The sequence below is a fragment of the Allobosea sp. NPDC003192 genome, from assembly GCF_050275675.1.
In the GTDB taxonomy this organism is placed as follows: Bacteria; Pseudomonadota; Alphaproteobacteria; order Rhizobiales; family Beijerinckiaceae; genus Allobosea.
Window position 1 is genome coordinate 1 of sequence record NZ_JBNNPK010000008.1, and the last position, 114,324, is coordinate 114,324.

101 protein-coding genes and 1 pseudogene (1 of these 102 only partly in view) are annotated in these 114,324 nt (G+C 66.5%); 47 read left to right on the plus strand and 55 right to left on the minus strand.

From position 1 onward, the window contains the following. The first annotated feature begins 140 nt into the window (after positions 1-140). The 5 genes from aroQ to ACQKLX_RS12655 all read left to right on the plus strand — a co-directional run bounded on the left by aroQ (position 141) and on the right by ACQKLX_RS12655 (position 3,787). A complete protein-coding gene (gene aroQ, locus ACQKLX_RS12635; RefSeq protein WP_427361921.1) occupies positions 141-608 on the plus strand; it encodes a type II 3-dehydroquinate dehydratase in 468 nt (155 codons plus the stop codon). Between the two features lie 128 nt (positions 609-736). Next, positions 737-1,405: an amino acid ABC transporter permease gene (locus ACQKLX_RS12640; protein WP_427361922.1), complete on the plus strand. Its 669-nt coding sequence runs from the start codon at positions 737-739 to the stop codon at positions 1,403-1,405. An 8-nt stretch (positions 1,406-1,413) separates the two neighbouring features. Further along, the gene (locus ACQKLX_RS12645; protein WP_427361923.1) at positions 1,414-2,055 is read left to right on the plus strand and encodes an amino acid ABC transporter permease; all 642 of its coding nucleotides are present in this window, start codon (positions 1,414-1,416) and stop codon (positions 2,053-2,055) included. A gap of 42 nt (positions 2,056-2,097) precedes the next feature. After that, positions 2,098-2,940, plus strand: a complete 843-nt coding sequence (locus ACQKLX_RS12650; RefSeq protein ID WP_427361924.1) for a transporter substrate-binding domain-containing protein — start codon at positions 2,098-2,100, stop codon at positions 2,938-2,940. A 115-nt stretch (positions 2,941-3,055) separates the two neighbouring features. Then, on the plus strand, positions 3,056-3,787 hold the full coding sequence (locus ACQKLX_RS12655) for an amino acid ABC transporter ATP-binding protein (RefSeq protein ID WP_427362134.1): 732 nt from the start codon (positions 3,056-3,058) through the stop codon (positions 3,785-3,787). Between the two features lie 25 nt (positions 3,788-3,812). On the opposite strand, the gene ACQKLX_RS12660 is transcribed toward ACQKLX_RS12655, so the two are convergent. Continuing rightward, on the minus strand, positions 3,813-4,598 hold the full coding sequence (locus ACQKLX_RS12660; RefSeq protein ID WP_427361925.1) for an IclR family transcriptional regulator: 786 nt from the start codon (positions 4,596-4,598) through the stop codon (positions 3,813-3,815). Between the two features lie 63 nt (positions 4,599-4,661). Continuing rightward, the gene (locus ACQKLX_RS12665) at positions 4,662-5,480 is read right to left on the minus strand and encodes a sugar phosphate isomerase/epimerase family protein (RefSeq protein ID WP_427361926.1); all 819 of its coding nucleotides are present in this window, start codon (positions 5,478-5,480) and stop codon (positions 4,662-4,664) included. Positions 5,481-5,548: 68 nt separating this feature from the next. Between ACQKLX_RS12665 and ACQKLX_RS12670 the strand changes: the two genes are divergently transcribed. The 7 genes from ACQKLX_RS12670 to ACQKLX_RS12700 all read left to right on the plus strand — a co-directional run bounded on the left by ACQKLX_RS12670 (position 5,549) and on the right by ACQKLX_RS12700 (position 11,479). Next, entirely contained in the window at positions 5,549-6,184 is a 636-nt protein-coding gene (locus tag ACQKLX_RS12670; RefSeq protein ID WP_427361927.1) for a nuclear transport factor 2 family protein, read from the plus strand. A gap of 13 nt (positions 6,185-6,197) precedes the next feature. Further along, positions 6,198-7,199 carry a maleylacetate reductase gene (locus tag ACQKLX_RS12675; protein WP_427361928.1) on the plus strand — a complete coding sequence of 334 codons (1,002 nt, stop codon included), beginning with the start codon at positions 6,198-6,200 and terminating at the stop codon, positions 7,197-7,199. Between the two features lie 29 nt (positions 7,200-7,228). Next, the gene (locus tag ACQKLX_RS12680; RefSeq protein ID WP_427361929.1) at positions 7,229-8,095 is read left to right on the plus strand and encodes an intradiol ring-cleavage dioxygenase; all 867 of its coding nucleotides are present in this window, start codon (positions 7,229-7,231) and stop codon (positions 8,093-8,095) included. Between the two features lie 52 nt (positions 8,096-8,147). Then, on the plus strand, positions 8,148-8,831 hold the full coding sequence (locus tag ACQKLX_RS12685; RefSeq protein WP_427361930.1) for a hypothetical protein: 684 nt from the start codon (positions 8,148-8,150) through the stop codon (positions 8,829-8,831). Positions 8,832-8,859: 28 nt separating this feature from the next. Then, a complete protein-coding gene (locus tag ACQKLX_RS12690; RefSeq protein WP_427361931.1) occupies positions 8,860-9,705 on the plus strand; it encodes a shikimate dehydrogenase family protein in 846 nt (281 codons plus the stop codon). A gap of 20 nt (positions 9,706-9,725) precedes the next feature. Beyond that, positions 9,726-10,526 carry a sugar phosphate isomerase/epimerase family protein gene (locus tag ACQKLX_RS12695; RefSeq protein ID WP_427361932.1) on the plus strand — a complete coding sequence of 267 codons (801 nt, stop codon included), beginning with the start codon at positions 9,726-9,728 and terminating at the stop codon, positions 10,524-10,526. 113 nt (positions 10,527-10,639) lie between these two features. Next, positions 10,640-11,479 (plus strand): 3-oxoadipate:acetyl-CoA acetyltransferase, encoded by an 840-nt coding sequence (locus ACQKLX_RS12700; RefSeq protein WP_427361933.1) that lies wholly within the window; start codon positions 10,640-10,642, stop codon positions 11,477-11,479. A gap of 358 nt (positions 11,480-11,837) precedes the next feature. Here the strand turns inward: ACQKLX_RS12700 and ACQKLX_RS12705 are convergent, their stop codons facing one another. The 8 genes from ACQKLX_RS12705 to ACQKLX_RS12740 all read right to left on the minus strand — a co-directional run bounded on the left by ACQKLX_RS12705 (position 11,838) and on the right by ACQKLX_RS12740 (position 21,045). After that, positions 11,838-12,809: a FecR family protein gene (locus tag ACQKLX_RS12705; RefSeq protein WP_427361934.1), complete on the minus strand. Its 972-nt coding sequence runs from the start codon at positions 12,807-12,809 to the stop codon at positions 11,838-11,840. A gap of 44 nt (positions 12,810-12,853) precedes the next feature. Continuing rightward, the gene (locus ACQKLX_RS12710) at positions 12,854-13,405 is read right to left on the minus strand and encodes an RNA polymerase sigma factor (protein WP_427361935.1); all 552 of its coding nucleotides are present in this window, start codon (positions 13,403-13,405) and stop codon (positions 12,854-12,856) included. A 301-nt stretch (positions 13,406-13,706) separates the two neighbouring features. Then, on the minus strand, positions 13,707-14,558 hold the full coding sequence (locus ACQKLX_RS12715) for an ABC transporter ATP-binding protein (RefSeq protein ID WP_427361936.1): 852 nt from the start codon (positions 14,556-14,558) through the stop codon (positions 13,707-13,709). Next, positions 14,545-15,528 carry a FecCD family ABC transporter permease gene (locus ACQKLX_RS12720; protein WP_427361937.1) on the minus strand — a complete coding sequence of 328 codons (984 nt, stop codon included), beginning with the start codon at positions 15,526-15,528 and terminating at the stop codon, positions 14,545-14,547. Before ACQKLX_RS12720 ends, ACQKLX_RS12715 begins: the two co-directional genes overlap by 14 nt. Continuing rightward, the gene (locus ACQKLX_RS12725) at positions 15,528-16,577 is read right to left on the minus strand and encodes a FecCD family ABC transporter permease (RefSeq protein WP_427361938.1); all 1,050 of its coding nucleotides are present in this window, start codon (positions 16,575-16,577) and stop codon (positions 15,528-15,530) included. Before ACQKLX_RS12725 ends, ACQKLX_RS12720 begins: the two co-directional genes overlap by 1 nt. Then, positions 16,574-17,494 carry an iron-siderophore ABC transporter substrate-binding protein gene (locus ACQKLX_RS12730; protein WP_427361939.1) on the minus strand — a complete coding sequence of 307 codons (921 nt, stop codon included), beginning with the start codon at positions 17,492-17,494 and terminating at the stop codon, positions 16,574-16,576. The genes ACQKLX_RS12725 and ACQKLX_RS12730 overlap by 4 nt, the downstream gene beginning before the upstream one ends. 64 nt (positions 17,495-17,558) lie before the next feature. Next, a complete protein-coding gene (locus ACQKLX_RS12735) occupies positions 17,559-19,889 on the minus strand; it encodes a TonB-dependent receptor (RefSeq protein WP_427361940.1) in 2,331 nt (776 codons plus the stop codon). Positions 19,890-20,133: 244 nt separating this feature from the next. Further along, positions 20,134-21,045: a (2Fe-2S)-binding protein gene (locus ACQKLX_RS12740; RefSeq protein WP_427361941.1), complete on the minus strand. Its 912-nt coding sequence runs from the start codon at positions 21,043-21,045 to the stop codon at positions 20,134-20,136. Positions 21,046-21,949: 904 nt separating this feature from the next. On the opposite strand from ACQKLX_RS12740, the pseudogene ACQKLX_RS12745 reads away from it, so the two are divergent. The 5 genes and pseudogenes from ACQKLX_RS12745 to ACQKLX_RS12765 all read left to right on the plus strand — a co-directional run. Then, positions 21,950-22,320: pseudogene (locus tag ACQKLX_RS12745) on the plus strand (IS3 family transposase); the annotation flags it as partial. A 435-nt stretch (positions 22,321-22,755) separates the two neighbouring features. Beyond that, entirely contained in the window at positions 22,756-22,920 is a 165-nt protein-coding gene (locus ACQKLX_RS12750; RefSeq protein WP_427362135.1) for a YjiS-like domain-containing protein, read from the plus strand. A gap of 25 nt (positions 22,921-22,945) precedes the next feature. After that, positions 22,946-23,788, plus strand: a complete 843-nt coding sequence (locus ACQKLX_RS12755; protein WP_427361942.1) for a class I SAM-dependent methyltransferase — start codon at positions 22,946-22,948, stop codon at positions 23,786-23,788. Between the two features lie 165 nt (positions 23,789-23,953). Next, positions 23,954-24,961: an ABC transporter substrate-binding protein gene (locus ACQKLX_RS12760; protein ID WP_427362136.1), complete on the plus strand. Its 1,008-nt coding sequence runs from the start codon at positions 23,954-23,956 to the stop codon at positions 24,959-24,961. Between the two features lie 34 nt (positions 24,962-24,995). Next, positions 24,996-26,714: a cache domain-containing protein gene (locus ACQKLX_RS12765; RefSeq protein WP_427361943.1), complete on the plus strand. Its 1,719-nt coding sequence runs from the start codon at positions 24,996-24,998 to the stop codon at positions 26,712-26,714. Positions 26,715-26,720: 6 nt separating this feature from the next. On the opposite strand, the gene ACQKLX_RS12770 is transcribed toward ACQKLX_RS12765, so the two are convergent. Then, the gene (locus tag ACQKLX_RS12770; RefSeq protein ID WP_427361944.1) at positions 26,721-27,404 is read right to left on the minus strand and encodes a Crp/Fnr family transcriptional regulator; all 684 of its coding nucleotides are present in this window, start codon (positions 27,402-27,404) and stop codon (positions 26,721-26,723) included. 445 nt (positions 27,405-27,849) lie between these two features. Here ACQKLX_RS12770 and ACQKLX_RS12775 point away from each other — a divergent pair, with 445 nt between their 5' ends. From ACQKLX_RS12775 to ACQKLX_RS12790, 4 genes are read left to right on the plus strand one after another with little or no spacing between them, the layout of a single operon-like run. Beyond that, positions 27,850-28,923, plus strand: a complete 1,074-nt coding sequence (locus ACQKLX_RS12775) for a sugar phosphate isomerase/epimerase family protein (RefSeq protein WP_427361945.1) — start codon at positions 27,850-27,852, stop codon at positions 28,921-28,923. Then, positions 28,920-30,110: a Gfo/Idh/MocA family protein gene (locus ACQKLX_RS12780; protein ID WP_427361946.1), complete on the plus strand. Its 1,191-nt coding sequence runs from the start codon at positions 28,920-28,922 to the stop codon at positions 30,108-30,110. The genes ACQKLX_RS12775 and ACQKLX_RS12780 overlap by 4 nt, the downstream gene beginning before the upstream one ends. Before the next feature lie 11 nt (positions 30,111-30,121). Next, positions 30,122-30,793: an SDR family oxidoreductase gene (locus ACQKLX_RS12785; RefSeq protein ID WP_427361947.1), complete on the plus strand. Its 672-nt coding sequence runs from the start codon at positions 30,122-30,124 to the stop codon at positions 30,791-30,793. A 5-nt stretch (positions 30,794-30,798) separates the two neighbouring features. Continuing rightward, on the plus strand, positions 30,799-31,674 hold the full coding sequence (locus ACQKLX_RS12790; protein WP_427361948.1) for an SMP-30/gluconolactonase/LRE family protein: 876 nt from the start codon (positions 30,799-30,801) through the stop codon (positions 31,672-31,674). Between the two features lie 4 nt (positions 31,675-31,678). On the opposite strand, the gene ACQKLX_RS12795 is transcribed toward ACQKLX_RS12790, so the two are convergent. The 5 genes from ACQKLX_RS12795 to ACQKLX_RS12815 are packed head-to-tail and all read right to left on the minus strand — an operon-like array spanning position 31,679 to position 36,159. Further along, complete coding sequence (locus ACQKLX_RS12795) at positions 31,679-32,725, minus strand: hydroxyacid dehydrogenase (protein WP_427361949.1); 1,047 nt, start codon at positions 32,723-32,725, stop codon at positions 31,679-31,681. Between the two features lie 2 nt (positions 32,726-32,727). Then, positions 32,728-33,135 (minus strand): carboxypeptidase-like regulatory domain-containing protein, encoded by a 408-nt coding sequence (locus ACQKLX_RS12800; protein WP_427361950.1) that lies wholly within the window; start codon positions 33,133-33,135, stop codon positions 32,728-32,730. Between the two features lie 3 nt (positions 33,136-33,138). Then, positions 33,139-33,951: a carbohydrate ABC transporter permease gene (locus tag ACQKLX_RS12805; protein ID WP_159650145.1), complete on the minus strand. Its 813-nt coding sequence runs from the start codon at positions 33,949-33,951 to the stop codon at positions 33,139-33,141. Then, the gene (locus ACQKLX_RS12810) at positions 33,951-34,883 is read right to left on the minus strand and encodes a carbohydrate ABC transporter permease (protein ID WP_427361951.1); all 933 of its coding nucleotides are present in this window, start codon (positions 34,881-34,883) and stop codon (positions 33,951-33,953) included. The genes ACQKLX_RS12805 and ACQKLX_RS12810 overlap by 1 nt, the downstream gene beginning before the upstream one ends. Before the next feature lie 25 nt (positions 34,884-34,908). Next, the gene (locus tag ACQKLX_RS12815; protein ID WP_427361952.1) at positions 34,909-36,159 is read right to left on the minus strand and encodes an ABC transporter substrate-binding protein; all 1,251 of its coding nucleotides are present in this window, start codon (positions 36,157-36,159) and stop codon (positions 34,909-34,911) included. A 204-nt stretch (positions 36,160-36,363) separates the two neighbouring features. Between ACQKLX_RS12815 and araD the strand changes: the two genes are divergently transcribed. Both araD and ACQKLX_RS12825 read left to right on the plus strand, forming a co-directional pair. Continuing rightward, positions 36,364-38,088 (plus strand): L-arabinonate dehydratase, encoded by a 1,725-nt coding sequence (gene araD, locus ACQKLX_RS12820; RefSeq protein ID WP_427361953.1) that lies wholly within the window; start codon positions 36,364-36,366, stop codon positions 38,086-38,088. Positions 38,089-38,311: 223 nt separating this feature from the next. Beyond that, positions 38,312-39,367 (plus strand): LacI family DNA-binding transcriptional regulator, encoded by a 1,056-nt coding sequence (locus ACQKLX_RS12825; protein ID WP_427361954.1) that lies wholly within the window; start codon positions 38,312-38,314, stop codon positions 39,365-39,367. 8 nt (positions 39,368-39,375) lie between these two features. Here ACQKLX_RS12825 and ACQKLX_RS12830 read toward each other — a convergent pair whose 3' ends face one another. Beyond that, the gene (locus ACQKLX_RS12830) at positions 39,376-40,509 is read right to left on the minus strand and encodes a mandelate racemase/muconate lactonizing enzyme family protein (protein WP_427361955.1); all 1,134 of its coding nucleotides are present in this window, start codon (positions 40,507-40,509) and stop codon (positions 39,376-39,378) included. Between the two features lie 104 nt (positions 40,510-40,613). Here ACQKLX_RS12830 and ACQKLX_RS12835 point away from each other — a divergent pair, with 104 nt between their 5' ends. The 3 genes from ACQKLX_RS12835 to ACQKLX_RS12845 all read left to right on the plus strand — a co-directional run bounded on the left by ACQKLX_RS12835 (position 40,614) and on the right by ACQKLX_RS12845 (position 43,599). After that, positions 40,614-41,426: an HpcH/HpaI aldolase family protein gene (locus tag ACQKLX_RS12835; protein WP_427361956.1), complete on the plus strand. Its 813-nt coding sequence runs from the start codon at positions 40,614-40,616 to the stop codon at positions 41,424-41,426. Next, positions 41,423-42,472, plus strand: coding sequence for a Gfo/Idh/MocA family protein (locus tag ACQKLX_RS12840; protein ID WP_427361957.1), 1,050 nt, complete (start codon positions 41,423-41,425; stop codon positions 42,470-42,472). Before ACQKLX_RS12835 ends, ACQKLX_RS12840 begins: the two co-directional genes overlap by 4 nt. Positions 42,473-42,933: 461 nt before the next feature. Next, complete coding sequence (locus ACQKLX_RS12845; RefSeq protein ID WP_427361958.1) at positions 42,934-43,599, plus strand: response regulator; 666 nt, start codon at positions 42,934-42,936, stop codon at positions 43,597-43,599. Here ACQKLX_RS12845 and ACQKLX_RS12850 read toward each other — a convergent pair. Beyond that, entirely contained in the window at positions 43,562-45,004 is a 1,443-nt protein-coding gene (locus ACQKLX_RS12850; RefSeq protein WP_427361959.1) for a sensor histidine kinase, read from the minus strand. The genes ACQKLX_RS12845 and ACQKLX_RS12850 overlap by 38 nt on opposite strands. Positions 45,005-45,242: 238 nt before the next feature. Here ACQKLX_RS12850 and ACQKLX_RS12855 point away from each other — a divergent pair, with 238 nt between their 5' ends. From ACQKLX_RS12855 to ACQKLX_RS12875, 5 genes are all read left to right on the plus strand, one after another. Further along, entirely contained in the window at positions 45,243-54,890 is a 9,648-nt protein-coding gene (locus ACQKLX_RS12855; RefSeq protein ID WP_427361960.1) for a peroxidase family protein, read from the plus strand. A gap of 81 nt (positions 54,891-54,971) precedes the next feature. Further along, on the plus strand, positions 54,972-56,747 hold the full coding sequence (locus ACQKLX_RS12860) for a type I secretion system permease/ATPase (RefSeq protein ID WP_427361961.1): 1,776 nt from the start codon (positions 54,972-54,974) through the stop codon (positions 56,745-56,747). Then, on the plus strand, positions 56,744-59,230 hold the full coding sequence (locus ACQKLX_RS12865) for a cadherin-like domain-containing protein (RefSeq protein WP_427361962.1): 2,487 nt from the start codon (positions 56,744-56,746) through the stop codon (positions 59,228-59,230). Before ACQKLX_RS12860 ends, ACQKLX_RS12865 begins: the two co-directional genes overlap by 4 nt. 24 nt (positions 59,231-59,254) lie before the next feature. Continuing rightward, complete coding sequence (locus ACQKLX_RS12870; protein ID WP_427361963.1) at positions 59,255-60,598, plus strand: HlyD family type I secretion periplasmic adaptor subunit; 1,344 nt, start codon at positions 59,255-59,257, stop codon at positions 60,596-60,598. Positions 60,599-60,720: 122 nt separating this feature from the next. Continuing rightward, positions 60,721-61,527, plus strand: coding sequence for a DUF72 domain-containing protein (locus tag ACQKLX_RS12875; protein ID WP_427361964.1), 807 nt, complete (start codon positions 60,721-60,723; stop codon positions 61,525-61,527). A gap of 3 nt (positions 61,528-61,530) precedes the next feature. On the opposite strand, the gene ACQKLX_RS12880 is transcribed toward ACQKLX_RS12875, so the two are convergent. The 6 genes from ACQKLX_RS12880 to htpX all read right to left on the minus strand — a co-directional run bounded on the left by ACQKLX_RS12880 (position 61,531) and on the right by htpX (position 68,075). Further along, positions 61,531-62,013 carry a YbaK/EbsC family protein gene (locus ACQKLX_RS12880; RefSeq protein WP_427361965.1) on the minus strand — a complete coding sequence of 161 codons (483 nt, stop codon included), beginning with the start codon at positions 62,011-62,013 and terminating at the stop codon, positions 61,531-61,533. Then, a complete protein-coding gene (locus tag ACQKLX_RS12885; protein ID WP_427361966.1) occupies positions 62,010-62,288 on the minus strand; it encodes a hypothetical protein in 279 nt (92 codons plus the stop codon). The genes ACQKLX_RS12880 and ACQKLX_RS12885 overlap by 4 nt, the downstream gene beginning before the upstream one ends. A 23-nt stretch (positions 62,289-62,311) precedes the next feature. Beyond that, on the minus strand, positions 62,312-63,904 hold the full coding sequence (gene purH / locus ACQKLX_RS12890; protein ID WP_427361967.1) for a bifunctional phosphoribosylaminoimidazolecarboxamide formyltransferase/IMP cyclohydrolase: 1,593 nt from the start codon (positions 63,902-63,904) through the stop codon (positions 62,312-62,314). Between the two features lie 116 nt (positions 63,905-64,020). Continuing rightward, complete coding sequence (locus ACQKLX_RS12895) at positions 64,021-65,763, minus strand: heparinase II/III family protein (RefSeq protein WP_427361968.1); 1,743 nt, start codon at positions 65,761-65,763, stop codon at positions 64,021-64,023. A 58-nt stretch (positions 65,764-65,821) separates the two neighbouring features. Beyond that, positions 65,822-67,153: an RsmB/NOP family class I SAM-dependent RNA methyltransferase gene (locus ACQKLX_RS12900; protein WP_427361969.1), complete on the minus strand. Its 1,332-nt coding sequence runs from the start codon at positions 67,151-67,153 to the stop codon at positions 65,822-65,824. A gap of 1 nt (position 67,154) precedes the next feature. Beyond that, on the minus strand, positions 67,155-68,075 hold the full coding sequence (gene htpX, locus ACQKLX_RS12905; protein WP_427361970.1) for a zinc metalloprotease HtpX: 921 nt from the start codon (positions 68,073-68,075) through the stop codon (positions 67,155-67,157). Positions 68,076-68,183: 108 nt separating this feature from the next. Between htpX and ACQKLX_RS12910 the strand changes: the two genes are divergently transcribed. Further along, on the plus strand, positions 68,184-68,405 hold the full coding sequence (locus ACQKLX_RS12910) for a DUF1674 domain-containing protein (RefSeq protein ID WP_427361971.1): 222 nt from the start codon (positions 68,184-68,186) through the stop codon (positions 68,403-68,405). Positions 68,406-68,455: 50 nt separating this feature from the next. Here the strand turns inward: ACQKLX_RS12910 and ACQKLX_RS12915 are convergent, their stop codons facing one another. After that, entirely contained in the window at positions 68,456-69,970 is a 1,515-nt protein-coding gene (locus ACQKLX_RS12915) for a methyl-accepting chemotaxis protein (protein WP_427361972.1), read from the minus strand. A 209-nt stretch (positions 69,971-70,179) separates the two neighbouring features. On the opposite strand from ACQKLX_RS12915, the gene ACQKLX_RS12920 reads away from it, so the two are divergent. After that, positions 70,180-71,481 carry a class I SAM-dependent methyltransferase gene (locus tag ACQKLX_RS12920; protein WP_427361973.1) on the plus strand — a complete coding sequence of 434 codons (1,302 nt, stop codon included), beginning with the start codon at positions 70,180-70,182 and terminating at the stop codon, positions 71,479-71,481. Positions 71,482-71,487: 6 nt separating this feature from the next. Here the strand turns inward: ACQKLX_RS12920 and ACQKLX_RS12925 are convergent, their stop codons facing one another. From ACQKLX_RS12925 to ACQKLX_RS12955, 7 genes are all read right to left on the minus strand, one after another. After that, complete coding sequence (locus ACQKLX_RS12925) at positions 71,488-71,691, minus strand: hypothetical protein (protein ID WP_427361974.1); 204 nt, start codon at positions 71,689-71,691, stop codon at positions 71,488-71,490. Between the two features lie 7 nt (positions 71,692-71,698). Further along, positions 71,699-71,830: a hypothetical protein gene (locus tag ACQKLX_RS12930; protein ID WP_427361975.1), complete on the minus strand. Its 132-nt coding sequence runs from the start codon at positions 71,828-71,830 to the stop codon at positions 71,699-71,701. A gap of 143 nt (positions 71,831-71,973) precedes the next feature. After that, on the minus strand, positions 71,974-72,291 hold the full coding sequence (locus ACQKLX_RS12935) for a DUF2853 family protein (protein WP_210208378.1): 318 nt from the start codon (positions 72,289-72,291) through the stop codon (positions 71,974-71,976). A gap of 173 nt (positions 72,292-72,464) precedes the next feature. Then, positions 72,465-72,992 carry a L,D-transpeptidase gene (locus ACQKLX_RS12940; RefSeq protein WP_427361976.1) on the minus strand — a complete coding sequence of 176 codons (528 nt, stop codon included), beginning with the start codon at positions 72,990-72,992 and terminating at the stop codon, positions 72,465-72,467. A gap of 369 nt (positions 72,993-73,361) precedes the next feature. After that, positions 73,362-73,808: an NfeD family protein gene (locus tag ACQKLX_RS12945; RefSeq protein WP_427361977.1), complete on the minus strand. Its 447-nt coding sequence runs from the start codon at positions 73,806-73,808 to the stop codon at positions 73,362-73,364. 2 nt (positions 73,809-73,810) lie between these two features. After that, entirely contained in the window at positions 73,811-74,791 is a 981-nt protein-coding gene (locus tag ACQKLX_RS12950; RefSeq protein ID WP_427361978.1) for an SPFH domain-containing protein, read from the minus strand. A 1-nt stretch (position 74,792) separates the two neighbouring features. Further along, a complete protein-coding gene (locus tag ACQKLX_RS12955; protein ID WP_427361979.1) occupies positions 74,793-75,359 on the minus strand; it encodes a MarR family winged helix-turn-helix transcriptional regulator in 567 nt (188 codons plus the stop codon). A gap of 45 nt (positions 75,360-75,404) precedes the next feature. Between ACQKLX_RS12955 and ACQKLX_RS12960 the strand changes: the two genes are divergently transcribed. Next, positions 75,405-76,304 carry an alpha/beta hydrolase gene (locus ACQKLX_RS12960; RefSeq protein ID WP_427361980.1) on the plus strand — a complete coding sequence of 300 codons (900 nt, stop codon included), beginning with the start codon at positions 75,405-75,407 and terminating at the stop codon, positions 76,302-76,304. A gap of 190 nt (positions 76,305-76,494) precedes the next feature. On the opposite strand, the gene hemH is transcribed toward ACQKLX_RS12960, so the two are convergent. Further along, entirely contained in the window at positions 76,495-77,532 is a 1,038-nt protein-coding gene (gene hemH / locus ACQKLX_RS12965) for a ferrochelatase (RefSeq protein ID WP_427361981.1), read from the minus strand. Positions 77,533-77,684: 152 nt separating this feature from the next. Between hemH and ACQKLX_RS12970 the strand changes: the two genes are divergently transcribed. Together ACQKLX_RS12970 and ung are read left to right on the plus strand one after the other, a co-directional pair. After that, positions 77,685-79,205, plus strand: coding sequence for a bifunctional metallophosphatase/5'-nucleotidase (locus ACQKLX_RS12970; RefSeq protein ID WP_427361982.1), 1,521 nt, complete (start codon positions 77,685-77,687; stop codon positions 79,203-79,205). Continuing rightward, on the plus strand, positions 79,202-79,900 hold the full coding sequence (gene ung / locus ACQKLX_RS12975; RefSeq protein ID WP_427361983.1) for a uracil-DNA glycosylase: 699 nt from the start codon (positions 79,202-79,204) through the stop codon (positions 79,898-79,900). Before ACQKLX_RS12970 ends, ung begins: the two co-directional genes overlap by 4 nt. Before the next feature lie 112 nt (positions 79,901-80,012). Here the strand turns inward: ung and ACQKLX_RS12980 are convergent, their stop codons facing one another. The 8 genes from ACQKLX_RS12980 to ACQKLX_RS13015 form a co-directional block, all read right to left on the minus strand. Beyond that, positions 80,013-81,245: a phenylacetate--CoA ligase family protein gene (locus ACQKLX_RS12980; protein ID WP_427361984.1), complete on the minus strand. Its 1,233-nt coding sequence runs from the start codon at positions 81,243-81,245 to the stop codon at positions 80,013-80,015. 29 nt (positions 81,246-81,274) lie between these two features. Continuing rightward, positions 81,275-81,949: a zinc metallopeptidase gene (locus ACQKLX_RS12985; protein ID WP_427361985.1), complete on the minus strand. Its 675-nt coding sequence runs from the start codon at positions 81,947-81,949 to the stop codon at positions 81,275-81,277. 31 nt (positions 81,950-81,980) lie between these two features. Next, positions 81,981-82,826, minus strand: a complete 846-nt coding sequence (locus ACQKLX_RS12990) for an ABC transporter ATP-binding protein (protein ID WP_326872465.1) — start codon at positions 82,824-82,826, stop codon at positions 81,981-81,983. 63 nt (positions 82,827-82,889) lie between these two features. Then, positions 82,890-84,218: an ABC transporter substrate-binding protein gene (locus tag ACQKLX_RS12995; protein ID WP_427361986.1), complete on the minus strand. Its 1,329-nt coding sequence runs from the start codon at positions 84,216-84,218 to the stop codon at positions 82,890-82,892. Positions 84,219-84,379: 161 nt separating this feature from the next. Continuing rightward, complete coding sequence (locus ACQKLX_RS13000; RefSeq protein WP_326872467.1) at positions 84,380-85,459, minus strand: branched-chain amino acid ABC transporter permease; 1,080 nt, start codon at positions 85,457-85,459, stop codon at positions 84,380-84,382. Between the two features lie 11 nt (positions 85,460-85,470). After that, complete coding sequence (locus ACQKLX_RS13005; RefSeq protein ID WP_152013608.1) at positions 85,471-86,385, minus strand: branched-chain amino acid ABC transporter permease; 915 nt, start codon at positions 86,383-86,385, stop codon at positions 85,471-85,473. A gap of 187 nt (positions 86,386-86,572) precedes the next feature. Next, complete coding sequence (locus ACQKLX_RS13010) at positions 86,573-87,388, minus strand: ABC transporter ATP-binding protein (protein WP_427361987.1); 816 nt, start codon at positions 87,386-87,388, stop codon at positions 86,573-86,575. Continuing rightward, positions 87,385-89,358 carry an AMP-dependent synthetase/ligase gene (locus ACQKLX_RS13015; protein WP_427361988.1) on the minus strand — a complete coding sequence of 658 codons (1,974 nt, stop codon included), beginning with the start codon at positions 89,356-89,358 and terminating at the stop codon, positions 87,385-87,387. The genes ACQKLX_RS13010 and ACQKLX_RS13015 overlap by 4 nt, the downstream gene beginning before the upstream one ends. A gap of 292 nt (positions 89,359-89,650) precedes the next feature. Between ACQKLX_RS13015 and ACQKLX_RS13020 the strand changes: the two genes are divergently transcribed. Both ACQKLX_RS13020 and ACQKLX_RS13025 read left to right on the plus strand, forming a co-directional pair. Continuing rightward, positions 89,651-89,992, plus strand: coding sequence for a hypothetical protein (locus tag ACQKLX_RS13020; protein WP_427361989.1), 342 nt, complete (start codon positions 89,651-89,653; stop codon positions 89,990-89,992). Positions 89,993-90,087: 95 nt separating this feature from the next. Continuing rightward, positions 90,088-90,729: a glutathione S-transferase family protein gene (locus ACQKLX_RS13025; protein WP_427361990.1), complete on the plus strand. Its 642-nt coding sequence runs from the start codon at positions 90,088-90,090 to the stop codon at positions 90,727-90,729. Positions 90,730-90,906: 177 nt separating this feature from the next. Here ACQKLX_RS13025 and ACQKLX_RS13030 read toward each other — a convergent pair whose 3' ends face one another. The 4 genes from ACQKLX_RS13030 to ACQKLX_RS13045 form a co-directional block, all read right to left on the minus strand. Next, entirely contained in the window at positions 90,907-91,614 is a 708-nt protein-coding gene (locus ACQKLX_RS13030) for a hypothetical protein (protein WP_427361991.1), read from the minus strand. A gap of 138 nt (positions 91,615-91,752) precedes the next feature. Then, entirely contained in the window at positions 91,753-92,427 is a 675-nt protein-coding gene (locus ACQKLX_RS13035; RefSeq protein ID WP_427361992.1) for a Crp/Fnr family transcriptional regulator, read from the minus strand. 148 nt (positions 92,428-92,575) lie between these two features. Beyond that, positions 92,576-93,169: a LysE family translocator gene (locus tag ACQKLX_RS13040; RefSeq protein WP_427361993.1), complete on the minus strand. Its 594-nt coding sequence runs from the start codon at positions 93,167-93,169 to the stop codon at positions 92,576-92,578. Between the two features lie 78 nt (positions 93,170-93,247). Next, positions 93,248-96,802, minus strand: coding sequence for an indolepyruvate ferredoxin oxidoreductase family protein (locus ACQKLX_RS13045; RefSeq protein ID WP_427361994.1), 3,555 nt, complete (start codon positions 96,800-96,802; stop codon positions 93,248-93,250). A gap of 280 nt (positions 96,803-97,082) precedes the next feature. On the opposite strand from ACQKLX_RS13045, the gene ACQKLX_RS13050 reads away from it, so the two are divergent. Both ACQKLX_RS13050 and ACQKLX_RS13055 read left to right on the plus strand, forming a co-directional pair. After that, positions 97,083-97,733, plus strand: coding sequence for a DUF1007 family protein (locus ACQKLX_RS13050; protein WP_427361995.1), 651 nt, complete (start codon positions 97,083-97,085; stop codon positions 97,731-97,733). Then, positions 97,724-98,740, plus strand: a complete 1,017-nt coding sequence (locus tag ACQKLX_RS13055) for a nickel/cobalt transporter (protein ID WP_427361996.1) — start codon at positions 97,724-97,726, stop codon at positions 98,738-98,740. The genes ACQKLX_RS13050 and ACQKLX_RS13055 overlap by 10 nt, the downstream gene beginning before the upstream one ends. A 148-nt stretch (positions 98,741-98,888) precedes the next feature. Here the strand turns inward: ACQKLX_RS13055 and ACQKLX_RS13060 are convergent, their stop codons facing one another. From ACQKLX_RS13060 to ACQKLX_RS13085, 6 genes are all read right to left on the minus strand, one after another. Beyond that, a complete protein-coding gene (locus ACQKLX_RS13060) occupies positions 98,889-99,815 on the minus strand; it encodes a DUF6454 family protein (protein ID WP_427361997.1) in 927 nt (308 codons plus the stop codon). A 77-nt stretch (positions 99,816-99,892) separates the two neighbouring features. Further along, positions 99,893-100,282 carry a nitrile hydratase accessory protein gene (locus ACQKLX_RS13065; protein WP_171019571.1) on the minus strand — a complete coding sequence of 130 codons (390 nt, stop codon included), beginning with the start codon at positions 100,280-100,282 and terminating at the stop codon, positions 99,893-99,895. Next, a complete protein-coding gene (nthB, locus tag ACQKLX_RS13070; protein WP_427361998.1) occupies positions 100,269-100,928 on the minus strand; it encodes a nitrile hydratase subunit beta in 660 nt (219 codons plus the stop codon). Before nthB ends, ACQKLX_RS13065 begins: the two co-directional genes overlap by 14 nt. Further along, positions 100,925-101,557, minus strand: a complete 633-nt coding sequence (gene nthA, locus ACQKLX_RS13075) for a nitrile hydratase subunit alpha (RefSeq protein WP_427361999.1) — start codon at positions 101,555-101,557, stop codon at positions 100,925-100,927. The genes nthB and nthA overlap by 4 nt, the downstream gene beginning before the upstream one ends. Positions 101,558-101,669: 112 nt before the next feature. After that, positions 101,670-102,866, minus strand: a complete 1,197-nt coding sequence (locus ACQKLX_RS13080; RefSeq protein ID WP_427362000.1) for an amidase — start codon at positions 102,864-102,866, stop codon at positions 101,670-101,672. Positions 102,867-102,896: 30 nt separating this feature from the next. Further along, complete coding sequence (locus ACQKLX_RS13085; protein WP_427362001.1) at positions 102,897-104,486, minus strand: gamma-glutamyltransferase family protein; 1,590 nt, start codon at positions 104,484-104,486, stop codon at positions 102,897-102,899. Between the two features lie 112 nt (positions 104,487-104,598). Here ACQKLX_RS13085 and ACQKLX_RS13090 point away from each other — a divergent pair, with 112 nt between their 5' ends. Beyond that, positions 104,599-104,838, plus strand: a complete 240-nt coding sequence (locus ACQKLX_RS13090; RefSeq protein ID WP_427362002.1) for a hypothetical protein — start codon at positions 104,599-104,601, stop codon at positions 104,836-104,838. A 3-nt stretch (positions 104,839-104,841) separates the two neighbouring features. Here ACQKLX_RS13090 and ACQKLX_RS13095 read toward each other — a convergent pair whose 3' ends face one another. The 3 genes from ACQKLX_RS13095 to ACQKLX_RS13105 form a co-directional block, all read right to left on the minus strand. Then, a complete protein-coding gene (locus ACQKLX_RS13095; RefSeq protein WP_427362003.1) occupies positions 104,842-105,207 on the minus strand; it encodes a DUF1850 domain-containing protein in 366 nt (121 codons plus the stop codon). After that, positions 105,204-107,513: a TRAP transporter permease gene (locus ACQKLX_RS13100; protein WP_427362004.1), complete on the minus strand. Its 2,310-nt coding sequence runs from the start codon at positions 107,511-107,513 to the stop codon at positions 105,204-105,206. Before ACQKLX_RS13100 ends, ACQKLX_RS13095 begins: the two co-directional genes overlap by 4 nt. Positions 107,514-107,626: 113 nt before the next feature. Beyond that, complete coding sequence (locus tag ACQKLX_RS13105) at positions 107,627-108,592, minus strand: TAXI family TRAP transporter solute-binding subunit (RefSeq protein WP_427362005.1); 966 nt, start codon at positions 108,590-108,592, stop codon at positions 107,627-107,629. A gap of 251 nt (positions 108,593-108,843) precedes the next feature. Here ACQKLX_RS13105 and ACQKLX_RS13110 point away from each other — a divergent pair, with 251 nt between their 5' ends. Beyond that, complete coding sequence (locus tag ACQKLX_RS13110) at positions 108,844-110,466, plus strand: OpgD/OpgG family glucan biosynthesis protein (protein WP_427362006.1); 1,623 nt, start codon at positions 108,844-108,846, stop codon at positions 110,464-110,466. Between the two features lie 204 nt (positions 110,467-110,670). Here the strand turns inward: ACQKLX_RS13110 and ACQKLX_RS13115 are convergent, their stop codons facing one another. After that, positions 110,671-110,934 carry a hypothetical protein gene (locus ACQKLX_RS13115; RefSeq protein WP_427362007.1) on the minus strand — a complete coding sequence of 88 codons (264 nt, stop codon included), beginning with the start codon at positions 110,932-110,934 and terminating at the stop codon, positions 110,671-110,673. Between the two features lie 70 nt (positions 110,935-111,004). On the opposite strand from ACQKLX_RS13115, the gene ACQKLX_RS13120 reads away from it, so the two are divergent. The 5 genes in view from ACQKLX_RS13120 to ACQKLX_RS13140 are tightly spaced (at most 43 nt apart) and all read left to right on the plus strand, a layout consistent with a single transcriptional unit that may run on beyond the window. Beyond that, positions 111,005-111,187, plus strand: a complete 183-nt coding sequence (locus ACQKLX_RS13120; protein WP_427362008.1) for a hypothetical protein — start codon at positions 111,005-111,007, stop codon at positions 111,185-111,187. Positions 111,188-111,200: 13 nt separating this feature from the next. Beyond that, positions 111,201-111,947, plus strand: coding sequence for a zinc ABC transporter ATP-binding protein AztA (gene aztA, locus ACQKLX_RS13125; protein WP_427362009.1), 747 nt, complete (start codon positions 111,201-111,203; stop codon positions 111,945-111,947). Between the two features lie 24 nt (positions 111,948-111,971). Next, the gene (locus tag ACQKLX_RS13130; RefSeq protein ID WP_427362010.1) at positions 111,972-112,847 is read left to right on the plus strand and encodes a metal ABC transporter permease; all 876 of its coding nucleotides are present in this window, start codon (positions 111,972-111,974) and stop codon (positions 112,845-112,847) included. Positions 112,848-112,882: 35 nt separating this feature from the next. Next, on the plus strand, positions 112,883-113,791 hold the full coding sequence (locus tag ACQKLX_RS13135; protein ID WP_427362011.1) for a metal ABC transporter substrate-binding protein: 909 nt from the start codon (positions 112,883-112,885) through the stop codon (positions 113,789-113,791). Between the two features lie 43 nt (positions 113,792-113,834). Continuing rightward, positions 113,835-114,324 carry the 5' portion of a CobW family GTP-binding protein gene (locus tag ACQKLX_RS13140; protein ID WP_427362012.1) on the plus strand. It continues 473 nt past the right edge of the window, so only the first 490 of its 963 coding nucleotides appear in the window; it begins with the start codon at positions 113,835-113,837; its stop codon lies off the right edge, out of view.

Genomic DNA, 114,324 nt, shown 5'->3' on the forward strand with positions numbered 1-114,324 from the left:
CAGCCGGTCGAGGATGGCGCACGTACGCTGATCGCGACGCTCGCCGTGGCCGAAGCGGCCGCCAGCGGCAAGCAGATCGACCTGCGCGAGCGCTATTCAGCGTTACCTCGCTCCCAATCAGAGCAGCAGAAGAGGGCATCATGAATCCGAAGCCGATTCACGTCCTCAACGGGCCCAATCTCAATCTGCTGGGCGAGCGCGAGCCGCACATCTACGGCTACGAGACACTGGCCGACATAGAGGAGCGCTGCCGCGGAACCGGTGCGGCTCTGCGCCACGGGCTGATGTTCCGGCAATCCAATCATGAGGGGCAGATCGTCGACTGGATCCACCAGGCCCGGCAAGAGGCGGACGCGATCGTCATCAACGCCGGCGCCCTGACCCATACTTCGGTCGCGATCCATGATGCGCTGAAGACCTTCGCCGGACCGATCATCGAACTGCACATCGCAAACGTACATCGGCGCGAGGCCTTCCGGCACCATTCCTACATCGCGTTCGCGGCAACCGCCGTGATCTGCGGACTGGGTTCCGATGGCTACGACCTCGCGATCGAAGCCGCGGCGCGCCTGAAAGCGAAGTCAGTCGCCGCCGAAGCGCGCCCCTAGGGCCGACGCTCGCGCCGACGGCGATGCCGTCAGCGAACCAGACACGATTGAACGTCCGAGGAGCGGCGGCAGCGAAGACCAAGACTACCGGACCCGCAAGAAGGTCCGGCAAAGAGGGGAGAAACGTCTTGAACTACAAGTTCGATTTCGGTCCCGTCATCGACGGGCTTCCAGACCTGTTGTGGGGCTGCCTCGGCACGCTCGGACTGGCGCTCGCGGGCATGGTGCTCGCGCTCGTCATCGGCATCGGCGGCGTGGTGCTGCGCGACTCGCCCTATCGCGGGCTGCGCTGGCTGGTGATCAGCTTCGTCGAGCTGATCCGCAACACGCCCTTCCTGGTCCAGATCTATTTCATCTTCTTCGCGCTGCCGCTCGCCGGCATCAGGCTCGATCCAACGCCGACCGCGATCATCGCGCTCGGCGTCAATGGCGGCGCCTATGCGATCGAGATCATCCGCGGCGGCGTGCAGTCGATCAGCAAGGGCCAGATCGAGGCCGGGCTGGCGCTCGGCTTGCACAAGGGCCAGGTCTTCCGCCTCGTCGTGCTGAAGCCGGCGCTGCGCGCGATCTTTCCGTCGCTGACCAGCCAGTTCATCCTGCTGACGCTGACGACAAGCATCGCCTCGGCGATCTCGGCCTACGAGCTGACCTCGGTCGCGCAGAACATCGAGAACAACAGCTTCCGCAGCTTCGAGGTCTACGGCGTCGTCACGTTGCTCTACCTCGTCATGTCCTGGCTGATGATGCGGATGTTCGCGCAGATCACGGCCCGCCATTTCAGCTACCCGGTGAAGTGAGGCGCGCCATGAACGAGAGCGAATTCCTCTTCCTGCTGGTCGGATTGAAGTGGACGATCTTCCTGTCCGCGATCGGCTTCGTCTGCGGCGCCGCCAGCGGCCTCGGCATCGCGCTGGCCCGCACCTCCGGCATCCGCCCGCTCGAGCGAGGCACGGCCGGTTACATCGCGCTGTTCCAGGGCACGCCGCTGCTGATGCAGCTCTTCGTGGTCTATTACGGCCTTGCCCTGGTCGGCCTCAAGCTCGACGCCTGGCTCTCCGTCGCCATCGGCTTCACGCTGCACGCCAGCGCCTTCCTCGGGGAGATCTGGCGCGGCTCGATCGAGGCCGTGCCGAAGGGGCAGACCGAGGCGGCCAAGGCGCTCAGCCTCGGCTATGTCTCGCGCATGCGGGACGTGGTCCTGCCGCAGGCGATCAAAATCTCGCTGCCGGCGACGATCGGCTTCCTCGTCCAGCTGATCAAGGGCACCTCGCTCGCCGCCATCGTCGGCTTCACCGAGCTCGCCCGGGCCGGGACGATCATCTCCAACCAGATATTCAAGCCCCTGCTCGTCTTCGGCGTGGTGGGCGCCCTCTACTTCCTCATCTGCTGGCCGCTTTCGCTCTACGGGGCGCGGCTGGAGCGCAGGCTTGCCGCGGCCTCGCACTGATATCGGCGGCATCACCAAGACCAACAACGCAAGGAGGGAACGATGACCCATACCACCAGGACCGGCCTCAACCGCCGCCAGCTCATCGCCACCGGCGCCGCGACGCTGGCCATGCCGATGCTCATCACCAGACCGGCGCTCGCGGTGACGCCGGCCGAGATCAAGAGCCGCGGCAAGGTCATCATCGGCATTCAGGGTGACAATCCGCCCTGGGGCTTCGTCAACTCCGCCGGCAAGCAGGAGGGCCTCGACGCCGACATTTCGGAGCTCTTTTCCAAGGAGCTCGGCGTTCCCGCCGAGTTCGTGCAGCTCGCCGTCGCCAACCGCATTCCGGCGCTGACATCCGGCCGCGTCGACGTGCTCTTCGCCACCATGGCGATGCTGCCCGAGCGCGCCAAGGCGGTGCAGTTCAGCAAGCCCTACGCCGCCAACATCATCACCTTCATCGCGCCGAAAGACGTGTCGGTGAAGACACATGCCGACATGGGCAAGTACACGATCGGCGTCGCCCGCGGCAGCGTGCAGGATGCCGACGTCACCAAGAGCGCGCCCGCCGGCACCACGATCCGGCGCTTCGACGGCGATGCGCCGACGATCCAGGCGCTGCTCTCCGGCCAGGTCCAGGCGGTCGGCGGCAACATCTTCTACATCCCGCGCATCGAGGAGGCGAAGCCGGGTGTCTTCGAGAACAAGCTCGAGTTCACCAAGCTCTACAACGGCGCCTGCACGCGCCTCGGCGAGAAGGAGATCAACGCCTTCATCAATGGCTTCATCGACAAGATCAAAGCCAATGGCGAGCTGGCGAAGGTCTATCCGAAGTGGATGAAGAACCCGCTGCCGCCTTTCCCGGACAGCGTGCCGGACATCCCGTTCGTCGCGAGCTGAGCAGGCTCGCCATCGACCTGGCCCGACTTCGTCCCGTTCAGTCGCTCGCGGCTGAACGGGCCCTGCGAGCGACTGTTTGAAAGGCTTCGCCATGACCGACCAGAACTCCGCGTCGATGATCACGATGCAGGGCGTGAACAAGTGGTTCGGCGACTTCCAGGTGCTGACGGACATCAACCAGACAGTCCGTACCGGCGAAAAGATAGTGTTGTGCGGCCCGTCTGGCTCCGGCAAGTCGACGCTGATCCGCTGCATCAACCATCTCGAGCCCTATCAGAAGGGCGAGATCGTCGTCGACGGCACCCGGCTGATCGAGAATGCCGGCGTCATCGACGCCATCCGCCGCGAGGTCGGCATGGTGTTCCAGCAGTTCAACCTCTTCCCGCATCTGACCGTGCTGGAGAACTGCGTGCTGGCGCCGATGCGCTCGCGCGGAGCGTCCCGCGTTGAGGCCGAAGCGACGGCGCGCCGCCTGCTCGATCGGGTCAAGATCCTCAACCAGGCCGAGAAGTTCCCGGCCCAGCTCTCGGGCGGACAGCAGCAGCGCGTCGCGATCGCCCGGGCGCTGTGCATGGAGCCGAAGGTGATGCTGTTCGACGAGCCGACCTCGGCGCTCGACCCGGAAATGGTCAAGGAGGTTCTGGATACGATGGTGGCGCTGGCAGAGGACGGCATGACGATGATCTGCGTCACCCATGAAATGGGCTTCGCGCGTCAGGTCGCCGATCGCGTGATCTTCATGGCGAGTGGCGCGATCGTCGAGGAAGGGGCGCCGCAGGAGTTCTTCAGCAATCCCCGTCACGAGCGCACGCGCAAATTCCTCGGGGAGATCCTGCCGCGACACTGAGATCGGCGTCGCGGACACCGACGTGTCATGCGCTCGCGAGCTGGCGATGAAGCTCCGTCACGGCTTCGTCGAGCGCATCCGTGATCACGGCCTGAGCGCGCGGGTTATATCGGACTGCGGGAAGCGCGACATTGAGCGAGCCGAGCGCTTCACCGTCCTCGCCGAGCACAGCCTTCGCCAGCCCGATGATCCCCGGAGTGAACTCTTCAAGGGAATAGGCGATGCCCTCCCGCCGGATCTTGTCGAGCTGCCGGCACAGCTCGGTCGCGGAGGACAGCGTATTGGCCGTGATCGGCTCGAAACTCACGCCTGCCAGATACTCGTCCCGCCAGTCCTGCGGCATATGGGCCAGAATGATCTTGCCGCCGGAGGTCGCATAGAGCGGCGCCAGATCCCCGAGCCGCATATGGGAGACCAGCCGCTGCGAAGAGCTGACGGTCGCAACCACCTCGGCTTCGTTGCCCCTGAGCATGTTCAACGCTGAGGATTCTCCCGTCTGCGCGGTGATCCGCTCCAGCACCGGCTGCGCCAGGCCGACGAGGTCCTGCCGGCGCGAAGTCAGGCGCGCCATGCTGGTGAAGCGCTCGCCCAGGCGATAGCTCTTGCCGGCGGCCAAATAGGCGACATAGCCGCGCCCAGTCGCCGTCTTGAGGAGCTGGGTCAGGCTGCTCTTGGGGATGCCGAGCGCTTCCGTGATCGCGGTGTGCGACAGGCCGCCATTGAAGCGAGCCAGCAATTCGAACAGATCGAGAAGCCGGTCAGCCGACTTGACGGCGCTACGCGCATCCTCGTTCAGTCCTTCGTGTTTCACTGCGCGCCTCAGTTCATCAGTGTGAACAAACTAGCCAGTCCATCGCCTGCAGGGAAGCGGAGATCAGCGTCGCTGCGCGGCGTTACGTTCGAGCAGAAGCCTTGTGGCTTCGCCGGCGCGCAAGGCTCGCTCCGCCGGCGAGAGGGCGGCAAGGGCGGCGGATGGAGCCTCGATGCCCACCGGCGTGTCGGGCGCGAACGCGTCGAGGAACGCGTCCAGCCACAGCTCGCCCTGCCCCGGATAGAGCCGCTCGCCGCGGGCCTCGGCACGGAGGCTGGAGGTGGAAGGCGGCACCGCCGGGGCATCGCAGAGATGGACATAGGAGAACAGGCCGGGGTCGTAGCGGGCGATGTCGGCCGGGCTGCCGCCCGAGCGGCTCAGATGCAGCGCATCGACCAGAAGCCCGGCATCCCTGGGCGCCGCCTGCCGCAGCAGCTCATGCGCACTGCCGAGATCGGCGATCGTCGCATAGGGGATGAATTCCAGCATCGGACGCAGCCCGCGCGCATTCGCGAGCGTGCACAGGCGCCCGAAATTGTCGCGAAGCCGGGCCGGCTCGGCATCGAAGCCGACGGTCAGCACATAGCGCGCCCCAAGTTCGACTCCGACGTCCAGGGCTGCCTGCAATTCATTGACCTGTGTCTGCGGCGACAGCCAGATCGCCTCGATGTCGAGAATGCGCAGGCCGGTTGCGGCGAGCCGCTCCTTGATGCGGCGCTGCAGCGGAATGTCTCCGACCACCGGGACGATCGCATCGCCCGGAAGCGGCGGCACGATGCGCAGGCCGATCGCGTCGAAGCCGCCGGCCGCGCCGGCATCGATCAGCGTCAGCGGATCGGCATCGAGCACAGTTAGATGCGCGAGCGAGATCGATCTCATCATCGAGGTCCCCGTTGACTCCGTTTGGACGTCATATAAAACTAGTTTCTGTAAATAAACAAATATGGAGGATGGAGATGACCGCAGCGAGCGATGAGGCCGACCGGCGCGCCATCCGTGAGCTTCTCGAGAACTGGGTGGTCTGGCGCGATGCCGGCGACTGGGAGCGGTTCCGAACGGTCTGGCATCCGGAAGGGCGGATGATGGCGACCTGGTTCCAGGGCACCGGCGACGAGTTCATCCGCGTCAGCCGCGAAGGTTTCGAACGCGGTGTCCGCATCCTGCATTTTCTCGGTGGCATCGCGGTCGACGTCGAAGGGGCGCGGGCGATCTCCCAGACGAAGATGACGATCAGCCAGCGCGCCGAGGTCGACGGCGTCGTCTGCGACGTCGTCTGCACCGGCCGCTTCTACGACTTCCTCGAGAAGCGCGACGGGCGCTGGGGCATCGTGCTGCGCCAGCCGATCTACGAGAAGGACCGGATCGATCCGGTCGATCCTGCCGCCGCCCTCGCGCTCGACCGCGACCTGCTGATGCGCTTTCCGGAAGGCTATCGCCACCTCGCCTATCTGCAGACCCGCATCGGCTACAAGGTAAAGCCGGACATGCCGGGGCTGACCGGCCGCGAGGTCGAGGCCCTCTATGCCCGCGGCGCCGGCTGGCTGAAGGGTGCGCCAGCCGACCAGCCGGCAGTGCTGGCGGGCTGATGCGAGCGCCGCCATGCAGCCCTTCGTCTACGAGCCGCTGCCCGCCCGCGTGATCTTCGGAAGCGGCACGCTCTCGCGGCTGGGCGACGAGCTCGAGCGGCTCGGCCTACGGCGCGTGCTCGTCTTGGCGACGCCGGCTCAGCAAGGCGAAGCCGAGCGGCTGGCGGCGTCGCTCGGCGAGCGCACTGCCGGCGTCTTCGCCGGAGCGGTGATGCACACACCGGTCGAGGTGACCGAGCGCGCCATGGCCGAGGTCGCGGCGCTCGGCGTCGACGGCGTGGTCTCGCTGGGAGGCGGCTCGACCATCGGGCTCGGCAAGGCCATCGCGCTGCGCAGCGACCTGCCGCAGATCGTCGTACCGGCGACCTATGCCGGCTCAGAGATGACGCCGATCCTCGGCGAGACGCGCGATGGGCTGAAGACGACGCAGCGCAGCTCGAAGATCCTGCCGGAGACGGTGATCTACGACGTCGATCTGACGCTGACGCTACCGCCCCAGCTCTCGGCAACCTCAGGCATCAATGCGATCGCCCATGCGGTCGAGGCGCTCTACGCTCCGGACGGCAACCCCATCGTCTCGCTGATGGCGGAAGAGGGGATCGCGGCTCTGGCGCGCGCTTTGCCGGCGATCGTGCGCGAGCCGTCGCAGCAGCAAGCCCGCTCCGACGCGCTGCACGGCGCCTGGCTCTGCGGCGCCTTCGACCTGCCGCATGCCGAGACCCATACGGTCATCCTGCCGCACGCCATCGCCTACAATGCGGCGAGTGCGCCGGAGGCCATGAAGCGCATCGCACGTGCGCTCGGCGTCGATGAAGCGGCGACGGGCGTCCACGATCTCGCGCGACGGCTCGGCACGCCCCGCGCCCTGCGCGATCTCGGCATGCCCGAGAGCGGCATCGAGCAGGCGGCCGAGATCGCAACCCGCAACCCGTACCCGAACCCTCGCCCCATAGAGCATGACGCCATTCGCGGCCTGATCGCACGCGCCTGGGCCGGGGAAGCGCCGCAAGGCTGATGGACGACGATGATGCCAGGGAGGACAGCGTGAGGAATTTCGACGAGCGCTCGATCACGGCCGCGGTCTGCGAGCGGGTCGCGCAGGCTAGCGATCCGCACGCCCGCCAGATCAGCGACGCGCTGGTGCGCCACCTGCATGACTTCGTGCGCGAGATCGAGCCGACGCAGGAAGAGTGGTCGCAGGCGATCGCCTTCCTGACCCGAACCGGCCACATGTGCGACGCCAACCGGCAGGAGTTCATCCTGCTGTCGGACGCGCTCGGCGTCTCGATGCTGGTCGACGCCCTCAACCATCGCTTGCCGGGCGGCGCCACCGAAACCACGGTGCTCGGCCCGTTCTATGTGCAGGATCCGCCCGAACTGCCGCTCGGCGCCAATATCTCGCCGGGGCTGGAGGGTGTGCCTCTGCTTGTCACCGGCGCGGCCGCCGGTTCGCCCTTGGCCGGTGCGACGGTCGATGTCTGGCACTCCGACGGCGACGGCTACTACGACGTCCAGCAGCTCGATGACGATCACGGCCTCGCCATGCGCGCCCGGCTCAGGACCGCCCAAAACGGAGCCTTCCACTTCTGGATGATCATGCCGGCGGCCTATCCGATCCCCAATGACGGGCCGGTCGGCGAGATGCTGGCGGCGCAGGGGCGCCATCCCTACCGGCCGGCCCATGTCCATTTCATGATCGCGGCGCCGGCGCACGAGCAGCTCGTCACCCACGTCTTCGTCGAGGGTGACGCCTATCTCGATTCCGACGTGGTCTTCGGAGTCAAGGATTCGTTGATCCGTCCCTTCGCCGAGATGTCGGCGGGCATCGCTCCCGACGGCGCGCAGATCGACCAGCCCTATCGCCACCTTCACTACGACTTCGTGCTGGCGCCGCAGCGGCACACAGCCTGACCTGTTTCCGGTGCCGGCACCGCGCTGTGCAGCCTCGCAGGAGAGACATTCGATGCCGCTCAGGGGCAAGGCCTTCATGATCGTCTGGCACGACATCAGGGCGGAAGGGGAGCGCGACTACCATCTCTGGCACACGCGCGAACACATGCCGGAACGTCTCGGCGTATCGGGGTTCCTGCGCGGTCGCCGCGGCGTCGACTGGGCCCGCGACCGGCATCGCTACCTCACCCTCTACGAGGGCGAGAGCCTCGCCACCTTCGGCGCGCCGGAATACCTCGCCCGCCTGAACAGCCCGACGCCCTGGACGCTCAGGACGCAGCCGACCTTCTACAATTTCATCCGCTGCGCCTGCGACATCGCCGTCTCGGTCGGGCGCGGCGTCGGCGGCGCGATGGCGACCTTCCGCGTGCCGTTCGAGGGCGCCGATGCCGACGCCTTCCGCACGCTGGCTCCGGCGCTCGCCGACGAGCTTCTGGTGTTGGAGGGCGTCAACGCGGTCCATCTCGGCACAGCCCGTCCGGACGTCACCGGCGCCAGGACCCGGGAGACCGAGCTGCGCGGCATGACCAGGGACGATGTCTTCGACGCCGTCGTCCTGGTCGACGCCGTCGGCCGCCGCGAGCTCGAGGCGCTGATGCCGGAGATCACTGCTCGATTGCAGGCGAAACGACTGAGCGTCGATCCGGAGGAAACGGCCGTCTACGACATGGCCTTTTGCCTCGAGCCGACGGGTTGATCGCGCCATGACGCAGGACAGCATCGCCATGAGCAGACACCCCGTCGTCGATGGCGCAACCCGCATCCTTGGTATCGTCGGCGATCCGATCGCTCAGGTGCGTGCGCCCGAGGTCTGGACCGGCCTGTTCCACCTGCACGGCCTCAACCTGCTGTGCCTGCCCTATCATGTCGCGCCGACGGATCTGCCAGCCTTCTTCGCCGGGATGCGCCGCATCCGGAACCTCGCCGGCATGATCGTCACGATCCCGCACAAGCCGGCGAGCGTCGACTTGGTCGACGCCCTGACGGAGCGGGCGCGCATCGTCCGTTCCGTCAATTTCATCGGCATTCGTACCGATGGCAGCTGGCTCGGCGACATCGTCGACGGCATCGGCTTCGTCGAGAACCTCAAGATGAGCGACGCCGATCCGGCGGGCCGGCGGACATTGCTCGTCGGGACGGGCGGCGTCGGCACCGCGATCGCCTTCGCGCTGGCGGAAGCCGGGGTTTCCGATCTCGTCCTCCATGATCGCGACACCGCGCGCAGCGCAAGCCTGGCCGAGCGGCTCACCGCGCTCGGCTGGCCGGTACGGGCCGGCGCGCCCGATCCCGACGGCTTCGAGCTCGTGGTCAACGCCTCTCCCGCCGGCATGAAGGACGGTGATCCGCTTCCGGTCGACGCCGCGCGCATCGCGCCCGGCAGCATCGTCGCCGACGTCATTGTGCACGAGACCGAGCTGCTCCGCCGAGCTGCCGCGATCGGCTGCCGGACGATCGACGGCACCGGGATGATGGATCACCAGCTCGCGACGATGGCTGCGCATCTCGGTCTGGGCGCCCACGATTTCAGCGCCGCGACGGCCCGGCGCGTCGCTGCCGCGGTTCGCGGCTAGCGCAGGACGGGGGAACGCCGATGGGCATCAGACTGGGCGGAACGACCTTTTCCTTCATGTGGAGCGAGCCGGCGCTGGCGACGATGCGGAGGATCGGCGAGCTCGGCTTGAAGGAGTTCGACGTCATCATGGCACCCGGCCATTTGTGGCCGGACGAGCTGGACGGTGCGGCTCGCCGCGAGCTGCGACAGGGCCTCGCGCAGGACGGGCTGCGGGTCGAGACGACGAACCTGCCCGCACTCGACTTCAACCTCGGCAGCTGCCTGCCGGAGGTGCGCGGCTACGCGATCGGCCGCTATGCCGACGCATTGCGGCTCTCAGCCGATCTCGGCGGCCGCGGCGTGGTCACCGTTCCAGGCCGCGTCTCCGGCCTGCTGGCGCCTGATCGCGACGATACGCTGTCCTGGCTCGGCGACAGCATCGCGGCCCTGCTGAGGGTCGCCGACGAGACCGGGCAGGACCTGCTGCTGGAAACCCATCCCCAGACCGCGATTGCTTCGGCCGAGGCGATGGTCGCTTTCGTCGAAGCCTTCAGCCACCCCCGGCTGCTCGTCGCCTATGACGTCGCCAATGCCGAGTTCATCGGCGAGAACCAGGCCGAAGCGATCAGGCTGCTGCGGCCAATGCTGGCGCAGGTCCACCTCTCCGACGCGACGCGAACCTCCTGGAAGCACGATCGCGCCGGCCTCGGCACGGTCCGCTTCGACCGCGTTAGGGCGGCGCTGGAGGAGGTCGATTTCGGCGGCGTCGCGATCATCGAGGTGATCTCGGCAAACACCCTGCCGGACACGAAAGCAACGATCGAGGCCTGGGGACCTTGAACCACAAGAAGCGCGACAGCCAAAAACAACCCGGCACACGTGACCTAGTCAGCTAGGCTGATCGGCGGATGACGAAAGCCGTCTTTACCCGCAGCTATTCAGGAAATCTCTCCATGACCATGCCCTGCATCATCACCGTCGCGATCACCGGTTCCTTGCCGAGCAAGCGCGACAACCCAGCTGTGCCGATCACCATCGCCGAGCAGGTCGAAACGACGCAGGAGGCTTTCGAGGCCGGTGCCAGCCTGGCGCATTGCCATGTCCGCAGCGACGAGGGCGCGCCAACTTCCGATCCCGAGCGTTTCGCTCGCCTGCTCGAAGGCCTGCGCAAGCACTGCCCCGGCATGATCGTGCAGTTCTCGACCGGCGGCCGCTCCGGCGCCGGGCGCGAGCGCGGCGGCATGATTCCACTCAAGCCCGACATGGCCTCGCTCTCGACGGGATCCTGCAACTTCCCCACCCGGGTCTACGAGAACAGCCCCGAGCTGGTCGACTGGCTCGCCGCCGAGATGAAGGCGCATGGCGTCAAGCCGGAGATCGAGGCCTTCGACCTGTCGATGATCTTCAAGGCGGTCGAGATGGGAGCCGCCGGCGCGATCCTGGGACCGCTGCACGTCCAGTTCGTGATGGGCGTGAAGAACGCCATGCCGGTCGATCGCGCCGTCTTCGAGTTCTACATCGCGACGCTGAAGCGCCTCGCCCCTGAGGCGACCTGGACCGGCGCCGGGATCGGCCGCGACCAGATCACGCTCAACCGCTGGTCGCTGGAGCTCGGTGGCCATTGCCGCACCGGCCTCGAGGACAATGTCCGGCTCGACCGCGACACCCTCGCTCCATCGAACGCCGCGCTGGTCGAGCGGATCGTCGCGCTCTGCCCCGAATATGGCCGCAGACCGGCGACCACAGCGGAGGCGAGGCAATTGCTGGGCATCTCGGTGCAGTCGGCCGTCTGATTCGGGCTCGGCCAAAGTCGCTTCAGCAATGTCCGCTATCCGACGACGGTGCAAACTCCGCTTTTGGCGCTAGGCCTCCTCTCGTCGAAGCATGCCGCCGATAGGCGTTTACGCAGATCGGCTGCGCCCGATTTTCGTGAGCACATCGACAAAATGCCGACGCACACCGAGCGGAACTGGGCCTTGCTTGCAGGCGCCAAAGATAGGATCGGGATAGTGCCGCGCGGTTGTGGGCCGTGCTGGGGCTTCTGATCCGTCGCCTCGAAGAGATTCCGCTCCGTAAGCCGCCCTCTTTGCGACAGTCACCCACGGGGACAGGCTATGAGGGACTCAACCACAGCGCCATTGCAGTCGTGCCTCATCGGATGATGATGAGCGGCCCGATCCTATTCGTCGTCACGCGCAGAGCCTGCTCCAGATGGATCAGGACCGCATTTGTGTCGGCGATCGCCAATGTGCCGCTGACGCGCCGCCGCGCCAGTTCGCCGTTGGCAATCACGATCCGGCCGGAAAAATGGCGGTTCATCTCTTCGACCACGTGGGAGAGCGGCGCATTGTCCACGACGAGTTGCCCGCGTCGCCAGGCGAGCGCCGTGAGGCCATCGCTCGGCCCAATCTGCCTGGTTTCCGTGCTGCGCTGATAGACCGCCCGTTCTCCCTGCGTCACGCGCAACGGCGCCTGATCTGCACCCTCTAACGCGATCAGCACGGCATTATGTGTTACGGTAACGTCGGTCTCCGTATCGCCGAGACGCACATCGAAAGCAGTGCCTAGAGCAGTGACGCGCGTGCTGCCCGCCTCGACCGTGAATGGGCGCGTCGCATCGCGGGCGACCTCGAAATAGGCCTGTCCTCGCAGCAACCGCACCGTTCTGTGCCCGGCCGTGTAGTCATAGGCGACCGCCGATGAAGCGTTGAGCTGCACGGTCGAGCCGTCCGTCAGCGTGAAGACCGGCATCTCGCCGGTGCCCGACATCGTATCCGCTCGAAGACGCATGGGTCCGTCGAGCGCGATGAACAGCGTGCCTGCCACAGCAAGGGTCAGGAGTGTGCCGAGAACCGGCTTGGCCGCGCTGCGGGGCTTGACCTCGAAATCCGCCAGGGCCGGATCGGAGGCGATGGCGGTACGCGCCTCGCCCATGAGTTGCTCGGCCGCCTCATAGGCGCGCCGGTTCTCCGGGGCCTCGTCAAGCCACGCCCGGAATGCTGCCTTTTCCGCCGCCGGCTGCCCGGTTTCCCGGTTGCGCAGGAGCCAGCCCGCCGCATCCTCGTGGCGCTTTCGCTGCGCGCGGATCGCTCGCCTGCCCGGCATCGGAGTCCTCAGGATCATCAAGCCTCACCCGATAGACGAATGGGCCTGTCGCTTTGGGACTCCTAGTCGATCTGCAAGAGGCGATCGAGGCAATACGCCAGTGCGCGGCGCAGATGCCGGTCGACCATGTTGCGGGAGATCCCGAGCTTCCGCGCGATCTCATCCGGCGTGAGGCCATGGAGCCTGTGCAGGATGAAGACGGCGCGGCGGCGCACCGGCAATTCGCCGATCGCATCGCGCAGGATCGCGATGCGCGCCTCGATCGCCAGAGCCCTGTCCGGGGCGGTGCCCTCCGCGGCGATCGACTGTGCCTCGTATTCGCTGCCAGAGAACAGACGCGCCTCGAAGCGCTCGCGCCGGAATCGGTCTATACCGAGATTGATGGCTGCTCGGCAGAGAAACGCCCCAATCGAGCGCTTCTCCCGCAGGACATGCGGACGTGCGGCAAGCTTCACATAGAGATCATGGACGATATCGAGCGCAGCGGCGCGCGAATGGCCGCGCCGGCCAACGGCCGCGACGATCTCGTCGTAATGGGCCTCGATCGCGCGGTTCAGCAACTCGTTGCCATCAACGTCGTTCAAGCCGGAAATAGCGCCAGTCAGCGTCGGCATAGCTTCGATTTCGTTCCGGACCGCCTATGGCGGGCTGGCCGACGTGCCGCAGCTGCGGATCTGGAAACGGCATCGCGCCGCTCTTTCCCGTCCGTCTCGCTTCCGGTCCGCCAGCGCCCACAGGTGCTCGCGCCCGCCGGATCGCCCGAGCAGGCGAAAGCTTGACTATCTCAAGCTGAAAAGTCTTGCAATCACAATAGTTTATAACATTTCTAGGTTTGGCCTCGATATCAGGCTGGGCGCGGGATTCCAGATCGGAACCTGATTTGGCAGTCGACTGCGGGTGCGGCCGACGCGAATGTCAGGCCCGGTTGCCTTCGGCATCGCCTCTCCGGCGGCCGGCACGACGCCCTTTCGCCCAGGGGATGCACATCGGCGTGCCGGTGACGGGATCGGGCACAATGCTGGCTGCTAAGCCGAAGACCTGCTCAACCACCTGCGCTGTGATCACCTGTCCCGGTTCGCCCGCGGTGACGATCTTTCCAGCCTTGAGGAACACCATGTGGTCGGCGTAGCGGGCAGCCTGGTTGAGATCGTGCAGGACGGCGACGACGGTTGTGCCACGTTCGTCGACGAGCGAAGCGATCAACTCCATGAGCTCGATCTGGTGGGCGAGATCCAGGAAGGTCGTCGGTTCGTCGAGCAGCAGGATGTCGGTCTCCTGCGCCAGCGCCATAGCGATCCAGGCACGCTGGCGCTGTCCGCCCGATAGACTGTCGAGCGGCCGGTCGCGCAGCAGGTTCAGGTCGGACAGCCGGAGGGCTTCAGAGCAGGCGTCCTCGTCAGCCTGGGACCAGCTCCCGAACAGGGAGCGATGCGGATAGCGCCCCTGCCGGACGAGATCGAGCACCGTCAGCCCTTCAGGAGCGGCCGGCCCCTGCGACAGGATGCCGATGCGCCGCGCCGTCTCCTTCGCCGGGCGTTCGGCGATGGAGCGCCCGTCCAGAAGGACCGTGCCGTGCTTGGGCGCCAGCAGCCCGGCCAGCGCCCGCAGGACGGTGGACTTGCCGCTGCCGTTCGGGCCGAGGAGAGCGGTGAAGGCACGTTCGGGCACGGTGAGGTCGAGCCTCTCGACGATCGTCGTCCCGCCATAGGTGAGCGACACCCGCTCGGCGGCAAGTGAAGGGGGCTGCGTCGGGTCAGGCCGGGACATGGCGGCGCCCCCATAGGAGATAGCCGAGGAAGGGCGCTCCGATCAGCGCGGTGACCAGTCCGGCGGGAAGCTGTGCGGGTGCGATGACGGTGCGCCCGAGCAGGTCGGCGGCCATCACCAGCACCCCGCCGGTCAGGGCAGCGACAGGGATCAGCCGGATATGAGCGGGGCCGACGAGGCGCCGCGCCAGATGCGGCGCGATCAGCCCGACGAAGCCAATCAGCCCGGCCGCGGCCACGGCCGCCCCGGAGATCAGCGTGCACAGCAGGATCGTCAGGCCACGCATGAGATTGACGCGCTGGCCGAGGCTACGCGCGGCATCATCGCGGAAACGGATGAGGTCTAGCTCTCGGGCGCCGAGCCAAATCAGCGCAAGCGGCCCAGATAGCCAGAGAGCGAGAAGCCGTACCTTGCTCCAATCGGCGTCGTAGACGCTGCCGGCGAGCCAGATCATGGCGCGCTGCACGTCGCGAATGTCGCCGAAGGCCGTCAATAGCGTGGTGACCGCACCCGTCAGCGAGCTCAGGCCGATGCCGATCAGGATGATGCGCAGCGAGGAGGTGCCGTTGCGCCATGACAGTGTGTAGATCGCCGTCGCCATCGCGCCGGCGCCCGCGAAGCTGGCCCAGGGCAGCAGCGTGGTGGGCGCGCCGGGCAGCGCCACGATCAGCAGTGTCGCAGCCAGCGCCGCCCCCGCATTGATGCCGAGGATACCGGGCTCGGCCAGGGGATTGCGCATCACCGTTTGAGCGACCGTGCCGGCCACCGCGAGCGCCATGCCGACGAGGAGCGAGAGCAGCGCGCGTGGCAGGCGCAGCTCGAGCAGGATCACCTGGGTGTCGGGCGATGCTGCTGCCGGATTCACGATTGCACGGGTGAGTTCGTGCACGGGAATCGTCACGTCGCCAAGAGCGAGGCTGGCCAAGGCCAGGCCCGCGAGCGTGGCGAGCAAGACGGTCACGATCCGCATCACGGGCGACCACCTACGCGGTATCGCGCCAGCCAAATGAAGAACGGTCCACCGATCAGCGCCATGGTGACGCCGGCCGGAAAGCTCTGGCTGCCCAGAAGCACGCGCCCGCCGGTATCGGCGATGACCAGCAACAGGGCACCGCCGAGCGCGCTGAAAGGTATGATCCAGCGATAATCCACGCCGACGCAGAAGCGGGCAACATGTGGCACAACGAGGCCGACGAAGCCGATCGGGCCGGCGAGCGCGACCGCCCCGCCGGCGAGCAGGATGACGATCGCAACGGCCAGGCCACGCCAGAGCGGCAGGCTCTGGCCGAGCGACCGTGCGACGTCGGGACCGAGGCTCAGCGTCGTCACGTGGCGGCGGAGGGCGAGCGCGGCGGCGAGACCCGTCAGGATATAGGGCGAGACGGCGGCAACCTGCGCCATGGACCGGCCCGAGAGTGTGCCGGCTGTCCACAGCCGCACGATGTCGAGCGTGCCCTGATCAAAGATCAGGATCGCGGTGGTCAGCGATGTGAGGAACCCAGCGAGCACCGCGCCGGCGAGAACCAGCCGGAGCGGTGAGCCACCGGAGCGGCCCGCCGAGCCGAGCACCTGGACGGTGGCGGCCGCTGCGACCGCTCCTGCAAAGGCAGACCAGACATGGATGTCGTCAGAACCGGCTCCGAACGCAGCGATGGCGACGACCACGGCGAAGGCGGCGCCAGCATTGATGCCGAGCAGGCCGGGCGAGGCCAGCGGATTGGACGTGACCGCCTGCATGATCGCGCCGGCGACGGCCAGTCCCGCGCCCGCCAGCAGGCCCGCCAGCATGCGCGGCAGTCGGATCGACGCGATCACCAGATGCTCGCGCGAGCCGTCGAAGGCGAAAATGGCGTCGAGCACCCGCGAGAACGGAAACCGTGCCGTGCCCAGCGTGACCGACCATGCCGCGACGAGCGTCAGAAGGCAGCACAGCGTGATCAGAACGACAGCTTTCCTGCCGTCCCCAACGGGCGCAGGCCGAGCGGACGCCGAGCCGGCTGTGATCCGGTTCGCGCTCACGGCGCCTTCAGGACGAAACGCTCGACATCGTCCAGGACCCGATGCGCCGAGGCGATACCGTGAAATCCCATCCAGGTCGCGCGGTCCACGCGATGGGCGCGGCCGGCCGCAACGGCGGGCAGCATCTTCCATAACGGGTTAGCGACGGTCGAGGCGGCGAGCGCGTCGTCGGGCGCAGGGTCGAAACCACTCACCACCACATAGAGCAGGATATCTCCCGTCAGAGCCGAGATCTCTTCCCAGTCCGGCCGCTTGAGTACGCCGCCATCCGACGTGGTCTCATAGGCGGTTCGCTTCACCCCCGCCTCCTGCAGAACCGCATAAGGCGCATAGGCCGATGGGCCGTCGAGATAAACATGGAAGCCACCCGGCCTGACCCGAACGACCGAGACGGGCGTCGCAGAGACGCGCGCCCTGATCGCAGCCACGCGTCGTTCATAGCCTTCCAGAGCGGCCTGCGCCTTGTCGCCGTTCCCGGTAATGTCGGCCAGGAGCCGGTATTGCCGCTTCCAGTCCATCTGTTCGATCAGGAGCGTCGGCGCGATCCGGGACGCGCTGTCGCGAATGCGGCCATGCATCTCTGCGCTCCCGACGATCAGGTCGGGCTTCAAGGCGATGATGCGCTCGATGCTCGGTTGCAGGGGGTGTCCGACATCCGCGACGGAGGATCGTCGCGCGGCGTCGCGCACGAGCGGCTCCTGAATGGCCGACAACGGAGCCCCAACGACTGGGACGCCGAGGTCCTGCAGGATGCCCATGGTCAACGCCGGATCGAGCGCGACGATGCGCTGTGGTGCAGCGGGAATGCAGACGCCTGCATCCGGGCCGCCGGACGAGACCATGCGCCCCTCGCAAGCCGCCATTGCCGTGGAGGTCGCAGAAGCGCAGATGAAAAGAGCGAGCAGAAGGCGATGCATGTCAGTGCCCTGTCTGGTCGTGCGAAGGCGGAGGCCGGTTCGTGCGGCCTCCGTCGTCCGCATCTCAGAACTTCGCCTTGAGGCTGACGCCGAAGCTCCTGCTCTGGCCGAGCGTCGCCATGCTGTCGCCGTCGAGATAGGTCAGATACTTCTCGTCGAGCAGGTTCTGGGCATAGGCGTTGATCTCCCAGTTCTCCCGCTTGTAGCCGGCCTGCGCGTTCACGATCGTACGGTCGCCGACGAAGCTGTTCGGCGCATTCACGGAGAAGCGCGCCATGTAGCCGGAGGTGTATTTGGCGTCCGCGCCGACATAGATCCCGTTCGCGAATTCATATCGGCCGCCGATGCCGAGGCTCCATTCGGGCGCCTCCGGGAACGGATAGCCCGCGAGTTCGATCAGGCCGTGCTGGCTCTTCCTGTTGAACTTCGTGTCGAGATAGCCGATCGACGCGAAAGCCGTGAACTGATCCGTCACGCGGAAGGACGGCTCGAATTCGAAGCCCCATGAGCGCGAATTCGCTGCGTTGGCGATCAGATTGTTCAGATTGACGAAATCCTCGATGTCGACCTGCTGCCGGCGGAACCGGGTGTGGAAGGCGTTGGCGTTGATGGTCAGACGGTCGTCGAACCAGCGGCCCTTATAGAACAGCTCGAAGTTGTGGGACTTCTCCGGATCATAGGTGTAGGTCGACATCCTGACGTTGTCATAGGCGATGCCGCCGTTCCGGAAGCCCTGCGAATAGACGAATCCGGCGGTGTGCCGGTCACCGAAATCCTTGGAAATGCCGAGCTTCGGCAGGAAGTTGAGCTCGTCCGTCCCCCCAGAATAGCGCGTGATCGCCGCCGCGCCCGTCCGCAGATTGCCGCGCCGGTAATAGTATTCGACGGACTGGTCGGTGTAGTCGAGACGAGCCCCGGCCGTGACCTTCCAGCTCGGAAGGAATTCATATGTCACCTCGCCGAACGCGGCGGCATTGGACGTCTTCTTGCTGTCCTTCTGATAGATCGTCGTCGTGCTCAGCCGGCCCTCGTAGAAATTCCGCCAATCGAGGTGGCTGCCATAGATACCGGCGACCCATTTCCAGGGGCCGGAATCGTAGTTCAGGCGAAATTCCTGGGTTAGCTGCGTGCTGCTGCGGTCTCCACGCAGCACATTGGTCTCACCATAAGTCCCCAGATTGATCGATGGACGCTGATGGTAGTCGTGGCTGACGCCGGTCTGCGACGTAAAGCGTAGCGCATCCGAGAGGTTGTGGGTGATCTCGAGTCCGACATTGTTTACCCGGGTCGAACGCACTTCCGTGTAGATCGGCAGATAGAAGTCAGAGCGCCTCTGCCGCCAGGGCAGGCCCATGGCCGGGCCGCCGATATCGCGCTCGCGAGGCGCATCCTGGGCAAAGGAATAGCTCAGCATCGCCTTGGTGTCCGGCAGCCCCGTCGGCGTGATCAGCAGCTTGCCGCGGATATTGTAGTTGGAGTCGGTCATCCACTCGTCGTAGCGCTGGAAGGCGACGAAGGACGGCGCGTTCAGATCGCTGCGGAATCGTTCGAACGAGCCTGCGATACGCGCGGCGACCTGGTTCTCGAGCAGCGGCATGTTGACCATGAAGGCCGCGCCGACGCGCCGGTCGTTGCCGATCGTTCCCTGGATCTCGAACTCCCGCTTGAAGGTCGGGTCCTTCGTCTTGATGTAGATTGCGCCGGCCATCGCTGCGCGGCCGCTGAGAGTCGATTGCGGCCCGCGATAGACCTCCACCTGCTCGACATCCCAGAGAGCGCGCGCTCCACGCCGCGTTCCCTCCTGCGTCTGGAGCACGCCGTCGATATAGAGCGAGCCGATCGGGTTGTTGCCCGATGCGAACCCTTCCGAGTTCACGCCGCGCAGGATGAAGCCGCCATTGATCCAGTCGGCATCCATCACATTGGCCATGCGCCGGAAGGCATCGCGGAAGTTCTGGATCTGCCCGTACTCGATATCCTTGGCGGTCACGATGCCGACACTGGCGCTGGTGTTCTGAAGCGTCGTCGCGTCCCGTGCGCCGTAAATCCTGATTTCATCGAGCGAGATCGTATCGGCCGGGAGCGCACCGGTGACCGCCGGCGATGGGCTTCCGATCAGCACGACCTGATTGCTGCCGGCGAAGCGCGCGCTGATGCCGGTGCCGGCCAGCAGCGCGTCGACCGCCCGAGCCGGGGTGAGCGCACCGTGAACGCCGCGTGTCGACTTCCCGCGCGTGAGATCGGCATCGAAGATAATCTGGAGTCCTGCCTGCGCGGCGAGACGATTGAGGGCCGGCGTCAGCGGGCCAGCGGGGATCGAAATGGCGTCACGTGCAAGCTGAGCCGAGGCCGCGGTCTGTGCCGAGGCAGGCGCGACGCCGGACAGAGCCAGCATCGTACCGGCCAGGAAAGCGAAACGTCGACGCCTTCCGGCGCTTCCCGAGATTGCATTGTCAGATATCGTCGCAGCCATCGAAACCCCCGTCCATGCGGCGTTCAAGGCGCCGCACTTCGTCCTCGACGCGGATCCTGTTCATCCGCTCACTGGGGTGACGATTGGCTCCAGGGCTTTGGGACTCGCCCCAGAAATAATTCCGCGGCCGTACTCTCGGCGAACGATGCGTCTGGCACGGCCGGGCTCACGCGATCTCGTCGCCGGCCAGACCGAGATGGCGGCGCATGGCCTGCCGCAAATCGTCGTCGCGCTGCCGCGGATCCTTCAGCACGCAGGTCGAGCAATACTCGCCGCCCTCCACCGTATAGAACCGGCAGCAGCCTCCGCGCCCACGAAACGTATAGGAAAACGGCTGCCCCGCCCGATCGCGGACGGACAGATCGAAATAATGAAGCTGGCGGTTGTTCAGCGGCGATCCCGGCCGCTTGAGAACGGCCATGGCCGAGGCCTTCGCGGCCTCCTGGCAGTCGAGCCGGCGCCCAGCTTCGATAAACCAGCCCGCGAGTGCATCGGCGACCAGTCGCCAGAAGGCGTTGCGAGAGAGCTTCGTCCTCGCATGGAGCTGCTCGATCAATGGCTCGAAATGCGCCTGCACCGCAGTGCAAAACGCGTCCGCGATCTGGTCGTGAGCCATCGGGCCCCGCGCATCCGGATGCGCTGTGTGATCCGTTCGGCTAGCGCGGAAGCCACCCGACAGATAGCGAACATGCGCGCGTCGGACTTCACGCATGTGTCCGTCATGCTCGTCTTGGGTCACGTGGAATAGAAGAGCGAAGCGAGACGGGGAAAGATCCGGAAGGATGCCAAAGCCCAGGAAGGCCGGCACTGTCGCGAGCGCGAAGACATACGCATAATCCGTCATCATCAACGAACCGCACGCCTTCCGATCGGTCCCCTCGCTAAAGGAGCCTTCGTAATCGAGGTATTCCTCTATCATGGTGTCGCTGGCGAAGAAGGCTTCGGCAGTGATCCAGCCCGACTCCAGTCCGCCGAGTTCGACCCTGATTTCCGGCCAGAGTTTTGCTTGAGAAGCCAAGGCGGAGCGCAGCGGCGAAACTTGCGTTCTCGGATTCGATAGCCCGTCTGTCGGCACCATCCTCATGTCCTTCGTGTTCCACGGATCGAAGCCTTCATGGACATGACGAATGGACGGCAGGGTTTGGGATGCGGATCTGGTGGGCGTCCAGCATCGTGATTGGCTGAGCGGCGCCGAGCCAATCTGCGTGGCAATCGCTGCGCAGGTTGAGAAGGCGGAATTGGCTGCGCGGGCACTGGAGACCTGACTGCGGGCGTATTATCGCTGGCATTCCACAGCTTAAAAATGGGCGTACTCGTGAGCCCGACGAATGTCCGCTTCCGGACAAGAAGCCAAGTTCCGCAATTGGCGCAGAGCTGACGCCGGTCAATGGGAAGAAAAGGCTTAGCTTGCACCAGCAGCGGTAGGTAGTTTTTACTGTCGGTGGTTTCATGCCCCCGCAACCAAATCAACAAAAGGCCGATCTTCGGCGCTCGAAGCCGCCCCTCCAAGGGCGGCTTTTTTGCATGCCAGCAGCAAACAGCGAGAAGCCGCGCCAGGTCGCCGTGCAGCTCAAGCGAGACGCCGCCGTCCCGAGGCGCGACAACGATCGTCTCAGCGCGCCGCTCCTGATCCTCCAGCGAGCTCTCCAGCTGGCCACGCGCCGCCGATAGGCTTCCGCAAGGTTCGGGTGGACGAAGACCGCAGGACGCTCGCCGGGCTCTGCTACCCGGATCTCCAGCGATCACCCCTCGAGCTCGCGGCGGCCGATCGTCCGGTTGTCCTGACATAAGCCCTTGGAACCCGGCCGGCGCAGCCATAGCGCCCTGCCGCCACCAGTGTGTAGCCCGCTTCGCAGCAACCGCAGGTGAGAAGACCCGACAGGAGATACCGCCGCCGGTGGGCGCGGTTCAGAACGTTCCCGCCTTCATCACGGCCCATCTCAAAGGCAGTTGTCTCCGGCCAGCGCGTGCGGCTTGCCACGTTGCTGCATCACTCTGATCAGGGCAGCCAATACACCAGCCAGCACTTCCAGGAGTTGCTGGCCGAGAACGGTGTCACCTGTTCGACGAGCCGCTCCGGCAACGTCTGGGACAACGCCGCGATGGAGAGCTTCTTCTCATCCCTGAAAACCGAGCGGATCGGAGCAAGGTCTATCGACCCCGCGACGCCGCCAGGGCGGACGTGTTCGACTACATCGAGCGCTTCTACAACAGCGTCCGCACTGAGCGTCCACAGAACCGGCAGCAGGCCAGTCGGATGCCTGCCTTGAGCAGCTCGAGCCCGAGCGTGCGACGTGACGCGGTCCCGGACGCAACGCCAGCCCAGACAGGGAGGCGATCGGCCCCAATCTGAGCGTTTTACAGGCACGGCGTCGTCATGCTCGCGCATAATCCGCCCCAGCCGATCTCGATCATGATCGGCATCCCGTGTTCTGCGAGAGGCCGCGCAGCTCCAGCCTCCGACCAGCTTTGTCGCAGCCCGGATGGTTGTGTGCGCCACCTCACAGACGGCAGGTCTCACAAGCCGCAAAAAGCGTCGCAGCACCGCCCGAGAGGGGCGGCAACACAGCGACGGAGTGGCATCATGCATGCGTTGAAGGCCGATTTTTTCGACGATATCGAGGATCTGAGCGATTTCCTGCGGCCCCGTAGCAGGTCGGTCATCGACCGCCTGGTTGGCCGAATGGCCGTTGGCCAGATATTCGGCGAGCAGTTCGTCTACGAGGTCCATGGACCGTTCATCCAGCAGCATCGTGTCCCCGTCCGGCGCCGTCCGCTCGGAGCGCTGGTGATCGACGTGCTGGTCGAGCGGCTGCGCAGGATCCGCGACCGGGCGCGGATGCGCCAGGCCGCGGCGGCGCTGTCGAGACTCGACGACAGGATGCTGAAGGACATCGGCGTCGCCCGCTCGGATATCGCGTTCGCCGTTCGGCGCACCGATCCGCGGTCCTGATCACGCCCCCGCCTGGAGACACCCCATGTTCCATGCTCATCAAGCCAATGCCCCGCAGATGGTCGATTTCGAAGCGGTCAAGCTCCGCCAGCAGGGCGCCTGGTCGTCCGGTGACTACGCCGTCGTCGGAACGACCCTCCAGATCGTCGGCGAACGTCTGTGCGAGGCGCTCGATTTGCGCGCTGGCCAGTGCGTGCTCGATGTCGCTGCCGGAAACGGTAATGCCAGTCTTGCCGCGGCCCGGCGTTGGTGCGACGTCACCAGCACTGACTACGTCGCATCCCTGCTCGACCGTGGTCGCGAGCGCGCCGCCGCCGAACGTCTCGACATCTCCTTCCGAGAAGCAGATGCCGAGGCGCTGCCTTTCGCCGATGGTGCCTTCGACGCCGTCATCTCGACCTTCGGGGTGATGTTCACGCCCGACCAGGAGCGCGCGGCTGCAGAGCTCCTGCGCGTCTGCCGGCCGGGCGGCAAGATCGGCATGGCCAATTGGACGCCGGATGGCTTCATCGGCCAGCTGTTCAAGACGATCGGGAGGCATGTCGCGCCTGCGCCCCGCTTGCGCTCGCCCGCGCTGTGGGGAACCGAGGAACGCCTGGCTGAGCTGTTCGGCCAGGCAGGGGTCTCGATCCAGGCGACGCGACGCGATTTCGTCTTCCGCTATCGTTCACCTGAACATTGGCTCCAGATCTTCAGCAGCTATTACGGGCCTGTGCTCAAGGCATTCGCGGCTCTGGAGCCGCCCGCCCGGGCGGAACTGACTCGGGATCTGATGGAGCTGATGGACCGGTTCAACCGGTCGGACGATGCGACCATGACGGTGCCCAGCAGCTATCTCGAGATCGTCGTCACGCGACGTTCGGAGTGAAGCGACCGGCTCTGCCCCACCATCCCCGAGCTCTTCGACAGATAGGCCGTGGCGCGAAAGGGCTTCGCGACACGGCCTGTGCCGCGTGATATAAGGGCGCCGTGCAGGTTGGGCGCTGTGTGACCTGCGGCGATGTCGGTCTGAAGGGGAAGGGCCGTGCATTTCATGCCCTGCGGCTTGCGCCAGGTGGCTCGACCGAGCCGGCGCGAGATCATTGCGCTCGGCGCTATCGCTGCAGTGCCGCACCCGGCGCATGCACAGCAGAATGCCCTGCCCGTCATTGGTTATCTCGGCTCGGAGTCCCCGGAGCCTTACGGCAGCCGCATCGTCGCCTTCGCCGAGGGGCTGGCCGAAGCCGGCTATGCGCAGGGGCGCAATGTCGCGATCGATTTTCGGTGGGCCGAGGGGCGCTACAGCCGGCTGCCGGCGCTCGCGATGGATCTGGCGGATCGCCAGGTCACCGTCATGGTCGCGCCGGGCGGAGCGGAAGTCGCGCTCGCCGCGCGCTCGGCGACCAGGACCATCCCGATCGTCTTCGAAATGGGTGGAGATCCGGTGGCGCTGGGGCTGGTCGCAAGCCTGGCCCGGCCCGGGGGCAATCTCACCGGCGTGACGAGCCTGAGCGTGGAGGTCTCGCTCAAGCGGCTGGAGTTCATGAGCGAACTGTTTCCGGCCGCCAGGGCCTTCGCCGTAGCCGTCAACCCGGCGAGCCCGACCGCCGGTTCGCAATCGCGAAACCTCCAGGCTGCCGCAGGCAGTCTCGGGTTGGAACTGCGCATCCTCAATGCCAGCAGCGAGCCGGAACTGGATGCCATGTTCGCGGCCGTATCCGAAATGCAGCTGGCAGGGCTGGTCTTCACCTCCGACCCCTACTTCGCTTACCGAAGCCGGCGCCTCGCCGAGCTGGCCGTCCGCCACAACGTGCCCGCCATCACCCAGGCGCGGGATTTCCCGGTCGCAGGCGGATTGATGAGCTATGGCGGCGACTTCCAGCAGTCGCACCGTCACACCGGCATCTATGCCGGCCGGATCATCAAGGGTGAGAAACCTTCCGACTTGCCGGTCCAGCGTGTCACGAAGGTTGAGCTGTTCGTCAATCTGAAGGCGGCCGTTCGCTTGGGCCTGGCTGTGCCGCCCTCGCTCCTGAGCAGCGCAGACATGGTGATCGAATAACTTGACGGGAAAAGCCGGGGCACGAGCTGACACGGTGACTCAATCGCCACCCAACCCACGAAGCTCGCTCTTCGCAAAGTATTTCATCGCGCTGTTCGCGGCGGTCGTCGTGCCTCTTCTCATCGCCGGCGGCAGTGAAGCCTGGTTCGGCCATCACGACCAGAAGGCCAGGCTGAACGAGCTTCTCGATGCGGAAGCCCGATCCGCTGCTGCGAAGATCCAGGATTTCCTGGATGGGATCCGGGATCAGTTGGCCTGGACAGTTCAACTGCCATGGACGAATGCCGTGGACGAAAGGCGCCGGCTCGATGCTTCTCGCCTGCTGCGCCAGGTGCCTGCCGTCGTCAGCCTGACGTTGATCGATGGCCTCGGCCGCGAGCGGCTGTTCGTCTCGCGCATCGGCCTGAACAGGATCGAGGGCGGCACGGACCACTCGGCAAGCCCAGCTTTCAAGGGCGTCCGCACTGGTGTGGCCTGGTACGGCCCTGTAACCTTCCATGCCGGCTCCGAACCGTTCTTGCCCATGGCCGTGGCCGGTACGCGCGCCGCGGTCGGTGTGGCGATCGCCGAGGTCAATCTCAAACTGATCTGGGACGTGATATCGGCGATCCGGGTCGGCCGAACCGGAAGGGCATTCGTCCTCGATCAGCCGGGGCGCCTCATCGCTCATCCCGATATCAGTCTCGTCCTACGGGCTGACCCAACGGCGACAGGGCCTCTCCAGCTTCTCAGGGCGAGGATCACGGCGCGAAGCGGCGAGGCGGTTTCGGGGCGCGACATCGGCGGAGAAACGGTTCTGGCCGCGATGGCTCAGATTCCCGGCGTCGACTGGAGCGTCGTCGTGAAGCAGCCGGTCGCCGAGGCCTTCGCACCGATCTACGCCGCCCTCTGGCGCACTGGCGCTTTGCTCATCGGTGGTGCCGGTCTCGCGGCTGCGCTTGCCTACTGGCTCACCCAGCGCATGATCGAGCCGATCCGCCTGCTGGAAGACGGGGTGGCGCGGATTGGCGCCGGGCAGTTCGATCACCGGATCGACATCGCCACCGGCGATGAATTCGAGCGGCTCGCGACCCGTTTTAACGAGATGGCCGGCGATCTGGCAGTCTCGCAGGAGCGCTCGGAGAGGATCGGCCGGCTCAAGCGGTTTCTCGCACCGCAGGTCGCCGAGCTGGTCGACCGGTCCGGCGACGACAGCGTGCTCGACGGCCGGCGTCTGGAAGTGGTCGTCGTATTCGGCGACCTGCGGGGCTTCACCGCTTTCTCGGCGCGCGCCGAGCCCGACATGGTGATGAGCGTCCTCAGCGAATATTATGACGCTCTGGACCGGGTCGTGATAGCGCACGGGGCCACGCTGACGCAGTTCTCGGGTGATGGCCTGATGGTCTTGGTCAACGCCCCGGTAACCTGCCCAGACCCGGCCTTGCGCGCCATCGATATGGCACGCGACATGCAGAAATGCGTCCAATCCCTCCTGCTCGAGCGCCAGATGCTGGGCCACCAGCTCGGTTTCGGATTGGGGCTCGCGATGGGGCCGGCGACGGTGGGGCGTATCGGCTCCGAAGGTCGGCTCGAATACACCGCGGTTGGAAGCGTCGTGAACCTCGCAGCGCGTCTGTGTGCGAGCGCTGGCAATGCCGAGGTCCTGGTCGACCCGGTCGCCGCGGACGCCGTCAACGGGCGAAGGCCGCTTGTCGAGCTGGATGCGCGCGTTCTGAAGGGCTTCGACCAGCCTGTCAGGGTTTTCGCAGCGTGATTGGCCTCAAGCCGCTTCTACCTTGGCGAGGCTCCGCAAAGCGTCGACATCCTGGATCAGCAAGCGGCCTCGTCCCAATGAGATCACGCCGCTGCGCTTCCAGTCCTGCAGGTGGCGGTTGACCGTCTCGCGGGTCACGCCGGTAAGAGATGCCAGCTCGTCCTGGGATGCGCGAACATCGGTGCCGTAATCGGCCGCTAGGACCAGAACGCGTCGCGCAAGTCGAATTGAAGAGGGAAGAAATCTCGTCTCTTCCAGGCGGCCGATCACGTCACGCAGCCGGGCGCAGAGGAGAGCGATAAGTTGTCGTGCTAGCGGAGGCTCGCGATCCAGCAGGCTCAGGAAATCGGGCCGCGGCAGGAAGAACATGTCGGTCTCCTCCATCGCCACTGCATCGGCGGTGCGAGCCTGGCCATCGAGCAAGGTGACCTCGCCGAAGACGTCACCGCCGCCGAGGACGTTCATCGTCATCTGCTGGCCGAGATCGTCCACTGTCCCGATACGGATCAACCCCCGTCGAATGGCATAGAGCCCGTCACCGGGATCACCCTTGAGAAACAGGACCTCCCGCGGGGCGAGACGCCGCTGCCTGCAGACAGCCGCGATCTTCTCGATCGCGAGCGGTTCGAAGCCCGCGAAGAACGGGTTCGCACTGAGGATCCGCGCCATGCGCTGAGAGACATCACTCATCGAAGCATCCGGGGACGGAATGAGCGATCGCCGGTATGGGCGATTGTAGCATATTATCCCGAGCGCCTGCCGATACGTTTCAATCCGGCGGGCTCGTCGCCCACGGAACGTCCGATCAGGTGATCCGGCTGGATGTTCGACGTGCGATCCAGGGCTTCGATATTCCGTGCCGCCGCATCCCCGAAGCGGCAAGCCATTGGCCTTTATGCGAGTGCACGGCTTCTGCGCCTGCAGGTCGTCTGCTCGCGCTGTCTCATCAGCGGTCTCGTCGGCAGGTCGCCGCGAAGCGCCAGTGAACAGACACCACCGGTCAGTCGGATGGAGGCCGTTGTGACCGGTAGGGTTCTCGCCACGGCGAACTCCTCCGCCACGCGATCATGGAAGCTCCCTACGAATGCGTATTGCCCTGTTCCCTGCAAGCGCTATCATTGCCTGGCGCAGGAGAATGTTGGGCGTGACGTCGTTGCAGACTATCCGCGGTCCGGGGCTGTTCATCGCCCAGTATCTTGGCAAAATTCCGTTCTTTTCCGACATTGGCGGCGTTTCCGGTTTTGCGGTGCAGAACGGCTTCGAAGCCCTGCAGGTGCCTGTCCACGACAGGGCGATCATCGATACCGGGCGCCTGGAAGAGAGCGATTACATCGACAACTGGCAAGCGACCATCGACCGTCACGGACTGATAGTGAGCGAGATCGCCGCGCATCGCGCCGGGCAGCTTCTGGCGGTCCATCCCGCCTATGACCAGGTGATGGATGCGTTCGCGCCCGCTCAGCTGCAGGGCGACCCGGCCGCGCGCCAGCAATGGGCCGAGCAGGAATTGCGGCGCGCCATCGCGCTCGCGGCCCGCATCGGCGCCGGCAAGCTCGCGACCTTCTCGGGCGGCCTGCTCTGGCCGTTCTTCTATCCCTACCCGCCGGCCCCGGCCGGCCTGATCGAGCACGGCTTTACGGCGCTTGCGGCGCGCTGGCGCCCGCTGCTCGATTATGCCGACAGCCTCGACGTCGACATCTGCTTCGAACTGCATCCGGGGCAGGACCTGCATGACGGTGCGACTTTTGCCGCCTTCCTCGACCGCGTCGAGCACCATCCCCGGGCCAAGCTGCTCTACGACCCCAGCCATCTCAGGCTGCAGCATCTCGACTATCTCGGCTTCATCGACCGCTGGCACGAGCGGATCGCCGCCTTCCACGTCAAGGATGCCGAATTCCGCCCGAGCCCGGATCGCGGTGTCTATGGCGGCTATAGCGCCTGGATCGACCGGCCAGGGCGTTTCCGCAGCCCGGGCGACGGCGACATCGACTTTTCCGGCATCTTCAGCAGCCTGACCCGCTACGGCTATGACGGCTGGGCCGTGCTCGAATGGGAGTGCTGCCTGAAGAACGCCTTCGATGGCGCCCGCGAGGGCGCACGCTTCATCGCCGACCACATCATCCGCACCACCCAGCGCGACTTCGACGCAGGCATGCGCCGCTCCGCGCCATCGGACGAGCTCGACCGCATTCTGGGGCTGAGATCATGAGCGAAGGCAATCCCGTGCTGGCCGCCCTTGGGCGGCCGATCCGCCTGGGCATTCTCGGTGGCGCCCCGCCTTCGCTGATCGGCCCGGCGCACCGCATGGCCGCCGCGCTCGACGGCCGATTTACCCTCGTCGCCGGCATGATGTCGTCGAAACCGGAACGATCCCGACGCGAAGGTACCGCCATTGGCCTCGCCGAGGACCGCTGCTACGGCTCGCTCGACGAGCTGCTGGCGCGGGAGAAGGCGCGCGCGGACGGGGTCGAGGCCCTCGCCATCATCACGCCCAACGACAGCCACACCGCCTATTGCAAGGCCGCCTTCGCCGCCGGGCTCGACGTCATGGTCGAGAAGCCGCTGTGCAACGATCTCGGCGAGGCGCGCGAGCTCGCGGCTCTGGCGCGCGCGAGCGGCGTCGCGGTCGCGCTGACGCACACCTATTCCGGCTATCCGATGCTGCGCGAGATGCGCGCGCGCATCCTGGCCGGCAAGATCGGCGCGGTGCGCCTCGTTCAGATCGACTACCTCGCCGGGGGTAATGCGACATTGGTAGAGGCGACGCCCGAGGGCGCGGCGCGCTGGCGGCTCAACCCCGAGATCAGCGGCCCCTCGCTCGTCCTCGGCGATATCGGCACCCATGCCCATCATCTCGTCGGTTTCGTCACCGGCGAGGCGATGGCAACGGTCTCGGCCGAGGTCGGCACGCTGGTGCCCGGTCGCAAGGTCCACGACATCGCACAGATCCGCTTCCGACAGGCCGGCGGCGCGCGCGGGCGGATCGAGGTCAGCAATGCCGCTGCGGGCGCGTCCAACCTGTTCCACATCCGGGTCTTCGGCGAGACCGGCCATCTCGCCTGGAGCCATGGCGCGCCCAATGAATTGCTGCTGGGCCGGCTCAATGGCGACATCGTCGTGACCGGCGCCGGTAGGCCCGATCTCTCGGCGGCGGCGCGGGATGCGACCCGGCTATCGCGCCCCGGCCACCCCGAGGGCCTGATCGAGGCGATCGCCAATCTCTATTGCGGCTTTGCCGATCTCATCCTGGCGCGGCGCGGGCTCAGGCCCGCGACCGACATGGCGAAGCTGACGCCATCGATCGACGATGGCGTCGCCGGGCTCGCCTTCGTCATGGCCTGTCTCGAAAGCTCCGCCGCCGGCGGCGCCTCCACGCCCCTCGCCTCCAGCCTCTAGCGGACGTCATCATGGCAACGATCGTCATCACCGGCTGCGATATCGGCCTCGGCGTCGAGTTCGCCCGGCAATATGCGGCCGAGGGGCACAAGGTCTACGCAACCTGCCTTTCCCCCGAGACCGCGCACGAGACCCGCGCCATCGCGGGCGATGTCGCGGTGCTGAAGCTCGACATGACTGACCATGCCGGCATCGCGGCCTTCGCGGCCGCGCTTAGTGGGCGTCCGGTCGACATCCTCCTGAACAATGCCGGTATTGGCCGGCCGCACCCGCCCTTCGGCGAGACCGACTATGCCAACTGGCGGCGCATTCTCGAGACAAACCTGATTGGCCCGATGAAGCTCGCCGAGACGCTGGTCGAGAACGTCGCGGCGAGCGAGCTGAAGATCATGGCCTTCGTCTCCAGCCGCATGGGCTCGATCGCGCTGAACCAGAGCGGGGGCTCCTATGCCTATCGTTCGAGCAAGGCGGGGCTGAACATGGTGGTCAAGGGCCTCGCCGTCGATCTCGCACCGCGCCATATCAGCGTCATCGCGCTGCATCCGGGCTGGGCCGCGACCGAGCCGGGCGGCCGCGTGCCGGTCGAGGAGAGCGTTGCCGGCATGCGCGGTGTGCTCCACCGCGCCGGGCGGCACCACACCGGCATCTTCCAGACCTATCACGATCAGCCTTTGCCCTGGTGACGCCGATGAAGCCCGAGATCGTGACCGTCCTGCCCGGCCCCTTCGCGCTCGGGGAAGGCCCGTGCTGGCATGGCGGCGAAGGCGCGCTCTATTTCGTCGATGCGCTGAGGCCGGCGATCCATCGCTGGCATCCGGCGGAAGGGCTAGCGACCTGGGCGATGCCGGCGATCGTCGGTTCCTTCGCCATCCGGCAAGGCGGGGGGCTGATCGCCTCGCTGCAGACAGGCTTCGCCGCGGTCGATCTCGCAACCGATGCCGTGACGCCGCTGGTCGATCCCGAACCGGAGAAGCCGGCCAATGTCCTGAACGACGGCAAATGCGACAGGCGCGGCCGGTTCTGGTGCGGCTCGCGCGACGGCGCGCTGAAGGACCCGAGCGGCGCGCTTTATCGGCTCGATCCCGACCTCAGCGCTCACCGCATGGACCAGGGCTTCATCGTCTCCAACGGCATCGCCTTCTCGCCCGATGATCGCACGATGTACTTTGCGGATTCGCGGGCCGAGACCGTCTTCGCCTATGATTTCGAGATCGATTCCGGCGCCCTCTCCAATCGCCGCGTCTTCTTCTCGACCCGCGAGATCGAAGGGCGCTGTGACGGCGCTACGGTCGACGCCGAAGGCTTCTACTGGTGCGCGCTGGTTCATGGCGGCAAGATCGCCAGGGTCGATCCGAAGGGGCGCTTCGACCGGCTGATCGACATGCCGGTCAAGCACCCGACCATGTGCACCTTCGGAGGCGACAAGCTCGACGTGCTCTACGTCACCAGCGCCGCCTCGATGCTGAGCGAGGAGGAGCGGGCACGCACGCCGCAGGCCGGGAACCTGTTCGCCATCCATGGCCTCGGCGTGAAGGGCCTGCCGGAGCCGATGTTCGCGGGGTGACGGTCTAAGCCACACCAGACGGCTTCGGCGTCGCGCCTTCCCGCCCCGGCGTACTGCGCATCAGCGCCATCGTCTGCAGGTTGGCGCGCTGCAGCCGCACCGGCGGCAAGCCACGCAGGATCAAAGCGAGGTCGTCGAGCACGCGCTCGCCCATGTCGTGGAAGGCGGCGGGAATGCCGCCGGCCCGGTGCGAGGAGAGCAGCATGTCCGAACGCCGGACCGGATCGTCGGCGGGGACGGGCTCATCCGGAAAGACGTCGGTCGCGACCCTCAGGCGCCCGGCCTCGGCGAGCAGAGCGGGAAAGTCGACGATGGCGGCGCGGCTCGCCAGCACCAGGATGGCGCCATCGCGCATCCGCGCCAGCGCCTTCGCATCGATGAAGCCGGGATTGTCTTTGGTCGCGCCGGCGAGCAGGAAGACGACATCGCTGGCCACCAGCAATTCGTCCAGTTCGCAGGCCCAGCAGCCCTCATCGGCGATCGCCGAGGCCGGCAGCCAGGGGTCGTGGACCAGGATTTCCGGCCGGAAGCCTTCCAGCAGCCGGCGCAATGCCCGGCCGAGGTTGCCGAAGCCGACCAGCCCGATCCGCGCCCGCGACAGCAGGACCGAGCCGGCGCAGCCGAAGCGGCCATAGGCCTCCGTGCCCTCGCGCATGGCGCGGTCGCCGGCGGTGATGCCGCGCGCCAGGTCGAGCGCCAGGCCGAGCGCCATCTCGGCCACCGGCACCGCGAATACCGGCGCGACCGAGAGGACCTCGATGCCCCGTGCGGCACAGGCGCCAGCATCGACATTGGGCAGGAAATTGCCCTCGACATTGATCACCGCCCGCAAATGCGGCGCCCGCGCGATCCGCTCGGCCGGCAGGTCGGTCTGCCCGAGGATGGCGCTGATGCGCGGCAAGGCATCCTCGACCAGGGCCATCGGTAAACGCCCGTCGATATCCTCCGTCACCACCTCCGCCAGCGCGTGCAGACGGCGCATCTGCTCGGGATCGAAGATCGAGCCGGCTCGGCGCGGGTGCGGATCGAGCAGGATGAGCGGCCGCGCCATCCTCAAGCCTTGCCGGAGAGGACGAGCGGGGCCGCAAGGGTCGTGTTCTGCGAGCGGAAATAGAGCCGGATCGGGATGCGCTGGGAGGAGCCGACGCCGGGCTTCACCGCACTGAGCTGGATATGGTGCGACGGGTTGCCGGTGATGCGGAAGCTGCCATCCGCGCTGGTCTTGACGCTGCGGTTCTCGGCGAAGGTAGTGAAGCTGAAGACCCAGAGCGTGACGTCGGCGCCTTCGACCGGCTTGCCCTGCGCGTCCAGCACCTGCCCGATGACGAGCCCGTCGTCATGGGTCGAGGCATAGAGATTCCAGGCAGCGGCGACCGCAAGAATGGCGGCCGGCACCAGCACGAAGCGGTTGAGCAGCCACTTCTTCCAGCCACGTCGCGGGCTGCCGGAATAAGCTTCCATCGCCTAGCCCTTCGTCGCGCCGGAGGTGAGGCCCTGGATGAACTCCTTCTGCGCCAGCAGGAAGAGCAGGATGCCGGGCGCAAGCACCATGATGCAGAAGGCGTAGAGCGCCCCGGTGGTATCCTCCTGATAGGACAGGAAGCGCGCCAGGCCGAGCGGCAGCGTCTGCATCTCCGGCGTCCGCGTCATGATCAGCGGCCAGAGGAAATTGTTCCAGGACCAGATGAAGGAGAGGATCACGTTCGTCGCCATGGCGGATTTCGCCAGCGGCAGCATGATCGTCCAGACGATGCGCCATTCCGGCAGGCCGTCGACCTTGGCCGCATCGATCAGCGAGCCCGGGATCGCATCGAAGCTCGCCTTGAACACGAAGATGCAGATGATCGTCGAGAACTGTGGCAGGGCCAGGCCGACATAGGAGTTCAACAATCCGAGCTGGCCAGTGATCAGATAGGCCGGGATGATCGTCGCCTGGAACGGCACCATCATGCAGGACAGGAACAGGATCAGGATGAAGCCCTTGCCCCGGAATTCGCGGGTCAGCGCATAGCCGGCCATCGCGTTGAACACGACATTGGCAGCGATGGTGATCACCGAGACGATGACGCTGTTCAGGAAGTAGCGGGCGAACGGGATCGCGTACCAGACATCGACATAATAGAAGAGGTGCGGGTTGCGGGGGATGATGCTGGGCGGAAACGTGAAGATGTTCTCGCCCGAGACGGACGTCTTCAGCACCCAATAGAACGGCACCAGCATCACGAAGCAGACAGCGATCAGCGCCAGATGGATCGGCCAGGTCGGAGAGCGGCGCATCATTCCATGTCCCTGGCGCCGGCATTGCCGCCGGAAAGCCGGTTCGCCGCCCAGGCGACCGTGATCAGGAAGACGAAGAACACCACCGTCACTGCAGCCGCATAATCGAAGCGCGTCTGCACGAAGCCGAGCTTGTAGATGTAGGTGACGAGGATCTCGGTGGCGCGGCCGGGGCCGCCGCCGGTCATGACGTAGACCAGGTCGAAGCTGGTCACCGAGTTCAGCATGCCGATGACGAAGCACAGGAAGATCGAGGGGCGCAGCAGCGGCAGCGTGATGCGCCAGAAGCGGTCACCGGCGGTGGCGCCGTCGATCTCGGCGGCCTCGAACAGCGAGCTCGGGATGTTCTGCAAGCCGGTCAAGAGGATGATCATGTAGAAGCCGAGCATCTGCCAGATATTGGCGACGACGACCGAGGGCAGCGCCCAGAAGAACGAGTTCAGAAACGGGATCGGCGTGTCGGTGAGGTGCAGCAGCCTTGCGACATAGTTTAGGAGGCCGACGCGCTCGTCATACATCCAGCGCCAGATGATTGCGACCGCCACCGTCATCAGTGGATAGGAGAGGAAGATCAGCGTGCGATAGATGTTGCGGCCGCTGATATTGGAATTGACCAGCAAGGCGAGGCCGAGCGCCATCGCGATGCCGACCGGTGCCGACAGGATGATGAAGACGGTGTTCCAGAGCGATTGCCAGAATACCTCGTCGGTCAGCATCTCCTCATAGTTCTCGAGGCCGATGAAGACCGCCGGCTTCAGAGGCGACCAGGCCTGGAAGGAGAGCAGGATGTTCCAGGCCAGCGGCAGGATGCGATAGAGCAGGAAGATCAGCAGCGACGGCAGGAGAAAGCACCAGACCAATATGGCCTGGCGCGTCGTCGCCCTGCGCAGGAAGGAGGTACGCCGCCGTTCGGGCGCGGCGGACATAGCCATTGCCATAGCCGGCGCTGCTCCCCCGTCAGGACCGGCGCATGACGCGCGTCACGGCGCGCTCGGCGTCCGCCAGCGCCGTCTTGGCGTCCTTGCGGCCGAGCACGGCGTTCTGGATCTCGGCCCAGAAGGCGTCCTTGACCTGGGCATCGTTCGGCAGGGGCCAGTTGCCGCACATCTTGTCGGTGTGCTCGAGCTGGGTCATCAGCACGGCATGGGCCAGCGGGTCCTCGGTCTTGACCTTCTCCAGCCCGACCTTGTCGGCGGCGAGGTTGCCGGTGAGGATGCGGCGGCGCACCGAGAACTCGGTCGCCCATTTGTTGCCGGTCATGTGCTTGACCAGGGCCCAGGCGAGGTCCGGGTTCTTCGACGATTTCGAGATGGCGAAGCCGTGATTGGTCGGGGTCGACCAGTTGCCGGGGTTCTGGGCCGCACCGAGCGTGTCGGGATTGACCCAGGGCGCCTGGCCCTTGACGAAGAAATACGAGGCCGAATGAGCCTGCAGCATGCCGACATTGCCGGAGGCGAAGGCGCCGTTGGGCTCGACCCAGCGCCCGGTCCAGGCGATCTTGTTGATGCCGCCGGACGCCGTCGCCTTGGCCAGCTTCTCCAGCACCTCGGTCGTCTTCGGCGTGTTGAAGGCCGGCGTCTTCATGTCCGCCTTCAGCAGCTCGACGCCGTTCATCTGCATCAGCGGCCAATAGAGCCAGTCGAAGTTTAGCGTGAGGAAACCGGTCTTCTCGCCCTTCGCCATCGCCTGGCTGAAATTGACGATCTCGTCGAATGTCTTGGGCGCGTCCGCCAGGCCCGCCTCCTTGAACATCGTCTTGTTGTAGAACAGCAGGGTCTTGGCGATATAGAACGGAACGACGTAGTTCTTCTTGTCGTAGACGAAGCTCGACAGGTAGTCCTGATTGTAGAGCTTGGCGACATCCGGCTCTTTCTGCATGTAGGGCGTCAGGTCGAGCAGGGCGCCATTCGCTGCCCACTCCACCCAGATCGCACCCTGGAGATCGACGATGTCGGGCGCGGTGCCGGCGACAAGCTGCGTCTGGTAGAAGGCCGGCAGCTCCGGCCCCTTCTTGTCGAGCCACTCGATCTCGACGCCGGGATTCTGCGCCTTGAAGTCGGCGAACTCCTCTTTGAACAGCGCCTCCTGGTCGGCGATGTTCCAGGTCAGGATGCTGAGCTTGCGGTTCGACTGCGCCCGCAGATAGGCCGGCATCGCGACCGTTCCCGCCGCAGCGAGGCCGCCCTTGATCAGTGTTCTGCGGTCCATGCCGCCCTCCCTGAGATGAATGGCACCTCGCCTCTCCGGGCGAGCTTCGGCAGTGATGATAGCGGTTACATTCGGTCGGTCAAGGCGACTTCGCGTTCGCAAGAACCTGCCTGTGTTATACAACTTCCAGTGCATTTCGTTTGATTGACAGGCTCATGAAAGCGATGTCATTTAATTTCCCGCCCCGCCGTGGAGTCCGTGCCGTTGCCGTCTCGCCGCCCTGAAGAATTGCGCAGCGCGCGCTGGTATTCGGCGCAGGGCATGCGCGCCTTCGCCCATCGCCAACGCATGCAGCAGATGGGCCTGCGCCGCGAAGAGTTCATGGGCCGGCCGGTGATAGCGATCCTGAACACCTGGAGCGATCTTTCGCCCTGTCATGCGCATCTGCGCGAGCGGGCCGACGCGGTGAAGCGCGGCGTCATCCGCGCCGGCGGCCACCCGGTCGAATTGCCGGCCCTGTCGCTCGGCGAAGTCATGGTGAAGCCGACCACCATGCTCTACCGCAACTTCCTCGCCATGGAGGCGGAGGAGCTGCTGCGCCAGCACCCGATCGACGGCGCCGTGCTGCTGGGGGGCTGCGACAAGACCACGCCCGGCCTGCTGATGGGTGCGCTCAGCATGGACCTGCCGGCGATCTTCTGCCCGGCCGGACCGATGCTCAACAGCAGCTGGCGCGGTACGCGGGTCGGCGCCGGCACCCACACGATGAAATACTGGAACGAGTACCGGGCCGGGCAGCTCGACGAGACCGAGCTGGTCGAGATCGAGGGCATCTCGACGCGCTCGCCCGGCACCTGCAACACCATGGGCACGGCCTCGACGATGACCTCGATCGTCGATGCGCTCGGGCTGATGCTCCCCTTCGCCTCCAGCATCCCCGCCATGGATTCCGCCCATACCCGCATGGCCTCGGCCTGCGGCGAGCGGATCGTCGAGATGGTCTGGGAAGACCTCAAGCCCTCGCAGCTCCTGACGCAGGGCTCGGTGCGCAACGCGCTGCATGTCGATGTCGCGCTGTCGGGCTCGACCAATGCGGCGATCCATTTCATCGCCATCGCCCGGCGGGCGGGCCTCTCGATCTCGCTCGACGATTTCGATGCGGTCGCGCGTGAGACCCCGATCCTCGCCAATGTCTTCCCGGCTGGGAACTACCTGATGGAGGATTTCTACTTCGCCGGCGGCCTCGGCGGGCTGATGTCCCGGCTGAAGGACCGGCTCGATCTTGGCGCCCGCAACGTCCTCGGACAGACGTTGGGCGAGGCGCTGGAGCGGACGCGAATCGTCGACGAGGACATCATCCGGCCGCTCTCGAACCCGGTCAGCGAGATGCGCGCCATCGCCGTATTGCGTGGCAATCTCGCGCCCGATGGCGCCGTGATCAAGCCGTCGGCCGCGACGCCAGAGCTCCTGGTCCATCGCGGCAAGGCGGTCGTCTTCGACGGCCCCGCAGCTCTCGCCAAGGGCGTCGAAGACCCCGATCTCGATGTCGACGAGACCAGCGTGCTGATCCTGCGCGGCGCCGGCCCAGTTGGTGCGCCAGGGATGCCGGAATGGGGCGCGCTCGCCTTGCCGAAAAAACTGCTCGCCAAGGGCGTACGCGACATGGTCCGTATTTCCGATGCGCGGATGAGCGGCACCCATTACGGCACCTGCGTCCTGCATGTCGCGCCGGAATCGCATGTCGGCGGGCCCCTCGCCCTGGTCCGGACCGGCGACGAGATCGTGCTCGACGTGCCGAACCGGCGCCTCGACATGCTGGTCGACGAGGCCGAGCTCGATCGGCGCCGTGCCGCCTGGAAGGAGCCGCCGCCGCTCTATGGCCGCGGCTACGGCATGCTGTTCCAGCGCACGGTGACTCAGGCCGACAAGGGCTGCGATTTCGACTTCCTCGAACACGGCCCGCCGACGGCCGAGCCGGGGATCTTCTGATGAAGAGGGTCCCTCCGCGAAACGCTGATCGCCTGGGCTCTTCCCTTCCCCCTTGCGGGGAAGGGTATGGGGATGGGGGGCGAACGACTGGGTGCAAGGCCGCTTGTAGAAGCGAATCGGTCCGATTTCCGGGCAGTTCGCTCCGACTTTGCGCCCCCCACCCCTATCCCCTCCCCACAAGGGGGAGGGGTCCCCGCGCCTTTTCTTGTTTCGCAGGGGAATCATGAAGGGCGCGAAGGGAACCGAGGGAGCGAAACCAGCCCCGCGCGAGCGGCTCGGCACGGCGCGGCCGCGCATGGCCGATGTCGCTCGCGTCGCCGGCGTCTCGACCGCCACCGTCTCGCGCGCCTTGCGCCAGCCCGAGCTGGTCTCGCCGCAGGTCCGCGGCAAGATCGAGGCGGCGGTCGATCATCTCTCCTACCGGCCGAACCTGATGGCGGGCGCGCTCGCCAGCGCCCGCAGCAAGACGATCGGCGTGATCATCCCCTCGATGATCAACGCCTTCTTCTCGGTGACGCTCGAAGCGATCGAGGAAGGTTTGGCCGGCGCCGGCTACCAGCTCCTGATCGGTAACAGCCATTACGAGCTGGAGAGTGAGGAACGGCTGATCGCCTCGATGCTGGCCTGGTCGCCTGCGGCGCTGGTCATCACCGGCTGCCGGCACAGCCGCGGCGCGATGCGCGCACTGCTCGACACCGACGTGCCGATCGTCGAGATGTGGGAGCTGACCGACAATCCGATCGACACGGCGGTCGGCTTCTCCCAGCGCGACATTGGCGTCGTGGTCGCCCGGCATTTCAAGGAACGCGGCGCCAAGCGGCTCGGCTTCGTCGGCGCCATGCACCAGCGCGATTACCGGGCCGATGCGAGGCGTGCCGGCTTCTTCGAGACGGCGCTGAGCATCGGCTATGAGGCTCCAGCGGAGGTACAGCTCCCCGGCCTGCCTACCTCAGTCCGGGGCGCCAAGGCTTTCGCGGAGCTGATGGCCGGCCATCCCGATGTCGACGCGGTGCTGTGCACCAATGACGTGGTGGCGCTCGGCTCGCTGTTCGAGGCGCGGCGGCTCGGCTGGTCGGTGCCGGATCAGCTGAAGATCTGCGGCGTCGGCGATGTCGACTTCGCCGCTGCCTGCGAACCCGGCCTCAGCACGGTCAGCCTGCCGCGGCGGGCGATCGGCCTCAAGATCGCCGAGCTGCTGCGCGAGCGCATCGCCGGCCGCCTGCCGACCGGTGGCGTCCACGATCTCGGCTTCGAGCTGGTGAGGCGGGGCAGCACGTGAGCCCGCCCCTACGCTGCGCGGGCGACGATGCCTTCCAGATCGCCGGAAAGGCCGATGCCGGGTCGATCGCTCAACGTCACCCGGCCGCCGGAGAGCGGCATCAGCCCGGCGATAAGCTTGTCGCGCCACGGGTTCGGGTTCGTGTCGATCTCCAGCAGGCCCTCGCCGCCCGCCGCCGCCAGCAGATGGGCAGACGCCAAAAGGCCGATGCCGCCGCCGAGATAATGCGGGCAGTAGACCAGGCCGGCCGCGCGCGCCGCCCGGGCCACCGCCAGGCAGCCACTGAGGCCGCCCCATTTCGCCGCATCCGGTTGCAGGAAGCGGAAGAGCCCCGAGGCAATGGCCGCCTCGAATTCCGCGACCGCGTTCATGTTCTCGCCGGCCGCGATCGCGATCGGCATCGCCTCGTGCAGGGCCTGCCACTCGTCGAGCGGGCGATCGGCCCGCAAGGGCTCTTCCAGCCAATCAAGTTTGTAGCCGGCAAATTTCCTGCCGTGCGCGATCGCCTGGTCGAGGCTCCAGCCCTGATTGGCGTCGATCATCAGGCGGCGCTCACCGATCGCGCTGCGGATCGCGTCGAGCGAGCGGGTATCGGTCTCCGTGCCGAAGCCGACCTTGAGCTTGAAGCTTTCATGCCCGCGCGCCAGTTCGCAGGCCGCGACCTCCGCCGGCGCCTCCGGGCCGATGCCGCTGGCATAGGCAGCGATCGAGGCCGAGGCCTGCCCGTCAAGATAGGCATAGAGCGGCAGTCCGGCGTGCCGCGCCGCCAGATCATGGCAAGCGATGTCGAGCCCGGCGCAGACCTGGCGCAGCGGCCCCCATTCGCCGGACTGGATGGCGAGGACATGCAGTCTGTCCATCAGCCTCTCGAAGACATCGCCGACCGGCAGCGGCGAGAGCTGCTGCAGCAGCGGCCCGGCCGTCTCCAGCACGAGGCGCGCGCGATGCTCGGCGCCGACCGAGGGGAAATTGCACCAGATCTCGCCGAGGCCGCGATTGCCTTTGTCGTCCTCGACCTCGACGAAGACCGCCGGCCGGTCGCGCATGATGCCGAAGGAGGTCCGCACATGCGTCTCGATCGGCGCGCGCACCGCCACCGCCCTGACGGTGGTGATGACGACCTCATCCGACGGGTAGGCCATGTCTTCCGCACTCCGGCTCGTCCTCATGCCGGCTTAGACCGCGCCGAAGGCCACGCGCCAGCTTTTTCACGCTCATCGATCAGCCAGCTTCGGGAGAGATGCCCATGACCGCCAGCGACATCCACGCCACCCGGCCGAACCCGTTCCGCGAGGCGATGCGCCAGGGCCGGCCGCTCGTCGGCATCTGGTCGATGCTGAACTCGGTCGATGCGACGGAGGCGCTGGGCTGGTCGGGCTATGACTGGCTGCTGGTCGACGGCGAGCATGCGCCGGTCTCGCTGCATGACGCGATGGCGCATTGCCGCGCCATCGCCGCGACGCCGACCGTTCCGATCGTCCGGCTGCTCTGGAACGATCCCCTTTTGATCAAGCAGCATCTCGACGCCGGCATCGCCACGCTGATGCTACCCTTCGTGCAGACGCCGGAAGAGGCCGCCCGCGCCGTCCAGTCGCTGCGCTATCCGCCGCATGGCGTCCGCGGCATCGCCGCGATGCACCGGGCCAGCCGCTATACCCGCTTCAAGGACTATGCGGCGCAGGCGAGCCAGTCGCTCTTCCTGATCGTCCAGATCGAGACCAAGGAGGCGCTCGACCGTTGCGAGGAGATCGCGGCTGTGGACGGGGTCGACGCCGTCTTCTTCGGGCCAGGGGATCTCGCCGCCAGCATGGGCATGCCGGGGCAGGCCGCCCATCCCGAGGTGACCGCTGCCATCGAGGACGGGCTCAGGCGTTGCCGGCCGCTCGGCAAGGCGGTCGGCGCGCTCGCTCCAAATGATGAGATCGCCGAGCGCCATATCCGCTCCGGCTTCGATTTCGTCTCGGTCGCCAACGATTTCTCGCTGCTGCTGCGCAATGCCGACGCGGCCGCGTCGCGCTTCCATGGCGTCGCCGCCGGCATCGCGACCAGGAAGGCATGAGCGCGATGCGGATCGGGCTCGCCGGTTTCGGTGCCTGGGGGCGCCAGCATGCGCGTGTCTATGAGCGCCTGCAGGGCGCGGAACTCGCAGCCATCTTCTGCCGTGGTGAGGCGGCGGCGCAGGCCGCCACGTCTTCCCATCCCGAGGCACAGCTCGTCCGCAGCTTCGGGGAGCTTCTCGCCCTGCCGCTCGACGTCGTCGCGATTGCGGTGCCGAACCACCTGCATGCGCACTACGCCGTCGAAGCCCTGAAGGCGGGCAAGCACGTCATCCTGGAGAAGCCGCTCGGCACCACGCTTGCGGAATGCGATGCGGTCCTTGAAGCCGCACAGGCCAGCGGCCGCAACGTCGCGGTCAATCACGAATTGCGGGTGTCGCAGCAATGGCGGCAGGTGCGCGAGATTATCGCCGGTGGCGAGATCGGGCGCGTGACCCATCAGCATCTCTCGCTCTTCCGACGTCCGTTCCGGCCGGGCTCCGGTGGCTGGCGGCAGGACGAGGCGCGCGTCGGCTCCTACAGCCTGGAGGAACTCGTCCACTTCGTCGATCTGATGATGTGGTACGCGCGGGAGAACGGACTGCCGTATCGCGTCACCGCCCGCGCCAGCGACGGCTCGGCGATGCCGCAGACGCTCTCGGCCCTGCTCGACTGGCAAGATGGTTCGAGCGCCCTGGTGACGCAGTGCCTCGCCGGCTTCCAGCACCATTCCCTGCTCGAGATTGCTGGCGGCACCGGCGCGATCCGGACGAGCTGGAGCGGCGCCTTCGACCGCGCCGAGCATCCGAGCTTCTCGCTCTGGGTCCGGGCCGACGGCGAGAGTGATGCCGGCGAACGCGCCATCGCGTTCTCGGGCGAGCTGTTCGAGCTTGAACAGAACCTCGCTTCGGCCCTCGCCTCCTTCGCCGGCCAGGGTGAGCCATCGCTCAGCCTCGTCGAAGCGCGTAACGCCGTCGCCCTCTGCCTCGCCATTCAAGAAGCTGGGCGGCATGGGGATTCGGTCTCGCTCACGGACTATTGGGCCGAGCCTGGCCCCGTTCGCCGTTGAAGCCGATGTCGCGCCAACGCCAGCTGTGCCTGTCTTCGGGCTACCCGGCTCAGGTCGCGCTGCGATGGAACCCGGATGATCGCGCAGAGCGCCGATCGATGCAGTTCATCGACCGAGACGGCCTGCAGAAGCGCCGCTTTGATCGGGCCGGATCAAGTGAAGACCCTGCTTCTCCTTCCGGCGTCCGCTGCGAGCGAAGAAAGACTATCTGGCTCGGCAACCGTTGCTCCAGGATCGGGCGTCGCGCAAGGTGGATTCGACAAAAACTGACGCAAGGTCATGTTTGTCCATGTGGAAGCTGGATAAAAGAATACTTATGCGTGTATCGGTGTGTCGTAATTCTCGTAAATTGATTACCGAACGGATATGCAATTAACTGTCGTGTTAAGGAGGCATTTACAATGCTGGACCGCAATGGGACAATGGCTGGCGCTTGAAGGTGGGAGTCTGCGTCAAGTCAAATGGGCACCGTAACGATCGGCATCGTTGACGACCATCCGCTGCTTGCAGAAGGCATTGCAGCTGTGCTGTCGCGCAGTCCGCATCTGCGTGTGGTGTCGTCGGGGAATACGGCGGCCGATATTGTCGAGATCGCAAACCGCCACCAACCCGATATCGTTCTGGCCGATCTCAACATGCCGGGCGATGCGTTCGAGGCGATCGAGACGGTCAAGATGCAGGCGCCCGCAACCAGGGTGATCGTCTTTACGGCCTCGACCAGCAGCGACCATGCCGTTCGGGCGCTCGCCGCGGGAGCCTCCGGCTTCGTGCTCAAGGGCAGCCAGGTCGGGGAATTGATCGAGGCGATCGAAGCCGTGCGTCGCGGCGAGGTTTTCATCACCCCCTACTTCGCCGCCAAGGTCATCAATGCCCTGCAGGCGAAGGAAGCGGAAAAGCAGGCAGCGCAGCAGCTCAAGCTCAGCATCAGGGAAGAGCAGATCGTGCGGCTGCTGCTCTGCGGCAAGCCCAATCGGGAGATCGCCGCTGCGCTCGCCCTCAGCGAGAAGACGGTCAAGAGCTATATGAGCAACCTGATGGCGAAGCTTCACGCCCGGAATCGGCTTGAAGTGGTCATTGCTGCGCAGAAGCTCATGCCCCAGCCTCCGGCAGTTCGTCAGGATCGATAGGCGCCACCAGTGAGCGCGCTCTGACGGGAAGCAGCACCTCGATCCGGGTCCCGCCGGCCTGAGTCTTGGCCACCGTCAGCATCCCGCGCAGGGCGTGGATTCTCATGCGCATGCCGCGCAAGCCCAGGCCGCCACCTTCGCCGGCCTGGCTCTTGCCGCCGGCATCCTCGATCGCAAGGATCAGATTCCCCAGCTCGAACGCAGCCGTGACGGATTGCCCGCTGCCGCCCGCATGCTTGTAGGCGTTCATCAGCGCTTCCTGGATGACGCGGAAGGCGCAGACGCGAATGGCTTCAGGCATCTCCGCCGGCAGATCGCGAAAGAGGCGCCGGACCTGCGTGCCGGTGTAGCGCTCATGCGAGGTGACAGCCGCCTCGATCGTCGCCGTCGGGGAGAGATCGCGGATCTCGGGCAGGACCAGGCCTGCCGAAAGGTTGCGCAGCTCGCCGAGCGTCTGCTCGATCAACGGTTGAAAGGTGTCGCGGATCTCCTCGATCGCAGGGTCCGACGAGCGCGGCGGCAGGCGCAGCATCATCAGGCTCAGCATCTGGATCGGGCCGTCATGCAGGTCGGCTCCGATCCGGGATAGGTATTCCTCGTTCGTCAGCGCCGCGCTGATGCGGGCGCGGTCCGCAGCCCGCCGCAGCGCGCTGTTGCGTTTGGCCAAGGCCGAGGCGCGCTCGACATTGGCCTCGAGCTGCGCCTGCTGCCTGGCGATCACGCGGCTGGCCCGCCGGATCAAGGCGTAAAGCGCCGCGCCGATCACGCAGCCGACATTCGCGATCAGGAACCAGAGCGCGTATTTAAGCTGGCTGACCTCCTCGCCGATGAGATCGTTGCGCTTGTAGAACTCGCCGATCAGGACGACGCGGCGCCTGTCCCGGTCGTAGATCGGCGAATAGATCTCGATAACATCCCGGTCGCTGACACCGGCATGGTTGTGCCCCGGCGCGATGGTCTCGCCGGCCAGCAGGCGGGCGAGTTGCGGTGGTCGCAGCTTTTCACCGCGTGGCGGTCCGGCCGTCGAGAAGATCAGCTCGCCGCTGGTCGACCAGATTTTCAGGTCCCGGACCTTCGAAGCGAGCGCTCCCTCGCGAATGACGGCGCGCAGGCTGGCTTCCATGGCCGGGGTAAGACGCTGCGCGTCACGTTCGAGATCCGCGATATGCGGAGAAATGACCGCTTCGATATAGGAGGCCGCGACCTCGGCCATGATCTGCGTCCAGCCCGCCCGGACCCGCCGGTCGACCCAGTGCCCGAGCAGGATCATGGCGAGCATCACCACCGCAACGGTCACGAAGGTAAAGCGCCTCTCCAGCGAGACCTCGCCCCACCGTCTCCTGGCGGCATTGGCTACCGACGAAAGTCGGCCCTCGTTACCGACCTCCTGAGGTGCCGGCTGCACGGTCTCTGGACTCGCAACTCGCTCGACTTTGACCTCTAGCGGTGTCGGCACTGGCGCTGCATCCTTAGGTTAACAAAACGCTAAGATCGCTGGTCATCCCAATTGTTCGAAGATTTGGGTGCCACGAATCCTAGCGCACGGGGGAAGCAGGCGCAAACCTGTCCAATCAAGACGCAACGTCAGGGAAGACGATTCCCTGAATGAGGATGCATGTCTTCTTGACCTGAGGAGTTTAGTGATGGTCAATCTCGTTCGCCATGATCTCGAGTTCATTCTCCGCCAGATCAAGATCGCGGAGGCGCATTCCTCCGGCACGCCGCTGACCGAAATCCATGTCGACGCGAACGGCAATGTGGTTCCGGCGGGGACGCCGGGTGCCGTGCTGGCGATCAGCCATCCGCTCGCCCCCTATGGCTTGCGCACTGTCGACGGCAGCTACAACAACATGATCCCTGGCCGCGAGGAGTGGGGCGCTGCCGACAACCCGTTCTCCCAGCTGACGGATCCCTATTGGCGGAACGAGGACGATGACGCGATGCCCTTCCCGGGCTATGTCGGCCCCGATGCCGACGATCCCACGCGACAGAACAACGACTATGGCGACCATGCTGCGGGTGGTGGCGCGATCGTGCCCGGTACCGTCGTCGACGCCGATCCGCGCATCATCTCGAATCTGATCGTCGACCAGACGCTGAAGAACCCGGCAGCGATCTATGCCGCCTTGGTCCATGCCGGCCTATCGGGTGCGGCGCTCAACACGGCTCTGCAGGAGATCGTCGCTGCGAAGGCGGCTCTCGACGCCGCGATCGCCGCCGCGCCCGGTCAGGCGGCGACCATTGCGGCCTTGGAGGCCGACGTCGCCGCAGCCGAAGCCGTGCTGACCGATGCGCAGTCGGACGCCGCGGCAGCAGCGGTGGCGCTTGCCGACGCCCAGGTAGCGGACGCCACGGCTCAGGCTGAGCTGGCCGGAGCCCAACTGGCCAGTGACGCGGCCAACGCCGCCCTGGTCCAATTGCTCACGGACGGCATCAACGATCCCGTTGCCGAGGCTGCGGCCTTCGCCGCGGCACAGGCGGCACAGGCCGAGCTCGTGGAGGAGCAGGGGGAGGCCGCCGCCGCGGCGAGCACGCTCGCCGCGGCGGGCGCGGCGGTGACCGCTGCCGATGCGGCGGTGGCCACCGCGGAGGATACGCTGAGCGCGGCGCAGGCCGATCTGGCCGCCGCGCAGCATGTCGAGAACGCTCAGGCCGATCTCGACACTCTCCTCGGCACGCATGGCGTCGAAATGGAGGGAGAATCCCTCATCATTCCGAACGTCGCGCCGGACGAGGGGCTCTCCGCGCCCTTCAATTCCTGGTTCACGCTGTTCGGCCAATTCTTCGACCACGGCCTCGACCTCGTCGCCAAGGGCGGTGGCACCGTCTACATCCCGCTGCAGCCGGACGACCCGCTCTATAATCCCGCGAGCCCGCGTACGAACTTCATGGTGGTGACGCGCACCAATACGGACGCGCCGAACCTGACGACGCCTTGGGTCGACCAGAACCAGACCTACAGCTCGCACGCCTCGAAGCAGCTCTTCATGCGTGAATACGCGATGGTCGACGGCGAGCCGCTGTCGACCGGCAAGCTGCTGTCCGGCGAGCGCGGCCTGGCGACTTGGGCCGACGTCAAGGAGCAGGCGGCCGACAAGCTCGGCTTCCTGCTCACCGACAAGGATATCGGCAACATCCCGCTCTTCGCCATGGACGAATATGGCGAGTTCATCCGCGGGCCCAACGGCCTGCCGCAGCTCGTCGCCCATGTCGGCCTCGACGGCGCGTTCGGCACCTCGGACGACATTCTGGTCGAGGGTAATCTCGGCGCTCCGGTCGATCCGTCGCAGGTGACGATCCCACCTGGCCATGGGGCGTTGAGCGGCACGGTCGTCAACGCCATCCGCACCGGCCATGCCTTCATCGACGACATCGCCCATACGGCTGCGACGGTGAACTCGCGCGGCCAGGCGCTCACGGCGGATGCCGACGATGTGGTCGGCCTCGCGGCGGGAACGCTGGTCTATGACGACGAACTGCTCGATGCGCATTATGTGACCGGCGACGGCCGCGGCAACGAGAACATCGGCCTTTCTGCCGTGCACCACGTCTTCCATTCCGAGCACAACCACACGGTCGATCAGGTCAAGGCCAAGGTGCTCGCCTCGGGCGACCTCGCCTTCATCAGCGAATGGCTTCAGGCGCCGATCACCGCGCTGCCTGCCGATCTTGCAACCTTGCGCTGGGATGGCGAGCGCCTGTTCCAGGCGGCGCGCTTCAGCACCGAGATGCAATACCAGCACCTCGTCTTCGAGGAGTTCGCCCGCAAGATCCAGCCGGATGTGGACGCCTTCGTGTTCAACCCGTCGACCGATATCGACCCGGCGATCTTCGCCGAGTTCGCCCATGTGGTCTATCGCTTCGGCCACTCGATGCTGCGCGAGACCGTCGACATCGTGAACGCCGACGGCACCGATGCCAGCCTCAAGCTGTTCGACGCCTTCCTGAACCCGCTCGCCTTCGGCTCCGCGACGGTCGACCACGACACCGCCGCCGGCGCGATCGTGCGCGGCATGACCGCTCAGGTCGGCAACGAGATCGACGAGTTCGTCACCAACGTCCTGCGCAACCAGCTGCTCGGCATTCCGCTCGACCTCGCGGCGATCAACATCGCTCGCGGCCGCGACACCGGGATTCCGCCGCTGAACCTGGCGCGCGCGCAGTTCAAGGAGATCGCCAACGGCGATAGCCAGCTCGATCCCTATACGAGCTGGACCGACTTCGCGCTCAATCTCAAGAACCCCGCCTCGATCGTGAACTTCATCGCGGCCTATGGCACGCACAGCACGATCACCGGCGCCTTGACGGCCGACGCCAAGCGCGAAGCGGCGATGAAGCTGGTCTTCGGTGGCACCGGCGCCCCGGCCGATCGGCTCGATTTCCTCGGCGGGCGCGGCATCTATGCCTCCGATCTCGGCGGCCTGAACCTGGTCGATCTCTGGGTCGGCGGCCTCGCCGAGAAGAAGATGGCCTTCGGCGGCATGCTCGGCTCGACCTTCTCCTTCATCTTCGAGCTGCAACTCGAGAACCTGCAGAACGCCGACCGGTTCTACTACCTCTCGCGTGTCCAGGGCCTGAACTTCCTCAACGAGCTCGAGAACAATTCGCTCGCCAAGATGGTGCTCAACAACACCGATCTCGGCGAGACCGGCTTTGCCTTGCCCGGCGACATCTTCTCGGTGCCCGACCATGTCCTCTACATGGATCACGCCCAGCAGAACCGCTTCGGCTATGACGATCCGCAGCAGGATGACCCCTTCCTCGAAGCGCTTTCGCCGATGGTCGAGCGCCGCGACGCGGCCGGCAATCTGATCGATCCCGAGACCAACCCGACTGCCGTCGCCCGCTATATCCGCGTCAACACCAACGACCATGTCCTGATCCAGGGCACCGACGCGGCCGAGACGATCATCGCCGGCGGTGGCGACGACAGCGTCTGGGGCAAGGGCGGTAACGACCGGATCGAAGCCGGCTACGGCGTCGACAAGATTCATGGCGGCGACGGTGACGACATCATCACCAACAGCGGCACCGATATCGGCGAAGTCGACATGCTGCACGGTGAGGCCGGCAACGACGTCATCCATGGCGGCAGTGGCCTGGCCCTGATTTTCGGCAATGAGGGCCAGGACGTCATCATCACCGGCCCTGACGGCAAGGAAGCCTTCGGTGGCCTAGACAACGATTTCATCCTCGGCGGCGAAGGCGGCGATTTCCTGCTCGGCAACGAGGGCGACGACTGGATCGAGGGCGGCGGCGGCTTCGACACCACGGCCGGCGACAACTCCGAGTTGTTCTTCAACTCGACCATCCTGGGCCATGACGTGATGTTCGCCGGCACCGACGAGCATGATTTCGACGCCGAATCCGGCGACGACATCATGGTCCAGGGCGAAAGCGTCATGCGCAACGAGGGCATGCTCGGCTTCGACTGGGCGATCCACAAGGGCAATGCCCAGGCCGCCGACTCCGACCTGACCAAGCCGATCTTCACCACCGACGAGCAGGACATCCTGCGCGACCGCTTCGACGCCGTGGAGGCGCTCTCCGGCTGGGATAAGAACGATCATCTCTGGGGTGACGATCGCGGCGGCGATGTCGAGGCGCCGGCGGGAGCGCCATTGGCCGGCGCCGAGAACACCATGGTCGGCCATGAGCTCAGCCAGGCCGGTGTCGACCGGATCCGCGGGCTGCGCGAGATCATGGGCGACCTGATCGCAGACGCCCCGGCCACGGGTGATCTGGAGAAGGTGATCGCCTTCAACAGCGGCAACATTCTGCTTGGCGGCGGCGGCAGTGACGTGATCGAAGGACGCGGCGGCGACGACTTCATCGACGGCGACGCCTGGCTCAATGTCCGCATTGCCATCGTCGACGAGAACGGCGACGAGGTGGCGACGGCCGACGGACTGAGCAAGCTCGTCACCGTCAGCGAAAGCCTGCGCAATACCGCGCCGTTCGATGACTGGCACGGCGAGCCGCTGCATGCGCTGATGCTGTCGGGCGCGGTCAACCCGATCCAGCTCCAGATCGTGCGCGAGATCCTGGAAACAGGCCCGGCCGGCGAGGACGTCGCCGTCTTCAACGACAGCTTCCTGGCCGCGGACGGCACGCCGAACTACACGATCACGCACAATGCCGACGGCACGGTGACGGTCGCTCATGTGAACGTCACTACCGCGGTCGACCCGGAAACCGGGCGCCAGATCGTCTCCGATGGCGTCGATACCTTGCGCAATGTCGAGTACGCGCTGTTCGCCGACGGGGCGCGCATCAAGCTTTTCAGCGACCCGCCCATCGATATCCGCTGGAATGCGGTCGTCCCGAACAACAACAACCTGCCGGGCAACGGCCTGATCGCCACGCTCGCGGCCGTCGATCCCGACAGCACGAGCTGGACCTACTCGCTGCTGCCGGGCGGCAGCCCCGGCTTCACCGTGTCTTCGGCTGGTCTCGTCAATCGCACCGGCGGAACGATGACAGCCAATCAGGCCTACACATTGAACATCCGGGCCAGCGACGAGCTGGGTAAATCTCGCGACGAGACCTTCGTCATCCGGACGGGCAGCGATGGCGCCGACACCATCACGGTGAGCAGTGCGCTCAGCGCGCACGATCACATCATCTATGGCGACGATGGCAACGACATCCTGACCGGCGGTTCCGGCAACGATACGCTGTTCGGCCAGGACGAGAACGACATCCTGACCGGCGGCGACGGTGACGATCTGCTCGTCGGCGGCAGCGGCACCGACACGATGAACGGCCAGGGCGGTAACGACACCATCGTCTATGACATCGACAACGGCGGCGCCAATGAGGGCATCAGCGGCGGCGCCGACACGGACACGCTCGCGATCGTCGACAGCGGCACTGGGGCGGAAACCCTTGGCGTCGCCTATAACGGCACGCGCCTGACCGGCGTCGAGGCGATCACGGCCCTCAACGCGGATATCGAGCGCATCACGGCCGATCTTGGCGCCGGCACCGATACGTTGGCCTATACATCGAGTGCGGCCATTACGGTCGACCTCGCCGCGGGCACGGCTTCGGGCTTCGCCTCGATCGCCAATATCGAGAATGTCAGCGGAGGCACGGGCAACGACACCTTCTCCGGCAATGCCGGCGACAACAGCTTCACCGGCAATGGCGGAACCGACCGGGTCGTCTATGCCGGCAATGCGACCGACTACAGCTTCGGCCTCGACGGCAGCGCCCTTGAGATCACCAGCGCCGCCACCGGGACCGACACGCTGAACACGATCGAGCAGGTGCAGTTCGGCGCGACCGTCTACTCCCTGAGCCAGGGTACGAATGGCGGCAACACGCTGAATGGCGGCACCGGCGCCGATCTGATCCTCGGCTTCAACGGCAACGACACGATCAACGGCAATGCCGGCGCCGACCTGATCCGGGGCGGAGACGGTAACGACACGATCAATGCCGGTGACGGCAACGATACCATCGTCTGGAACGCCGGCGACGATCGCGACATCGTCAATGGCGGTGCCAACACCGATACCTTCGTCGTCAACGGCGACGCCGGCGGAGAGACTTATCGCGTCTATACCCGCGCGGCATGGGATGCGGTGGCCGGCAACGACGTCAACAATCTCAACGCCGCGACGCAGATCGTCATCACGCGCAATGGCACGAACTTCGCCTCGGTCATCGGCGAGCTGACTGGCATCGAAGAGATCGTCATCAACACCGGGGCGGGCAACGACCAGGTTCTGGCGATCGGCGATTTCAGCCCGACCAGCCTGAGCACCAGCACGATCACCATCAACGGCTCGGACGGTAACGACAGCGTCGATATTTCAAGCCTGACCTCGGCGCACCGGATCCTGTTCCGCTCCAATGGCGGTAACGACACGATCGTCGGGACGCTCCGGCCGCAGGACGTGATCGAGCTGATGCAGGGCAGCTCGCTCGCCGACTACACCACCACGAACAACCCGAACGGGACGACCACGCTCTCCAACGGCACGCACTCCATCACCTTCGCTTCGACCGGAACGCCGGTGATCCGCGAGGAGGGCGAGCTGCCGCGCGGCGCCTTCGAAATCACGCCGCGCGACCTGGAGGGGCTGAAGCGGCTCATCAACGGCCAGCGGCCCTTCGACGACGATGACGACGCCGACGGGGCGCTCGGTCCGCGCACCATCTCGGGCGCCGGCAACAACGAGGACGATCCTTCGCTGGGGGCCTCCGACACGCCGTTCATCCGGCTGACCGAGGCGCGCTACGGGGCTTATGACGCGGCGACCAACAACCGCGCCCTCAATCCGATCTTCGAGGGGCTCGACCCGCGCGCCATCTCGAACATCCTGGGCAGCCAGGAAGCCGGCCTGCCCAAGGCCTCGAACGAAGCCAACATCTTCTTCATGTCGTTCGGCCAGTATTTCGACCACGGCCTCGACTTCATCCCGAAGAACGCAGCCAACGGCACGGTCCAGATCGGCGCCCCCGGCATCGGCACGCCCGGCCAGGGCAACCCGGCCGACCTGACGCGCGGCGAGGTCCATGCGATCGGCGCCGACGGGGTGCCGCAGCACCTCAACAAGACCACCGCCTTCGTCGACCAGAACCAGGCCTATGGCTCGCATGCCCTGGTCACCCAGTTTCTGCGCGAGGGCGATGGCAATGGCGGCCTGACGGCGAACCTGCTCAAGGGCGCTCCTGATCCGTCGAACCCGGATTTCAACCTGCTGCCGACACTGCGCGAGGCGATCCAGCATCACTGGGCCAACAACACGCTGTTCGTCGACCCGTCCCTGCCCGGCGGCCAGATCCACTTCCGCGACTACTATTCCAACTATCCGGTCTCGGAGACGGTCACAGGCGATCTGATCGACGCGGCCGGTGGCTTCGATCCCCAGGTGCTGGCGAAGCTGGCCAGCAACTTCATGAGCTCGGGCCAGGCGCTTCTGCTCGACAGCAACCCGTTCATCAACGCACTCGATCACTATGTCGCGGGCGATGGCCGGGCCAACGAGAACTTCGCGCTGACCTCGATGCACACGATCTGGGCGCGCAATCACAACTTCCATGCCGAGCAATTGAAGGAAGCCGGCTTCGACGGCACCGAACAGGAGCTGTTCGAGGCAGCGAAGGTGATCAACGAGGCCGAATATCAGCGCGTTGTCTTCAACGAGTTCGCCGACATGCTGCTCGGTGGCATGCGCGGCCTCGGCGACCACGGCAACAACGGCTACAATCCCGATGCCGACCCCGGCATCTCGCATGAGTTCGCCGCCGCGGTCTATCGCGTCGGCCACTCGCTGATCGGGCAGACGCTGACCGTGCTCGACGAGAACGGCCAGCCCAAGCAGGTGGCGCTGTTCGACGCCTTCCTGAATCCGAGCAACGATCCCGATGTCTTCAACGCACCGCTGAGCCAGCTCGCGCAATACGGCTATGTCCCGCAGCCCGGCTATGAGCAGTACGGCGTCAACCCGATCCTGGCCGGCATCGCCGGACAGGCCGCCGAGCAGGTCGACTTCAACATCGTCGATGCGGTCCGCAACGACCTCGTCCGCATCCAGGCCGACCTGTTCTCCTTCAACGTCGCACGCGGCCGCGATGTCGGGCTCGGCACGCTCAACCAGATCCGCGCCGATCTGGCTGAGTCGCAGAACAGCTACATCGCCGAAGCGGTCGGCTATGCCGGCGACCTGTCTCCCTATAGCTCCTGGGAGGATTTCCAGGCCCGCAACGGCTTGAGCGATGCTGTGATCGCCCAGTTCAAGCAGGCCTATCCGGATCTCGTGCTCGATACGCCGGAGAAGCTCGCGGCCTTCGTCGCGGCCAATCCCGACATCACGCTGGTCAACGGCAACACGGTGAAGGGCATCGACCGGGTGGATCTCTGGGTCGGTGGCCTTGCCGAGACGCATATCAATGGCGGCGTCGTCGGCCAGACCTTCTGGGTCGTCCTGCATGAGCAGTTCGACCGGCTGCAGGAGGCCGATCGCTTCTACTACAAGGATCGGCTCGAGGCCTTCGACTTCTACGAGGACTTCATCGACGGCCAGGAGTTCTCCGACATCGTCGCCCGCGTCACCGGCCTCGGCGGCCTCGACGAGCGGATCTTCGAGGTCAACGACGAGGACGACGCCGGCAACGACGACGAGGACGATGAAGAAGACGATGACGACGCTGGCAGCGGCGACGGCGACGACGATGAGGACGACGCTGGCAGCGACGACGACGAGGATGAGGACGACGAGGACGATACTGGCAGCGGTGACGACGACGAGGATGACGAAGACGAAGACGACGAGGATGACGACGGCGCCGGCTCCGGTGACGACGACGATGATGACGATGATTGCGGCTGCGACGACGAAGACGATACCGGCACGCCGGCGCCCAATCCGTCAGGTGGGGCGGTCCGCACCGGGACGGGCCAGACCGATCTCCTGATCGGGACGGCAGGGGCGGATTCGATCGTCGGCCTCGGTGGCGACGACGTCCTGACTGGCGAAGCCGGGGACGACAACATCGCCGCTGGCGAAGGCGCCGACTTCGTCGATGCAGGGGCTGGAACGGACACCGTCTTCCTTGGTGCCGGCGACGACCACGGCTTCGGCGGCGACGGCAATGATGCGCTCTACGGCGAAGCGGGTGCCGACCGGGTCTTCGGCGGCGCCGGCAATGACCGGCTCGATGGCGGCGCGGGCGACGACACCGTCGTGGGTGGCGCCGGCAACGACCTCTTCATCGCGGCGGTAGGCGACGGCAATGACAGTTACCACGGCGATGACCTTGCCGGCGGCACTGGCATCGATACGCTCGACATGTCGGTGGTGACCGCATCCGTCACAGTCGATCTCGGCTCCGGCCTGCTCGGGCGGGGCAGCGCGGTCAGTGTCCAGACCGGCCAGGACACCTTGTGGGGCATCGAGAATGTCGCGACCGGCTCCGGCAACGACACGATCACCGCCAGCAACGCGGTCAACGTGATCGAGGGCGGCGCCGGCGACGACGTCTTCCGCTTCAACAGCGCGCAGGCGGCCGATGGCGACACGATCCTCGATTTCGAACCGGGTGACCGGCTCGACCTCTCCGGGATCGACGCCCATGCCGGGCTCTCCGGGAACCAGGGCTTCACGCTCGTGAACGGGCCGGCCTTCACCGGCTCCGCCCAGCTGATGGTGACCTACGAGACGAGGGCCGACGGCGACTACACGGTGGTGTCCGGCAATACCGGCGGCGATCAGGAAGCCGACTTCCAGATCAGCTTGAAGGGCACCCTCACCCTGGGCTCGGGCAACATCGCCCTTTGATGCTCCGGGCCCTGAGCCACCCCGGCCCCTCGGGCCGGGGTGGCGCCACCGTCTGCCAACTCATCGTCCGGGAACAGCTCCATGGCCCCTACCAATCTGGCACTGGCCCGCAAGCGCGACGCGGCGAAGCTCACCGAAGGGCTGCGCGGGATCGTCGCCTATCTCGTTGCGATCTCCTGCCTGATCAATCTGCTGGCGCTCACCGGCTCGCTCTACATGATGCAGGTCTATGACCGGGCGCTGACCAGCGGCAGCGTCCAGACGCTCGTTGCGCTCTCCGTGATCGCGCTGGTCCTGTTCCTGTTCCAGGGCGGTTTCGATGCGATTCGCTCGCGCGTGCTTCTGCGGATCGGCGCACGCTTCGACCAGGAGGTCGCGCCGATCGCGCACCGGGTGACGATCGACATGCCGCGCTTCGGCTTCTCCACCACCGAAGCGCTCGAACGCGGCCGCGATGTCGACACCGTCCGCAGCTTCCTGGGCGGCCAGGGACCAGGCGCGTTGTTCGATCTGCCCTGGATCCCGATCTATCTCGGCTTCATCTACCTGCTGCACCCATGGCTCGGTGCATTGACGCTCGGTGGCGCCGTGGTGCTGACCCTGCTGACCTTGGCGAGCGAGATCGTCGCCCGCCGCATTGCCGGTGAAGCCAGGCAATCGGCTCTCGGGCGCAGTACGATCGCCGAATCGAATGCCCGCAACGCCGAGGTGCTGAAGGCGATGGGCTTCGCCGGACGCGCGACCCGGCGTTTCGCCGAGGCCAACCAGGTTCACCTCGAACTGCAGTCGCGCGCCAGCGACATCGTCGGTTCCTTCGGCGCCTTCGCCAAGATCCTGCGCATGATCCTGCAATCGGCGGTGCTCGGGCTCGGTGCCTATCTCACCATCAAGGGCCAGCTCTCCGCCGGCGCGATCATCGCCGCCTCGGTCTGCTCCTCCCGCGCTTTGGCGCCTGTCGATCAGGCGATCGCCAACTGGAAGCCCTTCGTCGCGGCCCGGCAGAGCTTCGCCCGCCTGCGCGAGACCGTCGTCGCGCTGAGCAAGGCGGTCGAGCCGATGCGGCTGCCGGCGCCGCATCGCGACCTGAAGGTCGACCGGATCACGGTCGCCGCGCCCGGCAGCGGCCAGATCCTGCTCAGCGAGGTCAGCTTCGAGGTCGTCGCCGGCAAGGCGGTTGGCATCATCGGGCCGAGCGGCGGCGGCAAGACGACGCTGGTGCGCGCGCTGACCGGCATCTGGCCGACCTTGCGCGGCGCCGTGCGCCTCGACGGGGCCGAGCTCGAGCAATGGCCGGAAGAGGATCTCGGCCGGGCCGTCGGATATCTGCCGCAGGAGGTCGGTCTACTCGACGCGACCGTCGAGGAGAACATTTCGCGGCTGTCCGAGCACGAGGATTCGAACGGCGTCGTCGCTGCGGCGACTGCAGCCGGCATCCACGAGATGATTGTCCGTCTGCCGGCCGGCTACCGCACGCCGCTGGGGCCGCAGGGCATGGCGATCTCGGCGGGGCAGCGCCAGCGCATTGGCCTGGCTCGCGCCGTCTATGGCAATCCCTTCCTCGTCGTGATGGACGAGCCGAACTCCAATCTCGACGGCGAGGGCGAGGCCGCGCTCACCAAGGCGATCGAGCAGCTGAAGGCACGCGGCGCGATCGTCATCATCGTCGCCCATCGGCCGAGCGCGCTTGCCGCCGTCGACTATGTCGGGGTGATCCAGGCCGGCAAGCTGACCGCGTTCGGGCCCAAGGACCAGATCATCCGGCCGACAGGCGGAGCGGAGGCGGCGGAGGCGCCGCCACGGCCCGCCGCGCCCATGCCCAAAGCCATGCCATTCGAGCTCCAGCGGGTATCGGTATGATCGATGTCAAAGCCGCCCGGCGCACGGAAGACGCGCCACAGAATCCAACCCAGTCCTATGAGCGGAGCGGGCAGGACACGCCGCTTTCGTTGCGCGGCCCGGCCCTGCTCGTCGCGCTGATGGCCGCCGTGGTCGCCTATGTGCAGGGCATCGTCGATCCCGGCAAGGCAGCGACGCCGCAGCCCCAGCCCGAGCAGCCGAAGCCTCCCGCCGCCGATGGCAAGGTCAGCAAGGCCGCGGACGAGGAGCCGGCGGCGAAGGCCGTGGCCGGGGTCGACGAGATGCCGGACGAGACGGGCGCGCTCGGCGAAGCCAAGGAGAAAGCGGTCGGCACCGGCGGGCCCGGTCCGACAGTACCCGGCCTGCCCGATTTCCTCGGCATCGATTCGCCGATGTTCGAATTCGAGCAGCTGCCTTTGCCACCGCTGCGCTCGGCACGGATTCCGGACGGATTCGGCGAGGACGCCAGCAATGACAACTGGTCCTCCCTGCGTGTGCCCAGCGGCTCCGGTGGATTGTTCGAGCCCGGCCTGCCGACCCTGGCCGGTGCCTTTCCCTCGCCGATCACAGGTCCCGATGGCGGCGGGCCCGATATCCGTCCGCCCGGTCCTGTCGATCCCGGTCCCGAATTGCCGCCGCGCAACCGCGCGCCGCGCCTCGTCGGCCCGGTCCGGCTGGTGGATATCGGCCCGTGCCAGACCACGCTCCTGACCATGGCGCTGCTGCTCGCCGGAGCGAGCGACGCCGATGCCGACCCGCTCAGCATCCGCCAGATCGTCGTCTCGCACGGCACGCTGCAGATGGCCGAGGGCGGTTGGCTCTACACTCCCGCCAAGGGCTATTACGGCCCGGTCACGGTCAGCTACGTCGTCAGCGATGGCAAGGTCGGGGTGGTCCAGCACGCCCGTTTCGACGTGGTGGAGATTCTGGAACTCACCGGCACCGAGGGCAGCGACAGCCTGACCGGCACCGACTGCCGTGACCTCATTAAAGGGCTCGGCGGCGACGACCTGATCGAGGGGCGCGGCGCGGCCGATATCATCCTGGCTGGTGCAGGCAACGACACCGTCTACGCAGGGGCCGGCAACGATCTGGTCCATGGCGGCGCCGGCGATGACATTCTCTATGGCGGGGCGGGCAACGACACGCTTTATGGCGACGCCGGCAATGATCACCTCTATGGCGAGGCTGGCAACGACATCCTCGACGGCGGCGACGGCGACGATGTGATCGCCGGTGGCGCCGGTGACGACCTCATCCTCGGCGGGGCAGGTGATGACCTCCTCGACGGTGGCGATGGTAACGACAAGATCGACGGCGGGGAGGGGGCGAACACCATCCTGACCGGCTCGGGGGACAACGATGTCGTTGGAGGCGATGGCGGCAACGTCGTGATCGCGCAAGCCGGTATCGACAATGTGCGCCTGGGCGCCGGCGGCGACATCGTCAGGGTCGGCGGCAACAACGATTATGTCGATGCGGGCGCTGGCGACAATATCATCTTCGGCGAGGATGGCGATGACACGCTCATCAGCGGCGCCGGCAACGATATGCTCGACGGCGGCGACGGCGCGGACCTCATGATGGCCGGGGCGGGCAGGGACTACCTCCGCGGTGGCGGCGGGGACGACACGCTCGATGCTGGCGATGGCGACGACAAGGTCGAGGCCGGAGACGGCAACGATGTCGCCCGGGCCGGCGCAGGCAATGATCGGGTCTATGGCGAAGGCGGTGATGACGTCATTCTCGGCGAAGCTGGCGACGACTGTCTTGTCGGCGGCGCAGGCAACGACGTCCTTCTCGGCGGTGACGGCGACGACGAGGTCCAGGGCTCGAGCGGCGACGACCACCTCGCCGGCGGCTCGGGCAAGGACAAGGTCAGGGGCGGCGACGGTAACGACAAGGTCATCGTCGACGCCGACTGCCAGGACGACGACTACGATGGCGGCGCGGGCACCGATACGCTCGACCTGAGCGGCCTGACGCGCGGCGCCTTCATCGATCTGGTCGAAGGCAAGCTCGCGAGCCCGGAGGCAGGCCATGACGAGATCGCCTGCTTCGAGGTCGTGATCGGCGGCGCCGGCGACGACACCTTCATTATCGGCACTCAGGCCCCGGCCAGCGTCGCCGGCGGTCGCGGGGACGACACGTTCAGGTTCGAGCTCGACGGGCGCGATGCGGTCGAGGATGCGCAGGAGATGATCCATAAGATCCTCGACCTAGAGGTCGGCGACCGCATCCTGATCAGCCAGTACACGCTGCGCCGCGACGACGACCGCGACGAGGACGATGATCGCGAGGGTGAGGACGGTTTCGGTCGCACCTACGGTGACGAGAACGGCGACAGCCGGCCGTTCCGGTTCCGGATCGAGAAGATCGGCGACCAGGAAACCACCTTCATCGATGTCGATATCGAGAACGAGGGTGAACGGGGTCTCTCCATCGAGATCAGCGGCGCCCACCAGTTCCAGTATTACAGCTAATCCTCGCGCGGAGGTGAGCCGGTCATGAATGCGTATAATCCAGACCGCGACTTCGTGGCGGGAGCGACCGAACTGCCGGCCAGGCGCGACAAGGCCTTCTCGCTGCGGGGGCATGTGCTGTTCGGGCTGCTTCTTACCGTTGCGCTCGTGATCGGTTGCGGCGGCTGGGCGGCCACGGCCCGCCTCGCCGGCGCGGTGATCGCGCAAGGGGCGGTCAAGGTCGACCAGAACCTCAAGGAGGTGCAGCATCGCGACGGCGGCACCGTTCAGGCCATCGCCGTGCGCCAGGGAGAGCGGGTGAGTGAGGGGCAGGTCCTGTTCCGACTCGACGACGTCCAGATCAGGACGGAGCTGTCGATCATCCGCTCGCAGCTCGCCGACTTCCTCGGCCGCCGCGCCCGTCTCGTCGCCGAGCGCGATGGTCTCGACGCCATGCTCGATCCGCCGGGGCTGAGCGCGCTGAGCGACGAGGCGGCTCAGATCATGGCCGGCGAGCGGCGCTTGTTCAGTGGCAATCGTCAGAACCGGGAGAGCCGCAAGGAGCTGCTCGAGATCACCATCGTCCAGTCGGGCGAGGAAACGAAGGGGCTAGAGGCCCGTCTGGCCGCCAAGCGCGAGGAGTTACGACTCGTCGAGATCGAGCGCGACAAGTATCTCAACCTCTTCCAGAAGGGCTTCATCGACGGCGTCAAGGTCTTCAACATCAACCGTGAATGGGCTCGCCTGCTAGGCGAGCGAGGCGAGATTGAGGCGATGATCGCGCGGGCCAAGCTGCGCATCAACGAGGCCCGGCTGCAGATCATCACCATCGACGAAACCGCGCGCACAGAAGCCCAGCGCGAGCTCACCACGGCCGAGGCCAAGATCGCCGAATTGTCCGACCGGCGCTTCGCAGCCGAAGACAGGCTGTCGCGCACCGAGATCAAGGCGCCGGTCGCCGGCATCGTCAACGAGCTCAGCGTCTTCACCGTCGGCGGCGTCATCACCCCGGCAGCGCGGCTCGCGACCATCGTGCCGGAAACGGCAAGGCTTCTCGTCGAGGTACGGATCGCGCCGGCGGACATCGACCAGGTCCATGCCGGCCAGCCGGCGCGCCTGCGCTTCGCCGCCTTCGCGCGCAACACCACCCCGGAGATACCCGGCCAGGTGCGGCACGTCTCGCCCGCGACGACCAAGGATGCCCAGTCCGATGCGACCTTCTATGTCGCCGAGGTCGAGATCGCCCGTCAGGACAAGACCCTCGAAGGCAAGACCCTCGTGCCGGGCATGCCCGTCGAGGTGCTAATCACGACCGACGACCGCACGGCGCTGTCCTACCTCGTCAAGCCGGTCATGGACCACGCCCACCGCGTGTTCAGGGAGCGGTGAGCGGCGGTCGGCCTTCACAACCGATCTGATGATGAGCTGGCGGGCTGCTGCCGCCTATCGACAGTGGCCACGGCGTACTACTCTGCCGATCTCTCAGGACGATACGGTTGAGGAAGCAAGCCATGGCCGCCAAAGCAGCCGGAAACATCCATATCGGCATCGGTGGCTGGGTGTTCGAGCCTTGGCGTGGTGTGTTCTACCCGGACAAACTCTCGCAGAAGCGCGAGCTCGAATACGCTTCGAGCAAGCTGACCTCGATCGAGATCAACGGCACCTATTACGGCTCGCAGAAGCCGGAGAGCTTCGCCAAATGGCGGGCCGAGACGCCCGACGGCTTCGTCTTCGCGCTGAAGGGCTCACGCTTCTGCACCAATCGCCGCGTGCTGGCCGAGGCGGGTCCTTCGGTCGAGAAGTTCGTGACCTCCGGCCTCAGCGAGCTCAAGGAGAAGCTCGGCCCGATCAACTGGCAGTTCATGGCGACCAAGGCCTTCGATCCCGCCGATTTCGAGGCCTTCCTGAAGCTGCTGCCGAGGGAGGTCGACGGCATCACCTTGCGCCATGCCGTCGAGGTGCGCCATCCCAGTTTCCGCTCGCCCGACTTCGTTGCATTGCTGCGCGAATACGGCGTTGCGGCGATCACTTCGGGCGACTCCGATTTTCCGCAGATTGCCGATGTCACGGCGCCCTTCGTCTATGCGCGGATCATGGGCACCAAGGAGGTGGAGAAGCAGGGCTATCCGGGCAAGCAACTCGACGCCTGGGCCGGTCGTGCGAAGGACTGGGCCAAGGGCGGCGCGCCCGCGGATATGGAGCTGGTCGCGTCCGCCGCAGAGAAGGCGCCGCGCGACGTCTTTCTCTATGTCATCAGCGGCGACAAGGTCCGCAATCCCGCTGCGGCAATGGCACTGATCGAGCGCGTCGGCGGCTGAGGGTTACTCGGCTGCCTGGGCGTCAGCCTCCTGGCAGACGTCGACCCATTGCGCACCGGTCAGGGTGGCCATCCGCTCGGGAGCTATGCGAACCATGCTGCGAGTGGAGCCGGCTGCCGGCAGGACGATATCGAATGCCCTGAGCGAGACGTCGCAATAGATCGGCAGCGGCTCTGCCAGTCCGAATGGGCAGACGCCGCCGACCGGGTGGCCGGTTATCTCTGCCACCTCTTCTGCCGCGAGCATGCGGGGCTTGAAGCCGAACACTGCCTTGGTCTTCCGATTGTCGAGTCGTGCGTCGCCACGGGCGACGAGCAGGACGACGCGCTCGCCCAGCCTCAGCGACAGAGTCTTGGCGATGCGGGCCGGCTCGACCCCGAAGGCCTCGGCTGCGAGCTGAACGGTCGCGCTGCTGCCTTCGGTGAGCTCGACTTCGATATCGGGTGCGTGCTGCGCGAAGAAGGCGCGGACGGACTCAAGGCTCACGACACATTCCTTCCGAAGCGCCACCAGATCAGGGACGCCACCAGCGCCGGCACGCCGAAGACGACGAGCAGGATCGGGGCCTCCTGCAGGAAGCTGTAGCCGGCCCGGGTGATGCCGACGATCAGGTTGATCACCGAGACGACGAACCAGAGCGGGATGAACAGCTTCATCGCAAAAACGATCGGATGACGCCCGCCTGTATTCAGCCGCGGCGCGATCAGGAGCAGGATGCCGAGCAAGGCAAAGCCCGCAGCGATGACCTTGACGGTGTGCATCAGCTCCCCCTCGCGCCCTTGCGTCAGTGCCTGAAATGGCGATGGCCGGTGAAGACCATGGCGAGGCCGGCCTCGTCGGCCGCCTTGATCACTTCGTCGTCGCGCATCGAGCCGCCGGGCTGGATCACCGCGGTGGCGCCGGCCTCTGCCGCGGCAAGCAGGCCGTCGGCGAAGGGGAAGAAGGCGTCGGAGGCGACGACCGCGCCCTTCGCGAGGCTCTCGGACACGCCGGCTGCCTTGGCGGCTTCGCCAGCCTTCCAGGCGGCGATGCGCGAGGAATCGACGCGGCTCATCTGGCCGGCGCCGACGCCGACCGTGGCGAGGCCCTTGGCGTAGACGATCGCATTCGACTTGACGTGCTTGGCGACGCGGAAGGCGAAGCGCAGATCGGCGAGCTCGGCTTCGCTCGGCTGGCGCTTGGTCACGACCTTGAGCTCCATGTCGTCGACCACGGCATTGTCGCGCGCCTGGGCCAGGAAGCCGCCGGCGACGGTGCGTAGCGACAGACCGGCCTTGCGGACATCCGGCAGGCCGCCGGTCAAGAGCAGGCGCAGGTTCTTCTTGGCGGCGACGAGCGCGATCGCCTCTTCATCGGCGTCGGGAGCGATGATCACCTCGGTGAAGATCTCGACGATCTTCTTGGCAGCTTCGGCGTCGAGCTTGCGGTTCAACGCGACGATGCCGCCGAAGGCCGAGACCGGGTCGCAGGCCAGCGCACGCTCATAGGCTTCGAGCAGCGAGCCGCCCTCGGCGACGCCGCAGGGATTGGCGTGCTTGACGATGACGCAGGCGGCGGTGCGGGCCGGGTCGAACTCGGCGACGCATTCGAAGGCGGCGTCGGTGTCGTTGATGTTGTTGTAGGAGAGCTGCTTGCCTTGGACCTGGCGGGCGGTGGCGACGCCCGGGCGCTGCTCCGGCGTGCGGTAGAAAGCGGCCCATTGATGCGGGTTCTCGCCATAGCGCATCGTCTCGGCGAGGCTGCCGCCGAGCGCGCGGAAGGCCGGCGAGGTGTCGGCCAGCTCATTGGCGAACCAGTTCGAGATCGCGGCGTCATAGGCGGCGGTGCGCGAATAAGCCTTCTGCGCCAGCTTGCGGCGCAGCGTCAGCGTGGTCGCGCCCTTGTGCGTCTCCAGATCGGCCAGCACCGCGGCGTAGTCGGCGGCCTCGACGACGACGGCGACGTCGTTGTGGTTCTTGGCGGCGGCGCGGATCATCGCCGGGCCGCCGATATCGATGTTCTCGATGCAGTCGTCATAGGGCTTGCCGGCGGCGACCGTCGCCTCGAACGGGTAGAGATTGACGACGAGCAGGTCGATCGGCGCGATGCCGTGGCCGAGCATCGAGGCCTGGTGCTCGGGATGCGAGCGGACGGCGAGCAGGCCGCCATGGACCTTGGGATGCAGCGTCTTGACGCGCCCGTCCATCATCTCCGGGAAGCCGGTGAGATCAGAGACGTCGGTGACGGCGAGGCCGGCATCGGCGATCGCCTTGGCGGTGCCGCCGGTCGAGACCAGCGCGATGCCCAGGCGCGAGAGGGCGCGGGCGAAGTCGATCAGCCCGGTCTTGTCGGAAACGGAAAGCAGCGCGCGTTCGACGCGGCGGAGTTCGTTCGGCATGGGAAGATCAGGTCCGGGTTGATGGCGGCGCAGCCGCGGAAATGCTCGCGCGCGCCCTATCACGCCCGAGCTTTGCTGCAAAGCACAACACGCTGCAGCCTTGCCCTGCGAAGAGGTCAGAGCGGCAGATCGGGCTCTGCCTCGGCCTGTTCCTGCCGGGCCTCATCAGCCCTGGTCTTGCGCTGCGCCGGCGTGCCGAGGCGGGCGAAGCGCCAGGTGATCTGCGGCGTCGCGACAGCGTCGAACTCGATGACGAGCTGTACCGTCTTGTGGCGCCCGTCCGCGGCGGCGAAGAAGATGCTCTCCTCCAGACCGACCCGCAGGCCGGAAGCCTCGAACGCCCAGATCTCGCCTGAGGGCAGCGCCAGCAACGCGCCTTCGCCGTCGCGGATCAGGCTCGGCTTGACGTTGGGATGCAAATGGAAGCGCGCCGCCGCCGGCAGACTCGCCAGCGCGGCGGGCGAGCTGAGCTGATCCTCGCCCACGAGTTCATTGCCATTGCGGGAGAGCAGCAGGCGGCGGGTGTGGACGATGCCGAAGGCGCGCCGGTAGCCGTCATGGCTGCCGACCCATTCATGGCCATCCTCGCCGTCCTGGCGGGCAACCCGGACATCGGCCGGGCCGGCGGTGATCCGCCGCTCGCCGAGCACCAGCCCGAACACGGCGCTGGAGCGATCGTCCAGCGTCACGGTGGAGTGGGCGGCGGTGGCGCGGGCTGCGAGCCTGAGTTCGGGCGTGCCGAAGCGGCTGGCGCCGCAATTGACCACGATGCGCTGCGATCCCGTCGACAGTTCGAAGGAGAGGCAGCCGGCATGGGCCTCGATCGAGTTGGCGCCGCGCGGCGGAGGGCCGGCCTCGACGACGACGATGGTGGTGCCGGCATTGAGCCGGTCATAGCCGGAATAGGCGGCGTGCTCGATCGGCCTGGCGCGGACATCGTCATAGGCCGCGAGCGTCGCCATCAGGTCGGGCGGCGTCGCGCTCATGCCGTTGAACAGAGCGAGCGCGCCGTCGCCATGCCGGAACAGCTTGAGATGCGGCATCATCCGGTCGATCGCCATGATGATGGCGCGCGGCGGTTCCAGCCCGCGCGCGGTGAATGTCTCGCGCAGCGGCAGCAGATCGAGCAGCAGGTCGATGATGATGCGGGGGTTGCGGCTGAGATGGCCGCCATCGGGCAGGATCTGCTGCTCGAGCTCGTCGGAGAGCGCCGCCTCGTAGCGGCGCAGCCGCCGCTCCTGACCGTCGAGGCAGATGGCGGCGAAGCAGATCGCGATCAGGCATTGCAGCCGCGCGGCCCCCTCGACCGCTCCGGCGAGCGCGAGCTGCAGGCGCTCGGCGGTCTGGGCGACATGGCGGATGAAGCGCTCGTAGAAGGCATGGTCGGCGCCTTCGAGCAGCAGCGGCGAATGCGACAGGAACGACATCAGCCGCCGGGCGATCACCGCCGGCCGCCGGGCGATCTCGTCGCGGTCGTGCCGGCGGGCGATGAACTCGTCGACGATGGCGCGGGCATTGGCGCGGGCGATCGCCGTATCGGCGGCGCGTAAGTGGCGCAGCCAGACGAAGCCATGCAGCGCCTCGGCCCAGGCCTCGCTCGGCGGCGCGACCAGGAAGGGCGATTCGCCATGACAGTTCACGGTACGGCCGGCGAGGGCGAAGTAGCCGGCATAGATGTCGCTGGCCGTGGTCGGGTCGGCGGTGCGCAGATCGTGTGGGGCGAAGAGCAGGCGGCTGGCGCGCAGGCGGCCGAAGGGCCAGAGTGCGCGCTTGGCACCGGCGACCTGGCCGCGCGTGCGTCGCGCCGCCCTGCCGATGGCTGCTCGCGCCAGGCCTCCTCGCTCCGACCAGCCGTTCAATGAAGTCTGCTGCCTCGCCGTCCCACCGCCCCCCTGCGAAGGCGAATCCCCGATCGAGTCATGATCTTATCAGGCGACAAGCGTAAAATCCCGCCCATCCTGAAAGGCGTGGCGTCTCGCCGGCGAGCTGGTGCGGCAGCGTGCGCAATTCACCTTGCGGCGTCAGCGCCTCGGCCTGGCCGCCGATCTCCTCGGGCTTGATCGGATCACGGGCGAAGCCCGGTGTGCGCGCAAGAAAGGCCTCGATCTGAGCCTCGCCTTCCTCCCGTTCGAGCGAGCAGGTGCAGTAGATCAGGCGCCCGCCCTGCCGCGTGAGCTCCGCGGCTCGGTCGAGCAGGCGGGCCTGCAGCGCGGCGAGCTTGGCGACGTCTTCCGGCGTCTTGGTCCAGGCGACATCGGGGTGACGGCGGATCGTGCCGGTGGCGCTGCAGGGCGCGTCGAGCAGGACGGCATCGAAGGGCTCCGCTTCGAAGGCAGCGGCATCGGCGGTGACGACCTCGGCGCTCAGCCCGAGCCGGTCGAGATTGGCCTTGAGCCGGCGCAGGCGCGGGCCGGAACGGTCGACGGCAATGACCTCAGCGCCCAATTGCGCGAGCTGCACGGTCTTGCCGCCCGGCGCGGCACAGAGATCGGCGACGCGCTCTCCGGGCCGGACGTTCAGGAGCTGTGCGGGCAGGGCGGCAGCGGCATCCTGCACCCACCATTCCCCCTCGGTGAAGCCGGGCAGGCCGGTGACGGCCTCGCGTCCGCGCAGGCGCACCGAGCCGGTCGGCAGGACGATGCCGTCCAGCTTTCCGGCCCAGCCGGCCGGGTCGGATTTCACGGTGAGGTCGAGCGGCGGCTCTTCGGCATGGGCAGCGGCGATCGCCGCGGCTACGTCATGCCCATAGGTCTGCGTCCAGCTCTCGCGCAGCCAATCGGGCGTGTCGGCGAGCGGGTCGATCTCGGCGAGGATCGCCTCGCGCTCGCGCGCCAGTCGTCGCAGCACGGCGTTGGCGAGCGAGGTGTAACGTGCGGAGCGGGCGTCCTCGTGCAGTTGCCGGATGGCGAGGTCGACGGCGGCGTGATCTGGCACGTCGAGGAAGAGCAATTGCGCGGCAGCGGCGACCATGATCGGTTCGAACGGGCCGGATTTGCGCGGGCTGCCCCGTTCGAGCCGGGCGTCGATGACCCGGCGGATCGTGCCGAGGCGGCGGAAGGCGACGGTCGCGATTGCGCGCGCCAGCCCGGCATCGGCCGGCTCCAGCCCTGCGCCCTGCGCCATCCGTTCGAAGGTTTCGTCGAGCGCCGTGCCGGCGCGCAGCACCTCGTCGATCAGGGTTGCGGCGAGACGGCGCGCGGCGAGGCCGGGAACATCGTCGGCATAGGACTGGCTCTGCACCTTCGCCATGTCAGCCCCAGGGGCCAGGCTCGCGCCCGCCGGCAAAGGGATTCTGGCTCGCGCCGCTCATGAAGCTGCCGCGGTTCGCGCCGACGCCCATGGCGCGGGCCTGCTCCATCAGCGCGGCGATGCGGTTGCCGGTGTCGGGGTGGGTCGAGAACAGTGAATCCATGCCGCGGCCTGAAAGCGGGTTGATGATGAACATATGCGCCGTAGCAGGCTTCGCCTCGGCCGTCTCGTTCGGGATGTGGGACACGCCGCCGGCGATCTTGGCGAGCGCGTCGGCAAGCGCCACCGGATTGCCGCAGATCTCACCGCCGATCCGGTCGGCCTCGTATTCGCGCGAGCGCGAGATCGCCATCTGGACGATGCTCGCCGCCAGCGGGGCGAGGATCATCAGCGCGATCTGGACGATGGCATTGGGGCGATTGTCGCGCGAGCCGAAGAACATGCCGAAGGAGGCCAGCGTCGAGATCGCACCGGCCATGGTGGCGCTGATCGTCATGGTCAGCGTGTCGTGGTTCTTGATGTGGGCGAGCTCGTGCGCCATCACGCCGGCGAGCTCGTCATAGGACAGCGCGCGGATGATGCCGGTTGTCGCGGCGACCGCGGCGTTCTGCGGATTGCGGCCGGTGGCGAAGGCGTTCGGCTGGTCCTCCTGGATGATGTAGACGCGCGGCATCGGCATGTTGGCGCGCTGGGCCAAGTCGCGCACCATCCCGTAGAGCTCGGGCGCGCTGCGTTCGTCGACCTGCTGCGCGTTATAGGCGGACAGCGCCAGCTTGTCCGAGTTCCAGTAGCTGAACAGGTTGGTCGCGACCGCGATGCCGAGCGCGATCAGCATGCCCCCAGTGCCGGCGAGCAGATAGCCGACCACGCCGAACAGCGCGGTGAGCGCCGCCATCAGCATGCCGGTACGGACATAGTTCATCGAGAACCCCTTCTTGCCTCGTCGTCCCGGCGCGGAAAGGCTCGCCGGAACGCGGTTTCGTCCCTATGTGGTGGGGATGATGCCGATCCTGCAAGAGAATGGCCGATCATGAGTGCGCAGACGAAGACGGACGGAGCTGCGGCGGTCGAGCCGGCGAAGGCGTTGTCGCCGGCGGCGCAGCGTGCGCTGGCCGAAGCCGAGGCGCGCCGCGCGGCGATCGATGCCAAGGCCGCAGAGCTCAAGCAGCAGAAGGAAGTCGACGGCCGCGGCGGGCTCGAACCGGTTCGCTATGACGACTGGGAAGTGAAGGGGATCGCCAGCGACTTCTGAGCTGGCAGGACGCGGCGCCCGAAGGCGCCGCGCTGCTATTCATATGCTGATCAGGCCGCCCGAATCCGCCGCGCCGGCACGGCGGCTTCGTCGCCTTGCGTGGTCCGGAAGGTACTGACGAAGCGGTTGAGGCGTTCGATCTGATCGAGCAAGGCGCGCGCCGAGGCCGCGCTCTCCTCGGCCAGAGCAGCGTTGCTCTGGGTCATCTCGTCCATATGGCTGACGGTGCGGGCCATCTCGTCGATGCCGTTGGCCTGCTCGCCGGCCGCGGCGGCGATCTCGTTGACGGTGGACGAGACCTGCATCGAGGCCTCGACGATCTTTTCCAGTGTCTCGCCCGCCTGGCGGACCAGGCGCACCCCTTCGACGACCTCGGTGTCGGAAGAGCCGATCAGCGCGGTGATGTCCTTGGCGGCCTCGGCCGAACGCTGGGCCAGCGCCCGGACCTCGGCCGCGACGACGGCAAAGCCCCGCCCGGCATCGCCGGCGCGCGCTGCTTCGACGGCCGCATTCAAGGCGAGGAGATTGGTCTGGAAGGCGATGCCGTCGATCACGCTGGTGATCTCCGAGATCTTCTTGGAGGCGCCCTCGATCCGCGCCATCGCCTCGATCGCGTCCTTGACGATCTCGCCGCCGGTGCGGGCCACGGCCGAGGCGTTGTCGGCCAGCGTCACCGATTGGCGCGAGGACTGCGCCGAGCTCTTGACCGAAGCGGTGAGTTCCTCGGTGGTCGCGGCGGTCTGCTGCAGGGCCGAGGCCTGCTGCTCGGTGCGCGAGGACAGATCGTTGGCGCCGCTGTTGATCTCCTGGGAAGAGGCCGCGATGGCGGTCGAACTGGTCTTGATGCTCGCGACCATCTCGCCGAGCTTGGCCATGGCGTCGTTGAAATGGTCGCGGATGCTGGCGTATTCGGCCGGCATGTCGTCGGCCATGCGATGGGTCAGGTCGCCGCGGGCGAGCGCCGCCATGCCGTTGCCGACATAGCCGATCGCCTTGTCGCGCTCCTTCGCCTTGGCTTCCTCGACTGCCCGGGCCTCGGCCTCGATCTTCAACCGGGCGGCCTCGGAGGCTTCGAGATAGACCGAGATCGCATAATCCATGTCGAGCAGGGCGGCCTTGACGATGGCGCCGATCTCGGCGCCGCGCTCCGCCGCACCGGGGAACTTGCCGCCGAAACGGCTCTTCGGCCAGCGCTCCTCCAGCACCTTGGCGAGCAGGTTCTCGAGCAGAAGGGCGTAGCCGCCGATATACCAGCGCGGCTCCAGCCCGATCTTGGCATGGATCTCGCCGACGGTGGTGACGGCGCGGACATAGTCCTGGTCGAACTGGCCCTTGGCGATGCGGTTCCAATGCGAGATCTGGCGATTCTTCGCGCCTTCCATATGGGCGGCGCTGCCGAAGAAGGCCTTGGTCTCGGGGAAGGCTGAGACCTGGGTATAGAAGGCGTCAAGCGCGCCGGGCAGGGCGCCGAGGATACTCTTTTCCATTCCGGCGATGCGCCCGCGCGCCTCGCGATCGAGCTGCATGAAGTCTAGCCGTCTGTCGAGCTGATCCCCTGACGACATGATGTGGTTCCCCAACCCCTGATGCGCGGCGCCCCTCGGCCACTTTGGAAAGAGAACAGATTATGGTTAAGAAACAGAAAATCGATTGCAGACGTTACGTAATGCAGCTGATGCGTGTATTTTCGTCGACGCCAACCGGGCATTGAAGCTCTGTCCAAGAGCGCAGGCAGGTTCTAAGAGGTCGGCAGGGGTGGCTGAGCGGGCAAGGCATGAGCAGCGAGGACAAGCGGATCGAGGCGCTGCGGCGGCTCCTGACCGAGGCGTACCGGAAGCTCGGACTCAAGCTCGGCTTTTCGCTCTGGGACGGCTCGCGCGCGCCGGCCGACTGGCCGGCGGACGGGCTGATGATCGCGATCCGCGATGCCGGCGTCGTCGCCGCGCTGTTGCGCAAGCCGAAGCTCGACACGCTGCTGCATCTGCACGTGTCCGATCGGATCGCGATCGAGAACGGCACGATCTTCGATCTCGCCGCGGCACGGCCCGACGGCAAAGTGGGCCGGCTGGCGCGCGGCATCTCCAAATCGGCGGCGTTCGACGTCGTCAGGCGCTTCATCCTCGCGCCAGGTCAGGCGCCACAGGCGGTCGCGCATATCAAGGGCGACGAGATCGCCCGCGACGGCAGGCCCGCGACAAACAAGGCCAACATCGCCCATCACTACGACGTCTCGAACGCGTTCTATAAGCTCTTCCTCGACGAGCGCATGGTCTACACCTGCGCCTATTTCACCGAGGATCATGACGACCTCGAACGGGCTCAGACCGACAAGCTCGAAATGATCTGCCGGAAGCTGCGCCTGAAGCCGGGCGACAAGCTGCTCGACATCGGCTGCGGCTGGGGCGCTTTGGTCTGCTACGCTGCCCAGCATTACGGCGTCGAGGCCCATGGCGTGACGCTGGCGGAAGAGCAGCTCAAGCTGGCGCGGGAGAAGGTCGAGGCGCTCGGACTGCAGGACAAGGTCACGCTCCATCTCAAAGACTTCACCCAGATGGAGGGGCAGTTCGACAAGATCTCCTCGATCGGCATGTTCGAGCATGTCGGCATCCGCAACCACCCGACCTATTTCCAGGCGGTGAACCGGCTGCTCAAGCCGCGCGGGCTCTATCTCCACCACTCGATCTCGCGGCGCGCCAAGAAGACCGAGCGGGCCTTCAACAAGATGCCGGCCGAGTATCGGGCGCTGGTGCGCTACATCTTCCCGGGCGGTGAACTCGACCATTTGGGCATGTCGATTGCCAATCTCGAGCGCTACGGCTTCGAGGTGCATGATGTCGAAGGCTGGCGCGAGCATTATCAGCGCACGACCCGGCTCTGGTTCGAGCGGCTGAACGCGAACAAGGCTGCAGCGGAAGCAGAAGTCGGCCCGGAGCGGACGCGGATGTGGCTGCTCTATCTCGCCGGCTGCTCGCTCGCCTTCGAGAGGGGCGGGGCGCTGATCAACCAGACGCTGGTCTCGAAGCGGCGCAAGGGCCCATCGGGCCTGCCGCTGACGCGGGTCGATCTCTATCGCTGAGCGCGGTTATGAGAGGCGCAGTGCGAGCGGCCGGTCGCTGAACGTCACGGCGCCAGGGCCTGCCTCGGCGCGGGCATAGTGCAGGGCATCGTCCCGGCTACGGAAATAGCCACCACCGCGGCCATGCGTCTCGACCGCGATCCAGTAGCCCTCGCGGTCGCGTCCGATCTTGAAATGCGGACGGGCGTTTGAGGCGGCAGCGGTCGGCATGACCGCCTCAAAAGAAGCCGATCGTGGCGCCGAAGGCGAGGCCGGCACCGAAGACGATCATCGAGGCGAAGGCTGCCTCGGCGGCGGTGAAGAGCGCCTGGGCGTGGCCGGATAGAACGGAGCGGGACAGCGTGAACATCGAAACCCCCAAGGGTGGAATCCTGATGTCCCGGTCTTGCGGCGCTCAGCTGGGTTTTCGCCTTCGGTCCTGAAAATGCGAATGGCGCCCGACGGGGCGCCATGTCCAAGGTCTCAGCTGGCCTCTGGGCCCGGCTTGCAGGCTTATTTCTTAACGAAGGCGTCGAGCTTGCCGTAATGTTCGGCCAGCAGATAGTAGAAGGTCAGGCGCGACTTGGTCTTGTCGGCCTTCATATGGTCGCAGGTCGCCTTGACGGTGGCGTCGAGGTCGGCGCTCTTCAGGCCGAGCTTCTTCTTCAGGAAGTTCTCGCGGACGCGCTCGAGTTCGGCGGGATCGGAGCAGGCGACATAGCGGGTGTCGGGCTTGCTCATGACCAGTGCATAGGCCTTGCTCATGCCGGCGAAGGCGGCCTCATTGAGAGGCTTCTTGGCGAACTTCTTGACGTCGGCGAGATGATCCATCGGGTACCCCTCTGAAGACATATCGGTTCGTAGGCGGGCTGGACTCAGCGTTACGCCTTCGAAAACGATATCCGGCTTTTTCTCGACAAGCGAGAGGCGCCGCCGCGAAAAATCGTACGATTCCTCGGGGAGAAGCATGAAATCCGGGGCGATCCTCAGGTAAAGACCGGAGGTCAGGGCATCACGACGACAGGCGTTCCCATCCGGACGCGGGCGTAGAGATCGATCACGTCGCTGTTGTGCATGCGGAAGCAGCCATAGGAGGCGGCGGTGCCGACCGAGCGCGGGTTGTTGGTGCCGTGGATGGCGTATTGGCCGCCGGGGCCGAGGCCGATGACGCGCGCGCCCATCGGGTTGTTCGGGGCCCCGCTGGGGATCACGTCCGGTAGCCGCGGATTGTCGCGCTTGACCTCGGCCGGCGGGCTCCAGGCCGGCTCGACCACCAATTCCTCGACATATTTGACGCCGCGCCACTGCTTGCCGGCCTTGCCGACGGCGATGGTGTAGCGCAGCGCCTGCCCGGGGGCTGCGATGTAGTAGAGCTTGCGCTCGGCGGTGCGGATCAGGATTGTGCCGGGCTGGTAGCGGTAATCGGGGAAATCGACGACCTCGCGCGCCTGGGCGGGGCGTACCGCCAGCAGCATCAGCAGCGAGATTGCCGCTGCGACGACGAAGTCGATCGGTCCGTGCCGGCCTGCCATGGCTTTCTCCTTGCGCAGCTGAACGCTTCGGAGGCGGATTTGGGCAGGTTGCCGGTGAATCAGGGGTTCAGCAGCATGGTGAACCCTCGATTCAGCATGAATCCGCGCTTAATCGCCGGCATTTCAGGCGATGGCGCCGCCAAGCGCGAGCATCGCCAGCAGCAGCGACAGCAGGGCGGCGAGGGCGAGGTCGATCGGGCCGTGCGGAGTGCTCATGAAGGATACCTCCGGCGCCGCGATCCGGAGTCCGGCGGAGCCTGTCCCGTCATGACGGAACCGACTGGTACGGTCCACGAGCGACGATGACCGGCGTGAACGGCTCGTTAAGCGCTCCTGCGGGGTTTGCAGAAAATGCGCGGGACGAGGGGATCAGGCCTTCTCGACCACGAGCGTCGCGCCGTCGACCCGCACCACGCGGATTTCTGTGCCGGCGAGCAATTCCGGGCCGGTGATGCGCCAGGAGGAATCGCCGACGCGGATGCGGCCCTCGCCGCCGGCCATGGTCGCTTCCAGCTTGAAGACCTTGCCGATCAGCTGGCGGCCGCGATCGTTCAGGCCGGACGCGGTATCGGGCTCGTCGCCACGATGGCGCGTGACGGCGCGACCGAGGAGGACGGAAGCGACGGCGAGCGCGGCGAAGACCAGCAGGGCGCCTTGCCAGGCGAGACCGGTCAAGCCGACGACGGCACCGGTCACCAGCGCGGCGAGGCCGAGCCAGAGCAGGAAGACGCCAGGCGCCAGCATCTCTCCGCCGACCAGGACGAGCCCGAGCACGATCCAGGCCCAGCCGCCGAAGGAGGCGAACCAGTCAAGCATGCTCAGCCCTCCACGGAACGGCCGGCCGAGGGCACGGAGCCGCCGCGCCGGCTCGCCGCCGCATCCTCGCCGAACACGGCCTTGGTGAGCTGGGCGATGCCGCCCACGGTACCGGCGAGCGCCGCGGCCTCGATGGGAACGATCACGACCTTGCTGTTATGGGCGCTCGCCATCGATTTCAGTGCCTCGGTATAGCGCTCGGCGATCAGGAAATTGGCGGCCTGGATGTCGCCGCGGCTGATCGCCTCGCTGACCATGGCGGTCGCGTTCGCTTCGGCCTGGGCCAGGCGCTCGCGCGCCTCGGCATCGCGCAGCGCGGCTTCCTTGCGGCCCTCGGCGGCGAGGATCTGCGATTGCTTCTGACCTTCCGCCTTGAGGATTTCGGCCTGGCGCAGCCCCTCGGCCTCGAGCACGGCAGCGCGCTTCTCGCGCTCGGCCTTCATCTGGCGGTTCATCGCGCCGGCGATGTCGGCCGGCGGCAGGATGTCCCTGATCTCGATGCGGGTGACCTTGACGCCCCAGGGCGAAGCGGCAGCGTCCATCACCCGCAGCAGTCGTTCGTTGATCTCGTCGCGATGCGAAAGCAGCTGGTCGAGGTCCATCGAGCCGACCACGGTGCGGATATTGGTCATGGTCAGCACGATCAGCGCCTGGTCGAGCGAGGCGACCTCGTAGCAGGCCTTGGCGGCGTCGAGGACCTGATAGAAAGCCGCGGCGTCGATGCGCACGCCGGCATTGTCCTTGGTAATCGCTTCCTGCGAGGGAATGTCGAGCACCTGCTCCATCACATTCACCTTGTGGCCGATCCGCTCGATATAGGGGATGATCAGCCCGAGGCCGGCCCCGAGGGTGCGCGAATAGCGGCCGAAGCGCTCGACCGTGTAGTTGAAGCCCTGCGGGATGGTGCGCACCCCGAGCGCGATCGTCAGGATCACCAGCGCGACCAATGCGACGACGACGATGTCGAAGCCAGTGGGATTCATCTCAGCTCTCCAGCCCAGTCGAGGAATTCGGTTCAAGCGTGGCTTTGCGAGCGTCAGATGACGGCTCGCGCGGCGGCTTGCCTTCGAGATAGCCGACGACCCGCCACATCAGCTCGCCGACATTGTTGCATTCCTCGTCGCTGAGGACGCCCATCATCGCCTCGATCCGGGCGGCGTGGATCGCCAGCGCCTTGCGGGTCAGGACCTCGCCCTCCGGCGTCAGCCAGAGCCGGCGTACACGCTTGTCGGTCTCGTCGCTGCGGCGCTCGATCAGCCCGCGCCGCTCGAGCTCGGGCAGCAGCATGCTCATCGCGCTGCGGCCGACCAGCAGCTTCTCGGCCAGCGCCTGCTGGGTCAGCCCGGGTGTGCGGAAGATGTTGGCGAGGACGTCGTAATGGGCGAGCTGAATGCCGAGCGGCGCCAGCGCCTCGGAGAAGACCTTCTTCCAGAGCTGGTGCATCCGCGCGACCGCGAGCCAGTTCCTGAAGCGCGGCAGCTCCCAAGGCAGCCGCGCGGTGCTCCCGCTTTCAGCTCCGGTTGCGGAAATCGGCTCTTGCATTTTGTTCATCGCTGAACATAATAGTTCAAGGCTGAACGAACAAGGTTTCCGATCATGCCCAGCGCAGCGCTTCGCGTCATTCGTCCTCTCGTCCGCATCGGCAGCTTCATCGCCCCGCATACGGCCGGGCGCGCCGCCTTCAAGCTCTTCTGTACCCCGCCACGCCCACCGGGGCCACAGAGCCGGACCGGCAAGGCGATCATCGCCGCCCGCGACCGGCTCGCGCCGGCGATCCGGCAGGCGGTGTCATACCCGTGCGGAACGGTCAGCACCTATCTGTTCGAACCCGAGCCTCGCTTGCAAGATGGCGAGGGTCCGGCGCCCACCGTCATCCTGTTACATGGCTGGAACAGCGAGGCGGCGTTCATGACCGCGTTCGTCCAGCCCTTGCTGGCGCAGGGCTTCAGCGTCGTCGCCTTCGACATGCCGGCGCATGGCGCCTCGACCGGGGCCGAGCTCAATATTCCGCTCGGCGTCGCTGCGCTCGCCGCCGTGGCGCGTGTCTTTGCGCCGGTGCATGCGATCGTGGCGCATTCCTTTGGTGGCGCGATCGCATTGGCCGCGCTGGCCCGCAGCGTGCCGGGTCAGCCTCGGGTCAAAGCGGGCCGGCTCGCGCTCGTTGCGGCGCCGTCTTCGGTGACGACGATCACCCGCAATTTCGGTGCGACGATCGGGCTCGGCCGCCGCGGCCAGGCGGCGCTGGAGCGCCGCATCCACAGCGTCGCCGGCAATCCGGTCGAGGCCTTCGAGGGCTGCCAGCAGCTGGAGGCGATCGGCCTGCCGACGCTGGTGATCCATGACCGGCAGGATCGCGAGCTCGATTTCCACCACGCCGAAGCGCTGGCGGCTGCGGGAAGCTTCGTGACGCTGCAGGAGACCAGCGGGCTCGGCCACCGGCGCGTTCTGCAGGCCAAGCAGGTGGTGGAGAGCGTGACGCGCTTCGTGGTGGGGTAAGTCACGGCCTCGGAGACAAGGGCGTGGGGAACCCTTCTCCCGTGTGGGAGAAGGGCAGGGATGAGGGCCCGCCCTATCCAATCGAGGCCGCAGCGGCGCCGCCTCACCCTAACGATCAGCGGCGGTCCCTCACCCCTGCCCCTCTCCCATTCGGGAGAGGGGTTCCCGGCCGTGCTTCCCGCACCCTAACTCAAACCCAGCCCATCAGCTCCCGGCGCACCACGGCTTCGATCACCTGCATGCCCTCCTCGGAATCGTTGAGGCAGGGCAGGTAGGCGAAGTCCTTGCCGCCATTGTGCAGGAAGATCTCGCGGTTCTCGCCGTCGAGTTCCTCCAACGTCTCCAGGCAATCGGCCGAGAAGCCGGGCGCGACGATGGCGAGCGACTTGGTGCCGCCCTGCGCCAGTGCCTTCACGGTCTCGTCGGTATAGGGCTGCAGCCATTCGTCGGGCCCGAAGCGCGACTGGAAGGTCAGGCGGAAGCGCTCCTCGGGAAGGCCGAGCTTGTCGCGCAGCAGCCGGGCGGTGACGGCGCATTGGCAGTAATAGGGATCGCCCTTGAGCAGGTATTCCTTGGGCATGCCGTGCAGCGAGCAGAGGATCACCTCCGGCTCGAAGCTGAGCTTGCCGAGCGAGGTCCGGATCGAGGCGGCGAGCGCGTCGATATAGGTGGGGTCGGCATAATAGGGATGGGCGACCCGCACGGTCGGCTGCCAGCGCATCTCCATCAGGGCGCGAAAGGCCTGGTCGCAGGCGGTTGCCGAGGTCGGGGCGGCGTATTGCGGATAGAGCGGCACCAGCAGGATGCGGTCGCAGCCCTGGTCGAGCAGCGCCTTCAGGCGGCTCTTCACATCGGGCAGGCCGTAGCGCATCGCCCAGTCGACGGTGATGCGGTCGCCAGCCTCGCCCTTCAGCCGCTCGGCGAGCTTCTCGGTTTGCGCGCGCGTGATCGTCTTGAGCGGGCCTTCGTCACGCTCCTTGTTCCAGATCGTGGCGTAGTCCTTGCCCTTGCGGCTGGGTCGCGTCGACAGGATGATCAGGTTGAGGATCGGCCACCATTTCCAGCGCGGCTCCTCGATGACACGGCGGTCGGAGAGGAACTCCTTGAGATAGGCCCGCATCGGCCGGTAGCTCGTACCCTCGGGTGTCCCGAGGTTCATCAGGAGCACGCCGATGCGGCCGCTTCTGATGGTGGCGTGGTCGGGCGGCAGGCTCGGCTCGAGGTTCATCACATCCGCTTTCGTTCGGCTGTGATTTAGACGAGTTACGGTTTTCGTCCAGTCGGGCCGTACGGGGTGCGACACTGCGTAAGCGGGGTCTCGCAAGCCGGCTAGGCTCTTGCTAGTCTTCGTCGAAATCAAAACCGCAGGGGTTCGCGCCGATGACCAAGATGACCCGCCGCCACGCGCTTCGCGTTCTCGGCGCTCCCGCGGCACTTGCCGCCACCGCGCCGGTCGCGAAGGCGCAGACGCCGCCTGCGAGCTTCACGCTGCTGCTGGTCAACGACATCTACAAGATGAGCGACGACAAGGGCAAAGGCGGCTTCGCCCGGGCGGCGGGCGTCGCCAAGGCCGAGCGTGCCCGCGGCGTGCCGGTCCTGTTCTGTCATGCCGGCGACTGCTACTCGCCCTCGCTGATGTCGGGTTTCGACCAGGGCGCCCATATCGTCGCGATGCAGAACAAGATGGGCATCGACGTCTTCGTGCCGGGCAATCACGAGTTCGACTTCGGCAAGGAGAACTATCTCAAGCTCGCCGCGGCCCAGAGCTATCCGACCTTCGCAGCCAATCTGCGCGACGCCGCCGGCAATCCGCTGCCGGGTCACAAGGATTCGCAGATCTTCGAGCTGGGGGGCATCAAGGTCGGCGTGATCGGCACGACCTTCGATCCGACGCCGCAGCTCTCCAATCCCGGCGACCTCAAGTTCTCCTCGACCATGGAGGCACTGCGGCGCGAGGCGCGCAAGCTCAAGGGCGAGGGCGCCGACATCCTCGTCGCGGTGGTCCATGCCGATCGGGCGATGGACTATGAGATCGTGCGCTCGCGCGTGGTCGACATCCTGCTGACCGGCCACGACCACGACCTCGCCATCGCCTATGACGGCAAGGTGGTGATGGTCGAGTCGAACGAGGAGGGCAATTACGTCACCGCGATCGACATCGCCGCCAAGGCTTCGGGCGAGGGTGCCAATCGCAAGGTCGAGTGGACGCCGACCTTCCGCGTGAATGACAGCCGCGCCGCGACGCCCGATCCCGAGGTCGCTGCCATCGTCAAGGGCTACGAGACCGAGCTGTCGAAGGAACTCGACATCGAGATCGCGACGCTGGGCACCCCGCTCGATTCGCGCACCGGCGTGATCCGCACGCAGGAGACCGCGATCGGCAACCTGATCGCCGATGCGATCCGGGCGGCGACCGGTGCGCAGATCGCCATCACCAATGCCGGCGGCATCCGGGCCAACAAGCAGTATCCCGCCGGCCACAAGCTGACGCGGCGTGACGTGCTGAGCGAGCTCCCCTTCGGCAATGCGACCTCCATGGTCGAGATCACCGGCAAGGACGTGAAGGATGCGATCGAGAACGGCCTGCGCGATGCGCCGCAGGGCTCGGGCCGCTTCCCGGTGGTGTCGGGCCTCAGCTTCGAGGCCGACCTCAAGCAGCCGCAGGGCTCGCGCGTCACCTCCGTGAAGGTCGACGGCAAGGAGATCGACCCGGCCGGAAAATACACCGTCGCCACCAACAACTTCATGCTGACGGGCGGCGACGGCTACACCGCGCTCGGCCGCGGCAAGACGCTGATCGGCCTGACCGACGGCAAGCTGATGGCGAACGAGGTGATGGTCTATATCCGCCGCCTCGGCACGGTCGAGGCCAAGGTCGAGGGTCGGGCCATCCTGAAGTGAGCAGTTTCAGCGCGGCGCTCGACGCCTTCCTGGCTGCGCCGGCCTCCGCTTCCTGGCGCGATCTGTCCGTTTTCAGCGACGGTACGGTGGCGCGCGCCTGCGCCGCCGTCGATGCCGAGCGCGCTGCCGGCCATGTCGTCGCGCCCGCGCCCGAACGGTTCCTCGCGGCCTTGGCACTGATGCCGCTCGACCAGGCGCGTGTCGTCATCCTTGGCCAGGACCCTTATCCGACGCCCGGCCATGCCAACGGGCTCGCCTTCTCCTATGTCGGGCCACCGCCGCTGCCGCGCTCGCTGGTCAACATTTACAAGGAGCGGGCCGAGGACCTTGGCCTCACACCGCCTGCTGGCGGCGACCTCTCCGACTGGGCGAAGCAGGGCGTATTGCTGCTGAACACCGCGCTGACGGTGCGCGAGGGCGCAACGCAGGCCGGCTCGCATCTCAAGCTCGGCTGGCGGGCGGTGACCGACGAAATCCTCGCCGCCGTCTCGCAGCAGCGGCCGCATGTCGTGTTCATTCTCTGGGGAGGACCCGCCCAATCCAAGCGCGCATTGATCGACGAGAGCAGGCATCTCGTCATCGCCAGCGCCCATCCCTCGCCGCTCTCGGCGCGGCGCGGCTTCTTCGGCTCGAAGCCGTTCAGCCAGGCGAATGACTGGCTGAAGGCGAAGGGGGAAGCGCCGGTGGCGTGGTAGGGCGCAAGGCCGTCATTCTCGGGCGAAGCTGAGCGTAGACCCGAGAATCTCGGGCAGAACGAGGCTCACGTTTCCGAGATGCTCGGGTCAAGCCCGAGCATGACGATTCGTCCTATCCGACCGGTCGCTCGTCGGCGATGACCTTGCCGTCGTTCGGGAGCGCGCCGAGCGGAAGCACCTCGACGGAGCCCTTGAGCTTGGTCACCTGCTGCAGGGTCGATGACACCGCGTCGATGAAGCCCTTCGGCTCGGCATAAATCTCGGCTTTCAGTGTCATCGTGTCGAGCTCGTTGGCGCGGCCGATGACGAGGCGCAATTTGGCGATCTCGGCATGGCGGCGGGCAATCTCCGCGACCTGCTCGGGCCGCACGAACATGCCCTTGACCTTGGCTGTCTGGTCGGCCCGGCCGAGCCAGCCCTTGATCCTCGCATTGGTTCGGCCGGAAGCGCTGACACCGGGCAGGACTGCGGTGAGGTCACCGACGGCGAGGCGGATCTGCGGATGGTGCGGGTCGAGATTGGTGACGACGATCTCGCCGACCTCGCCTTCCGTGACAGGATCGCCGGTGCCGGGGCGGACGATCTCGACGATCAGGTTCTCGTTCAGCACCATGCCGTCGCGCGCGGAAGTCTCATAGGCGATCAGGCCGATATCGGCTGTGGCGTAGAGCTGGTAGGCGTCGATGCCGCGCTCGCGAACCCAGGCCTGCAGCGAGGGCGGGAAGGCCGCGCCCGAGACGATCGCCCGCTTCAGGCAGGAGGTGTCGACGCCGCGGCTGTCGGCCGCCTCGATCAGCAGCTTGAGGAAATCCGGCGTGCCGAGATAGGCGCTCGGACTGTAGGCGCCGATCACCTCCATCTGCTGCTCGGTATTGCCGGGGCCGGCCGGGATGACGGCGCAGCCGATGGCGCGCGCGGCCGAATCCATGATGAAGCCGCCCGGCGTCAGATGATAGCCGAAGGTGTTGAGCACGACGTCTCCCCGACGGAAGCCGGCGGCGTAGAGGCCGCGGGCGGTGCCCCAGGGGTCGCTGCCGGTACCCTCCGGCTCGAAGATCGGGCCGGGCGAGGTGAAGAGCCTGCCGAAGGAGCCGAGCGGTGCACCGACCAAGCCGCCGAAGGGCGGGGTATTCTTGTGCAGTGCCGGCAGGTCGGCCTTGCGCAGCACCGGGAGCTTCGCGAGCGCGGCACGGTCGGTGATGGCAGCGGGATCGACGCCCCTGAGATGCGCGGCATAGCCCGGTGTTGCCAGCGCAGCGGCGATCACGGCCGGCAGCCGGGCGAAGAGATCGGCCTCGCGCCGCTCGGGCGGCCGGGTCTCGAGATCGTCGAAGTGCTCGCTCATCGCTCTTGCCCTTGGAAATGGTGCCCGGCCTATCGGCGCAGGATGCGAAGGAAATTGAGCAGTCCCATCAGGGAGGCCGCGACATAGGTCATTGCCGCGGCCCTCAACACACCGCGTGCCGCCGGCATGTCGTCCGGGTGCAGATAGCCGTCCTGCTCGAGGATCGGCAGTGCCTTGCCGAAGCTGGCGTCGAACTCGACCGGCAGCGTCACGACATGGACGACGAGCCCGATGCCGAGCAGCGCCAGCACCGCGGCGAACTGCGCGAAAAGCACGCCCGGCGCCCGCACCAGGATCATCACCAGCGGTGCGGTGACGAGCACCACCATCGCGACCTTGTCGACCTTGCCCAGCAGCCGGGCGAGGTTGGTGCGGATATCGAAGAGGCGGCTGCCCTGCGCATGCTGCAGCGCGTGGGCGACCTCGTGGGTCGCGACGGCGACGGCGGTGATCGAGCGGCCGTCATGGTTGCCGGGCGAGAGCCGCACGGCACGAGCATCGGGATCGTAGTGATCGCCGGCGGCGGTGATCTCCACGGGAATCTTCTGCAGGCCAAAACGATCGAGCAGGTGGCGCGCAAGTTCGCCGCCGGTGCCGGGGAGGTCTGGCCTATCTGCGGCGTGCCTGTCCATTTCGTAGCGGACCCAGAATTGCGGACCGTAGATGATGACGACGAGCAGGAGGGCGAGGACGATATAGAGCATGACCGGCTCCTGCCCGCCGATCCCGGCCGGACTATGACAGCCAGCGCTTGCGGCGCTTGTAGCTCTTGACCTCGCGGAAGGACTTCTTGTCGCCCTCGGCGACTCCCAGATAGAACTCCTTCACGTCCTCGTTCTCGCGCAGCATGTTCGCCTCGCCGTCCATGACGACGCGGCCGGTCTCCATGATGTAGCCATAGGTAGCGTAGCGCAGCGCCATGTTGGTGTTCTGCTCGGCGACCAGGAAGGAGACGTCCTCGCTGGCGTTGAGCTGGCGGACGATCTCGAAGATCTCCTCGACGATTTGCGGCGCGAGGCCCATGGACGGCTCGTCGAGCAAGATCATCTTCGGCTTGCTCATCATGGCGCGGCCGATGGCGCACATCTGCTGCTCGCCGCCGGAGGTGTAGCCAGCCTGCGAGTTGCGGCGCTGCTTCAACCTGGGGAAGAGCTCGTAGATCCGCTCGAGGTCGCGCTTGATCGCGGCGTTGCCGTCGCGGCGGGTGAAGGCGCCGGTAAGCAGATTCTCTTCGATCGAGAGATGGCCGAAGCAGTGCCGGCCTTCCATCACCTGGATGCAGCCGCGCCGCACCAGCTCGTTCGGCGACATCCTGTCGACGCGCTCGCCGTCGAAAACGATCGAGCCCTTGGTGACCTCGCCGCGCTCGGCCTTGAGCAGGTTCGAGATCGCCTTCAGCGTCGTGGTCTTGCCGGCGCCGTTGGCGCCGAGGATGGCGACGATACCCTTGCGCGGCACCTGCAGCGAGACGCCCTTCAGTACCAGGATGACGTGATCGTAGATCACCTCGATATTGTTCAGCGACAGGATGGTGTCCGTCGCGGCGGCGGCGGTGGGCTTATCGAGGGTGGCGGTCGACATCTTGCGCTCCGCTGTCGGACGGGAGTGACCGGGCGGCGGCAGGCCGCCGCCCGGAGTTTCAAATCAGGACGACTTCTCGCAGGGCTCGGTCCGCTTGGGCCAGTTGCCGGCCTTCTCGACATAGTCCTTGGCGTTGGCCTCGATCAGCGGCCGGACCTCGTCCTTCATCGGCTCGATCCAGTCGCCCTTCTGGGTCCACTTGGTGCCGTCCCATTCGGCGACATAGGCCTTGTGGTGGCCGGAATGGTCGGTGCAGCTGACCTTCACCGGCGAGGCAAAGCCGGCCATGCCGATCTCCTTGAGTCGGGCCTCGTCGATGTTCAGGTTCTCCAGCCCGCGGCGCATGTCCTCGGGGGTGATCACCTTCTTGCCGGTCAGCTTCTGGGCGGTGCGGATAGCCTCGACCACGAGCATCGAGTTGTAGACGCCGCGATTGTAGAGGTTCTCGCCGACCTTCTCCTTCGGCGTCGTGCTCTTACCCTTCTCCACGACATGCTTGAGGATGTCCTGGATCACCGGGAAGTTCTGGCCGGCCGCGTTGAAGTTCAGCGAGCGGTAGCCCTTGGCCTCGGCGCCGCCAGCGCGGGCGTCGTCGTCACCGCCGGCCCACCAGACGCCGACCAGCTTGTTGATCGGGAAGTTGTTCTTGATCGCTTCCTTCACCGCGGTCGGGTTCATCGCGCCCCAGCCCTGATTGTAGAGGAAGTCCGGCCGGTCGCGGCGGATCGAGAGCCAGAGCGAGCCCTGGTTCTGCATGTCGGCCGCGGCGACCGGATAGAGCTTGAGCTCGAAGCCGTATTTCTTGGCGAGGCTCTCGAGCACCGGGATCGGCTCCTTGCCGAAGGGCGCGTCGAGATGGATCAGGCCGAGCTTCTTGCCCTTCAGCTTGTCCATACCGCCGAGCTCGTTGGCCATGTGCTTCACCATCACCGAAGCGCCGTCCCAATAGGTCAGCGGCGGGATGAAGACCCAGGGGAAGTTGGTGCCGTCAGCCGAGGCCGACAGGCCGTAGGCCATCGACAGGATCGGCAGCTTGTCGACATGGGCGCGCGGGATCGCGGCCAGCGTCGCGCCGGTCGACCACGGGCTGTAGACGATGGTCTTCGACTTGACCTGCTCGTAGCACTCGATCGACTTCTTGGTGTCGTAGCCGGTCTCGCATTCCTCATAGATGATCTTGACGCCGTTCACGCCGCCGTCGCGCTCATTGATCATGTTGATGTAGTCGCGCATGCCGTCGCCGATCGGGATGCCCGAGCCCGAGAACGGGCCGGTGCGATAGGCGTTGTTGGAGAAGTAGATCGTCTCCTGCGCATTGGCCGGCGCGGCGGTCGCACCGGCGGCGAGAAGCGCGCCGAGCGCGACGCTCCTGATGATGCTGCTCGTTTTCATAGGCCTTCCTCCGTGGTTGCCGGGTCCGGCCGAGCCGTCCCGTCTTCGCTTGCCCGCCGCTTGAAGACCGCGGCGGGTCGTTGTCCTTGGGTCTCTCTCCCCTTTGATCTTGCGCGAATTCTTGTCGTTTGGCTGTTCCAGCCAAACGGAAAGCGCGCTGGTCAGTAGGGGAAGGGCCACGTCCGCAATTTCTGCTTTCCGATCTGCCAGAGACGCGCCAGCCCGTGCGGCTCGACGATCAGGAAGATGATGATCAGCGCGCCGACCAGCATGAAGGTGACGTGCTCGGCCGTCGCGCCGCCGATCGGCACGCCGAGCGCCGGCAGGCCGAACTTCAGCGCGGTCGGCAGGGCCGACAGGAAGGCGGCGCCGAAGAAGGAACCGATCAGCGAACCGAGGCCGCCGATGATCACCATGAACAGGATGGTGAAGGAGAGGCGGATGGTGAAGACGTCGTTGGCCTCGCCGCCGCCATACCAGAGGAAGATCATCATAGCTCCGGCGACCCCCGCGAAATAGGAGGAGACGGCGAAGGCGGTGAGCTTGGCGTTGAGCAGCTTGATGCCCATCAGCTCGGCGGCGATATCCATGTCGCGCACCGCCATCCAGGAGCGGCCGAGCTTGCCGTGCACGATGTTCGAGGCGAACCAGGTCAGCACCACGACGAGCCCGAGGCAGACGAAATAACGCGTCTCGGGCGTTGCGGCGGCGCCAGTGATTGGCAGGCCGAACAGCGTGCGCTGCGGCACCTCGATCGCGCCCGAAGCGTTGTAGTTGAACAGCCAGGGCACGCGCACGAAGGCCCATTGCAGGAAGAACTGCGCGGCGAGCGTCGCTACGGCGAGATAGAAGCCCTTGATCCGCAGCGAGGGCAGACCGAAGAGCACGCCGATCGCCGCCGAGAACAGTCCCGAGACCAGGATCAGGACGATGATGTTCACGCCCGGGAAGAAGGTGGTCAGCTTGTAGCAGGAATAGGCGCCGACGCCCATGAAGGCGGCAGTGCCGAGCGAGATCAGCCCGGTATAGCCGGTGAGGATGTTGAGCCCGATCGCCGCCAGCGAGAGCACCAGGAACGGGATCATCACCGAGGCGATGAAGAAGTCGTTGCCGGTCAACGGGATGCCGATGAAGGCGATCGCAAGGATGACAGCGATGCCGATCCGGTCCTGCCGGAGCGGGAACACGGCCATGTCGGCGGCGTAGTTGGTCTTGTATTGGCCGGCTTCGCGGTAGAACACGGGTCAGCCTCTCAAATGCGTTCGATGATCTTGTCGCCGAACAGGCCCTGCGGCCGGAACAGCAGGAAGCCCAGCGCGATGAAATAGGCGAGCCAGCTCTCGATGCCGCCGCCGATCAGCGGCCCCCAGTAGAACTCGCCGAGCTTTTCGCCGATGCCGATGATCAGCCCGCCGACGATGGCGCCGGGGATCGAGGTGAAGCCGCCGAGGATCAGCACCGGCAGCGCCTTCAGCGCCACGATCTCGAGCGCGAAGGAGACGTCCGAGCGCGCGCCCCACATGATGCCGGTGATCAGCGCGACGATGCCGGCGGTGAACCAGACGATCACCCAGATCTGGTTGAGCGAGATGCCGACCGAGAGCGCCGCCTTGTGGCTGTCGGCGACGGCGCGGAGCGCCCGGCCGATGCGGGTGTACTGGAAGAACAGCGCCAGCACGGCGATCATCAGCGAGGCGATGATGGCGGCGGCGATGTCGATCTTCTGCAGCGAGACGATACCGCCGAGGATCTTCAGGTCGATCGCGCCCTTGGGCAGATAGAGCTGGTCGGCGATCATCTGCTTGGGATTGCCGCCGAAGATGGCCTCGCCGAAGCCGATCAGGAAATAGGTGATCCCGAAGGTCGCCATGAACAGGATGATGTCGGGCTGGTTGACCAGCGGGCGTAGCACCACCCGCTCGATCGTGACGGCCAGCGCGAACATCACGCCGAGCGTCAGGATCACGGCGAGGAAGGCCGGCACGCCCTTCTCGTAGAGGCCGACCAGGGTCAGCGCCGCGAACACCACCATGATGCCTTGGGCGAAGTTGAAGACGCCGGAGGCCTTGAAGATCAGCACGAAGCCGAGCGCGATCAGGGCGTAGAGCACGCCGGAGACCAGCCCCTCCCAGATCGTCTGGGCGAGCAGGTCCGGCGCCTGGACCATCTGGTTGAACGGGTCGACGAAGATGGCGTGGATCGTGCCGGTCGGGTCGAGGCGGGCGCCGATCAGCGCGGCGGCGACCAGGCCGACAACGATGACGCCGGCCTTAATCCAGCCATTGGCGAGGAGATTGGGCGCGGGCTGCGCGGCGATGTCGCTCATGCGCTCATGTCCTTGCTTGCGGCGGCCATCAGTGCGCCACTCCGAGATAGGCGTCGATCACGCGCTGGTCGGCCTTGACCTCGGCCGGGGTGCCGTCGGCGATCTTGCGGCCGTATTCGAGCACGACGACGCGGTCGGAAAGATCCATGACCACCCCCATATCGTGCTCGATCAGGGCGATGGTGGTGCCGAACTGATTGTTCACGTCGAGGATGAAGCGGCACATGTCCTCCTTCTCCTCGAGGTTCATGCCGGCCATCGGCTCGTCGAGCAGCAGCAGCTCGGGCTCCATGGCGAGCGCCCGACCGAGCTCGACGCGCTTCTGCAGGCCATAGGGCAGCTTGCCGACGGGCAATTTGCGGATGTGCTGGATCTGCAGGAAGTCGATGATGTCCTCGACCACCTTGCGATGCTCGATCTCCTCGCTCATCGCCGGCCCATGCCGCAGCGCCTGCCAGAAGAAGCCCTTGCGCATCTTGAGGGTGCGCCCGGTCATGATGTTGTCGAGCGTCGACATGCCCTTGAACAAAGCGACGTTCTGGAAGGTGCGGGCGATGCCGGCGGCGGCGGCCTGATGCGGCCTGACCTTGGCGCGACGCACGCCCTTATAGGTGATCCGGCCTTCCTGCGGGTGGTAGAAGCCGTTGATGCAGTTGAGCATCGAGGTCTTGCCGGCACCGTTCGGGCCGATGATGGCGCGGATCTCGCCCTTGCGGATGTCGAAGGAGACGTCGGTGATCGCCTTGACGCCGCCGAAGCGCAGCGAGACGTTCTCGACCGAGAGCAGTACCTCGCCCTTCTGCGTGACCGGTGTGCCGGCGACAGCCATGGAATGCGCGTTCATGCCGCCTCCTTCGCCGCCGGGGCCGTGACCGGGTAGATCTTGGCGTCGGCGACCTTGACCGTCGCCGAGATCACGCCCTTGCGGCCGTCCTCGAAGGTCACTTCCGTGGATATGTCCGCTTGGGTCGAGCCATTGTACAAAGCCTCGACCAGCGGAGCGTAGCGCTCGGCGATGAAGCCACGCCGGACCTTCTGCGTGCGGGTCAATTCGCCGTCGTCGGCGTCGAGCTCCTTGTGCAGGATCAGGAAGCGCTTGATCTGGGCGCCGCCCATCATCGGCTCGGCCGCGAGCGAGCGGTTCACCTCGTCGACATGCTTGGCCATCATCTCGTAGACCTGCGGATGGCCGGCGAGCTCCTGATAGGAGGCGTAGACGACATTGTTGCGCTCGGCCCAGTTGCCGACGGCGGTCAGGTCGATGTTGAGGGCGACGGTGGCGTAGTCGCGGCCCTGGCCGAAGGCGACGACCTCCTTGATGTTCGGATAGAACTTCAACTTGTTCTCGATGTATTTCGGCGGGAACAGCTCGCCCGAGTTGAGCTTGCCGACATCCTTGGCGCGGTCGATGATCTTGAGGTGGCCGCTCTCGTCGAAAAAGCCGGCATCGCCCGAGCGGACATAGCCGTCCTCGGTCATCGTCTCGGCGGTCTTCTCCTCGTCCTTGTAATAGCCGCGGAAGATCGAGGGTGAGCGGTAGAGCACCTCGCCATTGTCGGCGATCCTGATCTCGACCTGCGGCGCCGGCTTGCCGACGGTGTCGGCCTTGATCTCGCCGTCCGGCTGCATGGTGATGTAGACGCCGGCCTCGGTCTGTCCGTAGAGCTGCTTCAGGTTGACGCCGATCGAGCGGTAGAAGCGGAAGAGCTCGGGGCCGATCGCCTCGCCGGCGGTGTAGCCGACCTTGATGTTGGTCAGGCCGAAGCGGTTGCGCAGGGGCGCATAGATCAGGATGTCGCCGAGCTTGTAGAGCAGGCGAGCGCCGAGCGGCACGCTTTCGCCGTTCAGGATCTTCTCGCCATGCTGCTTGGCGACGCCGAGGAAGTAGTGGAAGATCTTCCGCATCAACGGACCGGCATCCTCCATGCGCACCATGGTCAAGGTCAGCATGGTCTCGAAGACGCGCGGCGGGGCGAAGGCGTAGGTCGTCCCGATCTCGCGGCGATCGTCGACGACGGTCTCGGGCCCTTCCGGGCAGTTGACGCAGAAGCCGGCGATGATCGCCTGCGCATAGGAGAAGACATGGTCGCCGACCCATGCGATCGGCAGATAGGCGATGATCTCGTCGTTCTCGTTCAGCCCGTCGAAGCCGCAGCCGATCTCGGCGGCGGTGATGACGTTGAAATGGGTGAGCATTACCCCCTTGGGCCGCCCGGTCGTGCCGGAGGTGTAAAGAATGATGGCGAGGTCGTTGCTCGCGCCCTGCTCCATCTCGCGGTCATGCGCGGCTGAGACGGCGGCGTCCTTGAGCGCGACGCGCCCCGCCTCGATCACGTCGCCGATGTCGTGCAGCTTGGCATGGTCGTAGTCGCGCAGACCGCGCGGCTCGTCATAGAGCATATGGCGCAGGTTCGGCAGGCGCTCGGTGACGGAGAGGACCTTGTCGACCTGCTCCTGGTCCTGCACGCAGGCGAAGACCGCGCCGGCATGGTCGAGCACATAGGCCATCTCGTCGGCGACGCTGTCGGCATAGACCGGCACCGGAATCGCGCCGAGCCATTGCGCCGCGGCCATCGACCAGTACAGGCGCGGCCGGTTGTAGCCGATGATCGCGACCTTCTCGCCGCGCTTCAGGCCGAGCTGCTCGAATCCCCTCGCATAGGCGCGGACCTGTTCGGCGACTTCGGCCCAGGTCCAGGACTGCCAGATGCCGAGGTCCTTGTGCCGGAACGCGACACGCGCGCCGCGCTCCCGCGCATTGCGCAGCACGAGCTTGGGAAAGGTATCCGCCACATCGGCGGCTGCGCTTGCCACGATCGTCGTCTCCACCCTGTCGCCCCGTCTGTCGCGGGTTTGTCCGGACGCGAAGTCCTTGTGCGATCATGCAAGTTTTGCAGGTGGCTCGGCGCCGTGCAAGAAGCCACTTGACAGACAAGATGCATTTGAGGCGCTATTGTCCCGCCGAGGTTCGACTTGGCCTTCAGCCCCGCGAACTGCCGGGCGGCACATCCCGACATCGCAAGGCTTGCAGGCGCCCGGTTTTCACTGGGCCGGCGTAGCCTTTTCGGCTGCGCGCACGTCGATGGCTCGCGGCGAGGACCGGCCGATGCGTGCGCTTGCCTCGATCACGATCGCGATCATGCTCGCTATTGGAGCGACAGAGACGCGCGCGCATCGCGCGCCCGGCGGCTGGGACTATCCGTTCGAATGCTGCTCGGAGGCCGATTGCGCCCGGATCGATGCCGGCGAGGTACGGGAGACACCGTCGGGCTTCGTCGTGACGATCAGGCCGGGCCGGCACCCGATGTGGGTGACGGAGCGCCGCCAGACAGTCGTGCTCGAAATCCCCTATCAGAAGGCCCGGCTCTCACCGGACGGGTTCTTTCATCTCTGCATGAACGATGCGGGGGAGCTTCTGTGCTTCTTCTCGCCGGGCGGGGGATCGTAGCGGGCTTTCGCCGCCCGCAGATGCGAGCTTGACCGCTGCAGGTCCGGAGCCCGACAAAGAGCGATCCAGGCAATGAGCGAAACGGCGGACCCGGGATGTTGCGCCTTCACTATTATCCAGGGTTCATCAGCCTCGCCACGCACATCGTCATTGAAGGAATTGGCTTGGACTATGAACTGTCGTTCGTGAATTTGCACAAGGGGCCGAACAAGAGCCCGTCTTATCTCATGCTGCATCCCGACGGGCTTGTCCCCGTCCTAGAAGATGGCGATCTGGTTCTCTATGAGAGTGTCGCCATTATCCTTCACCTCCTTGAAGCGAAGGGCGGAGGATCGCTTTTGCCGGAGCAGGGCAGTGCCCTCAGGCCGCATTTTTACAAGTGGCTGATGTGGCTTACGACCGCCTTGCACGCCAATCTGTCTCTCTATCTGCACCCCAACAAGGTTGCGGCTTCCGCGGAAGCGCAGGCGGAGGTGTGCGATGCGGCCGAGCAGCGCGTGAATGCGCAATTCGACCGTGTCGAGGACGAGTTGGCGCGGCATGGCGGCGCCTGGTTCCTGGGCGATACTTACACGGCCGTCGACGCATATCTCTTCACGCTTGCCCGCTGGTCGCGTGGCATGCGTCGCCCCGCTGCCAGTCGACCGCAATTGGGCGCCTACCTGCACCGTATGATCGCTCGGCCAGCCGTACAGCGTGCCCATGCGCAGGAGCACATCCCGCAAGCATGGGTCTGATGTTGAAGAGTTAGGCAGTGTGCAGACACCACTTCCGGCGCGCTCTGCCTGCCCCTCGTACTGCCTAAGATCGCGGTTCGCGACCTCGATACGGCCGACCGAGCGCTTGTCGGGCGGCCGTGCTCGAAATCCCCGGATCGGAAGATCCGCCTCTCGCCGCCAGATGCGCGGACGCGATCAGATCTTCTGGAGCAGAAAGGCTTCGGCGAAGCTCAGTTCGACCATATCACCGCGCTTCAGGCGCCCCAGCTGATTCTGGATGTCGGGATCGGCCACGACGTGGGTCCGCGGCCCGGCCGGTCCGACATAGCTGACGATGTTCGTCGCCGGATCGAAACTCTCGAACCTCGCCGTCACCGTCAGCGACCGCACGACGAAGCGTTCCGGCAGGTTCTGGAAGGAGTTGTCGGCGGCGGCCTCGGTGTAGATGATCGCCGGCTTGGCGCCTTTCCGGGCCCGCTTGACGTCGAGGATCACGCCCTCGACGCGGCGAACCTCGACCCGGTCGCCCGGGCGAAGATTCTCCAGGCTTCCGAACACCTCCGGCACTGCGACAGGCCATGTCTGGCGGCCCTGCTTGATGACCACGCGGCGTCTGGCGGGATCGACCGCGGCGACCTCGACATCGAGCCGCTCGATTTCCACCGGCCCGACGCCGGCGACGATGACCGTCTGGCTGGTGACCGTCGGAGTGGTCGCGCAGCCTGCCAGGGCGAGCGAAACGGTGGCGATCACGCTGATCTTCTTCAACATCGGACGTTTCCCTTCAAAGCAATCCGGTCTGAAATCTATTGCCGGTTTCTGGGATTCTGTCTGCAAATCAAGACAATCGCGAACGGACGACTTCGCGAGCCCAAGACTAAAGGCCAAGTCCAGCCGCTGCACAATAGCTGGCCTGGATCGTATCGCCTGAGCGCGCAGCAGGCATCGCCAAGCATGTGCTGTGAGCAAGAGAGCGGGAACGAGTTCCGCCCTCGTCATCGCGAAAAGCTGCCGATATGAACGAGGGCAACCGGTATCAGCCTATCCCTCGTAGCGCGCGAGGCGCTCCAGATCGAGGATCGTCACCTCGTTGTGGCCGACCTCGACCAGGCCGAGCTCGGCCAGTTTGGCGAGACTCTGATTGGCCATCTGCCGGGAGATGCCGGCGAGCAGGCCGAGTTCCTCTTGGCTGATCGTCAGCGTCCGATCCTTGTTCGGATAGAGGATCGGGTTGAACAGCCAGGCGAGGTTGCGGGCGAGGCGCCCCGTCGCCCCCAGCATGCGGTCGTATTCGGCGAGGCCGATGAACTGGGCGAGGCGCTCGTTGAACTGGTGCACCAGAAAGCGGTTGAAGGCGGCCGAGTGCTCGAACAGCCAGAGGAAGGTCTGGCGCCGCATCAGCGCGACCTTGCTCTCGCGCAGCGCGACGAGATCATAGCGCCGCGCCTCGTTCTTGATGATCGTGCCCTCGCCGAACCAGGCGCCGCCGCGCAGCCCCGCCAGCGTCGCCGATTTGCCGCTGCGCGAGGTAGTGCTCATCTTGAGCAGACCATCGGCGACGCCGGTCCAGGATTCGAGCCGGTCGCCGACATGGCAGACATAGGCGCCCTTGCCATAGGCCTTGATGCTGGTGCCGCGCCTGGCTTCCTCGAACTCCTCCGGCGCGAGCTCGTTCGACCAGGCGGCGATTCGGCGCAGCTCGTCCTCGGAAATCAAGATTCGCCGGCCTTTCGGTCACTTGAGCGGATCGCGCCACTATGCGGCCCGGCCGGGCGTAAACTCAAGCTGTCCAGCGGTCGCGTCTTCTGCGCCGATGCCCAGCCGCGTCGTGCGGGGCTGCCGCGAGATGGCGGCGGCCGACGAATCAGAAACGGATCGCGGCGGCGAGTGACAGGAGCAGCAGGGCGGCGAAGATCAGGTTGACGATGCGGTTGCTGCGGGGATCGCGGAACAGCCCGGTCAGGCCCGAACCGGCGAGCAGCCAGCCGATATTGACGATGGCGATGACAAGGAAGAGCAGGCCGATCTTGACGCCTGCATCGACCGCCGGCTGCTGCGGCAGGAGGGCAAAGCCGGAGAACAAAGCCGCCATCGCCGCATAGCCCTTGGGATTGACGAGCGAGAGCGTGAAGCCGGCGGTGAAAGACGGGGCAGCAGCATCGCCGTTCGCTTCGGCCAGTGGTGGCGCAGTCGCGATGCGAAAGGCGAGGTAGAGGAAGTAGAGCGCCGCCAGCACGGTGACGACCGGTGCGAGGCCGGGCAGCGTGAGCACGACCGCGACGACTCCGCTTGCGGTCAGAGCCATCACCGCGAGCATGCCGAGCGTGATGCCGACGCCATAGGCGAGGCCGCGGCGGATGCCGAAGGCGGCGCCGGTCGCCGTCAGGCTGAGCGTTGCCGGGCCGGGGCTGCCGGTGAGAGCGACGCCGGCGAGCAGAAATCCGGCCAGTCCGTCCATGATATCCTCCGCCGCCGTTCTGGAGCGCGGGCGGAGGAAAACGGTAAAAAAGGCCGCTGGTCTTGAACGTTCGTGCGACTATTCCGCCGCCTTCGGCATCGCCAGCGCCTCGGCCGAGCCGTCGCGCAAGCGCTTGAGCAATTCGGCCTCCTCGGCCTTGGCGGCGGTGAGATGGCGCTCCTTGACGTGGCCGAAGCCGCGGATCTTCTCGGGGATCGCGGCAAGCACAACGCAGAGCGCATGATTCTGCGGCGAGAGCTTGCCGAGGATCTCGGCGAGCAGCGCCTCGTAATCGGCGATCAGCTTGCGCTCGGTCCTGCGCTCCTGCGTGTAGCCGAAGACGTCGAAGGCGGTGCCGCGCAGCCCCTTCAGTTTCGCCAGCAGGCCGAAGGCGCCCAGCATCCACGGCCCGAAGCTCATCTTGCGCGGCAGGCCGGTATTGGGATCGCGTCTGGCCAGCAAGGGCGGGGCGAGGTGGAATTCGAGGCGGAGCGGCTGGCCGGTCGCGCTGTCTTGCTCGAAGGTCGCGGCGAGCTGCTTGCGGAAGGCGCCGTCGCTGTAGAGCCGGGCGACCTCGTACTCGTCCTTGTAGGCCATCAGCTTGAAGAGATAGCGCGCGACGGCTTCCGCCAGCGCGCTCTGGCCGGGGAGGACGCTCGCTTCCTTGGCGCGCACCTTTTCGACCAGCTCGCGATAGCGCGCCGCATAGGCGGCGTTCTGGTAGCCGGTCAGGAACTCGACGCGGCGGGCGACGATCTCGTCGAGGCCCTGCGAGAGCTGGCGCGCCTCCGTCGGCGCCTTGGCCTCGGCGAGGATGGCGGCGAGCGCGGCCGGATCATGCGCAGCGCGGCGGCCGAGCTCGAAGGCCTGCTTGTTCATCGCCACGGCTTCGCCGTTGAGCTCGATCGCCCGCAGCAGCGAAGCGCGGGACAGCGGCACCGCGCCGAACTGCCAGGCGTAGCCGAGCATGAACATGTTGGCGGCGATGGCATTGCCAAGGAAGGCGACGGCTGCGGCGGTCGCATCGACGAGATGGGTGCTGTCGCGGCCGGCCGTGGAGACGATCGAGCGCTTCAGGCGCTCGGTCGGCAGCGAGAAATCGGCGTTGCGGGTGAAGTCGCCGGGCATCGCCTCGGCGGTGTTGACGACCACGGCCGAGCGGCCCTGGCGGATCGCGCCCAGCACCTTCTTCGAGCCGGTGACGGTGAGGTCGCAGCCGAGCACGAGATCGGCCTGGCCGGCGGCGACGCGGATGGCGTGGATCTCCTCCGGCGTCGGCGCGAGGCGGACATGGCTGAAGACGGCGCCGCCCTTCTGGGCGAGGCCGGCCATGTCGATCATGCCGCAGCCCTTGCCTTCGAGGTGGGCTGCCATGCCGAGGATCGCGCCGATGGTGACGACGCCGGTGCCGCCGACGCCGGTGACGACAACAGCAAAGTTGCGATCGAGCGCCGGGACCTTGGGCTCTGGAAGCTCGCTGGCGCCGAGCGCGGAAGCATCCATCGTGCGGGGCTCCGCCTTCTTCGGCCGTGCGCCATGCACGGTGACGAAGGAGGGGCAGAAGCCCTTCACGCAGGAAAAGTCCTTGTTGCAGTTCGACTGGTCGATCTGGCGTTTGCGGCCGAACTCGGTTTCCAGCGGCTGCACCGAGACGCAGTTCGACTTGACGCCGCAATCGCCACAGCCCTCGCAGACCAGCTCGTTGACGATGACGCGCTTGTCCGGATCGGGATAGGCGCCGCGCTTGCGCCGGCGGCGTTTTTCGGTAGCGCAGGTCTGGTCGTAGAGCAGCAGCGAGACGCCGCTGGCGGTCGCAAGCTCGCGCTGGACGGCGTCGAGATCGTCGCGATGGTGCAGGGTGGTGCCGGGGGGCCAGAGCGTGCCGGCCGGATATTTGTCGGGATCGTCGGAGACGACAGCGATGCGCGAGACGCCCTCGGCCGCGACCTGGCGCGCCATCTGGTCGGGCGAGAGATGCCCTTCCGCCTGCTGGCCGCCGGTCATCGCGACCGCGTCGTTGTAGAGCAGCTTGTAGGTGATGTTGACGCCGGAGGCGACGGCCCAGCGGATCGCGAGCGAGCCGGAATGGGTGTAGGTGCCGTCGCCGAGATTCTGGAAGACGTGGCCGCGCTTCGAGAACGGGGCTTCGCCGACCCAGTTGGCGCCTTCGCCGCCCATCTGGGTGAAGCCGGCGGTGTCGCGGTCCATCCACTGCACCATGTAGTGGCAGCCGATGCCGGCATAGGCGCGCGAGCCCTCGGGCACGACGGTCGAGGAATTATGCGGGCAGCCCGAGCAGAAATAGGGCGTGCGCTTGGCGACTTCGATCGCCTCGGCGAGGCGGCCCTGCGCGGCAGCGATCTCCTCGAGGCGGGCTCTCAGCGCTGGATCGTCGCGATACTGGAGCAGGCGAGCGCCGAGCGCGATGGCGATGTCGTTGGGATCGAGCGCGCCATGGACGGGAAAGAGCCACTCGCCCCGCTCGTCCTTCTTGCCGATCACCATCGGCTGGTGGGCGGTGCCGTAGAGCTCCTCGCGCAGCTGCACCTCGATTAGCGACCGCTTCTCCTCGACGACCATGACGAGGTCGAGGCCTGCAGCGAAATCCTTCAGCTCCTGCGGGTCGAGCGGCCAGGGGCAGGCAATCTTGAACAGGCGGATGCCGAGATCATTGGCGCGGACCTCGTCGAGGCCGAGTTCCTCCAGCGCCTGGCGCACGTCGAGATAGGATTTTCCGACGGTGATGATGCCGATGCGCGGTGCCTGCCCGCCGGAAAGGATGGTCTGGTTGAGCTTGTTGGCGCGCAAGTAGGCGAGGATCGCGGCGCGCTTGTGCAGGTGCAGCCGCTTCTCCTGGTCGAGGAAGTCGAGCTCGCGGCGGATGCTGAGCCCGCCCGGCGGCATCACGAAATCATCGGGGAGGGTGATGCTGACCCGGTCGACCGAACCGTCGACCGAGGCGGTCGATTCGATGTTGTCCTTGACGCATTTCAGGCCGACCCAGACACCGGCGAAGCGCGAGAGCGCGAAGCCGTGCAGGGAATAGTCCATGATCTCCTGGACGCCGGCCGGGTTGAGGATCGGCATCATCCGGTCGACCAGCACGAACTCGGTCTGGTGGGCGTTGGTCGAGGATTCCGCGGTGTGGTCGTCGCCCATCAGGCAGAGCACGCCGCCATGGCGCGAGGTGCCGGCCATGTTGCCGTGGCGGAAGACGTCACCGGTGCGGTCGACGCCCGGGCCCTTGCCGTACCAGAGCGCGAAGACGCCGTCATATTTGCCTTCGCCGGAGAGCTCGGCCTGCTGCGTGCCCCAGATCGCGGTGGCGGCGAGGTCCTCGTTGAGGCCGGGCTGGAAGACGATGTTGGCGGGCTTGAGCTGCTTGCCGGCGCGCTGGAGCTGCTGGTCGAGCCCGCCGAGCGGCGAGCCGCGATAGCCGGAGACGAAGCCGGCTGTATTCAGACCGGCGCGCCGGTCGCGTTCATGCTGGACCAGCAGCATGCGGGCGATCGCCTGCGTGCCGGTCAGGAAGATCTGCTGCTTGGAAAGGTCGTATTTGTCGTCGAGCGCAACAGCTCTGAGCCCCGGCTCGTTTGCCGTGCCGCTTTGCGAAGTCTGCTGCGTACCGGCCATGGCCGACCTCCCGACGATCGCATATCCATCGACTATAGGGACCGGTAGCGCCGGTCTCCAATTCGTTATTACGTCAGCAAGGCTGTCATAACTGATGTGATATCGTCAAATCACTCTGGGGTGATTCCAGACTGACTGACACCGCCTGTGCCGCGATTTGGCCGCCTTTGCGGGCGATGCCGAGAGGGCTCACGGCACGGGATTGCAAGGGTAGGCGCGCCGAGCGCGCTTTTGTATGAAGGCTCGGCCGGATTCGTCGCAGATTCGAGGAAATTGCCGCGTGCCGCGATACTCGACGCTTCTGACGCTGTTCGCTGCTGTTGCGGCCTGGCTCGGCCTCGCCTTGCCGGCGCTGGCGCATCCGCACGTCTTCGTGACCTCCCGCACCGAGATCCTCTATGACGCCAGCGGCGCGGTGAAGGCGCTCAGGCATCGCTGGAGCTTCGACGAGGCCTATTCGGCCTATATGGTCCAGGGCCTCGACAAGAACGGCGACGGCAAGATCACCCCGGACGAACTGACCGAACTCGCCAAGGTCAACATGGAATCCCTGCCGGATGTCGGCTTCTTCACCATCGCCAAGGCGAACGGCAAGGTGCAGGAATTCGGCACGCCGGGCGAAGCCTCGCTCTCCTACGAGAACAAGATCCTGACGCTGACCTATACGCTGCCGCTGAAGACGCCGGCCACGGCCAACCGCTCCTTCGGCATCGAGATCGGCGACCCCACCTATTTCGTCGCCTTCGAGATCGGCGAGGAGGCCGATGCGGTCGCGGCGCGCGATGCGCCCAAGGGCTGCGTCGTCCGGATCATGCGCCCGCCCAAGCTCGATTCGGCGACGCAGCAGCGTCTGGCGCAGGAAGACATCACCGCGACCCCTGATATGAGCGCTTACCAGGTAACGACTCGGGCGCTGGTCGCATGTCCCTGAGCGCGCCTGCCGCGCCGGGCCTGCCGCTCTGGCCGCGGCGGCTGCTCGTCGCATTGCTGGCGCTCGCTCTGGTCGCCGGCGCGCTCGGGCTGGTCGCCTGGCTGGCCAGCCTCTACTTTCCGCCTCCGTCCCCGCCGCCGCGCAACCCGTTCGGCACGGCGCTGCCGCGCGAGGCGCTCCCGGCGACATCTGGCATCGGCGCGGTCATCCTCGCCTGGCAGTCGAGCTTCTACCGCGAGCTGACGGCGACGCTGAAGAGCATCGCGCAATCGACGGCGGCGCTGCCCGGTCTGCTCGGGCTCGCCTTCGCCTATGGTGTCTTCCATGCCGCCGGCCCCGGCCACGGCAAGGCGGTGATTTCCGGCTACATCGTCGCCGACAACCGCAGCCTGAAGCGCGGCCTTGCCCTCAGCTTCGCCGCAGCACTGGTGCAGGCGCTGGTCGCGATCGGGCTGGTCGGGGCGCTGACGCTGGCGCTGAACGCGACGGCGAAGACCATGGCCTCGACCACCTGGGTGATCGAGCAAGGCAGCTTCGCGCTGGTCGGGCTGGTCGGGCTCTATGTGCTCTGGCGCAAGGCCGGCAACCTCGTCGCGCTCGGCGGCAGCGCGGCGCATGATTCCGCGACCTGCGACCATGTCCACATGCCTGGCGCCGAGGAGGTCTCGCGCCTGCGCTCGGTCCGCGAGATGGCCGGTGTCGTGCTGGCGGCGGGCCTGCGTCCCTGCGCTGGTGCGCTGATCATCCTCGTCTTCGCCAATGCGCAGGGCCTGCTCTGGGCCGGCATCGCCGCGACCTTCGCCATGGCGCTCGGCACGGCGCTGACCACCGGCGCGCTCGCCGCGCTGGCGGTGTTCTTCAAATTCGCGGCGCTGCGCTTCGCCGGTGGCGGCTCCTTGAAGGGAGCCCGGATCATCGCCGGGCTCGAAGTGCTGGCAGCAGCCTTCGTCGCGGTACTGGGCGCGGCCTTGTTCTTCGGCCTGTGGGCCGCGGGGCAGGGGAGTTAGGCCTCCTTCTCCCCTCGGGGGAGAAGGTCCCGGCAGGGGGATGAGGGCGGTTAGACTGGGCTAGACGAGGGCAGGTTGCGCCTGTCCTTCCCTCATCCGTCAGCGCTTCGCGCTGCCACCTTCTCCCCCGAGGGGAGAAGGGAAACTTTCACTTCGCCTCGTAGACGAACAAGGTCGACTTGTCGTCATCCGGCATGAAGTAGGCGCGCACGCCTTCGGCCGTGGGCTCGACCCAGAACGGGTTCTGCGTCATCGGGAGGCCCGATGGCGACCAGAGCTCGATCGGCAGCTGGAAGACCGGGCGGTTGTCCTTGAGGTCGACGGTCTCGAAGCCGCCGAGGCGGAAGACCGGGCCGTCCTTGCTCGCGCGGTAATTGTTGAGGCCGGAGCAGAGCATCCGGTTCATGCCGATGAAGTGGCAGTCCTGATAGTCGATATAGAGCGCCGGATTGGCGACGCGCAGGCTCTCCGGCGCGGCATCGGCGTTGGTGACCTTGCCATCGGCGCCGAGCGGCCAGGCGTAGAAGCGGCGCGAGCCCCAGCTGACGCCGTGCAGTGACTTGCCGTCGGTGTTGTGGACGATGCCGCCGACATGGTCCTTGAAGCGGAAGACCTCGGTCGCCTTCAGCGTCTCAGGGTCAACCTTGTAGACGATCGACTGGCTGTTAGGGCGGTATTCGGCGACCGGCACCCACAAGTCCTTGCCGTCGAAATCGATGCCGCCGGGATGATAGACCGAGCCCTCGCCAAGCGTGACGCTGCCGATGAGCTTGCCCTGCGCATCGACCTTGAAGAGATGGCCGGTGCCCTCGCCGGTGTCGCGGTCATAGCCGTCCTTCGGCTCGGCGTAGCGTGTCGTCGGCTTCCGGATCTCGACCGAGGAGATGAAGAAGGCATCGCCGATCTTGACCATGCCCTGCGGATGGTGCGTCGGGAACTGCAGCTCGATCGCGGCCTTTTGCGTCCATTGCGTCGCGCGCGTCAGCTTCGGGAGCAGCGTGTTGAGCGCGGGATCAGCGGCCTCAGCCGTCGTCGCTAGCGCGATAGCTGCGAGCGCCATCACTGCGGTCTTCATCGCGATCCTCCTCCGGCTGCCCCATTATCGGGCGTTGCCGGGATAATCGCGCTTCATGACGGCGCTGCAAAGCCCGATCAGTGCTGAGCCAGCGGGTCATTCTCCAGCAGGATCGGCTTGCCATGCGGCGTCGCCTCGGCAGCGCGCTCCCAGGCGGCGGCGCGGGCATCGACGCCGTCATGCGAGGCGAGGCCCTTCTCGATCAGCAGATGTTCCAGCGCCTCGCACCAGCGCTCGTAATAATCGGAGCCGTCGCGGCAGCCGCCATTGGCGAGGGCTTCGCGGATCTCGCCGCCGAGCGCCTGAGCCCACTCGTCGGCGCTGAAGACGCCGCGGTTCTGCAGGGCGACGACGAGGGCGAAGGCCTGCGCCTGCCAAGGCTCGGCGAAGACCGGCCCCTCGGCATCGCGCGGGATCGGCGTGCCGGCGGCGAGCGCCTCGGCCAGGGCAGCGTCAGGCCGGCTCAAGATAGCTCTCCCAGGCCTCGATGCTGACGGTGGTCGTAGGATCGGCGTCGCGGCCCCAGAGTTCCGGTCCGGTGAAGACGACGGTGTAGAGCCATTGCGCCGTTTCGGGCGCGCCATGGGCGCCGGTGTCGGGGAAGACATGGCAGCCGGTGACGAGCTCGATCACGCCCTGCTTGCCGCGGGCATAGCGCGGCAGGCGGGTATGGTGCTGCGGATGCATCACGATGGTGCGGACCTTGTCGCCGACCTTGAAGCGGGCCGGAGCCGGCGCCTCGCGCTCATAGGGGAAGCCGCGGCGCAGGACGGTCGAAACCTCCTCGCCTTTCAGGACGCGCTTCGGCTCCCGGCGCGTGCTGCCGGCGACGCCGGAGGCCAGCTCCTCCTTGCTCAGGAAACCATGCTGGACCAGCACCTTGTCGAGCGCCGCCAGCCAGATCTGGTAATAGCTCGACGACAGGTACTGTGCCGGCGGCAGGCTCTCGCGGGCATGGCGGATGCCGTCGATCGTCCAGGCGCCCATCGCACCGGCGGCGACGTTGATCGCCAGGACCTTCTTCTCCCAATCGGCATGGAAGATCGGCTCGTCCTTTTCAGGCACGACCGGGCCGAAGCCCATCTGGCCGCCGAGATCATGGGCGCTGTTCATGGCTTATCCTCCGAGGAGGGCAGGCCGACGCCGATCATCGAGTCGCGGCTGACGATCGACGCCAGCTCGTCCTCGCTCCAGCCCTCGGTGCCCTCGGGGCGCATCGGGATGACGATGAAGCGGGTCTCCGCAGTCGAATCCCAGACGCGGATGCGCTGGCCTTCCGGCAAGGTCACGCCGAAATCGGCGAGCGTGCCACGCGGGTCGATCACCGCCTTGGCGCGATAGGGCGGCGATTTGTACCAGACCGGCGGCAGGCCGAGCACCGGCCACGGATAGCAGGAGCACAGGGTGCAGACGATGAGGTTGTGCTCCTCGGGCGTATTGAAGCAGGCGACGATGTGCTCGCCGCCGCGCCCGCCATAGCCGAGCTCGGCGACGGCGGTGGTGCCGTCCGCCTTCAGGCGTGCGGCATAGGCCGGATCGGTCCAGGCCTTGGCGACGACGCGAGCGCCGTTGCGCGGGCCGATCTTGGTCTCATAGGTGTCGATGATCGCGTCGAGCGCGCTGGGGTCGACATAGCCCTTCTCGACCATCAGCGATTCCAGCGCCTTCACCCGCGCCTCGATCGGGGTGAAATGGTTGTCGTGGTCATGGTCATGATGGTGGTGATGGTCGTGGCCGCTCATCGCCGTCTCCTTGTCCTCACCGTCATTGCGAGGAGCGAAGCGACGAAGCAATCCAGGAGTCGTGGAGCTCTACGTTTGCCTGGATTGCTTCGCTTCGCTCGCAATGACGAACCTATGCCAGCCTGATCCGCGCCGCCCGCTCGAACTTCACAGCGAAGGCGACGAGCGACTTGTCGGAGCCCTTCGGCCCGATCACCGACATGCCCAGCGGGGCGTCGTCGCGATGGGCGACCGGGATCGAAATCTGCGGGAAGCCGGAGAGCCCGGCAAGACAGAGCAGGCGCAGGGCACGGTTGCGGAAATCCTCGAGCTCGGGCTCGCCGGCGCTGACCAGCGGCGCGACGTCGGGCACCGTCGGCAGCATCAAGACGCCATCCTTGCCGAGCAGGCGGGCGAGCTTGGAGCGGAACGCCTTGCGCACGCTGTCGCCGCGCGCGACTTCGGCATCGCTGACCGCCTTGCCGAAGGCGAAGCGCTCGGCAACCCCCGGCCCGAGCGGCATGGCGTGGCGCTCGATCATCGCGCCATCCGAAGCCCAGGCCTCGCGGCCCTGGATCCAGCGGAAGGCCCAGTAGAGCGCGTCCATGTCGCTGACGGCGCGCACGGTCTCGGGCTGGCCGAGGATCGGCACGATGCGTTGCACGACATTGCGCAGGATGCGCTCGGCCTCCGGCACGGCCTGGGCGAAGAGGTCGTCTGCGAGGAGCAGGCGTGGGGCCTCCGGCAGCGTCACCCTGTCCTTGCCGAGGACGGCATTGGCGGCGCGGGCAAAGACCTCGCCGTCCCGAGCGAAGAAGCCGGCGGTATCCAGGCTCTCCGCCAGCGGCCAGGCACGTTTCAGCGAGAGCCGGCCGTGCGTTGGCCGGATGCCGAACAGCCCGCCATAGCTGGCAGGCGCTCGGACCGAGCCGCCGGTGTCGGAGCCGAGGCCGATATCGGCGAGCCTTCCGGCGACCGCCGCCATCGAGCCGGAGGAGGAGCCGCCGGTGATGCGGTCAGGCGCGGCTGGATTCACGGGTGAGCCGAAATGCGCGTTCTTGCCGTTGAGCGAGAAGGCGAGCTCGTCGGTATGGGTCTTGCCGACGAAGCGGGCGCCGGCCTCCAGGAACGCCTTCACGATCGGCGCGGTCTTGGTCTTGACGCCCGACAGCGCCAGCACGGTCGGCGAGCCCGCTCCGGTCGGGTAGCCCTTGACGTCGAACAGGTCCTTGACCGCGAGGGTCAACCCGGCGAGCGGGCCTGAGGAGGCATGTTTCACCAGCGCTTCGGGGTAGGGCACGAAGCAGCGGAACGGGTCGTTCTCGATCATGGTCGTCTCAGATCTCCCCCAAGATCCCAATCAGATGCCGCGGGCGTCGCCGTCCGAGCGCGGGTCATGCGTCGCCTCGATATGACCCTTCTGGTGTTTCACCAGCATGCCGGCATGGCCGAACTGGTCGGAATAGGCCTCGCTGTATTCCTCGACCGGGTGGCCGGCTGCGGTGAGGCGCGCCAGCAGCATCGGATCGAAGCGGTTCTCCAGCTTGAGCGAGATCGAGCCGGCGCCCCAGGTGCGGCCGAAGAGCCAGCGCGGCGCGTCGACAGCATCGGCGACGCCCTGGCCGAAGCGATAGCGCGACAGGATCTGCGCCTGGAATTGCGGCTGGCCGTCGCCGCCCATCGCGCCATAGCTCATGATCCGGCCATCGTCGAAGCGGGCGAGCGGCGGGTTGAGCGTATGGAAGGGCTTGCGGCCGGGCGCCAGCGGGTTGAGCGCTTTCGCATCGAGCGAGAAGGAGACGCCGCGATTCTGCCAGTTGACGCCGGTCTTGGGCAGGATGCAGCCGGAGCCGTATTCCCAGTAGAGCGACTGGATATAGGACACGGCGAGGCCGGAGCCGTCGATCGCGCCCATCCAGATCGTGTCGCCCTCGCCGGGCCGGAACGGCCAGCTCGCGGCGCGCTTGCGGTCGATCTTCGAAGCTTCGCGCTCCAAGGCTGTCTCGGTCAGCAGGCTCGCCGGATCGATCGACATGAAGGCCGGGTCGGTGATCACCTTGTCGCGGATGGCGAGCGCCCGCTTGACCGCCTCGACGAGGCCGTGGTGGTGGTCGAAGCTCTCCGGCCGGGTGACGCCGAGCTTCTCGAAGATGCCGAGGATCATCAGGGCGGTCAGCCCCTGCGTCGGCGGCGGGAAATTGTAGACGGTGAGTCCCGGCAGCTTCAGCGACAGAGCCTGGACTGCGCGGGCGCGGAAGGCTTCGAGATCGGCGCGGGTGATCGGGGCGCCGAGACGGCCGAGGTCGTCGGCAAGCTCGCGGCCAATATCGCCGCGATAGAAATCGTCGAGCCCGGCATGGGAAAGCTGTTCCAGCGTCGCGCCGAGCGCGGCGGGCTTGCGGCGGTCGCCAGCCTTGGGGCGCTCGCCGCCCGGCCAGAAGAACTCGCTGAAGCCGGGCGCCGCCTTCACGGCATCGACTTCTTGCGGCCAGGTCCGCAGCTCCGATTCGGAGATGTCGTAACCCTCCGTGCAATGGCGGATCGCGTCGGCGAGCAGGTCCTTCAGCGGTAGTTTGCCGCCGAGGCTGGTCGAGAGGCTAAGCGCCGCCTGCCAGCCGCCGATCGCACCGGCGACCGTGATCGCCGCATCCGGGCCGCGCGCCGGCAGCGTGTCGTGGCCCTTATCGCGATAGCGCTCGATCGTGGCGAGGCTGCCCGCCGGGCCGCAGGCCTCGATTGCATGGACCTTGCCGCCGGGCTCGTGCACCAGCCAGAAACCATCGCCGCCGATCGCGTTCATATGCGGATAGACGACCGCGATGGTCGCGGCCATCGCGACCATCGCCTCGATCGCATTGCCGCCCTCGGCGAGGATGGCGCGACCAGCTTCGGAGGCGAGGCGGTGGGGCGCTGCGACGGCCGCGGAGGCGAAAACCGGAGAATCGGGCATCAGGTTCTTGTCGTTCGAGTGAGGCGGGACCATGTGCCGGAAGGCGCGATTTTGTTGCATGCCGGCGCCGGCTAGGCTAGGCGGTCCGTGCATGAGTTCCGAGGGTAAAAGCATGGCGGCTGGCCGCACCAACTGGCGCAACGTGATCATGGTGGTCTCGCTCGCCATCCTGATCGCGGTCGAGATCTTCGGCGTCGCGCTCGCTTCCGGCTGGGCGCTGGCCGGCCTGTTCGAGCTCGGGCCGATCGTCGCCTATGTGCTGATGGGGCTGTTCTCGGTGCTCGCCGCCTATGGGCTGGTGAACTTCATGCGCCGGGTCGTGAAGATCGAGCGCCTGACCCATCGCGGCTGAGGCTCAGCCGCAGGGCTTCATCACCACCGGGTCGGCATCTGTTGGCAGCAATTCGTCGAGCGATCGGCAGCGGCCATCCACGCAGACCCGCCAGTCGGCGGTCGCGCCGGAGCGGCGCATCACCACTTCCGGTAGCGCAGGCAGCTCAGGTTTCCAGCGCCAGAAGCCCTCCACGAGCTTGGCGCCATCGGGCGGGTCCATGCCCGCGCCGGAGCCCTGGATGCGGGCTTCGGCGATGACGAGGCCCTCGGGCGTTTCCTGCCAGCGTTCTTCCCACAGCGATTTCTGCACCGAATGCCGCCAGGACAGCGTGATCTCGCTCGCTCCGAGCGAGATCAGCAGCGTGCCGGCGGCAAGGCAGATGCTCATGTCGCCGGGCGCGCGTCAGCCCTCGCGCGCCAGAGATGCTGGCCGATCATGGCGGCCGCCAGCGCGAAGCCGATCTCGTCGGTGAGCGGCACCGCCGCGACGAGGAAGGCTGCGGCGACGGCCGCCAGCACGCGTTCCCACAGCGCCAGTCGGCGCGTGAGATAGCCGACGAAGGCCGCACCCCAGAGGATCATGGCGAGCGTTGCCTTGACCACGATGTAGACCACGGCGAGCCAGTAGGACGCGCCGGAGAGGCCCGCGACCGGCTGCAGCATCAAGGTCGGGTCGTAGACCGCCATATAGGGCACGACGAAGCCGGGCAGGGCGATCTTCACCGCCTGCACGCCGATCTTCATGCCGGAGACCTTGGCCATCGGCGCTGCCGCGAAGGCAGCGAGCGCGACCGGCGGGGTCAGGTCGGCCATGATGCCGAAATAGAAGACGAACATGTGGCTGACGATCAGCGGCACGTCGAGCTGCAGCAGGATCGGCGCGGCCAGCGAGGAGGTGATGATGTAGTTCGGGATCGTCGGGATGCCCATGCCGAGGATCAGGCTGAACACCATGGTCAGGATCAGCGCCAGGAACATCGAGTTCTTGCCGATGCCGATCAGCCAAGAGCCGAAGATGGTGCCGAGGCCCGTCAGGGTCATCGTGCCGATGACGATGCCGACCAGCGCGCAGGCGAGGCCGACCGGCAACGCCTGGCGGGCGCCGTCGGCCAGCGCGGCGACGCAGGATTCGAGGACCTCGCGGCCGCTGCGGCCGCGCAGCACGTTCCACAGCACGAGCGCGAGCACGACCATCAGGACGGTCGCCATGCTGATCGTCATCGACGCCGCCGAGATCAGGGCGAAGCCGACCCAGAAGACGATGCGCATTGCCGGCGTGCCGAGGCCGGCGGAGATCGCCAATGCGAGAATGAGCGCGACCGTAAGGGCGAGCCCGATCGCTCCAGCGAAGAGCGGGGTGAAGCCGGCGAAGAGCAGGTAGACCAGCACCAGCAGCGGGGCGATCAGATACCAGTTCTTGCGCAGTTCGGCCCGGGCGCTCGGCAGCTGCGATTTGGGCAGGCCGTGCAGGCCGAGCTTGCCGGCCTCCAGATGCACCGCCCAGTAGCAGGCGGCGAAATAGAGCAGCGCCGGGATGATCGCCGCCTCGACGATCTTGGAATAGGGGACGTCGATGGTCTCGGCCATGATGAAGGCGACGGCGCCCATCACCGGCGGCATGATCTGTCCGCCCATTGAAGACGTTGCCTCGACACCGCCGGCGAAGGCGCCGTTGAAGCCGGAGCGTTTCATCAGGGGAATTGTGAACTGGCCGGAGGCGACGACATTGGCGACGCCGGAGCCGGAGACCGTGCCCATCAGCGCCGAGGATGCGACGCAAACCTTGCCCGGCCCGCCCTGCTTGCCGCCGAACACCGCCATCGACAGATCGTTGAAGAAGTCGATGACGCCGGCGCGCTCCATGAAGGCGCCGAACAGGATGAACAGGAAGATGAAGGTGGCCGAGACCGCGGTCGGGGTCGAGTAGAGCCCTTCCGTGCCGAAGGCCATCTGCTCGATCACCTGCTCCAGGCTGTAGCCGCGATGATCGTAAGGGGCGGGGAGATAGTTGCCGAACAGGCAGTAGGCGAGAAAGGTGCCGGCGACGAGTGGCAGCGCAATGCCCATGGCGCGCCAGACCAGGAGGAACAGCACGATCAGTGCCGCGATGCCGACGACCATGTCGGCATGGGTCAGTTCGCCCGCCCGGTTCACCAGCTCGTTGTAGTTCCACCAGTGATAGAGGCCGAGCGTGAAGCCGACGATGCCGACCGCCCACCAGAAGATCCGAGCTGGCGGCGAGGTCTCGTCGGCATTGGCGAGCAGCCCGCAGGCGGTCAGGCACAGGAAGCCGACATGGACGGTGCGCAGCACCTGGTTCGGCAAGGTGCCGGTATAGAGCGAGACCAGCTCGAAGGCGCCGAAGAGGGTGAGGAAGGCGAGAATCGCCTCGGTATTGGGCTGCCCGCGCACGGCGCCGAGCCCGATCCAGACCAGCCAGAGCGCGAAGGCGATGCGGATCAGCAGGATCGGGGTCAGCCACGACACCGACGGCACGATGCGGAAATCGAGCGGGATACCGAAGGCGGTGACGATCTGGAAGGCCGAGAAGGCGACCGCGATCCAGAACAGCAGGCGCCCCTTCCAGCCCTCGCCGAAGGTCGCCGGCAGTCCGTGCTCGGGATCGTGCGGCGCGGCCGGAGCGGTGCCGGCAGTGTCCGGCACGGCCAATGGCCTGCTCGTGTCGTTGCTCATGCTCGTTCCCCGTCCCCAAAAGTCATGCGCCGTCATGCTCGGGCTTGACCCGAGCATCCCGGAAACCAGCTAGCTGGTCGTGAGATTCTCGGGTCAAGCCCGAGAATGGCGACTTATGAGCCGACCTTGAGACCCTTTTCCTTGAAATAGCGCGCCGCGCCCGGATGCAGCGGCAGCGGCATGCCTTCCAGCGCGCTCTCGAGCTTGATCGAGCGGGCGGCGGCATGGGCGGCGGCGAGGTCGGGCAGGCTGTCGAAGACCGCCTTGGTCATCTGGTAGACCGTCTCCTCCTTCACGCCCTCATGGGTGACGAGGTAGTTGACCACGGCCGCTGCCGGCACCGCAGCAGTCTGGCCGGTATAGGTGTTGGCCGGGATCGAGACCTTGACGAAGGGCGGGCCGGCCTTGTCGACGACGGCGGCCGGCACCTCGACCACGGTGATCTCGACCGAGGTCGCAAGGTCGCGCAGCGAGGCGACGCCGAGGCCGGCCGATTGCAGGGTGGCGTCGAGCTGGCGGTTCTTCATCAGCTCGACCGACTCGGCGAAGGGAAGGTACTCGATCTTGCCGAGATCCTTGTAGGTCATGCCGGCGGCGGCGAGGATGGCGCGGGCGTTGAGCTCGGTTCCCGATTTCGGTGCGCCGACCGAAAGGCGCTTGCCCTTGAGATCGGCCAGCGTCTTGATGCCGCTATCCTTGGAAGCGACGATCTGGACATAGTTCGGATAGATCGCGGTGATGCCGCGCAGCTTCTTCAGCGGACTCTTGAAGCCGGCCTCCTCGTCGCCCTTCCAGGCGGCGTCGAGGGAATCGCCGAGCGTGAAGGCGATCTCGCCCTTGCCCTGCTGCAGCAATTGCAGGTTCTCGACCGAGGCCTTGGTCGCCTGCACGGTCGGGCGGACGTTCGGGATCTTCTCGCCATAGATCTTCGAGAGCGCGACGCCGAGCGGGTAGTAGACGCCCGAGGTGCCGCCGGTCAGCACGTTGATGAAGTCCTGGGCGCGGGCGGCCATCGGCGTGGCGACGAGGGCGAGCGCGGCGATGCCGGCCAGGGCCCGGCGATGAAGCGAAACAGACATGAATCCTCCCGAGAGACGAAAGACCGCATCCCGGCTCTCAAGGCCGGCTGCCGCTGTTGTAGGACGCTTGCGGGCAAAAAGGGAACCCGCGCCAATGGGCTAAGAGGCTGCGACAGCCGAACGCGTCGCCTTTCGGTGAGATTTCCGCCCTGCTCTGGCCAGGAAGCTGATGAGATTGCCCTCGCCGGCTGGACAGGCTAGCCGGAGACACCATCTTCCAGCTGATCCTTCCCGATGGAGCGCCCCGCCCGATGCAGCCGCGACAGCCGACCATGCCCCTGATCGACCGCCGCACCTTGCTTGCGGGCGCCGCCGGCACGGCCGCCCTTGCCGCAGCCGGGTTCTCGGGTCCGGCTCTGGCGCAGCAGGGGCTGAAGCTCGGCACGGCCGAAGCCTTCTCCTTCGAGGGGCTGAAGGCACGGGCCCGCGATCTCGCCGGCAAGCCCTATCAGGCGCCGCCGAACCCCAAGCCCGACGTGCTCGAGAAGATCGACTACGACGCCCATGGCAAGATCAAGTTCAAGCCGGAGCTGGCGCTGTGGGCGAACGGTCCTTCGCCCTGGCCGGTGACCTTCTTCCATCTCGGCCGCTACTTCCAGAAGCCGGTGCGCATGCATGTCCTCGACGAGGGCAAGGCGCGCGAGATCGTCTACGACGAGAGCTATTTCGAGATGCCGGCCGATTCCCCGGCCAAGCAATTGCCGCCGGGCGCCGGTTTCGCCGGTTTCCGCTTCCAGGAAAGCCGCTCCGGCCATCCCGGCCGCAAGGGCGAGAAGCTCGACTGGCAGAAGAACGACTGGGTCGCCTTCCTCGGCGCCTCCTATTTCCGGGCCATCGGCGAGCTCTACCAATACGGGCTCTCGGCCCGCGGCCTTGCCGTCGACCCGGCGGTCGGCGATCGGCCGGAGGAATTCCCGGACTTCACCCATGTCTGGCTGGAGACGCCCGGCGAAGCGGCCGAGCATGTCGTCATCTACGCCCTGCTTTCGGGGCCGAGCGTCGCCGGGGCTTTCCGCTTCCGCATGCATCGCGGCAAGGGGGTCGACATGGAGATCGAGCAGGAGCTGCACCTGCGCAAGGATGTCGCGCGGCTCGGCATCGCGCCGCTGACCTCGATGTACTGGTATTCCGAGACGGCCAAGACGACCATGGTCGACTGGCGGCCGGAGGTGCATGATTCCGACGGCCTCGCGCTCTGGACCGGCAGCGGCGAGCGCGCCTGGCGCCCGCTCAACAATCCGCAGCGCACCGTCGCCTCGTCCTTCGTCGACGAGAATCCGCGCGGTTTCGGCCTGATGCAGCGCGACCGCGCCTTCGATCATTACATGGACGGCGTCTACTATGAGCGCCGGCCGAGCCTGTGGATCGAGACGCTCGGCCAATGGGGCAAGGGTGCGGTCCAGCTGATCGAGATCCCGACCGACGACGAGATCCACGACAATATCGTCGCGATGTGGGTGCCCGAGGCCCCGGCCAAGGCCGGCAACGCCTATAGTTTCCGCTACCGCCTGCACTGGCTCGCCGACGAGCCGTTCCCGCCGGCGCTCGGCCGCGTCGTCGCGACGAGGCTTGGCAATGGCGGCCAGCCGGGCACGGCGCGGCCCAAGGGCGTGCGCAAGTTCATGCTCGAATTCAGGGGCCCGGCGCTCGAGGACATCCCGTTCGGGGTCAAGCCCGAAGTGGTGCTCTCGGCCTCGCGCGGCAGCTTCTCCTACATCTTCGCCGAGGCCGTGCCGAACGATGTTGCCGGCCATTGGCGGGCACAATTCGATCTCACCGTTGACGGCACCGAGCCAGTGGAGATGCGCTGCTTCCTGCGCGGCGGCGACAAGGTGCTGACCGAGACCTGGCTGTACCAATACTGGCCTGTGTGAGCCGCGAGGCGGTCCGGAGAGCGGAGAAGCCTCGCTGTCATTCCGGGGCGGCGCGTCAGCGCCGAGCCCGGAACCCATGACCACGAGGCTACAGGAAGATTGCCGGAGTTGTCGAAGCGCTTCCTGTCGATCCCTCGTGTTCATGGGTTCCGGGCTCAGCCCTGTGGGCTGCCCCGGAATGACGGCGCAACCAGCCGCGCCAACCTACCCCTCCATCTGGCGCTTCTGAGCCCGGTCGACCGAGACGAACAGCGTATTCGCCGCGCCGGGCTCGACGCAGAACACGTCGAAGCTCGCTGCCTGCGGATCGTCTGCCGGCATGTGCAGGGTGGCGGAGCCCTTGCGGCCGGCGAAGGCCATGATCCGGAAGCTCAGCCCGTCGGGCAGGCCGATCTCGATCGCGTCGGCCTTGATCTCGGTCGCGACGCCATTGCGTATCGCTTTGAAGGTCACCCGCTCGGCACTCACCAGCCTGCTCCGTTGTCATCGATGTGGTGATAACGCAGCCGTATCGTGTTCGATGCAAGGGTGATCGCGCTTGCTCGTTGTCGCGCGTAACATTATATCATTCTGTATGGCCCATGATCACTCCCACCATCGCCAGCCTGTCGCAGAGGTTCCCGGCTGGTCGCTGCTGCGGCTGTCGGCGGGGCAACGGCTCGGCCTGGCGCTCGGCGTGATCCTGATGCTGTGGGCGGCGACCTTCGCTGTCATTTTGTGATGAAGAATCTGGCGTGAACAAGAGTACCGAACCCGTGCCCGCCATCCGCTTCAGCGACCTGACTCTCGGCTATGACCGCCATCCGGCGGTGCATCATCTCTGCGGCGAGATCGCGCCGGGCAGCCTGACCGCGATCGTCGGCCCGAACGGCGCCGGCAAGTCGACCTTGCTCAAGGCCATCGCCGGCGCGCTCTCGCCGCTCGACGGCACGGTGACGCTCGCCAGGGGCAAGCGCCTGGCCTATCTTCCGCAATCGGCCGAGCTCGACCGTTCCTTCCCGATTCATGTCTACGATCTCGTCGCCATGGGCCTCTGGGGCGCGGCCGGCATCTTCGGCAAGATCGGTTTTGGCCAGCGCAGCAAGATCGAGGCGGCGATCGCCGCTGTTGGACTCACCGGTTTCGAGGGTCGCAGCATCGGCACGCTCTCGGGCGGACAGATGCAGCGCGCCCTGTTCGCCCGGCTGCTGCTGCAGGACGCCGACATCATCCTGCTCGACGAGCCCTTCACCGCGATCGATGCCCGCACCAGCGCCGATCTGCTGGCGCTAGTCCAGCGCTGGCATGGCGAAAACCGGACCGTGGTCGCTGTGCTCCATGACATCGAGACGGTAAAGCGCGCCTTCCCGCAGACGCTGCTGCTGGCGCGCGAGGCGATCGCCTGGGGCGAGACCGGCGAAGTGCTGACGGCGGGCAACCTGCTCAAGGCGCGGCGCATGGTCGAGGCGTTCGACAGCCACGCCGCGCCCTGCGCGGCGTGAGCGCACCGACATAAGACAAAGCCGATGCTCTACGACCTCCTGATCGGCCCCTTCGCCGAATTCGATTTCATGCGCCGGGCGTTGGTCGGCGTGATTGCGCTGTCGGTCTCCGGCGCTCCGGTCGGCGTCTTCCTGATGCTGCGGCGGATGAGCCTGACCGGCGATGCCATGGCGCATGCGATCCTGCCCGGTGCCGCGCTCGGCTATCTCGTCGCCGGCTTCTCGCTGCCGGCGATGACGCTGGGCGGGCTCGTCGCCGGCTTCACCGTGGCGCTCGCCGCCGGCGCCGTGGCGCGCCTGACCGTGCTGAAGGAAGACGCTTCGCTGGCCGCCTTCTACCTGATCTCGCTGGCGCTGGGCGTCACGCTGGTTTCGCTGCGCGGCTCCGCGGTCGACCTCTTCCATGTTCTGTTCGGCAATGTGCTGGCGCTCGACGACGACGTGCTGGTGCTGCTCTCCGGCGTCGCCAGCCTGACGCTCGGCGTGCTGGCGCTGGCCTACCGGCCGCTGGTGCTCGAATGCGTCGATCCCGGCTTCCTGCGCTCGGTCAGCCGCTCCGGCGGCGTCGTGCACCTGACCTTTCTCGGCCTCGTCGTGATCAACCTCGTCGCCGGCTTTCATGCACTCGGCACGCTGCTCGCCGTCGGGCTGATGATGCTCCCGGCGGCCGCTGCGCGCTTCTGGACCGCCGACATCACCCGGCTGATCCTGCTCGCCTCCGGCTTCGGCATGGTCTCAGGCTATGCTGGGCTCGTCGCGTCCTATGCCGCCGGCAGCAATCTCCCGGCCGGGCCGGCGATCATCCTCTCGGCCGGCGCGCTCTATCTCGGCTCGCTCCTGCTGGGATCGCAGGGCGGCCTTGCACGACGCCTCTTGCCGAGAGCCCACCTGCAGCGCTAGTTATGTTATAGTGTTTCATTAGCGCGAGAGCCATTATGCTGAACCGCCGCTCCGTTCTTCTCGGCCTTGCCGCCGGTGCCACTCTGCCATTGCCGGCCTTCGCCCAGGAGAAATTGCCTGTCGTCGCCAGTTTCTCGATCCTCGGCGATTTCGTCCGCGAGATCGGCGGGGACCGCGTCGCCGTGACGCTTCTGGTCGGCCCTGATGGCGACGCGCATGTCTATTCGCCGACGCCGGCAGACGCCAAGACAGTGGCCGGAGCTAAGCTCGTCGTCGTCAACGGGCTGAAATTCGAGGGTTGGCTGACCCGGCTGATCAAGTCGTCGGGCACGAAGGCGACGGTCGCGACTGCGACTACCGGCATCACGCCGTTGAAGATGGCGGACGATCACGGCCACGGCCATGGCGGCGAGGATCCGCATGCCTGGCAGAGCGTCGCCAATGCCAGGCTCTATGTCGGCAATGTCAGGGATGCGCTGGTCGCGGCCGATCCGGCCGGCAAGGCGAGCTACGAAGCCAATGCCGCTGCCTACCTCGCTAAGCTCGATACGCTCGAAGCCGAGATCAAGGCCACCGTCGCGCGCATCCCGGCCGACCGGCGCAAGGCGATCACCTCGCACGACGCCTTCGGCTATTTCGCCAAGGCCTATGGCATTGAGTTCATCGCGCCGCAGGGTGTCTCGACCGAGGCCGAGGCCTCGGCCAAGGACGTCGGTCGCATCATCCGCCAGATCAAGGCGCAGAAGGTGCCGGCGGTCTTCCTCGAGAACATCACCAATCCGCGCCTCGCCGAGCAGATCGCCAGGGAGAGCGGCGCGAAGATCGGCGGGCGCCTCTACTCCGATGCGCTTTCGGCCGAGAACGGTCCGGCCGGGACTTACATCGCGATGATGAAACACAATATAAGCCAGATCGAGAAGGCGCTCGTCGCTGGGCCGGCCTGACCGGGCCGCGATTGCAGCAGCGCCAACAACCAGGTCGTTTCCCATGTCCGAGAAGATTCCCGTCACGGTGCTCACCGGCTATCTGGGCGCCGGCAAGACCACGCTCCTCAACCGCATCCTCACCGAGGATCACGGCAAGAAGTTCGCCGTGATCGTCAACGAGTTCGGCGAGACCGGCATCGATGGCGACCTCGTCGTCGGCGCCGACGAGGAAGTGTTCGAGATGAACAATGGCTGCATCTGTTGCACGGTGCGCGGCGACCTGATCCGCATCCTCGACGGCCTGATGAAGCGCAAGGGCAAGTTCGACGCGATCATCGTCGAGACCACCGGCCTTGCCGATCCAGCCCCCGTCGCCCAGACCTTCTTCGTCGACCAGGATGTCGGCGACGCCACCAAGCTCGACGCGGTCGTGACCGTGACCGATGCCAAGTGGCTGAAGGACCGGCTCAAGGATGCGCCGGAAGCCAAGAACCAGATCGCCTTCGCCGACGTGATCATCCTCAACAAGACCGATCTCGTCAGCGCCGAGG

Bases quoted from the DNA above. Each gene is read 5' to 3' on its own strand.
- aroQ (WP_427361921.1), top strand. From the start codon at position 141: ATGAATCCGAAGCCGATTCACGTCCTCAACGGGCCCAATCTCAATCTG.
- ACQKLX_RS12645 (WP_427361923.1), top strand. From the start codon at position 1,414: ATGAACGAGAGCGAATTCCTCTTCCTGCTGGTCGGATTGAAGTGGACG.
- ACQKLX_RS12650 (WP_427361924.1), top strand. From the start codon at position 2,098: ATGACCCATACCACCAGGACCGGCCTCAACCGCCGCCAGCTCATCGCC.
- ACQKLX_RS12655 (WP_427362134.1), top strand. From the start codon at position 3,056: ATGATCACGATGCAGGGCGTGAACAAGTGGTTCGGCGACTTCCAGGTG.
- ACQKLX_RS12665 (WP_427361926.1), bottom strand. From the start codon at position 5,480: ATGATGAGATCGATCTCGCTCGCGCATCTAACTGTGCTCGATGCCGAT.
- ACQKLX_RS12670 (WP_427361927.1), top strand. From the start codon at position 5,549: ATGGAGATGACCGCAGCGAGCGATGAGGCCGACCGGCGCGCCATCCGT.
- ACQKLX_RS12675 (WP_427361928.1), top strand. From the start codon at position 6,198: ATGCAGCCCTTCGTCTACGAGCCGCTGCCCGCCCGCGTGATCTTCGGA.
- ACQKLX_RS12685 (WP_427361930.1), top strand. From the start codon at position 8,148: ATGCCGCTCAGGGGCAAGGCCTTCATGATCGTCTGGCACGACATCAGG.
- ACQKLX_RS12690 (WP_427361931.1), top strand. From the start codon at position 8,860: ATGAGCAGACACCCCGTCGTCGATGGCGCAACCCGCATCCTTGGTATC.
- ACQKLX_RS12695 (WP_427361932.1), top strand. From the start codon at position 9,726: ATGGGCATCAGACTGGGCGGAACGACCTTTTCCTTCATGTGGAGCGAG.
- ACQKLX_RS12700 (WP_427361933.1), top strand. From the start codon at position 10,640: ATGACCATGCCCTGCATCATCACCGTCGCGATCACCGGTTCCTTGCCG.
- ACQKLX_RS12705 (WP_427361934.1), bottom strand. From the start codon at position 12,809: ATGATCCTGAGGACTCCGATGCCGGGCAGGCGAGCGATCCGCGCGCAG.
- ACQKLX_RS12710 (WP_427361935.1), bottom strand. From the start codon at position 13,405: ATGCCGACGCTGACTGGCGCTATTTCCGGCTTGAACGACGTTGATGGC.
- ACQKLX_RS12715 (WP_427361936.1), bottom strand. From the start codon at position 14,558: ATGTCCCGGCCTGACCCGACGCAGCCCCCTTCACTTGCCGCCGAGCGG.
- ACQKLX_RS12720 (WP_427361937.1), bottom strand. From the start codon at position 15,528: ATGCGGATCGTGACCGTCTTGCTCGCCACGCTCGCGGGCCTGGCCTTG.
- ACQKLX_RS12730 (WP_427361939.1), bottom strand. From the start codon at position 17,494: ATGCATCGCCTTCTGCTCGCTCTTTTCATCTGCGCTTCTGCGACCTCC.
- ACQKLX_RS12735 (WP_427361940.1), bottom strand. From the start codon at position 19,889: ATGCTGGCTCTGTCCGGCGTCGCGCCTGCCTCGGCACAGACCGCGGCC.
- ACQKLX_RS12740 (WP_427361941.1), bottom strand. From the start codon at position 21,045: ATGGTGCCGACAGACGGGCTATCGAATCCGAGAACGCAAGTTTCGCCG.
- ACQKLX_RS12755 (WP_427361942.1), top strand. From the start codon at position 22,946: ATGTTCCATGCTCATCAAGCCAATGCCCCGCAGATGGTCGATTTCGAA.
- ACQKLX_RS12760 (WP_427362136.1), top strand. From the start codon at position 23,954: ATGCCCTGCGGCTTGCGCCAGGTGGCTCGACCGAGCCGGCGCGAGATC.
- ACQKLX_RS12770 (WP_427361944.1), bottom strand. From the start codon at position 27,404: ATGAGTGATGTCTCTCAGCGCATGGCGCGGATCCTCAGTGCGAACCCG.
- ACQKLX_RS12775 (WP_427361945.1), top strand. From the start codon at position 27,850: ATGTTGGGCGTGACGTCGTTGCAGACTATCCGCGGTCCGGGGCTGTTC.
- ACQKLX_RS12780 (WP_427361946.1), top strand. From the start codon at position 28,920: ATGAGCGAAGGCAATCCCGTGCTGGCCGCCCTTGGGCGGCCGATCCGC.
- ACQKLX_RS12785 (WP_427361947.1), top strand. From the start codon at position 30,122: ATGGCAACGATCGTCATCACCGGCTGCGATATCGGCCTCGGCGTCGAG.
- ACQKLX_RS12790 (WP_427361948.1), top strand. From the start codon at position 30,799: ATGAAGCCCGAGATCGTGACCGTCCTGCCCGGCCCCTTCGCGCTCGGG.
- ACQKLX_RS12795 (WP_427361949.1), bottom strand. From the start codon at position 32,725: ATGGCGCGGCCGCTCATCCTGCTCGATCCGCACCCGCGCCGAGCCGGC.
- ACQKLX_RS12800 (WP_427361950.1), bottom strand. From the start codon at position 33,135: ATGGAAGCTTATTCCGGCAGCCCGCGACGTGGCTGGAAGAAGTGGCTG.
- ACQKLX_RS12805 (WP_159650145.1), bottom strand. From the start codon at position 33,951: ATGCGCCGCTCTCCGACCTGGCCGATCCATCTGGCGCTGATCGCTGTC.
- ACQKLX_RS12810 (WP_427361951.1), bottom strand. From the start codon at position 34,883: ATGGCTATGTCCGCCGCGCCCGAACGGCGGCGTACCTCCTTCCTGCGC.
- ACQKLX_RS12815 (WP_427361952.1), bottom strand. From the start codon at position 36,159: ATGGACCGCAGAACACTGATCAAGGGCGGCCTCGCTGCGGCGGGAACG.
- ACQKLX_RS12825 (WP_427361954.1), top strand. From the start codon at position 38,312: ATGAAGGGCGCGAAGGGAACCGAGGGAGCGAAACCAGCCCCGCGCGAG.
- ACQKLX_RS12830 (WP_427361955.1), bottom strand. From the start codon at position 40,509: ATGGCCTACCCGTCGGATGAGGTCGTCATCACCACCGTCAGGGCGGTG.
- ACQKLX_RS12835 (WP_427361956.1), top strand. From the start codon at position 40,614: ATGACCGCCAGCGACATCCACGCCACCCGGCCGAACCCGTTCCGCGAG.
- ACQKLX_RS12840 (WP_427361957.1), top strand. From the start codon at position 41,423: ATGAGCGCGATGCGGATCGGGCTCGCCGGTTTCGGTGCCTGGGGGCGC.
- ACQKLX_RS12845 (WP_427361958.1), top strand. From the start codon at position 42,934: ATGGGCACCGTAACGATCGGCATCGTTGACGACCATCCGCTGCTTGCA.
- ACQKLX_RS12855 (WP_427361960.1), top strand. From the start codon at position 45,243: ATGGTCAATCTCGTTCGCCATGATCTCGAGTTCATTCTCCGCCAGATC.
- ACQKLX_RS12860 (WP_427361961.1), top strand. From the start codon at position 54,972: ATGGCCCCTACCAATCTGGCACTGGCCCGCAAGCGCGACGCGGCGAAG.
- ACQKLX_RS12865 (WP_427361962.1), top strand. From the start codon at position 56,744: ATGATCGATGTCAAAGCCGCCCGGCGCACGGAAGACGCGCCACAGAAT.
- ACQKLX_RS12870 (WP_427361963.1), top strand. From the start codon at position 59,255: ATGAATGCGTATAATCCAGACCGCGACTTCGTGGCGGGAGCGACCGAA.
- ACQKLX_RS12875 (WP_427361964.1), top strand. From the start codon at position 60,721: ATGGCCGCCAAAGCAGCCGGAAACATCCATATCGGCATCGGTGGCTGG.
- ACQKLX_RS12885 (WP_427361966.1), bottom strand. From the start codon at position 62,288: ATGCACACCGTCAAGGTCATCGCTGCGGGCTTTGCCTTGCTCGGCATC.
- purH (WP_427361967.1), bottom strand. From the start codon at position 63,904: ATGCCGAACGAACTCCGCCGCGTCGAACGCGCGCTGCTTTCCGTTTCC.
- ACQKLX_RS12900 (WP_427361969.1), bottom strand. From the start codon at position 67,153: ATGGCGAAGGTGCAGAGCCAGTCCTATGCCGACGATGTTCCCGGCCTC.
- htpX (WP_427361970.1), bottom strand. From the start codon at position 68,075: ATGAACTATGTCCGTACCGGCATGCTGATGGCGGCGCTCACCGCGCTG.
- ACQKLX_RS12910 (WP_427361971.1), top strand. From the start codon at position 68,184: ATGAGTGCGCAGACGAAGACGGACGGAGCTGCGGCGGTCGAGCCGGCG.
- ACQKLX_RS12915 (WP_427361972.1), bottom strand. From the start codon at position 69,970: ATGTCGTCAGGGGATCAGCTCGACAGACGGCTAGACTTCATGCAGCTC.
- ACQKLX_RS12920 (WP_427361973.1), top strand. From the start codon at position 70,180: ATGAGCAGCGAGGACAAGCGGATCGAGGCGCTGCGGCGGCTCCTGACC.
- ACQKLX_RS12925 (WP_427361974.1), bottom strand. From the start codon at position 71,691: ATGCCGACCGCTGCCGCCTCAAACGCCCGTCCGCATTTCAAGATCGGA.
- ACQKLX_RS12930 (WP_427361975.1), bottom strand. From the start codon at position 71,830: ATGTTCACGCTGTCCCGCTCCGTTCTATCCGGCCACGCCCAGGCGCTC.
- ACQKLX_RS12935 (WP_210208378.1), bottom strand. From the start codon at position 72,291: ATGGATCATCTCGCCGACGTCAAGAAGTTCGCCAAGAAGCCTCTCAAT.
- ACQKLX_RS12940 (WP_427361976.1), bottom strand. From the start codon at position 72,992: ATGGCAGGCCGGCACGGACCGATCGACTTCGTCGTCGCAGCGGCAATC.
- ACQKLX_RS12945 (WP_427361977.1), bottom strand. From the start codon at position 73,808: ATGCTTGACTGGTTCGCCTCCTTCGGCGGCTGGGCCTGGATCGTGCTC.
- ACQKLX_RS12950 (WP_427361978.1), bottom strand. From the start codon at position 74,791: ATGAATCCCACTGGCTTCGACATCGTCGTCGTCGCATTGGTCGCGCTG.
- ACQKLX_RS12955 (WP_427361979.1), bottom strand. From the start codon at position 75,359: ATGAACAAAATGCAAGAGCCGATTTCCGCAACCGGAGCTGAAAGCGGG.
- ACQKLX_RS12960 (WP_427361980.1), top strand. From the start codon at position 75,405: ATGCCCAGCGCAGCGCTTCGCGTCATTCGTCCTCTCGTCCGCATCGGC.
- hemH (WP_427361981.1), bottom strand. From the start codon at position 77,532: ATGAACCTCGAGCCGAGCCTGCCGCCCGACCACGCCACCATCAGAAGC.
- ACQKLX_RS12970 (WP_427361982.1), top strand. From the start codon at position 77,685: ATGACCAAGATGACCCGCCGCCACGCGCTTCGCGTTCTCGGCGCTCCC.
- ACQKLX_RS12980 (WP_427361984.1), bottom strand. From the start codon at position 81,245: ATGAGCGAGCACTTCGACGATCTCGAGACCCGGCCGCCCGAGCGGCGC.
- ACQKLX_RS12985 (WP_427361985.1), bottom strand. From the start codon at position 81,949: ATGCTCTATATCGTCCTCGCCCTCCTGCTCGTCGTCATCATCTACGGT.
- ACQKLX_RS12990 (WP_326872465.1), bottom strand. From the start codon at position 82,826: ATGTCGACCGCCACCCTCGATAAGCCCACCGCCGCCGCCGCGACGGAC.
- ACQKLX_RS12995 (WP_427361986.1), bottom strand. From the start codon at position 84,218: ATGAAAACGAGCAGCATCATCAGGAGCGTCGCGCTCGGCGCGCTTCTC.
- ACQKLX_RS13005 (WP_152013608.1), bottom strand. From the start codon at position 86,385: ATGGTCCAGGCGCCGGACCTGCTCGCCCAGACGATCTGGGAGGGGCTG.
- ACQKLX_RS13010 (WP_427361987.1), bottom strand. From the start codon at position 87,388: ATGAACGCGCATTCCATGGCTGTCGCCGGCACACCGGTCACGCAGAAG.
- ACQKLX_RS13020 (WP_427361989.1), top strand. From the start codon at position 89,651: ATGCGTGCGCTTGCCTCGATCACGATCGCGATCATGCTCGCTATTGGA.
- ACQKLX_RS13025 (WP_427361990.1), top strand. From the start codon at position 90,088: ATGTTGCGCCTTCACTATTATCCAGGGTTCATCAGCCTCGCCACGCAC.
- ACQKLX_RS13040 (WP_427361993.1), bottom strand. From the start codon at position 93,169: ATGGACGGACTGGCCGGATTTCTGCTCGCCGGCGTCGCTCTCACCGGC.
- ACQKLX_RS13045 (WP_427361994.1), bottom strand. From the start codon at position 96,802: ATGGCCGGTACGCAGCAGACTTCGCAAAGCGGCACGGCAAACGAGCCG.
- ACQKLX_RS13055 (WP_427361996.1), top strand. From the start codon at position 97,724: ATGTCCCTGAGCGCGCCTGCCGCGCCGGGCCTGCCGCTCTGGCCGCGG.
- ACQKLX_RS13060 (WP_427361997.1), bottom strand. From the start codon at position 99,815: ATGAAGACCGCAGTGATGGCGCTCGCAGCTATCGCGCTAGCGACGACG.
- nthB (WP_427361998.1), bottom strand. From the start codon at position 100,928: ATGAACAGCGCCCATGATCTCGGCGGCCAGATGGGCTTCGGCCCGGTC.
- nthA (WP_427361999.1), bottom strand. From the start codon at position 101,557: ATGAGCGGCCACGACCATCACCACCATCATGACCATGACCACGACAAC.
- ACQKLX_RS13080 (WP_427362000.1), bottom strand. From the start codon at position 102,866: ATGATCGAGAACGACCCGTTCCGCTGCTTCGTGCCCTACCCCGAAGCG.
- ACQKLX_RS13085 (WP_427362001.1), bottom strand. From the start codon at position 104,486: ATGCCCGATTCTCCGGTTTTCGCCTCCGCGGCCGTCGCAGCGCCCCAC.
- ACQKLX_RS13090 (WP_427362002.1), top strand. From the start codon at position 104,599: ATGGCGGCTGGCCGCACCAACTGGCGCAACGTGATCATGGTGGTCTCG.
- ACQKLX_RS13095 (WP_427362003.1), bottom strand. From the start codon at position 105,207: ATGAGCATCTGCCTTGCCGCCGGCACGCTGCTGATCTCGCTCGGAGCG.
- ACQKLX_RS13100 (WP_427362004.1), bottom strand. From the start codon at position 107,513: ATGAGCAACGACACGAGCAGGCCATTGGCCGTGCCGGACACTGCCGGC.
- ACQKLX_RS13105 (WP_427362005.1), bottom strand. From the start codon at position 108,592: ATGTCTGTTTCGCTTCATCGCCGGGCCCTGGCCGGCATCGCCGCGCTC.
- ACQKLX_RS13110 (WP_427362006.1), top strand. From the start codon at position 108,844: ATGCAGCCGCGACAGCCGACCATGCCCCTGATCGACCGCCGCACCTTG.
- ACQKLX_RS13130 (WP_427362010.1), top strand. From the start codon at position 111,972: ATGCTCTACGACCTCCTGATCGGCCCCTTCGCCGAATTCGATTTCATG.
- ACQKLX_RS13135 (WP_427362011.1), top strand. From the start codon at position 112,883: ATGCTGAACCGCCGCTCCGTTCTTCTCGGCCTTGCCGCCGGTGCCACT.